This window comes from Denitratimonas organivorans (genome assembly GCF_037478135.1).
Lineage (GTDB): Bacteria > Pseudomonadota > Gammaproteobacteria > Xanthomonadales > Xanthomonadaceae > Denitratimonas.
The window spans coordinates 1-115,343 of the sequence record NZ_JBBHDV010000006.1 but is presented as its reverse complement, the minus strand read 5'-3'; the positions used below and the strand labels follow the sequence as shown (position 1 = coordinate 115,343).

Sequence of the window (115,343 nt, the reverse complement as noted above, 5' to 3'; positions counted from 1 at the left end):
GCGGTCTTCGTGCCGCAACGGCAGGTGCAGCCACAGATCCTGCAACGTGCCCAGCCCGCGCGCGGCAAGTTTGGCGGCCAGTTGCGGGCCAACGCCGCGCAGGATGTCGACGGCCTGGCGGGCAGGGTCCGGCTTCACGCTGTTGTCCGTTCGTGTAACGCTGGCGACGGACTCAGTCCAGCACCATCACCGCATCCACTTCGACCTGCGCGCCGCGCGGCAGCGCCGATACCTCGATCGTGGAACGGGCCGGATACGGCGCGCTGAAGAATTCGGCCATCACCGCGTTCACTTCGGAAAAGCGCGACAGATCGGTCAGGTAGATGCCGACCCGTGCAATCTGCGGCAGGCCGGCACCGGCCGCCTTGCACACCGCCGCCAGATTGGTGAACACCTGCCGCGCCTGCGCCGCGACATCATCGGAGACCAGCTCCATCGTGGCCGGATCCAGCGGCAACTGGCCGGACAGGTAGACGGTGTTGCCGGCCTTCACGGCCTGCGAATACGGCCCGATGGCAGCCGGTGCGGCATCGGTATGGATGATCTGGCGGGACATGGCGGAAACCCTGGGTGAAGGAAGGAAACCGCAAGTTTAGCCCGGATGTTTCTTCCGGCACGCAGTACGGGAGGCTGCCGTGCGCCCTCAGCGCCGCTGCACTCCGATCACCACCGGCAGGCGGCGCACGCGGCGGATGACGTCGGCCAGGTGCTTGCGGTCGCGCACGTCGATGGAGAACACAATCACGGCCGAGCGCAGATCGCGTTCCTGGTATTCGACGTTGTCGATGTTGGCTTCGGTTTCGGCGATGGCGGCGGCGACGCCGGCCAGCACGCCGGGCTTGTTTTCCACTTCCACCCGGATCGCGGAGCGGAAATCACCGCTGACTTCGCGGCTCCAGCCGATCGGCACCCAGCGCTCCGGGGATTTGCGCAGTTCCGGCACATTCGGGCAGTCGGCGCGGTGCACGACGATGCCCTTGCCGGTGGACATGAAGCCGATGATGTCGTCGCCCGGCACCGGCAGGCAGCAGGTCGGGAAACTCAGCACGCCGCGTTCGGCGCCGGTGATCTTGATCTTTTCGCTGCTCAGCACGTGCGGCTCGTGGGTCTGGCCGTCGACGCCGCGGGTCAGCGACTGCGCGACCTGCAGCGCGATGCGGTTGCCCAGCGCGATCTCGGCCAGCAGGTCTTCCAGCCGCCGCAGGCGCGCGTCGGTCAGGTATTGCTCCAGCACCTTGGCCGGGATCCGGTCGAGCGAGCTGTCGACCGATTCCAGCGCGCGGTCCAGCATGCGGTGGCCCAGTTCCACCGCGTCTTCATGCTGCAGGTGCTTGAGGAAGTGCCGGATCGCGGTGCGCGCGCGGCTGGAGACGACCCATTCCAGCCAGCTCGGATTGGGCGCGGCCGATGGCGCGGTGATGATTTCCACGGTCTGGCCGCTGGCCAGGCGGGTGCGCAGCGGTGCCAGTTTCTTGTCGATGCGCGCGGCCACGGCGTGGTCGCCGACATCGGTGTGCACCGCGTAGGCGAAATCCAGCGCGGTGGCATTGCGCGGCAGCGAGAGGATGTCGCCCTTGGGCGAGAACAGGTAGACCTCGTCGGGGAACAGGTCGACCTTGACGTTGTCGAGGAATTCGAGCGAGGAACCGGCTGCCTCCTGCGATTCCAGCAGGCTGGCAAGCCACTGCTGGGCACGGGTCTGGGCGCTGTTCTGCGCGCTGTCCGGGGACTTGTAGAGCCAGTGCGCGGCGATGCCGCGTTCAGCCACCTGGTCCATTTCCTCGGTGCGGATCTGCACTTCGATCGGCGAGCCGTACGGGCTGAACAACAATGTGTGCAGCGACTGGTAGCCGTTGGCCTTGGGGATCGCGATGAAATCGCGGAAGCGCGCATCGACCGGCTTGTAGAGGCCATGCACCGAGCCCAGCGCCATGTAGCACTGCATCGTTTCATCGACGATCACGCGGAAGCCGAACACGTCCATCACCTGGTCCAGCGTCTTCTGTTCCAGCTTCATCTTGCGGTAGATGCTGTACGGCGACTTCACCCGCCACACCAGACGGTGCGGAATGCTGTCCTGGGTGAGCTTGTGGGCCAGCGCGGTTTCGATCTTGTCCATCGCCTCGCGACGCGAGGCCGGCAGGGTCTTGACGTGGCGGGTGATCACCGCGTGGCGCTTGGGGTACAGGCCCTTGAAGCCCAGATCCTGCAACTCGCCCTTGACCCGGTTCATGCCCAGGCGCTGCGCGATCGGGGCGTAGATGTCGAGGGTTTCGCGCGCGATGCGGCGGCGTGAATCCGGTGCCATCGCGCCAATGGTGCGCATATTGTGCAGGCGGTCGGCGAGCTTGATCAGGATCACGCGCAGATCACGCGCCATCGCCAGCAGCATCTTGCGGAAACTCTCAGCGGCGGCTTCCTGGCGGCTGCTGAAGCGGACCTTGTCCAGCTTGGTGACGCCATCGACCAGTTCGGCCACGGTTTCACCGAATTGCGCGGCGATGCGCTCGCGCTCGATCGGGGTGTCTTCCAGCACATCGTGCAGGATCGCGGCGCAGATGGTTTCCACATCCATGCCCAGTTCGGTCAGCAGCATCGCGACCGACACCGGGTGGGTGATGTAGGCCTCGCCGCTCTTGCGGTACTGGCCATCGTGGGCCAGCGCGCCGAGCCGATAGGCCTGGTAGACCAGGTCGACCTGGTCTACCGGCAGGTAGGCGCGCACGCTGCGCAGCAGCTCCTCGACCAGTTCGGGACAGGGGTCGGGGCCGAGTTCGGTGGCAGCGGGAGGTGGAGAAAGGGAAGTGCCCATGCTGCCAGCCTACGCAGCGCAGACGGGCAGGGCAATGCTGGTGCGGGACGGTCGTGCAGGCATGCCTGTCGCCGTCAGCGGATCAAAGGTCGTCGGCGCCTTTGGCGAGGTCATCATCGACCTCGGCGGCGGCCCATTCCAGGGCTTCGCGTTCGCGGCGTTCGCGCTCGACCCGGTCGACTTCGTCGATCATGGTTTCGTCGATGCTGCGTGCGGCGATTTCGCGCAGTGCCAGCACGGTGGGCTTGTCGTCCTGCTCTTCGCCTTCCAGCGTGCTCGGCGCACCCTTGGCGAGCTGGCGCGCACGACGCGAGGCCATGACGACCAGTTCGAAGCGGTTGTCGACCACTTCAAGACAATCTTCTACGGTGACACGTGCCATGGGGGATCCTCGGCGGAAGTCGGAAATTCAGCGGAACCGCTTATTCTACGCAGGCCCTTGCTGTACAGGCAAATCCTGTCGCTGAAGGAGGTGGCGGGCGGTTCAGCGCAGCAGGGCCTGGATCAGTTCCTCGTGGCGCTGCGCCTGGGCCGGGCAGCGCAGGCGCTGGCTGCGCACGATGGCGCAGATGTCCTCGACCGCCTGTTCGAAATCCTGGTTGATGACGATGTAGTCGAACTCGTGCGCGTGTTCGATTTCACCACGCGAATCGGCGAGCCGGCGCAGGATGGTTTCCTCGTTGTCCTGGGCGCGGGTGCGCAGGCGGCGTTCCAGTTCCTGGCGCGAGGGCGGCAGGATGAAGATGGTGACGCAGTCCGGCACTTTCTCGCGCACCTGGCGCGCGCCCTGCCAGTCGATCTCCAGCAGCACATCGCGACCGTCGGCGAGCAACGGTTCCACCGACTGGCGCGCGGTGCCCTTGTAGTCGCCGTGGACCTGGGCATATTCGAAGAAATCCCCGGCCGCGATCATGCTGCGGAAGGTGTCGGCGCTGACGAAGTGGTAGTGCTCGTCGTGGCGCTCGCTCGGGCGTGGTGCGCGCGAGGTGAAGGAAATCGACAGCGAGATGCCAGGCTCGCGTTTCAGCACGGCATTGACCAGCGAGGACTTGCCGGCACCGGACGGGGCCGAGACGATGAAAAGGCAGCCACGATGCGCGATCATCGTGGCGACGGCCCGGTAGGAAAGAGGGCGATGCTCAAGCGGGATGGCTCCGGCGGGCGCGGGATGCGCCGCGTGCGAGCGCGACATGGTACACCGCCGGCCGGCGCGGATCATCGCCCGCGCCGCAGAGTGGATCAGAAGACGAAGGTGATGCCGACCACGCGCGCTTGCCCGTCACTGATCTGCACCCGGCAGGTCAGGGTCTGGGCGTATTCGGATTGCAGGCCGGTATCGAAGGTGACCGGCGCCTGCATCGTGTAGATGCCGTTGTCTTCCAGCTTCACGCTGTGCAGCAGTGCCTTGCTGTCCACCTGCAGCATCTTGCCCTGCGAGCGCTGTTCGGCCTCGGCCTCGCAGGCGCTGGCGGCTTGTGATTCAGCGGACTGCCCGCAGCCCGCCAGCAGCGCGCTTAGGCTGATCATCGTGGCGCTTGCCAGTCGCCGGTGGGTGCCCATGGCCGATCTCCCTGTCGTGACACACGATCATCGGGGCCACATCGGAAGTACGCGCGGGTGTTTCCGATGTGGACCCAGTCAGGAAAATAACGCAATTGGCGCGGCTTTTCCGCGATTTTGCGGATTTCGGCGGGAGTTGACGATTCTTGACATTGTCGCCGCTGCGACCGGTATCAGTAGCGTGGCACCGCTGGATCGATTTCGACCGACCAGGCGTCGATGCCGCCTTCGACGTTGTAGAGATCGTGGAAGCCGAGGCTGCGGAAATGCTCGGCGGCCTGGCGGCAGGACTGGCCGTGGTGGCACAGGAACGCGATGGGCATTTCCTTGGGCAGGGCTTCCAGGCGCGCGCGCGAACCTTCGTCGAGGACTTCGTGCGGCGGTGGGAACGGCGCGACGGCGCGGGCCTGAGCCGGGCGGATGTCGATCACGTCTATGCTGCCGGCGGCGATGCGGTCGTGCAGTTCGCGCACGCTGATGGATTTGACCGGCGGCGGTGCATTCGGGTTGCGGATCACCAGGCCGGCGCCGCGCACGTCTTCGACCCAGTCGATTTCCAGCCCGCGTGCGCGCTGCGCACTGGCCAGATCGAAATGCACCTTGATGCCCTGCGATTCGGAAACCACATCACCGGCACCGGCCGGGGCCAGCTGGAACTGGGCTTCGTAGCGGGCGCCGATGGAAAGGTGCAGCGCCATGCCGTTTGCGTCGGCCATCGCGCCGCGGATCGCGTCGGCGGCGGCGGCGGTGATGCTGATCTGCGGCGGAGTACGGTCCGGCGCCGGCACACCGAGCAGGCCGAACAGCTCGCCGCTGTCCATCAGCCCGGCGATGATGTCGCTGCCGCCGACCAGTTCGCCCTTGATGTACAGCTGCGGGATCGTCGGCCAGTTGCCGTAGGCCTTGATGCCTTCGCGGATCTCCGCATCGGCCAGCACGTTGACGCCGGCGTAGTCGACGCCGAGGCTTTCCAGGATGCCGGAAGCCTTGGCCGAGAAGCCGCATTGCGGCGCACCCGGTACGCCCTTCATGAACAGCACGACGGCATTTTCGTCCAGCAGCGACTGGATGCGCTGGCGCACGGCAGGATCAAGCGACATGGCGGAATTCCTTGCGATAGAGGGGAAACATGCGCGCCATTGTAGGGCCGCGCGTTGCAACCGGAGGTGATGCAGGTCAGCCGGGGTATCCGCCACCGCCTGCACTGGCGGTGGCGGGCAGGACTTGGGATCAGCCGTTCAGCGCGTCATCCAGATCACGGCGCAGGTCCGCGACATCCTCGACGCCGACCGAAAGCCGGATCAGATTGTCGTGGATGCCGAGTTTTTCCCGGCTGGCGGCTGGCACCGAGGCGTGGGTCATGATCGCCGGATGGTTGACCAGACTTTCCACGCCGCCCAGCGACTCGGCGCAGGCGAACAGTTCGGTGCGTTCCATCGTGCGCCGCGCGCCGTCCAGGCCGCCCTTGACGTAGACGCTGATCATGCCGCCGAAGCCGTGCATCTGGCGCTTGGCCAGCGCGTGCTGCGGGTGCGAGTTCAGGCCCGGATGGATGACCTTTTCCACCTTCGGATGGGTTTGCAGCCACTGCGCCAGTTCCAGCGCGTTGTCGCAGTGCGCGCGCATGCGCAGGTGCAGCGTCTTCAGTCCGCGCAGCGCGAGGAAGCTGTCGAACGGCCCCTGCACCCCGCCAACCGCGTTCTGCAGATAGGTCATCTTTTCGGCCAGTTCGGCATCGTCACCGACCACGGCGATGCCGCCGACGATGTCGGAGTGGCCGTTGAGGTATTTGGTGGCCGAATGCATCACCAGATGCGCGCCCAGTTCCAGCGGGCGCTGCAGGATCGGCGAGGCGAAGGTGTTGTCCACGGCCAGCAGGATGTTGCGCTTGCGGGCGAACTCGGCCAGACGCTCCAGATCGACGATCTTCAGCAGCGGGTTGGTCGGGGTTTCGCACCAGATCAGCCGGGTTTCCGGGCGCACGGCGGCGGCCAGCGCGTCCATGTCGTTCAGGTCGACAAAGCTGGTCTGGATGCCGGCCGAGCGGCGCCGCACGCCTTCCAGCAGGCGGAAGGTGCCGCCGTAGACATCGTCCATGCAGATCACATGGCTGCCGGCATCCAGCGCTTCCAGCACCGTGGAGGTTGCGGCCAGGCCGGAGGCGAAGGCGTAGCCGTGCTGGCCGCTTTCCAGCGCCGCCACGCAGCGCTCGTAAGCGAAGCGGGTGGGGTTGTGGCTGCGGCTGTATTCGAAGCCCTGATGCACGCCGGGGCTTTGCTGCACGTACGTCGAAGTAGCGTAGATCGGCGTCATCACCGCGCCGGTGGACGGATCAGGAGATTGGCCGGCGTGGATGGCAAGGGTGCCAAGACCGTGGGACTTGGGGTGGTTCATGCGTGCATTCACATGCTGGGAAAAGGTTTCCATCATAGCTGTTGATGGCCGTGTGCTGGCCGTGGCCAGGTTGCGCAGCGGGCATCAGCTCATGCCCGGATACAACGGCGCGCCTGCCATCCAGACAGGTAGACGGGATGTGGTGGGGTGGTTGGGCGCTTTGCTTCCGGGTTCAGGCCCAGAGCAGGCCCAGTTCCAGTTCGATGGCGTCGAAGGGTGGAATCCGCACCACGTCCTCTTCGGAGTGGCTGGCGGTCAGCAGCCAGTGTGCGTCGCGACGTTCGTAGGCTTCCAGCGTACGCAGCTCCGGGTCGATCAGCCATAGATGGTGAACGCCGGCCTGGGCGTAGATCGGCATTTTCCGGACCCGGTCCAGCCGTGCGGTGGCGGGTGAAAGGATTTCGCAGACCCAGTCCGGTGCTAGCTCGAACCACGCTGTTTCGGGCAGAGTCGGTATGCGCTCACGCTGCCAACCGGAGAAGTCGGGTACCAGCACATGGCCGTCCAGATGACATTCCGGCTCGAACAGGATCCACCAGCCGCCCGGGCCACCGCGTCCCTGATGGAAGGGCGCGCCAAGCTCGAAACCCAGTGCAGAGCCGGCTTGGGCATGTCTGGGTGCCGGGCGCGGATGGCTGTACAACGTGCCATCGACGATCTCGCCTACCCGGTGGGGTGGCAGCGCGAGCAGGTCGTCGTAGGTGGCAAGGCGGGGCGCGGGTGTGGACATGCGGTCACTGTAACCCGCCGCCGCTGCGCGCGCAGCCACGGCGGAAGCGGGATATTGCGGATGTGCCGCGTGTTTACTGCACCCGCCGGCGCAGCCAGTTCAGCAGGTCGATGCGGGTGATCAGGCCGAGGAAGCGTTCGCCATCCACGACGATGGCGACGTGGCCGCGGTTGAACACCGGCAGCAGCGCTTCGACGGGTGAATTCACGCTGATCTTCTCCAGCTTTTCCACCATCGCGGTGGAGACCGGATCGCGGAAGCGGGTTTCGTCGCCGTAGACGTGCAGCAGCACGTCCGATTCATCGAGGATGCCGACGATGCGGTCGCCATCCATCACCGGCAGCTGGCTGACGTCGTACAGCTTCATGCGCTGGTAGGCCACGGTCAGCAGATCGCCAGGCGCCACGACGACGGTGTCGCGCTGGCTGTAGGGGCGCAGGATCAGGTCGCGCAGGTCGCCATGCTGTTCGCGTTCGAGGAAGCCGTTGTCCAGCATCCAGTAGTCGTTGTACATCTTCGACAGGTACTTGTTGCCGGTATCGGGAACCAGCGAGACCACGCGCTTGGGCTCGGTCTGTTCGCGGCAGTAACGCAAGGCGGCGGCCAGCAGGGTGCCGGTGGTCGAGCCGCCGAGGATGCCTTCCTTGGCCAGCAATTCGCGGGCGGTCAGGAAGCTATCCTTGTCGGGGATGGCGTAGGCTTTTTTCACACGGGAGAAGTCGGAAATATCCGGCAAGAAGTCCTCGCCGATGCCTTCGACCATCCAGCTTCCGGACTTGGCGCTGAGCACGCCTTCGTTGATGTACTGGGTCAGGATCGAGCCGACCGGATCGGCCAGTACCAGTTCGGTATCCGGGGAATGCTCGGCGAAATAACGGGACAGCCCGGTCATCGTGCCGGACGAACCGCAGCCGAACACGAAGGCGTCGATGCGCCCGTCCATCTGGTGCAGGATTTCCGGGCCGGTGGTTTCGTAATGCGCGCGCGGGTTGTCCGGGTTGCCGAACTGGTTGATGAAGTACGCGCCGGGTGTTTCCTGCGCGATGCGTTGCGCCATGTCCTGGTAATACTGCGGATGGCCCTTGGCCACGTCCGAGCGGGTCAGCACCACTTCCGCGCCCATCGCCTTCAGGTTGAAGATCTTCTCGCGGCTCATCTTGTCCGGCACCACGAGGATCAGCCGGTAGCCCTTGGCCTGCGCCACCAGCGCCAGGCCGATGCCGGTGTTGCCGGCGGTGCCTTCGACCAGGGTGTCGCCGGGTTTGATCTTGCCGGCTTTCTCCGCCGCTTCGATCATCGACAGTCCGATGCGGTCCTTGATCGAGCCGCCGGGGTTGGCGCTTTCCAGTTTCAGATACAGCTCGCAAGGGCCGGTATCGAGGTGGCGGAGCTTGATCATCGGCGTGTTGCCGATCAGTTCGAGGACGCTGTTGTGGACGCTCATGCAAAAGGCCGTGGGGCGAGTGGGGCAAGGCCCGGAATGATAGCCCGCCTTGCAGGCCGGGCCGCACCGGAGGTGGCGCCGGGATGGGCGGCAAGGCCAGGGAAACTCTGATCAAGTCTCATAACGTCATCCAGGCGAAAGCCGGGATCGAACTTTTCAATGACTTGCCGGAGAGCTGGATGACCAGCCATTCGGCTGTTGGAGGCCCGGCTTTCGCCGGAATGACGGCTTGCTCAGAGGTTCCTTACGGCGTGCGCGGCGGGGAGCGGGGTTTGGGCAGGTAGGCGGCCTGTTCGTCGAACCATTTCTTCGCACCGGCCAGATGGAATTCGCGTTCGCCGTGGGCCAGTTGCACGCCCATGCCGAGCAGGCCCCAGCGCGCGTAGAGCTGGCCGTCCGGCTTTTGTTCGCCCAGGCGCAGGCGCGCCTGCACGTCGAAACGCTCGTTGCTGGCGAAGACGTGGTCCAGCGTCACGCGCTGGCCGCGCATTTCGACCTGCGCTGAAACCTTGGTCTGGCCGGCATCGATCGTGCGCCTGATCCAGCGCGGGAAGCGTTTGCGTTGCGCGAACATCGACAGCAGCGGCGCGATGTTGAGCATGTCGACCTGGGCTGAAGCGGTCAGGTCCAGTGGTTCGCCCAGCGTGACCTGGCCATTGCGGATGTCGGCGCTGGCCCACCAGTTTTCGACGCGTTCGTCGGCGGGCTCGATGATTGCGGCGCGGCGCAGCGAGATGCGGGTGCCGGGCAGCGAGAAGTGGCGGTCTTCCAGGCTGCCGGCTTCCAGTTGTGCGTCGATATCCAGATCGCTGCGCAACACCATCTCGCCCAGTCGCAGCGCTGCGCCGGAGGCGGCCAGGCGCAGGCGGCCGCCGTTGCGGTCCCGTGGCACCTGCATCCGCATGTCGGCGCCGATGCGGCCGCTGCCGGACAGCAGTTGCACGCCATCGCGCGGCAGGTAGCGGTTGAAGCGGGAAAGATCGGGCAGGCGCACATCGCTGAACTGAAGACGCGCATCGAGCCGGTCGCGCATCTGCATCAGATTGCCACTGGTGACCAGCTCCAGCAGCAGGTCGCGGCCTGAACCCAGCACCTGCGCCCCGTCACTGGCGGGTGACAGGTCGAAGCGATCCAGCCGCACTTCGGCGTGGGCCTGCGGCTGGCCGTCCTCGCCCGGGGTGAAGCGTGCACGGGCGCGGGCCGCGCCGTGGAACAGGTGCGAATAGGCCTGCAATTTGAAATCAGCCTCGTGCACGGTGACTTCGGTGCCGGCTGCCAGTTGCCCTTCGGCCAGCAGGATGCGGCCTTCGACATCGCCGCGACCGTCCAGGGTGAAACCGCGCAGTTTCGTCAGCAGCGGCTGCACCAGTGCCAGCGAGGAAAAGCGCGCATGTAGATCGACTTCGCCTTCGATCCGATCCCAGTGCGGCTCCCAGGGCGGCAATGGAAGCTGGTTGGAATCCAGCCGCAGCCGCGCGCGGGCGCGTTGCAGCAGGTCCGCGACGGGTGGCAGATCCAGTTGCATGCGCAAACGGCCATCGCCGGCATCCAACCGCAGCAGCGCGTCGTCATCGGCGTGGTTGCCGGCATGAGTCACGGCGCGGATCGGGGTGCGCAGCAGCAGCTCGCTCTCGTTGCCGATCTGGCCGTGATCCAGCCGCACATGCGCAGCCAGCGTGCCCAGCCCCGGATACAGTTCCGAGCTGACATCGAAGCTGTCGTCCACGGCCAGTTCGATGCCCGGCGTGGCGCCGTCCAGGTGCGCGTCGAGTTGCAGCAGCGCCAGCATCGCAAGGCCGGGATGTTCGCGCCGGCGGTGCGGGGAAATCTGCGCCTGTGCTTCCAGTTGCAGTTCGCGCAGCAGTTCGCGTTCACCGCGCCGCGCGCTGGCGTCGTCCAGTTGCAGGGTGGAGGGTTCCAGTGCGAACTCGCCGCCGCGCAGCTGATGGCGCCAGCTTGCCCGCGCCTTCGCGTGGCCGCTGATCTCAAGCTGGTTGAAGGAAAAATGCAGCGGCGAATCCACTTCCACATTCTGGAATACCAGCCGCAAGGCGTTGTCGCGCGGTGGCATCGGGGCGATGTCGTTGTCCATCCGCTGCACCGCGATCCGGGGTGCCTGGCCGTGGATCGCAGTGAAGCGCAGTTCCTTGCGCAGCAGCGGCCACAGCGCGATGCGACCGCTGACCTTTTCGGCCTGGATCCGCCACGCGTTGCGCCGCGCCTGGCCGCGCATGTCCACATCCCACAGCGTGATGTGGCCGGGCCACAGCATCAGGCCGCGCTGCCATTCCAAGGTGAATTTTTCCGGTTTGCGGTTGAGCAGCGGTTCGAGCAGCGCAGTGTTGAGCAGCACGTTGGCGCTGACCAGAGACAGCGCCACCCCGATCAGCGCGATGCGCAGCAGGCGCCACGCGCGCGGCCGTTGCGGAGGCGGTGTGGTGCTCATTCGAGCGTGAACCATTGCACCTCGACGCGGCGGTTCTGGTCGCTGTCGGGGCCGGCCGGCTCTTCCCAGCCGCGTCCGACCAGTTCCAGCCGCGATTCGGGGATGTTCGGATAGCGTTGCAGCAGCGCCTCACGCACCGCCTGCGCGCGCTGGCGCGACAGTTCCATCGCCTTCAGTGCCATGTTGCGGACCAGTGCCTGGCCGCCCTGTTTCTCGAATTCGGCCCGGCGCGCGTCGTCGACATGGCCGCGCAGCAGCACGATCGAGCCGGGGCTGACCTGAAGGTAATTGCGGATGGTTTCCAGATATTGCAGGTTCTGCGGCGCGTCGCGCTCCAGCACTGCCGAGTTGGGTTCGAAGAAGAAGCGGATGTCGCGGCTCAGCAACGCATCGCCTTCCAGCGAAATGGTGCCGCTGCCGGTACGGATCGGCGCGATCGCGATGGTCTGGTGGGCGAACTGGCCGTCGGCGGCGAGCGCATCCAGGTGCGTGCTGTCGACGAAACGCGTCGGATCGGCCGGGTTGCGGACCAGATTGCCGTAGGCCAGCACCGAGGACTGGTAGATGCCCTGGAACGAGCCGGCCGCGTCGATCTGGCCGTTGAAGAAGGCCAGGTTCTCCGGCAGGTTGGACAGATGCACCTTGCGCAGTTCGGCCTCGGTATCGGCGCGGCTCCAGTCGAAGGCGCGCGCGATGGTGTCCAGTTGCGCGTCGGGCTGGTCGCGTACCAGACGGTTGCCTTCCAGCAGGCCGTGCACCAGTCCCTTGACCCATTCGGGATGGTTTTGCGCGAAGCCGCGGTTGACCAGCAGCAGGTCGGCGATGATCAGCAGGTTGCGGTTGGACACCAGCACCTTGGCGCCGCCGCCGGAGGCGGCCACGACCTCGTCGGTGCGCGGCGACCAGCCGACGCAGCCGTGCAGGCGCGGCTCGCGGCTCGCGCGCTCAGCCTCGTAGGCATCGCAGGCGACGAAGGCGTCCTCGTAGAACACCAGCCCCAGTTCGTTCGCCGCCGGTTTGGCGTCCAGATCGCGCAGCACCTTGACCGGCACGCTGGCTTCGGAGGCGAGGTAACGGATAAAGAATTCGCTTTCGTTGAACTGCGAGGCCGCCAGGGTCTTGCCCTTGAGCTGGTTGACCGAGGTGATGCCGGTATCCACGACAACCTGGTCGGCGCCGCGCGAAAAACCGATCTGCGCCGGCACCACGATGTCGAACTGGCGTCCGAGCACGGCCAGCGCATCGGCCGTCGTCACCGAGGCTGCGATACGGCCGTTGTTGAGCTTGGACCAGCCTTCTTCCTCGGCCAGCACCAGACGCACCTGGAAACCGTAATTCCTTGCAAAGAACGAATCCGGGTTCGGCGCCAGACCGCCATTGGCGACGACCAGGCCGGCGTAGCCGGCGTATTCGCTGATGTCCACATCGATGATGTCGCCCTGCGGCTGGTAGGGCGCGGCGGCGTCCAGCACCGGCAGCGTGGTCAGTGGTTCGATCGGGTCCGGTGCATTGATCGCACGGTCGCGGATCTGCATGGCGGTGCCGGGAGAATCGCCTGGATCGCCGGGGCGGGTGTCACGCAATACCAGCCAGCCGCCGAGCGCCAGCAGGCCCAGCACCAGCAGCAGGGTGATGACGATACCGATCGCGCCACCGCGCTGATGGGCGGTGCCAGGCGAGGTGCAGCAGGCAAAGCGGAGGGCTTTCATCGGGAGACTCCTTCGGGCGCGCGTTTCGAAGACGGGGTGCGGCCGCCGCGCAATACGCGCGAGGGCAGTGAGGCGGTTTCATCCAGATCCAGCGCGCCGAGCAGATCACGCTGGCTGTCGAGCCAGCGGTCGGCCTCGTTGAAGGCCGAGGTCAGCGCGTCGAGCGAGCTGCCGATGCGGCGCTCATCGCCGGACAGCAATGCCTGTTCGCGGATCAGCGCGACCTGCTGGTCGATGCGGGCCAGTTCGGCGTGGATGCGTTCCTTGCGCCGCGCCGCTTCAAGGTGTGCGGACTGGCGCGCATCGATGACCTGCTTTTGCTGTTGCAGGCTGCGGCGCAGCTCGCTGTCCAGATCCGGCTGCGCCAGACGGGAGTCGATCTGGTCTTCCTGTTGTTGCAGGCGTTCGCTTTCCTCGCCGGCGGTCGCCACCACCTGGCTGATCGCCTGGCCGGCGCTGAGCATGCGCAGATGCAGCCAGACCAATTGCTCGATGCTGTCGGTATGGGTGCGCATGATCGGGTCGGCCTGCAACAGCGCGATGATGTCGCTGGCACGCTGTTCCAGCGCCTGCTGGCGGGCACGACGTTCGCCGGAAAGACCGTCGAGCAGGTGGCGGTAGCGGCGTTCGGCCGGGTCATCGGCATCGGAGTGGGCGTCCAGCGTGGCGCGGAAACGGCGGTTGTTGGCCAGCCATGCCAGATAGGCGATTTCCAGCCCGGCGCCGAGTACCCAGAAACCCGGGCTGACAAAGGCACCCAGCAAACCGAATGCCGCCAGTGCGAAGAAATTGGGCGGCACCGGCATCCCGAGCGGGCGCGCGACGAACGCCGCCCAGAGCCGGCGCGGCAGGCTCATGGCACCACCTGTGCATCGGCCTGACCGTAATGGCGCAATGCTTCGGGCACGAACTGCATGTCGGTGGCCTCGCGGATCGCGATGTGCATCTGGAAGGCCATCACATCAGCCGGCACCGGCGCGCGGTAGCCGGACAGCGCGCTGGCCAGCGCTTCCAGCGGGGTCACCGATCCGGTATGCACGGTGCGGTAGACCTTGACCGCCAGTGCCTCGGCCGCGCCGGGTGTCAACAGCAGCGGCAATGGCAGCTGTGAAAGCGCTTCGATCCCGGGCGCGATGTCGAAACGCTTCAGCAAGGCATTCAGCAAGGCCGCGCTTTCGTCCGCCGTGGCGGTGGGCAGCAGCGGCACCTTCACATCGACCCGGCCGGGGCGTTTCAGGTCGACTTCGATCAGGTCCGGACGCGAGGAGGCCAGAATCCACATCAGCCGGCCACGGTTGCCCGAATCGCTCATTTCCTGCGCGATCATCGAGTACAGCCGGCCGGACAGGCCCGAATCGCTGCTGCCAGCGTCGCGCCGTCCGAGCGACTGGTCGGCCTCGTCGATGAACACGATGCAACGCCCAAGCGCGCGGATCAGGCGGAAGATCTTTTCCAGATTGCCTTCGGAAGAACCCACCCAGCGGTCGCGGAAGTTCTTCAGTTTGACCACCGGCACGCCGGCCTCGCCGGCCAGACATTCGACCAGAAAGGTCTTGCCGGTGCCGACCGGGCCACAGAACAGGTAACCCATCGGCAGCGCGCGTAGCTGGCCGGCCCGCCACAGTGCGATGTCCTGGCGCAGCCAGTCCTTGAGGGCGCCGGGCGCGTGGTAGTCGTCCAGGGTGCGGTGCGATTCGACAAAGTCCACCAGCCCGCTGGCCTCGTCCTCGACCAGCGATTTCTTGACCTGCACATGATCGGCCGGCTGCAACGGCCGGCCGGCGTGCGCGCGCTGCCGCACCAGGCTCTGCAGCGCGCTGATACTGACCCCCGCCAATGCCTGCGCATGGCGCTCATCGCCTTCGCCCGGATCGAACGCGGCCGGATGATCCACCCGCAACTGCGCCAGTGCGCGGGTCAGCATCGCCACATCGGGCAGCGGCACATGCACGCGGGCGGCGCGTGGATTGAACGCGACTTGCGGGTGCAGATCGTTGAGGTTGTCGGCCAGCAGGAAACTGGCGAACGGCAGCTCGGAGAACGGCGGCTCGGTGGCGAAATCGCGCATCAGGCTGGCGAGGCTGGCGATCTCGAAATCGCCCTGGCGCCCGCCCGGCAGCCACTGGTCGACGCCGCGTGCGATCAGCGCGACATGTTCGTCCTCGCCACGCCCCAGCGCGCGCAGGTTGGCGCGGTAGCGCAGATAGCGCGCCACCACTTCCATCGCGGCACGCGGTTCGCGCGGCAGCGGCCCGAGTTTCTCGAACGCCGGCCATTCGCGCAGCCGCTCGGCACCGCGCAGCAGCGACAGGCCGTTGCCGGCGTCGTAACCGAACACGATCTGGAAGCCGGCCAGCAGTTGCGCATCCAGATAACGTGTCAGCGATACCAGCCGGCCACCGAGCGGAAAGCGGTCGGCGACATTGCCGTACAGCACGAACTGCCCGTGCGCGCCGCTTTCGTAGGCCAGCGCCAGTTCCGGGAGCCAGTCGGGTGCGTGCGGTTCCAGTGGCATCGGTGTCGGGTCCAAAACTTCGAGGCTACAGCCCCTCTCCCGCCGGAAGAGGGAGTGGGATGAGGGAGCTGTTCGCGATCACTTGGAAGCAAAAGCACTCGCGCCCGTGGCGCTCGCCCCCTCACCCTGGCCCTTTCCCCCGCAGGCAGGGGCGAGGGAACCAATGGTCAGGTCGATTCGCTGTCGCTCTGGCGCGGCATGGAACCCATGCTGCGTTCGGCCGGCTGCGGCAACGGTGCGCCTTCGATGGTCAAGCCTTCGGCGGCGGCGAAATCGGCCAGCGCCTGGTCGGCCAAGGCTTGCTGTTCGACTTCCTTCAGATGGATGTCGCCCATGTCGATCGAATCCTTGGCCACGCGCGCGCGCCCGGCCTGCTTGGTGCGTTCTTCTTCGACCATCTCGTGCAGGCGGTTGAGGGTGTCGCCGGAGCCGCCGATCTGGCCGATCATGCCGGCCGCCATTTCGTTCATGTCGGCCACCGCCTTCTTCATCCGCATGTCGTTGATCGCGCCCTTGAGGCCGTCGATCTTGGCGCGCGCGGCGCTGACCGCCACATCGCGCGCCTTGACCAGGTTCTGGTAGGTCTCCTCGGCCTGGCCGAGCTGGCTGCGGTTTTCTTCCAGTTCGCGCACCACGGTCTGCAAACGAAGCGCCAGTTGCGCGGCGGCGGACTGGTTGCCGGCGCGAAGATGGGCGCGGGTCTTGGCGCGCAGATCGTTTTCCTCGGCCTCCAGTTTGCGCACCTGGCTCATCAGGCGCTCGGCCAGGCCGGCATGCGCGGCCAGGCTCTGGTTGTAACTGCCGATCTGCTTGCGCAGGTTTTCCTGCTCCAGTTCCAGCAGGGCTTCGGGGTTGCGCTTCTCGATGCCCGAAACGAACAACGACAGGAAGCCACGGAAAACATTGGCCAGACGGGTGAACATGACGCCTCCGGGAGTGCAATGGCGGATAACCGGCGCAGGATAACGCCTTGCGCACGGTTGCAGGACGCGAAATGCGTGCAGGCGTGACGCGCCGGGCTGCGATCTCAGCCCAGCCGGTCCAGCGCCTGTCCCAGATCCGGCGCCAGCGGCGCGTTCAGAAGATAGGGCGTGGCACCGGCATCGAGTGTGAATTCGAGCGAGGCCGCGTGCAGGAACAGGCGACGCAGGCCAGTCTGTTCGCGCAGGCGGCGATTGATCGCCTCGTCGCCGTATTTGTCATCGCCAGCCACCGGGTGGCCGATGTGGCGGGCATGGGCGCGGATCTGGTGGGTGCGTCCGGTTTCGATCCGCACTTGGCAATACGAATGGCCGCCGCGCCGCTCCAGCACCTGGAAGTGGCTGATCGAAGGCTTGCCCTGCGGATTGACCTGCACATGGCGTTCGCCGCCCTGACGCAGACCGATATGCAATGGCGCATCGACCGTGATCACGCCGTCGGGCAGGCGTCCGCTCAGAAGGGTCAGGTAGCGCTTGTTCATGCCGCTGCCGCCGTCTTCGCGCAGCAGCGCCTGGAGCTCGACCAGGGCTGCGCGCTTTTTCGCGATCACCAGCAGGCCGGAGGTGTCGCGGTCCAGCCGGTGCACCAGCTCCAGTTTCTGATTCGGGCGCAGTGCACGCAGTGATTCGATCGCACCAAAGTCGATGCCGCTGCCGCCGTGGCTGGCCAGGCCGGAGGGTTTGTTCAAGGCCAGCAGGCGCGCATCCTCGAACACGATGGCCGCTTCCAGTTTCGCCAGCAGGCCGGCCGGCGGGGTGCGGGCATCACCGGGATGATCCAGACGCACCGGCGGAATGCGCACCTGGTCGCCGCCTTCCAGACGCGATTCGGGCTTGGCCCGCTTGCCGTTGATCCGCACCTGGCCGGTGCGCAGCAGGCGGTAGATCAACGAGCGTGGCGCGCCCTTGAGCTGGGTGGTGAGGAAATTGTCGATGCGCTGGCCGGCGCGGTCGGGATCGACCTGCACCAGCCGGACCCCGTTTCCGGGCCCGTTTGCCGCCGTTGTCATGGCATTGCTACACTAAGAGAGCGAGATAACGTCCTGATTTGGCTGTTCGCCCATGTGTCGCGGGCGGGCAGCGATGGTTCCGACACGGCTTTGGCAGCGGCGCGCAACTTGTGTGCCAGTGTACCTGCTGCTGTGGTTGATGGCGGGCAGACCGTTCGCCCGGGAAGTGCCGACATCGGCTTTCCGGCTTCCATACCGGGCTGGCGCGCAAGCGTCTTCCGGTCCCCTTGAAGGTTTTGAATTGCGCTCCCGTGGGAAACGCCCGACGGTTTGAAGCGCTGGAGATTCTGCATGGCAGTGGCCTGCGCGATGCGCGGCGGCTGCCCCCGAAACTGGGCGCGGAGCCCCGGCGTTCCTCGCGGTAAGAGCGCGTTAGGAATGACAATCCAATGAAAAGAATGCTGATCAACGCAACTCAGCAGGAAGAGTTGCGTGTGGCCATCGTCGATGGCCAGACCCTGTACGACATCGATATCGAACAACCCTCGAAAGAGCAGAAGAAATCCAACATCTACAAGGGCCGCATCACCCGGCTCGAACCCTCACTTGAAGCGGCCTTCGTCGAATACGGCGGCGACAAGCACGGCTTCCTTCCGCTGAAGGAAATCTCCCGCGACTACTTCGTCGAGGGTGCCAATCCCAACAAGTCCACGATCAAGGAACTGCTGCGCGAAGGCCAGGAGGTGGTCGTGCAGGTGGACAAGGAAGAGCGCGGCAACAAGGGCGCGGCGCTGACCACCTTCATTTCGCTGGCCGGCCGTTATCTGGTGCTGATGCCCAACAGCCCCAGCGCCGGTGGCGTCTCGCGCCGCATCGAAGGCGATGACCGCGCCGCGCTGAAGGAAGCGCTGGACAAGCTCAACATCCCCGACGACATGGGCGTGATCATCCGCACCGCCGGCGTCGGCCGCGATGCCGACGAGCTGCAATGGGACGTCGACTATCTATTGCAGGTGTGGAAGGCGATCACCGATGCGGCGCTGTCCAAGCCGGCACCGTTCCTGATCTATCAGGAAAGCCGCCTGATCATCCGCGCGCTGCGCGACTATCTGCGCGCCGACATCGGCGAGATCCTGATCGACAGCAAGGAAATGTTCGAGGATGCGCGTGAATTCGTGCAGCAGGTGATGCCGCAGAACCTGCGCAAGCTCAAGCTGTACGAGGACACCACGCCGCTGTTCAACCGCTTCCAGATCGAAAGCCAGATCGAGAACGCCTACGAGCGCTCGGTGCGGCTGCCGTCCGGTGGCTCGATCGTGGTGGACCAGACCGAAGCGCTGACAGCGATCGACGTCAACTCGGCGCGTGCCACCAAAGGTGGCGACATCGAGGAAACCGCGCTCAACACCAATCTGGAAGCCGCCGACGAGGTCGCGCGCCAGCTGCGTCTGCGCGATCTGGGCGGCCTGGTGGTCATCGACTTCATCGATATGGGTTCCAACAAGCACCAGCGCGAAGTCGAGAATCGTCTGGCGCAGGCGCTCAAGTACGACCGTGCGCGGGTCCAGGTCGGCCGCATTTCGCGCTTCGGCCTGCTGGAAATGAGTCGCCAGCGGCTGCGCCCGAGCTTGGGCGAATCCAGCCAGATCGTCTGCCCGCGCTGCGAAGGCCATGGCCGCATGCGCAGTGTCGAGTCGCTGTCGCTGTCGATCCTGCGCCTGCTGGAAGAGCAGGCGATGAAGGACAACACCGGCCAGGTGCTGGTGCAGGCTCCGGACGAGATCGCCAACTATCTGCTCAACGAAAAGCGCCGCGCGCTGCTGGAGATCGAACAGCGCCACGACGTGCCGTTGGTGATCGTGGCCGATGCGCAGATGGAAACTCCGCACTTCAACGTGAGCCGCCTGCGCGAAAACGAGCTGGGCGAGGAAAGCGGCCGCCCCAGTTACCAGCGCACCAGCCCGCGCAAGCAGGAAACGCACGCGCTGACCAAGGCCAACCTCAACGTCCCGCCGACCCCGGCCGTGACCGCAGTGCGTCCGGCGCAGCCGGCTCCGGTGCGGCAGGAAGTGCCGGCACCGGCCGCCGCAGCACCCGCCGTGGCCCGGCAGCCGGTCAAGCAGGCCAAGCCTGGATTCTTCGCACGGCTGATGGCCTTTTTCACCGGTGGCGACGACGCGGCGGCATCCGCCACGGCAACGGATCGTGGTGGCAAGGGTCGCCAGGATGCGCGTTTGGCCCAGAGTGGGCGACGCGACGGCCGCGGTCAGGACAAGGCACGCGATGGTCGTGATCGCAACCGCCAGCAGGCGCAGGAAACGCGCGGCAACAACGGCAACAACCGTGGTCAACGACAGGACGCCGCAGCCCGTGATGGCGGCGGCAAGCGCGACGCCAGCGGCAACAGCGGGCGGCGTGACGGACGAGCGCAGCAGGGCCGCTAGGAAGGTCGCGACAACCAGAAACCCGATGCACCAAAGCAGGACAACCGGCAGGACGTGCCGCGCCAGAAGCCGGCTGCGGCCAGTGAACGCGGCAGCGATGCAGCCAAGTCCGCCGCCGCTGCCGTGGTGGTGACGGTGGATCCGGCCGTCGAGGAGGCACGCAAGATGCCGACCGCCACCGTGGATGCGACGCCGGGCGAAACCCCGGCCACCGAAGCCGGCAGCGAGGCCACGCCGGCACGTCGCCGCCGTGGACGCCGTGGTGGGCGCCGTCGTCGCCGTCAGGATGTGGCGGCCGGCGAGAATCTGCTGGATTCCATCGATCTGGATGATGAAGACGGCAATGACGACAGTGACGGCGGTGATGCCGCGCAGGAATCGTCCGCTACCGAAGCTGTCGCACCTGCCCCGGCACCTGCACCACGTCGCTCGCGCGGCACGCGCAAGCCCGCCGGTGAGCCGGCGTCTGACGAGGCCGCAACATCTGCGCCAGCCGCTGCCGCTGCGGCTGCAACGGCGGTGACTACTGCGGCCGTTGCCGCGCCTGTTCCAGCTCCAGCTCCAGTTGCAGCTACTGAAGTTGCTGAAACTGCCGAAGCGGCTCCACGTGACGGAACATCCGCATCGGACACTCCGGCACCTGCACGCGGTGACCGCGCCACAAGGCCGGACGCAGCGTCCACCAAGCCGGATCAAGCGCCTGCTGAAACCGGCCACGCCGCAGCGCCGAAGCAGGGCGCTGCACCTGCACCTGCACCTGCACCTGCACCTGCACCTGCACCTGCACCTGCACCTGCATCTGCATCTGCACCTGCATCTGCATCTGCACCTGCATCTGCATCTGCACCTGCATCTGCACCTGCATCTGCACCTGCATCTGCATCTGCATCTGCATCTGCATCTGCATCTGTACCGGCTCCGGCTCCGGCTCCGGCTCCGGCTCCGGCTCCGGCCGCAGCAGTCGAACCTGCCAAGCCGACGGAAACGGCTTCCGCTCCGGACCAGAAGCAGAACAAGACAGCAGAGCCAGGGCGAGCCACGCCGGAGCACAAGGAAGCTGCACAGGCCGCAGCGACCGAATCCGGCAGCGCTTCACCGGCTGCCGCTGATCCAGTGGCGTCCGCGACCAAGCCTGCCGACGAAGCCTCCGGCACCGGCTCTGGCACCGGCTCTTCGGCAGCGAAGGCCACGGCTCCCAAGGGCGCCGGCGAACACAAGCCGGAAACCAGCGTAGCGCCGAAGTCCGAGGCCAAGGCCGGTGCCACTGATTCGGTATTCGATGCGCCGCCGGAGCCCTTCTCGCTGCGTGCGCCGGATGAAACCGGGCGGATCTCGGTGGCCAGCGCGGTATCCAGCGCACTGCATTCGCGTCCGCGCCCGCCGCTGTTCGAGGTGCCGGAGGTGCCACCCGTCGCCAGCCAGGCTGACGGCACGGCCGATGCAGCAACCGTCACCGATGCATTGGCGGATGAAGCAGAGCAGGACGCGGATCAGCCGCCTGTCGACAGCACCCAGGACAGCCTGCCGTTGCCGCTGCCTTCGGAACGTCCCGACGCCTGAATTGGCGGAACAACCGCAGCACAAACAACGGCCCGTCGCATCCTGCGGCGGGCCGTTGTGATTTTTGCGTCGGGAAATGTCTTGTAGGCGCGGGGCCGGGACGGGTATCGGCTCCGGATCAGACCAGCTGCGGTTCGCTCAGACCGTGCTGCATCGCCATCTTCGTCAGCGAGGCGATGTCGTTGACATGCAGTTTGGCGAACAGGTTGTACTTGTGTGTGGCCACGGTCTTGGCGCTCAGATTCAGGCGCTCGGCGATCGTGGTCATGCGCAGGCCCTGGATCAGCAGCATCGCCACTTCCAGCTCGCGTACCGAAAGCTGCTCGAACGGCGAGCCGGTGGTGTCCAGGCTGCTGATCGCCATCTGCTGGGCGACCGTGGCCGAGATGTAGCGCTTGCCACGGGAGACATCGCGGATCGCGCGCAGCAGTTCCTCGCTCGGCGCGGCCTTGCCCAGATAACCGCTGGCACCGGCATTGAGCACGCGCCTGGGCAGCGGCCCGTCCTCCTGGGCGGAAACCACGATCACGCGCGCCTCGCTGCCACCACGGATCAGCCGGTCGGTGACTTCCAGACCGCTGATGCCGGGCAGATGCAGATCGCACAGCACTACATCGGCGGGCGTTTCGCGCAGGCCGGCAAGTGCTTCCTCGCCAGTGCTGGCTTCGCCCACGACGGAAAATTCCGGATGCTGGGTCAGCAGTGCCCGGAACCCGGTGCGGACCATTTCGTGATCGTCGACCAGATAGACACGGATCATGCGCGGATTCCCCCGGAGATATGAACAGTGATCGCAGGGTCGTATCCGTGCCGCATATCGGGCGCCGGAAAGTCATTCGACCTGTTGTCCAAGCCTACGGCATCGGAGGCGGTGGAGGCCAGCCGCGTGGCTGCGCCGCAGTAGCGGCAGCGCGGGGGAGGCACTTGCCGCATTCCGGCCACCGGGCTTCATCTGCACGGATGAAGCCCGGTGCGAATGGATCGGTGCCGGCACGCCGGAACGTCGATGTCTGCGACGGACCGGCGTGCCAGGCTTGCCGATGACGGGCGGGAAGGCTCAGCCGTTCCAGCCGCAATCCTGCCCCTGGTTCTGGTTTTCCAGCCAGGTGTTGAGCGGCGCGAAATATTCCAGCACCGCTGAGGCATCCATCTGTTCGCCGCCGGTCAGTTCCTTCAGCGTCTGCTGCCACGGCTGGCTGTTGCCCTTGGACAGCATCGCCCAGTAACGCTGCCCGGCTTCCGGATTGCCAGCGAAATTGCACTGGTACAGCGGGCCTTCGTGGCCGGCGGCATCGCACAGCGCCTTGTAGAACTGGAACTGCAGGATGTGCGAGAGGAAATAGCGCGTATACGGCGTATTGCCCGGCACATGGTATTTGGCGCCCGGGTCGAAGAACTCCTCGCCGCGGGCGTCTGCAGGTGCCACGCCCTGATAGGTCTTTTTCAGTTCCCACCATGCAGCGTTGTAGTTGTCCGGCGTGATCGAGCCGTCGAACACACCCCAGCGCCAGCGGTCGATCATCAGGCCGAATGGCAGGAAGGCCACCTTGGACAGCGCCATGCGCATCTGCGAATTGATCACCGCCTGCTCGCTGACCTGCGGCTCCTGGATCAGGCCGATCGAGGCCAGATATTCCGGCGTCATCGACAGCACGATGGTGTCGCCAATGGCCTCGTGGAAACCGTCATGCGCGCCGTTCTGGAAAATCGCCGGCAGGTCCTTGTAGGCGAGGAAATAATAGATGTGGCCAAGTTCGTGGTAGATCGTGGTCAGTTCTTCCTCGGTCGGCTTGATGCACATCTTGATGCGCACTTCGCCCTTGGTATCCATCGGCCAGGCACTGGCGTGGCAGACCACATCGCGGTCGCGCGGCTGCACCAGTTGCGAATCGCTGTAGAACGAATCCGGTAGCGCCGGCATGCCCAGTCCGGTGTAGAAACCTTCGGCCAGGCGGGTCATGTTCGCGGCGATGTCGATATCGGCCTGGCGGGTCAGCTCCACCTGCTGCTCGGCGGTGAGCTGCGTCAGCCCGCCACTGCCTGAAATCGCCTTGGCCAGCAGGGCATCGCGCTGGCTGCGCAGTGCCGCGCCCACATCGAGGCTGCCAACGCCGGCGTAGGGCTCCAGCAGCGGCCACAGATTGCTCCAGTCCTGCTGCCACAGATTGCCGGTCAGATGCGCCGGAATCAGGCCGTCGACTTCACCCTGCTCGCCGTATTTTTCCACCAGACGGTTGCGCGCATAGCATTGCAACTGGGTGTATAGCGGTTCGACCTGCTGCCAGAGGCGGTCGGTTTCGGCCTGGAAAGCGGCTGCGTCCATGTCGTAACCGGAGCGCCAGACTTCACCGGTGTCGGCGTAGCCCATGTCGCGCGCGCCTTCGTTGGTCAGTTCCACGAAGCGCTCATAGTCGGCCCGCATCGAGCTGGAAATGGTGTGCCAGCCACGCCAGGCGTCGAGTTGCTCGTGATAGCTGCTGTTGGCCGTGTCGGCGAGGATCTCCGAGATCTGGCCGATGTCCAGGCAGTCCTGTCCAGCGGCGTCACGGCACCATTTTCCGGCGCCGTAGGCGGCCTCCATGCGGCTGGCGATTTCCGTCAGCTCCTTGAGTTTGGCCGGATCACGCGGGGCCGGCATGGCGGCGTCGCTGGTCAGTAGGTGCAAGGCGCGCGCGGTGGCAGGCGATTGCGCTTCCGGATCGAACTGCCTGGCCTGCTCGATAAAGGCATTGCGCGCTGCCAGCCAGCGCTCGTTCGCGGCGGCGGCCACGCGCTGGCTGTCGTTGTTGATGTAGGTGCTGGCCAGCCACTGCGCCGAGGTGATTTCCGGCGTCATGTCCTCCAGCGAACGGTTCAGGCGTTCGACGAAGGCGTCCGCGCTTTCGGCCTGGGCCGTGGTCTGCCCGGCGGGAGGGGTGGAAGCGGAATCCTGCGCGCCGCCGCAGGCGGTCAGGAACAGCAAGCTGGCGGCAATGGCGCCGCCGAGCAGGGTGCGTTGCAGAATCATGGGGTCAACCTCGTAGGCTTCAGGAAGGGCGGCACCGTGCTGCCGGGCCGCCGGGAACGTGGTACAGCCGATCTGCATCCATGCAGCCCCGCTGCCGGGCCGGGCCTCAGCTCCAGTTGCAGACCACCTTGCCGCACTGGCCGCTTTCCATCAGATCAAAGCCCTTCTGGAAATCGTCGATGTGGATCTGGTGGGTCAGCACCTTCTGCAGCGGGAAGCCGGTCAGCACCATCTGCGTCATCTTGTACCAGGTCTCGTACATCTTGCGACCGTAGATACCCTGGATGGTCAGACCCTTGAAGATCACCTTGTCCCAGTCGATGCCGGCACCGCGCGGCATGATGCCCAGCATCGCGATCTTGCCGCCGTGGTACATGCAATCGAGCATGTCGCCGAAGGCACGTGCGTTGCCGCTCATTTCCAGGCCCACGTCGAAGCCTTCGATGTGCAGGTCCTTGACCACGTCCTTCAGCGATTGCTGCGCCACGTTGACCACGCGCGTGGCGCCCATGTCGGCGGCCAGTTTCAGGCGGTAATCGTTGACATCGGTGACCACCACGTTGCGCGCGCCGATGTGCTTGCAGATGCCGGCGGCGATGATGCCGATCGGCCCGGCACCGGTGATCAGCACGTCCTCGCCGATCACGTCGAACTCCAGCGCGCAGTGCGCGGCGTTGCCGTAGGGGTCGAAGAACGCTGCCAGTTCGGACGGGATCTGGTCCGGGATCGGCCACAGGTTGGAGGTCGGCATCGCGATGTATTCGGCGAATGCGCCGTTGCGGTTGACGCCGATGCCGATGGTGTTCGGGCACAGGTGCTGGCGTCCGGCGCGGCAGTTGCGGCAGTGACCGCAGACGATATGGCCTTCGGCCGACACCCGGTCGCCGATGTTGTAGCCGGTGACCGCCTCGCCCAGCGCGACGATGCGGCCGACGAATTCGTGGCCGATGGTCAGGCTGGGCTTGATCGTGCGCTGGCTCCACTCGTCCCACAGGTAGATGTGCAGATCGGTGCCGCAGATCGCGGTCTTTTCCAGCTTGATCAGGACTTCGTTCGGGCCGACTTGCGGGATCGGCACTTCTTCCATCCAGATCCCGCGGGTGGCCTCGCGCTTGACCAGCGCCTTCATGGTTTGGGTCATGACCGCTCCGGGCGGTGAGTGTGAAGCGGCAAATTATAGGCGCCTGCGGGCTTCTGCACGGCGGTGACGATTGGCCCATCCGGGCTGCGCAGGGCGCCTCTATACTCGGAGGTTTCCACTCGAACAGGGGTTTCCCGATGCGCCTTTCGCTGCTGTGTGCCGGCCTGCTGGCCGCCTTGCCCGCCATCGCCGTCGAAGGCATGTGGACCCCGGAACAACTGCCGCAGATCGCCGATGCGCTCAAACGCACCGGCCTGCAACTGGACCCGGCCACACTCTCGGACCTGCGCGGCCAGCCGATGGGTGCGATCGTGTCACTCGGCGGCTGCACCGCTTCGTTCGTCTCGCCCAATGGCCTGGTGGTCACCAACCACCATTGCGCCTACGGCTCGCTGCAACTGAACTCCACGCCGGAGAACAACATGCTGCGCGACGGCTTCATCGCCGAAACGCTGGCCGATGAAGTCTCGGCCGGGCCGGGTGCGCGCATCTGGGTGACGCAGGACATCAGCGATGTCACCGCGCAGGTGCTGGGCGGCATTCCGGCCGACGCCAGCGACCGCGCCCGCAACGATGCGATCGAGGCCGCGCAGAAAAAGCTCGTGGCCGAGTGCGAGGCCGACGAGATCTACCGCTGCCGCGTGTTCTCGCATTTCGGCGGGGTGCAGTACCGCCTGTTCCGCCAGGTGGAAATCCGCGACGTGCGCATCGCCTACGCGCCACCGGATGCCATCGGCCGCTTCGGCGGTGACGAGGACAACTGGATCTGGCCGCGCCAGACCGGCGATTTCACCTTCTACCGCGCCTATGTCGGGCCAGACGGCAAGCCGGCGCCGTATTCGGAAGACAACGTGCCGTATCGCCCGAAACACTTCCTGCCGATGGCGAAGGACGCGTTGAACGAGGGCGATTTCGTGATGGTGGCTGGCTATCCGGGCCGTACGCAGCGCTACCAGCTGGCGAGCCAGATCGATGACGCGATCGAATGGACCTATCCAACCCAGATCGCCATCTTCAACGACCTGATCAACATCGCCGAAACCGCCGGCAAGGCCGATGCGGATGTCGCGATCAAGTACGCCTCCTCGCTGGCCGGCTGGAACAACGGCAGCAAGAACATGGCCGGCATGCTTGACGGCTTCCGCCGCGCCGATGCCGCCGGCACCAAGCACCGCGAGGAAGCCGGGCTGGTGGCGTGGCTGGAACAGCGCGGCGGCGAAGGCCGCGCGGCGCTGGCCAACTACCGCGAATACGCCGCGCTGATCGAATCCCAGCGCGCCACGCGCGAACGCAACCGCGTGGTCAATGCGCTGGCCGGCAGCGGCCTGCTGGGTTCGGCCAATCGCATCTACCGCCTCGCGCAGGAACGCGCGCTCGACGATGCCGCACGCGAGCCGGGCTATCAGCAGCGCGACTGGCCGGGCATCGAGGCCGGTCTGCGTCAGCTGGAGCGGCGTATGGACGTTGGCGTGGACCGGCAGATCCTTGAGTACTGGCTCGAAAAATATGCCGCGCTGCCGGCCGATCAGCGCCTGCAGGAACTGGACGCCTGGGCCTGGCTGAAGGGCGATGCGCCTTCACGCGAAGCACTGGCCGCAAAGCTCGACGCGCTGTATGCCGGCACCTCGCTGACCGCCACCGACGCGCGTCTGGCCGCCTTCGAACAGGACCAGGCCACGCTGGACGCCAGCGATGACAGCTTCCTGCAACTGGCCGCCGCGCTGTCGCCGGCACTCAAGCGGCTGGAAGACGAGCGCAAGGCCTTCAACGGCGCGCTCGCCCGACTCCAGCCCGGCTATATGCAGGCGCTGATCGACTACCGCACCAGCCAGGACCGCGCCACCTATCCGGATGCCAACTCCAGCCTGCGCATCACCTTCGGCAATGTGCAGGGCGTGTCGCCGCGCGACGGCATGACCTATCTGCCGTTCAGCACCACCCGCGGCATCGTCGAAAAGCACACCGGCACCGATCCCTTCGACGCCACCCAGGCGCAACTGGACGCCATCGCGCAGCGCCGCTTCGGCCGTTGGGCGGTGGAATCGCTGAACGATGTGCCGGTCAATTACCTGGCCGATCTGGACGTGACCGGCGGCAACTCCGGCTCGCCCACGCTCAATGCCAAGGGTGAATTCGTCGGCCTGATCTTCGACGGCATCTGGGAATCGGTCGCCTCCAACTGGGTCTTCGACCCGGCCATCACCCGCACCATCCACGTCGACTGGCGCTACATGCTGTGGATCATGGACGAGGTCTACCCGGCCCCGGCAATCCTGCGCGAACTGGGCGTGGAACCGCGCCCGCGCTGATCGCGCGGGAACTTGATCGCAGGAGCGTCAATCACGGAGAGGCGCAAAGGATGCGCGGGTGCAGGTTGAGAACCTGCACCCGCGTCTCGGACGCACCCCGACAATCGCACCCCTTCGGGTGCGCTCCTGCCGAATATTCGTGGATTGCCTGCCGCGATGTCGTCCATGCGTGATGCATCGCCTGACGGTAAGCAACGTGGCCGCGATGGGACTTTCCCGCTGGTGACCAGCGCCGTGCCACCCACCCATGAGCCATCACGCCACCGGATTGCGTAAAGTGTTCCACATGCAAACGGAGGCAGCTTTGATGAACCTGGCGCAGTGGCTGGAACACCTGCAACGCATCCATCCGAAGGAAGTCGAACTGGGGCTGGAACGTGTCGGCCAGGTCGCGGCGCGGCTGGCGCTGGGCCGGCCCGGCGCGCGCGTGATCAGTGTGGCTGGCACCAATGGCAAGGGCTCGACGGTGGCTTTCATCGAGGCCATTGCGCGCGCTGCCGGGCTGCGCACCGGGGCCTACACCTCGCCGCATCTGCTGCGTTACAACGAGCGCGTCCGGATCGACGGCCAGCCGGTCGATGATGCGGCGCTGGTGGCCGCGTTCGAGGCGGTCGAAGCCGCGCGTGGCGAGGTGTCGCTGACCTATTTCGAATTCGGCACGCTGGCCGCGCTGTGGCTGTTCGCGCGGCAGCCGCTGGATCTGGTGGTGCTGGAAGTGGGCCTGGGCGGCCGGCTGGATGCGGTCAATCTGGTGGATGCCGATCTGGCCGTGATCACCACCGTGGCGCTGGACCATACCGAATACCTGGGCAACGACCGCGAGAGCATCGCGCGCGAGAAGGCCGGCATCCTGCGCCCCGGCAAGCCGCTGGTGATCGGCGAACTGGACCCGCCCGACACCCTGCTGCGCGAGGCCGAACGCGTCGGCGCGCCGGTGCTGCGCGCCGGGCGCGGCTTCCATTTCCAGCCGCAGGGCGCAGGCTGGGTGTTCCAGGACGAGCGCGACCGCATCGAACTGCCGTTGCCGGCCTTGCGCGCGCCGGCACAACTGGCCAATGCCGCCGCCGCCATCGCGGCGTTCCGTGCGCTGCTGCCACCGTTGCCGGTCTCGCCGGAGCACCTCGCCAGCGGCATCGGTGCCGCGCAGCTTCCCGGCCGCATGCAGGTGATCCCCGGCCCGGTCGAGATCGTGCTGGATATCGCGCACAACCCGCAGGCCGCGCAGCAGTTGGCGCAATGGCTGCAACGCAACCGCGCCAGCGGCGCCACCCAGGCGGTATTTGCCGCGCTGGCGGACAAGGACGTGGCGAACGAGGTGGCCGCGCTGATGGCCCATATCGATATCTGGCATCTGGCCGGCCTCAGTGGCGCCGGCGGCCGCGCCCAGCCGGTCGAGCTTCTGTGGCAGAAGCTCGGCGCGCTGCTGTCGCGCTCGCTGGTGATGCGCCACGCATCGGTCGCGGTGGCGCTGGAGGAAGCGCGCCGGGCCTCGCGTGCGGGTGACCGGATTGTGGTGTTCGGCTCGTTCCACACCGTGGCCGAGGCCTTGCAGGCGCTGGACAAGCCTGCCTGAGGCTGTACCAGCAGCGGCGCCGGCACGGTGACGGCCGGCGCGGGCCGTTATACTTGGCGCCGATCCATTCCGGGTTGGTTGCATGGATGCCTCCTTGAAACAGCGCCTGATCGGCGCCGCCGTGCTGGTGGCGCTCGCCGTGATTTTCCTGCCGATGCTGATCAGTGGTCCGGAACCCGACACTGGCACCAGCAGCGTGCCGGTGGACGTGCCGAACCGCGACAACCGCGATTTCCAGACCCGTGATCTGACCCTGGCCCCGCCGGTGCAGAGCCCTGCGCCCGCCAGCGAAGCGCCGCCTGCCGATACCGCCATCGCTGACGAAGGCGACCGTGTCGCCACGGTCGACACCACCGGCCAGGCGCCGCGTATCGATGCGGTATCCGGCATGCCGGTCGGGCGCACCGAACCGGCTCCCGCGCCATCCACGCCTGCGCCGGTTGCAGCACCTGTTCCCACTCCCGCTCCGACACCGCCGGCCACTGCGCCTGCGCCGGCTCCTGTCGCCAACGTGCCAGCGGCCACGTCGACCGGCCGCTGGGCAGTGAATCTGGGCAGTTATGCCAACGCCAGCAATGTCAGCACACTGGTATCGCAGCTGCGCCAGCAGCGTCTTCCGGCCTACACCGAACAGGTGACGCTGGATGGCAAGGCGGTGCAGCGCGTGCGCCTGGGGCCGTTCGCGCAGCGTTCGGAAGCCGAATCCGCACGCCTGACCGTGCAACGCCTGCGCTCGGATCTGCCCACCGGCGTGGTGTCGCTGGAAGGCGAATCCGCACCGGCCGCCGCGCGTCCGACGGTGGCCGAAGGGTATGCGGTGCAGCTGGGTGCGTTCCGCAGCGAAGCCGATGCCAACGCGCTGCGTGACCGCGCGCGTGGCGCCGGTTTTGCCAGCTATGTTGAACGCACCCGCACCGACAGCGGCACGCTGTGGCGGGTGCGGCTGGGGCCGGAACTGCGCCGCGCCGACGCCGATAAGCTCAAGGCCGACGCCAAGACCAGACTCGGTGCGGACGGCAACATCGTCCCGCATCCCTGATCCGTCGCGCCGATCGCCATGCTGACCTGGGCCGATATCGTGCTGCTGGCGATCCTGGGCATTTCCGCGCTGATCGGCATCTGGCGCGGCTTTGTTTCCGAAGTCATGTCGCTGCTGGTGTGGGTGGCCGCGTTCTGGCTGGCGTTCGCGTTTGGGCCGGACGTGGCGGACATGTTCCAGCCGCATGTGGACGCGCCGACCGCGCGCTGGTTCCTGGGCTATGCCACGGTGTTCGTGCTGGCGCTGGTGGTCGGTGGGTTGCTGAACTGGCTGCTCGGCAAACTGGTGAAAGGCACCGGTCTGTCTGGCACTGATCGCCTGCTCGGCCTGTGTTTCGGCCTGCTGCGCGGTGCCGCCGTGGCCTGCGTGCTGGTGCTGGTGGCCGGTTTCACGCCGCTGCCGCAGGAGCCGGTCTGGCAGCAGTCGCAGCTGCTGCCCGGTTTTTCCCGTGGAGCCGAATGGATGCGTGACTGGCTGCCCGAGGCGCTGGCCGAGCACCTGTCGTTCGATCCGGCACAGGTGGCCGGTGCGATGGCCACGGCGCTGCCGCTGCCGCCGCTGGAGAACGCAGACATTGGCGAAAATGGCGAACAGGCCGCGCCGCCATCTGCTTCGGAACAGATTGAATCACCCGCTCCGGTGGCCGCGCCTGCGCCGGCTTCCGACCCTTCGCGCATTCCCTGACGCGCACCCAGAAACGAGGTTTCAACCCCATGTGCGGAATCATCGGCATCGTCGGCAGCGAAGCGGTTGCCCCTGCGTTGTATGACGGCCTCACCGTGCTCCAGCACCGTGGTCAGGATGCGGCCGGCATCGCCACCATCGACGGCACCCGGATCCGCATCCACAAGGCCAACGGTCTGGTGCGCGACGTGTTCGGTGCCGAACAGATGCGGCTGCTGGCCGGACGCATCGGCATCGCCCATTGCCGCTACCCGACCGCCGGTTCCGAAGGCTCGGACGAGGCCCAGCCGTTCTACGTCAATTCGCCCTACGGCATCGCGCTGGCGCACAACGGCAATCTGATCAACACCGAGGCGCTACGGCACGAGGTGTTCGAACAGGATCGCCGGCACATCAACACCCAGTCCGATTCGGAAGTGCTGCTGAATGTGCTCGCACACGAGCTGATGCGTCAGGAACGGCTCGATCCGGATGCCGCCTTCAAGGCCGTGGCCGAAGTGCACCGGCGTTGTCTTGGCGGCTATGCCGTGGTCGGCACTGTGCTGGGTCTGGGGCTGGTCGGTTTCCGTGATCCGAATGGCATCCGCCCGCTGGTGCTGGGGCGGCGCGAGAGCGCCAGCGGTACCGAGTACGCGCTGGCTTCGGAAAGCGTCGCACTGGACCTGCTCGGCTTCACCCGCATGCGCGATGTCGCGCCGGGCGAGGCCATCGTCATCACCGCGCAGGGCGAACTGCATGCGCAGCAGTGCGCCGCACCGGCCAAGCATGCGCCGTGCATCTTCGAATATGTTTATTTCGCGCGGCCGGACTCGATGATCGAGAACGTTTCGGTACACAAGGCGCGCATGCGCATGGGCGTGAAACTGGGCGAGAAGATCCTGCGCCTGCGCCCGGACCACGATATCGACACCATCATCCCGATCCCCGATTCGGCGCGCGATTCGGCACTGGAAGTGGCCAATGTGCTGGGCGTCAAATACCGCGAAGGGTTCATCAAGAACCGTTATGTCGGGCGGACTTTCATCATGCCGGGCCAGGGTGAGCGGGTGAAATCGGTGCGGCGCAAGCTCAACCCGATTCCGCTGGAATTCCGCAATCGCGTGGTGCTGCTGGTGGACGACTCCATCGTGCGCGGCACCACCAGCCGCCAGATCGTGCAGATGGCGCGTGATGCCGGTGCGCGCAAGGTCTATCTGGCCAGCGCCGCGCCGCCGGTGCGCCATCCCAACATCTACGGCATCGACATGCCGGCTGCCAACGAACTGATCGCGCACGACCGCAGCGAGGAAGAAGTGCAGGCCGCGCTGGGCTGCGACTGGCTGATTTACCAGGATCTGGCTGATCTGGAATGGGCCGTGGCCGAAGGCAACGACAGCCTGCACGGATTCGATTCCTCCTGCTTCACCGGCGAATACGTCACCGGCACCACGAGCGAATACCTGGAACGCCTGAGCGAACAGCGCGGCGACGAGGCGCGGCAGAAGCGCCTGGCCGGATGACTGCGGCAGCGGAGGCGACGGCGCCTGCATGCAGGTGGCCGAGCCTGCAACACGCCGCCGCACACTGTCTGGCCTTGCGCGATCCGGGCGAAAAAGTCGCTACCACCCGCGCCGCCGCCGCGCAATTTTTCTCTGGCGGCTTGTCGCTTGCAGACGAAAGCAACTGGCCGGCGATTCCCGACCCGGCCGTTGTCGGCCGCCCGGATCGCCCGCTGTTGGTGCCACCACGGCAATTGGCCGCACGCGGGCTGGGCAGCGACGAAGGCCGCGCGGCCTTCCTGCACGCGATCGCGCATATCGAATTCAACGCCATCAATCTGGCGTGGGACGCGGTGCTGCGTTTTCCCGGCATGCCTGCGGACTATTACGCCGACTGGGTCTCCTGCGCCGATGACGAGGCCCGCCATCACCTAATGCTGGTCGGCCGGCTGGCCGATTTTGGCCATGCCTACGGCGATTTCGATGCGCATGACGGCCTCTGGGAGATGGCGCGGCGCACAGCGCATTCCTGCCTGGAACGGATGGCGCTGGTGCCGCGCGTGCTCGAAGCACGCGGCCTGGACGTGACCCCGGCGATGATCGAACGCCTGACCGCGCTGGGCGATGCGCCCACGGTCGCGATCCTGGAAGTGATCCTGCGCGAGGAAGTCGCACACGTGGCCGCCGGAACCCGCTGGTTCCGTCACCTGTGCGAACGGGAAGGCCGCGAACCACGCAGCACCTTCCGTGATTTGCTGCGCCAGCACGGACGCGGCTTCATCCGTGGCCCCTTCAACCTCGACGCACGCCGCGCCGCCGGCTTCGATGACGACGAAATGGCGCTGCTGGTAGAAGCCACGTAATGCTGCCTGCTTCGCCGTTCGCTACGGGTTGAATGCCGTAAACCCGGCACATGAAGAGCCGTCAGGTCGGCACTGCGCTCACCCGGCCCATTCTGGATCGGTTGTGAAAACGATGGTGAGCCAGCGGTCCGGGGTGTCGTTGCCGATCGCCTCGCCGATCTCGTCGCGCAGCTGGTCCCATTCTTCCAGCCGGCGCGCCGGCCAGCGCGTGGGCACGATGAAATACAGCTCGATCTGGCGCCCGCGCCCGACCCGCGCGACATAGGCGCGATAGCCGTCGAAGCCGTGCCGTTCGACGATGTCCTGCGCCACATCGTCGACATGCTGCTTCAGGTCGGCCGGGGTCACCAGCAGGATATCGGCCAGTGCGCGCCGTACCGTGCCGACCGGGATCGGAATCACCACCAGACACACCAGCGCCAGCACCGCCGGATCGATGTAGGGCGCCATCCAGGCGTGTTCGGTGTGCTGGATCGCATAACCGAAGCCGAAGGCCACCAGCCAGGCGGCGGTCAATGCCGCCGCCATGAACCAGCCGCGCGCATCCAGTTCGACGAAATCCGAGCGGATGCTGCGGTTGGCGCGACGCGCGAACCAGGTCATCGCCACCGAGCCGACCAGCGATACCGCGGCAAAAAACACCGCATAGCCGAACTGCACCTGGCGCCCGCCGGACATGAAACTGTCGACCGAGTTGATCAGCGCATAGATCGCCGCTGCGATCAGCAGCGTGCCGCTCATCCCCAGCACGATCGGCTCCAGATGCCAGAAGCCCATCGTGAAGCGCTCGGCCAGCCGCCCGCCGGCGGCATCGCCGCTGGTGGAACTGCGGATCAGATTGGCCACCAGCAAGGCCAGGAAGGTCATGCCCGCGTCGGTCATATCGTAGATGCTGTCGAAGATGATCGCCGCCGATCCGGCCAGCAGGCCCAGCACCAGCCCGAAGATCGCCAGCACCAGCGTCGCTACCATCGACAGGCGCAGCAGGCTCTGTTCCGTATGCGGGCGGGAAAGCGGCATGGCTCGGATCGCGAAAAGGGGGCGGGGGAACAGCGCGCGCCACGATTTTCCGTGGTCGCTGCCATGGCGGCCAGCCTAGCGCAAACCACCCATGCCGGAGCGCGCTCTTCACTGTGTCACCGTATCCACCACTCAGCTCGGACAAGACGCATCATGTAGCCCGGTTAAGGCACCGCTGTATCCGGGAGTGGCTTTCCCATGACTCCATCCCCGGCTGTGGCTGTATTTTGCCGGACTGTCCGGATCTACTGCGGAGCCGGGAAAAGCGCGCGCCACCAACCTCTACTCAGGCCGCCGCCAACGCCTGTTCCAGATCCGCGATCAAGTCGTCGGCATGCTCGATGCCGATCGACAGCCGCACGGTGTCCAGCGTCACGCCGGCCTTTTCCAGTTCCGCCTCATCCAGCTGGCGGTGCGTGGTCGAAGCCGGATGCGTGGCCAGCGAGCGGGTATCGCCGATATTGACCAGACGCGTGAACAGTTGCAGCGCATCGAGGAAGCGCGCGCCGGCTTCACGCCCGCCCGGCAGGCCGAAGGTGAACAGGCCCGAAGGCGCCGCATCGCGCAGGTATTTCTGCGCCAGCGCGTGTTCGGGGTGATCCGGCAGGCCAGCGTAATTGACCCAGGCGACCTTCGGATGCGCCTTGAGATATTCGGCGATGGTGCGCGTGTTCTGCACGATCCGGTCCATGCGCAGGGGCAGCGTTTCAATGCCCTGCAGGATCAGGAACGAGTTGAATGGCGACAGCGCCGCGCCGGTATTGCGCAGCGGCACCACGCGGGCGCGACCGATATAGGCCGCCGGCCCCAGCGCCTCGGTGTAGACCACGCCGTGATAGCTGACATCCGGCTCGTTGAGGTGCGGGAAACGCGCTTTGTGTTCCGCCCACGGGAACCTGCCTGAATCGATGATCGCCCCGCCCAGGCTGTTGCCGTGGCCGCCCAGATACTTGGTCAGCGACTGCACCACGATGTCCGCGCCGAAATCGATCGGGCGCAGCAGGTACGGCGTGGCGACGGTGTTGTCCACGATCAGCGGCACGCCATGCGCATGCGCGATCTTCGCGATCCTTTCGATATCGGTGACATTGCCCAGCGGGTTGCCGAGTGATTCGACAAACACCGCCTTGGTGCGTTCGTCGATCAGTTTTTCGAACGCATCCGGTTCGTCGTAATCGGCGAAGCGGGTTTCGATGCCGAACTGCGGCAGGGTGTGCGCGAACAGGTTGTAGGTGCCGCCGTACAGCGCGCTGGACGACACGATGTTGTCGCCGGCCTCGGCGATGGTCTGGATCGCGTAAGTCACCGCCGCCTGCCCGGAAGCCAGCGCCAGCGCCGCGATGCCGCCTTCCAGTGCCGCGATGCGCTGTTCGAGCACATCGGTGGTCGGGTTCATGATGCGGGTATAGATGTTGCCCGGCGTCTTCAGGTCGAACAGGTCGGCGCCGTGCTGGGTGCTGTCGAAGGCGTAGGCCACGGTCTGGTAGATCGGCACCGCGACCGCGCGCGTGGTCGGATCGGGCGAGTAGCCGGCATGGACGGCGATGGTTTCGGGTTTCCAGGTGGCTTGGCTCATGGCGGCATACTCCGGCGGCGGGGCCGTCCATCATGCCGTGCGGTTATGAGCAGGGTCGATACCGGGCCTTATCAGCTTATGCACATCCGGGCATGAGGCAGCGCGGGACTGCGCCGCTCAGCCGTATTGCTCATATGAAACGCGTTCGGTAGGAGTGCAATCGTAGAGGGCGCGAAGGAAGCCGGTGCATCCGAACCAGCCCGTCCATTCGCGCCCACCTTGGGTGTGCGCTCCTACATTGATGGGGTGTGTAGGAGCGCACTCGCAGAGGGCGCGACGGATGCCCGATCAGCTTCGTGGCAGACGCAGCGCCAGGCCGGCACCGATCAGCATCAACGCCATCATCCACAGCAGCGCGGCACGGCCGGTGGCCGGGATCAGTACCGGGGCATTCGGTGCTGCGGTGCCGGCGAACTGGAAGCGCGTCGGTACATCGGTGCCGGGCTGGGCCGGGTCGCTGGACAGGGCGGCGGCGTCGTTGAGGCCGTCGCCGTCGCTGTCGAAGTGGATGCTGGCCTGGTTGCTGATCGTCGCAGCGTGGCTGATCGCCACATCGGCTTCGATCAGGATCGTGACCGAGGCGCCGGACGTCAGTGCACCGTTCCAGAACACGCTGTTGCTGGCCGGATCGGTGCTGATGCTGCCGGCGTTGGCGCTGGCATCGACCAGGGTCAGTTGTGCGGGCAGCACGTCGGTGAGTTCGTGGCTGGCCGGGTCGTCAGCCTGATCGCCGTCGCCGATGTTTTCCAGCACGATCTCGTAGATCACCGGCTGGCTGTCGGTACCGGTCTGCACCACGCTCTTGAATGCGATCAGCTGGGCGGTATGGACGTCGTCGTCACGGTTGGTGACCGACACATCGGCGGGGTCGAGGCCGTTGTAGTTGGCATCGGCACTGACGGCCGGGGCGGTGATGATGGTGTACGCGATGTCGCCGTCGACATCGGTGTCATCCACACCGGTGACGGTGACGGTTTGCCCCGTATTCCAGTTGGCGGGCGTGAAGGTGACGCTCGCAGGTGTGACGGTGCCTTCGCTGGTATCGCTGCTGCTCAACGCAATGCTCACATCCGCGTTGGGCTGGGTGTCGAGCACCACGGTGAAGCTCGCCGTTCCGCCGGCTTCGGTTGTGATCAGGCCGCTGGTCGGGGTAACGGTGATACCGGCCACATCGTTGTCCATGTTGGTAACCGAAACATCGGCCGGGTTGAGACCATCGTAGGCTGGGTCGGCGCTGACCGCCGGGGCAGTGATGATGGTGTACGCGATATCGCCATCGACCACGCTGTCATCCACGCTGAGCACGTTCACGTGCTGGGCCGTGTTCCAGTTTGCCGGGGTGAAGGTCAGGCTGGTTGGTGACACGGTGCCCTCGGTGGTGTCGCTGCTGCTCAGGCCGAGCGTCACGTCGCCAGTGGGCTGGCTGTTCAACACCACGCTGAACTGGTCGACGCCGGGTGTGCCGGTCGGACCCATGCCTTCGGTGGTGACCAGGCCGCTGGTCGGGGAGACGGTGATGCCGGCAATGTCGTCATCGGTGTTCGTCACCGAGACATCGGCGGGATCGAGGCCATCGTAGTTGGCATCGGCGCTGGCCGCGGCGGCGGTGACGATGGTGTACGCCACGTCGCCATCGACCATGTTGTCGTCGACACCGGTGACGGTGACGGTTTGCGCCGTGTTCCAGTTGGCGGGCGTGAAGGTGACGCTCGCAGGTGTGACGGTGCCTTCGCTGGTGTCGCTGCTGCTCAACGCAATGCTCACATCCGCATTGGGCTGGGTGTCGAGCACCACGGTGAAGCTCGCCGTTCCGCCGGCTTCGGTGGTGATCAGGCCACTGGTCGGGTTGACGCTGATGCCGGGCGCGCCGGAATCGGTCTGACGTTCGTAGGCGCCCAAGTCGACGATGGGCGCGGTGCCGAGGCCGGTATCGACCACGCCGGCGTCGTCATGGCGGCGCGGGTTTCCATCCAGATCCTCCAGCTCTTCGTCGACGTCGCCGTCCTCGTCGATATCCATCCAGGTGTCGCGGCGGACATCGGCGTTGTTGCCGGCGTCGATCGCGGGGCTGCCGGAGGCCAGCCGGTAATCGCCGTTGGCGGCATCGATGAAGCGCGGGTTCAGATCGAGGATATTGGTGCCGCCGGGGTGGCCGCCTTCGATCAGGCTGTGGCGGACGGTGGCCGTTCCCAGCGACGCGCCGCCATTGCCCCACACGATGCTGTTGGCGATGACGATGCCGCCGCTGCCTCCCAGCAGGTTGCCGGGACCGGCCGGATGCCCGCTGATCGTCACATTGTGCAGATGCGTCGTCGAATCGGCAGCACCGACCAGCACCGTTGCATCGGGGGCTTCGTTGCCGATGAACAGGCTGTTGGAGACGAACAGGTCCACGAAGGCGAACTCCATGTACACGGCACCCGCGAGCTCGTCGGCGGTGTTGCCTTCGAATCGCGTGCCGGAAATCTGTCCACCGAAGCACTTGATGGCGCCGCCCCGCCGTGCCTGGTTGTCAACGAACGCGTTGTCGAACAGCCGGATCACGATCGACTCGCTGTATAGCGCACCGCCCTCGTTGGCCTGGTTGCCCTGCAGCAGCGATCCGCGCATCCACAGATCGCCGGTGCTGATGGACACCGCGCCGCCGGACGTCGCTGCATTACGTTCGAACCGGCTATCGATGATGCGTAGCGTGTTGCCGCCGTGGTGGATGGCGCCGCCTTGTCCGGTCACCGCGAGGTCGCCGTTGTCGAAGAATCCAACGTCGTGCAACGTCAGGTCGCCGTCGGTGTAGATGGCGGCGCCGACCGACGCCAGCCCGTTGCGGAAGTCCAGCGACTCGCCGACGAGTTCGCCCGAACCCTCGATGGTCAGCAGGCGGAAGTCCGCCGCCGCCGCGTCACGCTGCAGGGTGCCGTTGCGCAGGGTGATGACGCTGGTGACGTTCGGCAGCGCGGACTCATCGAAGGTGCTGGCATCCGGGGCGTCGAACACCAGCGTGGCACCGGCCATGTCGATCACATCGTCGGTGGCGTTGGCATTGGCGCAATGGATCGCCTGGCGCAGGTTCGCCACGCGTGCAGCGTTGTTGGCGCCGCTCAGCGTGTACGGAAAGCTGAAGCCGGCACAGGGATCGGCATCATCGTTGACGATTGTGCCAAGGCCCTGGGCGTCGCCCGCCACCGCGTTGACGATGTTGGTGATGTTGACGAAGAAGGTTTCATCCGGTTCGGCCACCGTGTCGCCATTGACCAGCACGGTGAATGTCGTGCTGTTCTGACCAGCCGGAATGAACGCGGCGGTGAGGCTTTGCGCGACATAGTCGTTGTCGGCCGTGGTGGCGGTGCCGTCGGCGGTGGCGATATCGAAGGCGGTGCCGCCCAGCGGTGCCGGCGCGTCCAGACTGATCGTGAAGATGGCATCGGTGGTGCCGCTGTCACCTTCGTTGACGCTGACATCGTTGATGCTCAGTGTGGGAAGAGTAACCGGAGGCTGGCGCTCGTAGGCGCCGATATCGACGATGTCGCCGGGGCCGACGCCGGTATCGGGCACATCCGGGTCATCCCAGGGGCGCGGGTTCAGGTCCAGATCGGGCAGGAGCTCAGTGTTGTCGCCGTCGTCGTCGATGTCGAAATTGTCGAACATGGAATGGCCGTTGTGGCCGGCGTCGATGGCCGGGCTGCCGGCGGCCAGACGGTAGTTGCCGGGGGTGGCGACGAAGGCGGGATCGACGTCCAGGTTGCCGTCTGCTGCGGGCGCGCCTGGGAAAATGCTGTGGAGCGGCGACAGGTCGCCGAGTCCGGTGCTGGTGTTGCCCCACAGGATGCTGTTGCGCACCTGCGCGTTGTTGCCATTCTCCATTCGCAGCAACGGCCCCTGCGCCGTGTTGTCGGCGATGGTCGTGTGGCGCATTTCCGCCACCGTGGTGTTGCTGGCGAACACCATCAGCGAGCTGCCGGTGGCGCTCAGGTGGTTGTCGGCGAACAGGTTGCCGACCAGCGCGCCATACCCGTCGATCCAGAGCACGGAATCGCTGGCGGCATCGCCATTGGCGAAGAACCTGTTGTTTATGTTCATGGTCGTTTGATACGCGGCCAGGGCGGCACCATCGGGCGCGGCATTGCCGATGAAATCGGACATCACGATGAACGCATGGCCCTGCGCGGACACCGCACCACCGCGCGTGCTGGCGTTGTTGTCCTCGAACACGCTGGCGCGCACCGTCATCGGACTGGCACTCAGCGACAGGATCGCGCCGCCTTCGCCGTCGGCCGAGCCGCCACGCAGCTGCATGTCGCGCACGGTGAGCGTGCTGGCGGCATCGGCAAGAATGAAGCGGAACGGCGGCGCGCCGCCATCGCGTTCGAGCTGACCGTTTTGCAGTTCCAGCACGCTGGTGATGAAGGGCAGGGCGGTGTCGCCGTGGGCGTTCGAGTACGGCGCATCGGTGAGGACAAGGGTGTGGCCGCCCAGGTCGATTACGTCATCGGTGGCATTGGCGTTGGCACACTCGATGGCCTGGCGCAGCTCGGCCACGCGCGCAGTGTTGTCGGTGCCGGACAGGGTGTAGGGGAAGCTGAAGCCGGCGCAGGCCGGGTTGCCGGCTGGTGTGTTGGTCAGCGAGAAGTCGACGCTGGCGGGCGTTGTGCCTGCCGCGCTCGCGGTGACGGAGTACGGGCCGCCTGCGGTGGCGTTGGCGGTGACAAGAGTCTGGGCTTGCCCACCGCTGGTGATGCTGGCGGCGGGTGTCGCCGGCACTGCGGATGCGCCGCTGGTCGGGGCACTGAAATGCACTTGGCCGCCCACGACTGGTTCGATGGCCTGATTGGCGGTGACCTCGACCATCAGCGGGCTGGCGAATTGCGTGCCGACCACCGCGCTTTGCGAGTTGCCGCTGACCTGGGAGAGCGTGAAGCCGCGCGATTCGAAGGCGCCGATATCCGGCGAGCCGACGCGGCCGATACCACGCTGATCGACATTCGGAATGTCGCCGCCGGTAGTGGTGCCGGCATTGATCGCCGGGCTGCCCGGCAGCAGGGGCAGGGTGTGCGTGGTGCCGCCGTAGTTGCCCAATGGGCCGACCAGAGGATTCAGCACGCCGACCTGATTGCCATTGTCACCATCGGTGAAGCTGGTATTGCCTTCGTCGCCGATGAGGTTGTTGCGCGAGCCGGCATAATTGATCACGGGGTTGGCCGCGATGTTCAGATCGGCAGAGTTATTGCCCGCCAGCAGGCAATTGCTGAGCGACAATGTGCCGGCAAAGACTCGCAGGGTACCAATGCTGGTTTGATTGTTCGTTGCAGTGACATTGACCAGCCGGGTTGTGGCTTCCTGGGCATAGAGCACCGATTCCGAACCATGTCCGGTGAAGCTGCTGTTGCGCACATCCAGCGCCGCGTTGTGGACAGAAATGCCGCTGCCATGGGTTTGGGATGACACATTGCCCTGAAACAGGCTGTTGCGAACCGTCACCGCTGCACTGGTGGAACGAACCGCACCTCCTTCCCAGGTGGAGTGGTTGTTCACGAATTCGACGTTCTCGACGGTCAGCGATCCGTTGCTGGCCAACAAGAAGATTGCCCCGCCTTCGCCATTAGCCGCAAAGCCGTTGCGTATCGTCAGCTGGTGCAGCGTGAACTGGAGGCCTGTCTGATGGAGGGCATGGAAGGCTCGGTTCCCACCCGCGCCGTCGATGATGGTGTTGGCAGGGCCATTGCCGGTGATGGTCAGCGCGCCGCCGCTGCTGAGCAGATCGGGAAGCTGCGATTGCAGCGTGATCACGCCGTTGGCCGACGATGCGAACACGATCGTGTCGGCGGCAGGCGTCGCCATGGCCTGGGTTATCGCCTGACGCAGGCTGCCGGCTCCGCTGTCATTGGTATTGGTCACGGTGTACGTGGCCGCCGCTGCCGGTGTGGCAAACCACGTCAGCAGCAGTCCTGCCCACACGCACAGCCACAGCAGTCGTTGCAGAGTCGATTCGAGGGTGTGCGGGCGGCGATACGGCATGGCGGGTTCTCCAGGGGAATGGGCAGGCATCGCGTCCGTCAGCGACGGAGGCGGGCGACGATGCCGCAGGGCAACGCGAAGCGTGGCCCAAGCCCGCCGCGCTGCCCATGTCCTGAGCGGACATGCACCTGCACGCATCGGACATCGTGGCCGCGACAGGGTGCGCATCCATTGAGAATCAATAGGTTGCGAATTCGCCGGTGTGCCAGCCACGACGTGATTTGCGTATCGCCGTTTCATGGCGAGGCAGTGGTGCGGGATGGTGGGAGATGTGCGCTACGCGGCTGCGGGCTGTGGGTGCATCGTCACCGCCGCTGCTTCATTTGCGCCGGCATCCATCAGGTGTGGTGGTCCGGGCCGGGTCAGTCGCCGAAGCGGGCGCGGTAGCTGCGGTAGAGGTAGGCGGGGTTGTCCAGGCCGCAGCGGCTGCCGGCTTCGGCCAGGGTTTTGCATTCGCCGCTGCGCAGCAGGTGGCGCACGCGCAGCAGGCGTTGTTCGCGCAGCCAGGTTTGCGGGGATTGGCCGGTCAGTTCGTGCACGCGGCGGCGCAGCTGGCGTTCGGACAGGTGCACGCATTCGGCCCAGCTGGCGATCGAGAATTCGGCATCGGCCATGCCCTGCAGTGCGGTTGCCAGCAGCGGATCAAGCGCTTCCGCCGAGGCCGGTGCCGGGCGCAGACGCGGACTGGCGGCGGGCCAGGCGCGGGCGATTTCTTCCAGCAGGGCTTCGAAGCTGAAGGGTTTGGCCAGGTAGGCGCTGGCGCCGGCGGCCAGCCCGGCGGCGCGGTCGCCATCGGCGGCCTTGGCGGAAATCAGCAGCACCGGCAGCGGCTGAGCACCATCGTGGACGTGGCGGCACAGCTCCAGTCCGCTGGCGCCGGGCAGCATCACGTCGCTGATCAGCAGGCGGAAATCGTGATCCTGCGAAAGCGCCTGCAACGCGTCCTCGGCGCTGCCCACGCAGGTCACCGGCAGGTGTTCGCCGATGCGTTCGGCCAGATAGGCAGCCAGATCGGGATGGTCTTCGACCAACAGCACGCGACCTTCGCCGGGCGTGTGGGTGGAGGCTGCGGCAGGCTGTACGGAATGGGGGTTGTCGTCGATCTGCAACTCGTCGATTGCCACGTGCGCGCTGCCCAGTGGCAGCTCGACATGGAAGACAGTGCCGCTGCCCGGTGTGCTGCGCGCGCCGATATGGCCGCCATGCAGTTCGACCAGTTCGCGCGCCAACGCCAAACCGATGCCCAGACCTTCACGCCCGTGCCGGGGCGGGCCGTCGACGCGGTAGAAACGCTCGAACAGGTGCGGGGTCAGCGCCGGGTCGAAGCCGGGGCCGCTGTCCTGTACTTCGATCCGCGCCTGCTCATCGTGATGGGCGAGGTGCAGCACCACATCGCTGCCGGCCGGGGCGTATTTGAGAGCGTTGTCGACAAGATTGCCGAAGATGGTCAACAGATGGTCGCGGTCGGCGAACAGTACGAGTGCGTCGTCCTGCGCTTGCAGTACCAGGGTTACGCCGTTGCGTGCGGCGGCGGGCTGGTAACCGGCGACGATTTCTTCCAGCAGCGCACGCAGGTCGATGCGGCGCAGGCGCGGTTGCAGTTGGCCGGATTCAGCTTGCACCAGCCCGACCAGTTGTTCGACCAGGCCGCCAAGGCGGTCCAGCTGGGTCAGCGACAGTTGCAGCCGGCGGCGTCCGGTTTCGTCCAGCGCGCCGGCCTGCGCCTGGAGTTCACGCAGCGGCAGCGAAACCAGCATCACCGGGGTGCGCAGTTCGTGGCTGACATCGGCCAGCACGCGGCTGCGGAAGTGGTCCAAGGCTTCGAGGCGGCGCGCCTGTTCGGCCAGTTGCAGGTTGCGGTCCTCGATCTGGGCATGGGTCCGGGCCAGTTCGGCATGGGCCTGGGAGAGATCGGCCAGCGCGGTTTCGACCCGGCTTTTTTCGGTGCGCAGTTCCCCGGTGCGTTGCGCCACTTCGCGGTCCAGTTCGGCGGCACGCAGGCGCAGGCCGCGCAGCCGCAGCCACACCGCAGCCAGCAGCAAGGCGAGCAGCGACAGTGCCAGCAGCAGGCGGAAGCCGCCGGTTTCATGCCACAGCGGCGGCACCTGGAAATCGAACGCGGTGGGGGTGGTGGCCCAGATGCCGTCGCTGTTGCCGGCCAGCAGTTCGAAACGGTATTCGCCCGGCGCCAGGCTGGCGTAACCCGTGGCGCGGCCATTCAGCGCGTCGGTCCAGCCACGATCCTGCGGCAGCAGGCGGTATCGGAAACGCACCTGCGCACCGGCGTGCAGATCGGCTGCGCCATAGCGGATCAGCAGGCTGCGCACGCCCGGCGGCAGGGTGTTGCCGGAAGTCGGGAACAGCAAGGGCTGGCCATCGCTTTCCAGCGCATCGATGACGGCGCGCGGCGGCTGTTCGCGCAGCGGCATCGCGAGAGGATCAAAACGCACCACGCCGCGCTGCGAGGGAAACCAGAGCCGGCCATGTGCATCGAAATCACCGGCCGGTTGCACGCCGCCATTGCCTTCCAGTTCGGTCAGGCCATCGGCCAGCCCCAGCACCAGCGGCGACAGGCGCTGGCCGGCATCGGCCAGATGCGCGTGCAGATTGTTGCGTGCGATACGGAAGATGCCCTGGTTGCTGTTGACCCAGACATGGCCGTTGGCATCCTCGCGCACCGCGTGCGGGCTGTTGGAAGGCAGCCCCTGGGCGCGGCCCAGGCGGATCGCCTTGTGACCGTGCGGATCATCGCCGGCGATGCGCACCAGCCCACGGCCATCGGTGCTGACCCACAGCGCGCCGTCGGAACTGCGGAACAGATCGCGCACCGAGGTCTGCGCCAGCAACTCCGCCGCCACCGCGTGGCCGTGGTCGCCGTGCCGGCGCCAGACGCCTTCGCTGCCACCGAACCAGACCTCGCCATCGCCGGAAAAGGCCAACGCACTGACCCGCGCGCGGCGCGGTACCTGCGGCCATTGCCGTTGCCATCCGTGTTCCGTACTGAGCCAGGCGCCGGCGCTGCTGCCCAGCCACATGCGCTGCTCATGGTCGAACACCACCGCCAGGATCTGTTCGCCCTGCAATTCATCCGGCAGCGCCACCGGCTCGAAGCGGCTGGCACCGGGCGCGCGGTGCCACAGGCCGGGGGCGTAGGTGCCAGCATAGATCCCGCCATCCGGCGCGGTCGCGACCAGCCACGGATTCTCGCCCGGCAGGCCGTCCGCGCGCCCATATACGTGAAGCTGCCCATCGGCCGCGACGGATTTCAGACCGTCGCCAAGCGTGCCCAGCCACATCCTGCCGTCGCGATCGCGGCTGACGCCGTAGATGTTGCCGTCGCCCAGGCCGGCTCGCGTATCCAGCAGTTCCACCCGCGCACGGTTGAGGCGGTGGATGCCATCGCGCAAGGTCATCACCCAGGTGGTGCCATCGGCCTCGAACAGCAGGTCCAGGATCTGCCCGCGACTGGTGAGCAGCGGTGCCCGGCGATGCGTATCCACCACCTCGTCGGCCTCGAAACGCCACAGCTGCGCGCCGGCCCGCAGCCACAGCGCATCGTCCGGCGCCTGCCAGCTCAGATGCGCATGCATCGCGTCCGAGGCCCGGCCGGGCTGTTCATTGGTTTGGGCCGCGGAAATGGGCAGCTGCTGCGGTTGGCCGTTGACGAGCCGGAACAGGCCCTGGACCGCACCGATCCAGATCTGGCCCTGGCGATCCTCGCGGATCTGCAGTGTCAGTTGCGGATCGTCGGCCCCGTTCCAGATCGTCACTTCGCCCTGTGGCGCAACCCGCAGCAGCCGCCCCTGCGCGGTGGTGGCCCACAGCGCACCATCCTCGGCTACCAGCGCGGGGCTGTTGCGCGCGATGCGGGTCGCATCGCCGAGCGCCTGCCAGGTGCGCCACCACTGGTTGCCGTCGTGCCTCCAGATGTCGCCGTTCATCGCAAGCAGCCAGACCACATCGTTGTGTCCGGGCAAGGCCAGACCCGGAACCGTTTTTGCAGGCAGCGTCAGCCGTGGCGGGAAGGCGCCTTCGCCATCCGGGCAATGCAATGCCTGATGCGTGGTCAGGCAAAGGCTGGCCGGATCGACATGCAGCACCGCAGGCGCGGCGTCGATTCCCATCGGCGCACGCTCGATCCGGCCCGAACGGATCGACAGCCAGTCGCCATGTGAGGTGTGCGCGAACAGGCGCCCCTCATCATCCTTGTGGATCGACAGAACGCGATTGCCCGACATCGCCGGGAATCGCATTGAATCGTGCACATCGAACCGCTGCCCATCGAACCGCGCCAGCCCGTCATGCGTGGCCAGCCACAAGAAACCATCGACATCCACCCGCGCCGAACTGGCGCTGCCCACCGGCAAACCATCGACCGAACCGTAATGGTGCGACACCCAGCGCGGCTCGGATTCGCCAGCCCGCGCTTCCCAAGCCACCGTCAACCCCGCCAGCAAAAACGCCAGGGTCGATACGAAGGAAGGACGAAAACAGCGCATGGGCAGCGCACAACCTCGCTGGCGTGGAAAGGAAGGACACGCACACGGCGTGTGGTGCCGGAGCATGGAGCGATTGCGCCTTCGGGTAAAGACGGAAGTGCCATCCGCACGCGTCGCAGGCGCGATCGGCGCGCATACTGGATCATCCTTGAGCGGAGTGCGCCCCATGTCCCTGACCTTCTACACCCACCCCATGTCGCGCGGTCGCATCGCACGCTGGATGCTGGAAGAAACCGGCCTTCCTTACGAAGACGTGCTGCTGGAGTACGGAAGTACGATCAAGTCGCCCGAGTATCTGGCGATCAACCCGATGGGCAAGGTGCCGGCACTGCGCCACGGCGACGCCGTCATCACCGAAAGCGTTGCCATCGGCCTGTACCTGGCCGATCTGGTGCCGGAAAAGCGCCTCGCGCCTGCACCAGGCAGCCAAGAGCGCGGCCCATACTACCGCTGGCTGCTGTTCCTGGCCGGCCCGCTGGAATCCTGGCTCACCGCCAAACAGGCCGGTACCCTGGCCTCGCCCACCGCTGCCGGCTACGGCGCCGAAGGCGATGTCGTGCGCGTGCTGGAACAGGCCGTCACCGGCAAGACCTTCCTCGCCGGCGACCACTTCACCGCCGCCGACCTCTACATGACCGCGTATCTGGATTTCTACATGCAGTTCGGCATGCTCGACCGCCTACCCGCATTTGAAACCTACTGCGCCCACCACCGCGAACGCCCGGCCGCGCAGGCAGCGCGGGCGCGAGACGATAGGCTGATTGCAGCGCGGAAGCAGTGAGGCCCATGACCTTTCCACCGTTCCGGTGAGGCGGTCACGGGGGCCTGAAGGCCGGCTTGGCGCAAGAGGGGGGGCTTGAACCGGCACAGTCGAAACGTGATGCCATTCCCCCGCGAACACCACGCTCAGATCACATCGGCACCGTGAGGCTCGCAGTCATTCAGCTGCCAGAGACGCATCGGAGCCAGACCATCCGGAACCCAAGGGAGCACGTCGCGTAACTTCACAGCAGCCAGCCGTGCTGCCGACACGGGCGCAAGCCCCAGCGATGATGGGCTTGCGCCGTTTCCGCGTCCCGGGAGGAGCATTCGGCTACGGTCGGGATTACAGGGGCGACTCGAATCCATCGGCAAATACATCATCGGATAGGCAGTGACTGGGGATGGCGCCTTCGAACTCTCCCAGCGGGTTGTTCTGAACCAGTGGCGTAAAGGCGCCGGTGTCGAGATCGAAGGTGCCGAACTGGTTGGTACCCGAGCCGGTATAGATGAAGGCGTAGAGCGTGTCATCGGTGTGGTCGAAGTCCATGCCCTGCGCAAAGTTCGCGGCCAGGCCGTGCACGCCGATCTGCGTGCCGGCTCCGGTCGCGACGTCGATCGAGTAGAGCGCGTCATCAGAGATGTTGTGCCCGTACATCCGACCCTGGCAGCTGATGGCGATGTCGATGAAGAGGGTGCCGGTCGCGTCGGTGGGTGCTGTCATCTGACCGATCAGGGTCAGCGCGCCGGTCGTCAGATCCAGCGTGTACAGGCGAGAGGTGGCAGGCGAGCCGCCGGCGGCGGAGAAGTACGCCACGTCGGTGATGGGGTCGATGCTCAGGCCCGTGGCGCTATCGCCTGCGGCCAGCCCCGATAACCCGGCCACGATCGTCGCGGCCCCTGTGGTGGGGTCGATGGTGAACAGTGTGGAAGGGTTGATGTCGGCGGCGGACCCGCTGATGCCGTAGAGAGTGGTTGCATCGGCACTGAAATCGAGTGCGAACAACGAAGGCTGCTGGGTCTGGCCGATGGGCGTCTGGGTGGAGAAATCCGAAAGGGTGAAGCTGTACAGAGTGTTGGCCGGCCGCGGGGCTTGTCCACGCATATCAAGCGTATAGGCGATGTTCCCGGGTGCACCCAAGGCGCGTGTCGCGGCAGCGTGCGCCGGCGGCTCGGCCGCGTTCAGGCATTGCTCGGCGTAGCCGTCCGGTGCACTGTCGGCGCTGTTGGCCAGCCCGCCACAGTCCAGCATCCCTGCATGGGTAAAAGAAGCCAGATGCAGCAGAACGAAGCTGATCGCGAAACGTGTCATGGGTATCTCCGATGGGTGGATGCCGTGGCTGATGCGAAGGCAAGCGCGCTGTGACGCGATCGTGCCCGATGGGATTCCAGTGGCGAACTGCGTGCAACTGAATATACACGCGAACAGGAAGCGCCTCTGCGCTTCGATGGTCGGGAGCTGTCCAGACTCGTCGACGGAGCTCGGAGCATTCGGCCCACGCAGGCGATCAATTCCCACCGGATGGCTGCATCTGGCGCACGAGCGCCACGAGCTGACGCTGGAGGAAATCGCACTGGTGGAGGGCGATGGATCAGTCTCCCGGATACCGCTGCAGGATCACTGCGGAATCGTGTTGATGGGCGTGATCCAGTTCAAAGAGCCCCATCGATGCCAGGTCAGGTGAGGTGTGAATTGCAATCTGGCCAACAACTTGAAATTTGAGCACATCAAATTTCAGTTTGGCGGTTCCTTCATGCAGGTTCTTCAGGCGCGAAGGGTGGCTTGCTGGCACATCGGTTGTGCACCGCCGGGACGAATGCTTCGTCACAACGCCGTCTGGCGGTGCAGTGCTGGCCCCGGCGTGGCCTCATGCCGTGTCACGGGGGCGAGGCAGACGATTGAGAGACGCTCAGATCATCTTTTTCAGCCGATAGAGCAGGTCGTGCGCATCACGCGGGCTCATTGCATCCGGGTCGATGCCACGCAGCAGTTCTTCCACCGGCGAGGGGGTGGGTGGGGCGAACAGACCCATTTGCGGTGAGGCTGGTTGCGGCGAGGTGCTGGTCGGGGAATCGGGTGCGGCTGGCGGGTTGTCGAGGTTGGCGGCCATACCCGATTCCAGTTGCTGCAGAGTGACGCGGGCCTGGGCGATCACGGATTTCGGCAGGCCGGCGAGCGCCGCCACCTGCAGGCCGAAGCTGCGGTTGGCCGGGCCGTCTTTGACCGCGTGCATGAAGACCAGCGCGTCGCCATGTTCGACCGCATCCAGATGCACATTGGCGATGCCGCTGGGATGGCCTTCGGCGTTGGCATCGGCGAGCGCGGTCAGTTCGAAATAATGCGTGGCGAACAGGGTGAAGGCGCGGTTGTGGTGGGCCAGATGGCGGGCGCAGGCTTCGGCCAGCGCGAGGCCGTCGTAGGTCGATGTGCCGCGCCCGATTTCGTCCATCAGCACCAGTGAGTGCGCGGTGGCGTGGTGCAGGATGTAGCTGGTTTCGCTCATTTCCACCATGAAGGTGGATTGGCCCTTGGCCAGATCGTCACCGGCGCCGATGCGGGTCAGGATGCGGTCGATCGGGCCGATACGTGCGCTGGCGGCCGGCACGAAGCTGCCGATGTGGGCCAGCAGCACGATCAGCGCGTTCTGGCGCATGTAGGTGCTCTTGCCGCCCATGTTGGGGCCGGTGATGACGAGCATGCGGCGCTCGGGTGTGAGGTGCAGGTCGTTCGGTTCGAAGGGTTCCTCGCGCACCGCTTCCACCACCGGATGGCGGCCGCGTTCGATGCTGATGCCGGGTGCTTCGGTGAGTTCCGGGCGGGACCAGTCCAGCGTCAGCGCGCGTTCGGCAAAGCAGCACAGCACGTCCAGTTCGCTGAGTGCGGCGGCGCAGCGTTTGAGCGGTTCCAGCTCGATGTTGAGTGCGTCGAGCAGTTCCTCGTACAGCAGTTTTTCGCGTGACAGGGCGCGTTCGCGGGCGCTGAGTACCTTGTCCTCGAAGCCTTTGAGCTCCTCGGTGATGTAGCGCTCGGCGCCGGTCAGGGTCTGGCGGCGGGTGTAATGCACCGGGGCCTTGTCGGTCTGACCCTTGCTGATCTCGATGAAGTAGCCGTGCACGCGGTTGTAGCCGACTTTCAGATTCGGGATGCCGGTGGCGGCGCGTTCGCGGGCTTCAAGTTCGATCAGGAATTGATCGGCGTTGGTGGCCAGCTGGCGCAGTTCGTCCAGTTCCCCATCGAAGCCGTCGGCGATGACGCCGCCGTCGCGCAGCAGTACCGGCGGCTGCGCCATCACGGCGCGGGCGAGCAGGTCGGCGTTGGCGTCGTGTTCGCCCAGTTGCGCGGCGAGGCTGGAAAGGCGGGGGGAGTCGATCAAAGCTGGGCTTTGCTCCCTCTCCCCCATCGCCGATGGGGGAGAGGGTTGGGGTGAGGGGGGCTTTTGATGTTGTTGGGAAGAAGCACTCGCGCCTGCGGCGCTCGCCTCCTCACCCCAACCCCGCTTCGCGCCCGGCCCGCCGACTTGCATGTCGGCGGGCGCTCGCAGGCTCGCAGCTTCGCTGCTCGAAAGCCCTGCTCCCCCCCCGCCAGCAGGGGAGAGGGAGCCGAGCAGGGTGCGGATCGCGGGCAATGCGGCAAGGCCATCGCGCAGTGTGGAAAGGTCGCGCGGGCGGGCCGAGCGCAGGGCGACGCGGGCCAGGATGCGTTCCAGATCGCCGAGGGCGCGGAAGTGTTCGCGCAGGCTTTCGAAGCGGCCGCTGTCCAGCAGGGTCTGCACCGCGTGGTGGCGTTCGCGCAGTACGCGCTGGTCACGCAGTGGGCGGTGCAGCCAGCGCCGCAGCAGGCGCCCGCCCATCGGCGTGATGCTGGAATCGACCACGCCCAGCAGGGTGTGGCGCAGGTTGCCGTCGGTGCGCGAATCCAGTTCCAGATGGCGGCGCGTGGCGGCGTTCATCGCGATGCCGTCGTCGGCCGATTCGAAGGCGATAGAAGACAGATGCGGCAGGCGTTGCTTCTGGGTTTCTTCGACATAGGCCAGCAGCGCGCCGGCGGCGGCGGTGGCGCGTGGCCGCTCTTCCAGCCCGAAGCCGGAAAGATCGTGTAATTGAAAGAAGCGCAGCAGCTGGCGGCGGCAGGCGTCGGCATCGAACAGCCACGGCGCACGGCGGCGCACGCCATCGCGGCTGGTGAGCCAGTGCGGGGCGCCGTCTTCGTCCGGCAGCAGCAGTTCGGCCGGTTCCAGTCGTGCCAGTTCAGCCGCGAGGGCGTCTTCGTCGGCCACTTCGTTGACCAGAAAACGTCCGGAAGCCAGATCAGCCCAGGCCAGCCCGAAGCCGTCGCGGGCTGGTGCGACCGCCATCAGCAAGGTGTCGCGGCGTTCGTGCAGCAGGGCTTCGTCGGTGACGGTGCCGGGCGTGACGATACGCACCACGCGGCGTTCCACCAGCCCCTTGGACTGGGCCGGATCACCGATCTGTTCGCAGATGGCGACCGATTCGCCCAGCGCCACCAGCCGCGCCAGATAGCCTTCGTAGGAATGCGCCGGCACCCCGGCCATAGGGATCGGCGCGCCGCCGGAACTGCCGCGCTGGGTCAGGGTGATATCCAGCAGCCGCGCGGCCTTGCGCGCATCGTCGTAGAACAGCTCGTAGAAATCGCCCATGCGGAAGAACAGCAGCACGTCTGCATGTTCGGCCTTGGCCGCGAAGAACTGCTTCATCAGCGGCGTGTGTTCGGCGGCCTTCGCCGGGGAGGCGGCGTTCCTGGACATCGGGATTCCTGCAAGGGTGGGTGAAACCGGACCGGCCATGGTAACCGGCCCACCCTGTGCTGGCGGCAGCGGACGGCGTGTCAGCGGCCCGGCATCATTCCTGTTCGTCGCTGGCCGGGGTCATGCGTGCCAGCCCGACGCGGCGGCGCTCAAGCGAGAGCACTTCCAGAGTCCAGTCGCCGGAACGGACGCTGTCGCCGACTTCCGGCAGGCGTTCGAGCAGGTGCAGGAACAGGCCGGAAACGGTGACATAGGCCGGGTTGCGTTCCAGCGCGATGTCGGTGGCGCGTTGCAGGTCTTCCATCGACATCGAGGCATCGACGATCCAGCTGCCGTCTTTCTGCTTCTCGGCGCCGTATTCGGCATCGCGGGTGTCGGCCAGATCGCCGGCGATCGCGGCCAGCAGGTCGTTGGCGGTGACCAGGCCTTCGACACCGCCGTATTCGTTGACCACCACGGCCAGCGGGATCGGGTGCTCGCGGATGCTTTCCAGCGCCTGCAGCGCGGTGGTGGATTCGGGCAGCGTGACCGGCTCGCGCAGGTATTCGGCCAGTGACAGCGACTTGCCGGAGAGTACGCCGGAAAGCAGATCGCGGCTTTGCACCACGCCCTGCAGGTTGTCCAGATCGCCATCGCAGACCAGCAGGCGGGTGTGCGGGGATTTGATCAGGCGTGCGGTGGCGTCTTCCAGCCCGCGCCGGCTGTCGATCCACTGGATGTCCGGGCGCACCGTCATGACGCTGGCGACCGAGCGTTCGGCTAGGGTCAGCACGCTGCGGATCATGTCGTGTTCGGCGGCTTCCAGACCGGGTTCTTCACTGGCATCGGTGCTGTCGCTGGCCGGCTCGCCTTCGCTGCCGGCTTCCGCCGGGCGCGAGCCAAGCAGGCGCAGCACCGCATCGGCGGTGCGCTGGCGCAGGGGCAGCTTGCGTTCGGCCTTGGTGCGGTTGTACTGCGACCACTGATTGAAGATCTCGATCAGGATCGAGAACGCGATCGCCGCGTACAGGTATCCCTTCGGAATCTTGAAGCCCAGGCCTTCGGCCACGAGGCTGAAGCCGATCATCAGCAGGAAGCCCAGGCACAGGATCACCACCGTGGCGTGACGGTTGACGAACTCGGTCAGCGGCTTGCTCGCCAGCATCATCGTGGCCATCGCGATGATGACCGCGGCGTACATCACGCCGAGTTGATCCACCATGCCGACCGCGGTGATCACCGAATCCAGCGAGAACACCGCGTCCAGGATGACGATCTGGGTGACAACCACGCCGAAGCTGGCGTAGACGCGGTTGCCGGTTTCTTCGTGGTCGCGTCCTTCCAGACGTTCGTGCAATTCGGTGGTGGCCTTGAACAGCAGGAACAGGCCGCCGCCCAGCAGGATCAGGTCGCGCCCGGAAAACGGGTGCCCCAGCAGCGAGAACAGCGGTTTGGTCAGCTGCATCATCCACGACAGCGTGGCCAGCAGCACCAGCCGCATCAGCAGCGCCAGGCTCAGGCCGATCAGGCGGGCCTTGTCGCGTTGGTGGGGTGGCAGCTTGTCTGCCAGGATCGCAATGAAAACGAGGTTGTCGATGCCCAGGATGATCTCGAGGATCACCAGGGTCGCAAGACCCATCCATATGGTTGGGTCAGATAGCCATTCCATGTGCGTATTCGGGCTGCCGTGGGGCCCCTATCTTCCCAGCACGGCCGGGCAGGCGCCAGCACCGGGGCAAATTTATGCCAGCAAGCGGTGAGCGCGCGTGTCACGCGGAGCCCATGACCGGGATAAGCTCGCAACCCTGGTGACAAGGAGTCCGGGCATGTCGATGTTGTGGGATGCGTTGAGCGCGGTGCGTGATCTGGGCCGGGTGCAGGAGATTGCTGCGGTGCTGATCCGCTACGGCTTCGGCGATGTGGTGCAGCGCGTCGGCATGGCGCGGGTGCTGGAACGCGCCGGCCGCGTGCTGCACTGGCACGGCCGCACCGAAGACCTGCTGGAACTGTCGCCGCCGCAGCGGGTGCGGCGCGTGCTGGAGGAACTGGGCCCCACCTTCGTCAAGCTCGGGCAGGTCATGGCCACGCGCGTGGATCTGATCACGCCCGAATGGATCGCCGAACTGAGTCGCCTGCAGAACGCGGTGCCGGCGGTGCCGTTCGACAAGATCCGCGAACAACTGACCCAGGATCTGGGCGCCGATCCGCACGAGGTGTTCGACCAGCTGGAGGAAAAGCCGCTGGCCGCCGGCTCGCTCGGGCAGGCCTATCTGGCGAAACTGGAGGACGGCACGCGCGTGGTGCTGAAGGTGCGCCGGCCCGGCATCCGCCCCACGATCGAGGCCGATCTGCGTTTGCTGGCGCGTCTGGCCGAGATCGTCGAAGCCGAAATGCCGGACCTGAAACGCTACCACCCGCGTGATGTGGTGCGGCAATTCGCGATCTCGCTGCGGCGCGAGCTGGATTTCGCCGCCGAATGCCGCAGTGCCGAACGCATCATGCAGAACTTCGACGAGCACCCGGAGATCGAAATCCCGCGTGTGCACTGGCAATACGTCGGCGAGCGGCTGAACGTGCAGGATTTCATTCCCGGCATCCCCGGCAGCCAGATGCACCGACTGGATGGCGCCGGGCTGGATCGCCACGAACTGGCCTGCACCGGGGCCGCGACGATCCTGAAGATGGTGCTGGAAGACGGTTTCTTCCACGCCGATCCGCATCCGGGCAATGTCTTCTTCCTGCCGGAAAACCGTATCGCGCTGATCGATTTCGGCATGGTCGGGCGGCTTTCCACCGAGCGCCGCTACCAGATCGCGCGGCTGCTGCACGGCCTGGCCACGCAGCAGGTGGATGCGGTCGCCGACGTGCTGCTGGACTGGAGCGGCAACGCCGATATCGACGAAGACCAGCTGACCTGCGAGATCGACGCCTTCATCGACAACTACCGTGGCGTGCCGCTCAAGCATCTGGGATTCGGCCGGATGCTGGCCGACATGACTGCTGTGTTGCGCGACAACGGCCTGACCCTGCCGCCGGATCTGGCGCTGATGCTGAAGGCGTTCGTGACGCTGGAAGGCATGGCGCGCGAGCTGGACCCGGATTTCGACATGGCGGCGGTAGCCGAACCTTTCCTCGGCGCGGCGCTGCTGGAACAGTATTCGCCGCTGGTGCTGGCGCGGCGTGGCTGGAACCTGTTTTCCAATGCGCTGGATTTCGTTTCCGGGCTGCCCAAGGATCTCAAGCAGATCCTGCGTGCGGCGCGGCGCGGGCAATTCCAGGTGCAGGTCGAAGTGACCTCGCTCAAGCGTTTCGGCGATCAGCTGGATCGCGCCGTCAGCCGCCTGACCGTGGGTCTGGTGACTTCGGCGCTGATCGTGGGTTCGGCCATTGTGATGAACATCAAGGGGCCGATATCGTTGTCCAGCGTGTCCAGTTTCGGCGTGCTGGGCTTCATCGGTGCCGCAATCGGCGGGGTCTGGGTGCTGGTGTCGATCCTGCGTGGTGGGCGCTGAGCCACGCGCCATCGGCATGTCCGTTTTTCCTCCCCGCAGGGAGGACGGTTTTCCATACGCAAGTCCGGCTGATGTGCGGCAATGATTGTGGCGGCGATGAGGCTTTTCCGACCGGGTCCCCGCATCCGGATCGCGGCCAAGCCCGCTTCAACACGCATCTGATCGGCGCTCGCTGCCCCTCGCGCCTGCCCGCTGCTTGACATTTGTCAAGGCCTTCGCGGCGTACGCGCCGTAGCGTCGAGACACAAGGGAAAACGAACACTGACCGGGCTGCTGGCGGCTACCGCCACGCACCGAGGGTTGCTTCGTGGGGAGGGGGCATGTCTACACGCATCATGGATTTGGGGCTGTCGGTTTTTGCCAGTGTCGCAGCGTTGTTGCTGTCCTGGCCGTACTGGAGGGATTTCGAATACTGGGCCGAGTCGCGCTGGGCCTGGCTGATCTACTTCGTGCTGGGCTTCGTGTTGGCGGTGTACGTGTTCTACGTGTTCCTGATCGCGCTGCGCACGCTGTTCGAACACGATGAATTGGAGCGTGCCGAGCTGATCGAGGCCGCGCGCCGCGCCGATGGAAACGGGGAGGGCCGGCCATGAGCTGCAAGCCCGGACAACCCTGCCACGAAGGCCGGCTGCGGCGGATGGCGCTCGGGGTGCTGAGTGCGATGGCGCTGATCTTCGTATTGCTGTCGGTGGCCTCGTTCCTGGATTCGCGCGGGCAGGTGATCCCGGCCGACGTGAGCTACGGCGAGTTCGGCGCGGTCGAGGGCAGGCGCGTGTTCCAGGCCTACAACTGCATGGGTTGCCACACCCTGTTGGGCAATGGCGCCTACCTCGGCCCGGACCTGACCAATATTTACGAACTGGCCGGGCCGGCCTGGCTGGAAGCCTTCATGCCTTCGGCGCGCGGTTGGCCGACAGCGGCGGCGGTGCAGGTGCAGTTGCAAAAGCCCGAGCAGATTGCGGCCACCGGCATCGATTCGATCGATGAATACCTGGCGCGATATCCCGCTGCTGCCGAACGTGTCGCGCGGCGTGGCGGCGGCAGCACCCATATGCCGAACCTGCGCTTCCGCCCCGGCGAGGTGGGCAAGCTGATCGCGTTCCTGCGTTACACCTCGATGATGAATACCGAAGGCTGGCCCCCGCCGCCCAAGGTGGACGGGCTGGCGTTCGCGCTGGCCAGTCCGATGCCCGGCGCTGCCGTCGCGGCCACCGTGACCCCCGATGCGGTAGCCGCGGCAGCGCCGGAGGATCCGGTGGCGATGGGAGAAAGGCTGGTGGCCGATTTCGCCTGCACCGCCTGCCATGCGACCGATGCCGGCACCTTGATCGGCCCGGGCTGGGGCGGCCTGCACGGTTCGCAGGTGACGCTGGACGACGGCCGCCAGGTGCTGGCCGACGATGCCTATCTGGCCGAGTCGATCCGCTTTTCCGATGCCGCGCTGCGGGCCGGTTTCGCCGCCGGCACGATGCCCAGCTATGACGCGCTGCTTTCCGCCGAGCAGGTCGACGCCATCGTCGCCTATCTGCGCACCCTGTCGGGAGAAGCACAATGATCCAGTACCAGACCCAGCGCCTGAGCATGCGCTTCTTCATGCTGATGCTGGTGCTGTTCGCGCTCCAGGTCGGCTTCGGCCTGCTGATTGCGTTGCAGCACATCGATCCGTCGCTGCTGGAAGGCAGGCTCAACTTCAACATCGCACGGTCCGAGCATCTGAACCTGGGCATCATCTGGATCCTGGCCGGTTTCATCGGCACGATCCTGTTCGTTGGGCCGCTGCTGTCCAAACGCGAGCTGGCGGCACCGTGGATGATCAAGTTCCTGTTCTACGCGTTGCTGGCGGTGACGATCTGGAATGTCGTGGCGCAGGGTTTTGCGCGCGAGGGCATCGCCGGCTGGTGGATGGGGCAGCCGTGGATCCATGAGGGGCTGGAGTATCTGGAGGCCGGGCGGGCGGCCGACATCGTCATCCTGATCGGTTTCTCGATCCTGGCTTACGTGGTGCTGCGCACCTTCCCGCCACGCAAGGACTGGAACGAGATCCACTGGGCGCTGGCGCTGGGCGTGATCGCGCTGACACTGGTGTGGATCTTCGGGCTGTTCTTCATCGAACGCCAGGATATGAGCGAGTACTTCCGCTGGTACGTGGTGCACTACTGGGTGGAAGGGGTGTGGGAGGTGATCCACATCGCGCTGGTCGGCTTCCTGCTGGTGCTGCTGTTCGATGCCAAGGTCAAGAGTGTGGGCTACGCGGTGTTCTGGGGTGTGGCGCTGGTGTGGCTATCGGGGCTGATCGGCAATGCGCACCATTATTTCTGGATCGGCACGCCGGAATTCTGGCAGTTCTGGGGTTCGCTGTTCAGCGCGCTGGAGCCGCTGCCGCTGATCTTCTGCTTCTGGCACGTCTACCTGGATGCGCACCACGACCGGCGACCGCTGAAGAATGCGCCGGCGTTCTATTTCATCCTGGGTTCGGTGGTGCTCGAACAGGTGGGCGCGGGCATCCTGGGTTTCACCATGACCTTCGCGCTTACCAACGTCTGGTCGCACGGCACCTGGGTGACGCCGGCGCATGCGCACCTGGCGCTGTTCGGCACCTTCGGCATGCTGGGGCTGGCGGCGGCCTACTATGCGGTGCCGTTGATGCGCGGCGTCGAACGCTACGACGAGCGCATCGGCAAGCTCGGCTTCTGGCTGGTGTTCGTCGGCATGCTGGGCATGGCGTTCGCGTTCGCGCTCGGCGGCACGGTGCAGGTGTTCGCCTATCGCACGCTGGGGCTGGACTGGTTCGGCGGCGATGTGTTCCCGGCGATGAACTTCTTCAAGATGCTGGTGCCGCTGTTCGGCGCGCTGTTCACCGTCGGGGCCGGGGTGATCGTCTGGGACCTGCTCACCATCGGCCATCGCCGCGTGCGGCCTGCAAGCGATGCGTACGCGCCGCCGCGCGCTGCCGTCGCCACCGGTTGGGGACGGACGTTGACCAGGTATGAGAGCAGCCTGTGGCTGGCGAGCATGTGGTTCTTCGGTGCGGTCATCACGCTGGGATTGCTGAGCTTCAATCTGGCCAGCGTCCAGGCCGGCGATCCGACCCTGCCCTACGTGCTGGCCTGGGTGGGCTATCCGGGATTGCTGCTGGTGACCTTGCTGTTTGTCTGGCGCTTCCTGGCCTCGTTGGAAACGCGTGTCGATCAGCCGGCACGGGAGGCGTTGTTGCCGATGCATCCTGCGGCCTGACAAGGGGGGGGATCCGGCCGGGTGTCGTTTGCGGACGAACCCGCAGCCCGGGTCACGGTGCCGCCGTTCCCGACTCGGACGGGAGCGGCGGCAGCGCTTTGCATGCCGTCTTGCGCGTACCCGTCCACGGTCGTGCACATCTGCCGCTGTTACGATCCCGGTCCTGTTGCCGGCATGACGGCGGATTGATTCGGAGGCGGAAGATGCGGAAGGCGGGCGCGTGGTGGCTGGGAGGCTGGTTGGTGCTGGCGGCTGCATTGCCGCTCAGCGATACGGCAAGGGCGGATACCGGCGCGGTTGACGGCAAGACCGCGATCACGCATGAGGCGCTGTGGCTGATGCCGCGCGTGTCGCCGGCGGTGATCAGCCCGGATGGGAGCCGGGCCGTGGTGCCGGTGCTGGAGCCGGCCTATGACCCGGACAAGCAGTACAGCGATCTGTGGCTGCTGAGCACCGACGGCAGTGCGGTGCCGCGCCGCCTGACCGGCGGACAGGGCAGCGAGAACACGCCGGTGTTCAGCCCCGACAGCTCGCGTCTGGCCTTCGCCGCACGCCGTGCCGGTGATGAGGCGCAGCAGATCTACGTGCTGGATCTGGATGGCGGCGAAGCGCGCCGCATCACGCAGATTTCGACCGGTGCGCGGGCGCCGCAGTTTTCGCCCGATGGCAGCCGGATCCTGTTCGTCAGCGATGTCCATCCGGGCGTGCGCGACGATGCCGAGCAGCGCCGCATCATGGACGAAGAGAAGGCGCGTGATTACAGCGCGCGGGTCTATACCGGCTTCCCGATCCGCAGCTGGGATCGCTGGATCGGTGAGCGCGTGCCGCAGGTATTCGTGCAGCCGCTGGAGGGTGGTGAGGCGAAAAATCTGCTGGCCGGCAGCGAGCTGGTGCAGTCACCCGGTTACGGCGGTCGCGGCGGGCTGGGCACGCAGGAACTGGATCCGGTCTGGGCGCCGGATGGCAAGTCGGTGCTGTTCGTGGCCAGCCGCAACCGCCATCGCAGTGCTTATTCGTTCACCCATCTGGACATCTGGCAGGTGTCGCTGGACGGAGGCGAGCCGCGTCGCCTGACCGGCCGCGATGGCGAAGAGCCGGACGATGGCTACAGCACGCTGCGTTTCTCGCCTGATGGCAAGCGCCTGTTCGCGCTGCTCGGGCCGCGCACCGATTCAACCTACAACGCCACCCGTCTGGTGCGTTTCGACTGGCCCTCGATGCGGCCGCGGCGCGAACTGGAAATGGAACTGGGGCGTTCGATATCCAGCTATGTGATCGCGCCGCCATCGGGCGACGAAGCGCTGGTGTCCAGCGAGATCGACGGCCAGGAAGCGGTGTTCCGTGGTGGTTTCGATGGCGCAGCCGCGCGTCTGGTGGCACGCCCGGAGCAGGGGCTTTACAGCAATCTGGTACTCGGCGGCAGCGGCCGCAACGCGGTGCTGCTGGGCACCCATGAAAGCGCCACACGGCCACCGGAAATCGTCCGCATCGATCCGGTCCGCGGCCGCCACCACGCGCTGACTGCGTTCACCGCAACCCGTGCTGAGGCGCTGGATCTGGCGCCGCTGGAGCATTTCTGGGTCGAACGCGATGGCCGCCGCATCCACAACATGCTGCTGCGCCCGCCCGGTTTCGATCCGGCCAAGAAGTATCCGCTGCTGGTGCTGATGCACGGCGGCCCGCACACCATGTGGCGCGATGCCTGGGTGCTTCGCTGGAACTACCACCTGCTGGCGGCGCCTGGTTACGTGGTGCTGCTGACCAACTACACCGGCTCGACCGGCTTCGGTGAAGAATTCGCGCGCGGCATCATCGGCGATCCGCTGCGCGGTCCGGCGCTGGACATCAACGCCTCGGCCGATGCCGCGATCGCGCGTTTCGACTTCATCGATGGCGAGCGCCAGTGCGCCGGTGGCGCCAGTTACGGCGGCCATCTGGCCAACTGGATGCAGGGCACGACCGAGCGCTACCGCTGCCTGATCAGCCACGCCGGGCTGGTGAATCTGGAAGCGCAATGGGGTACCAGCGACGTGGCCTGGTCGCGCGAGGCCTCCTTCGGTGGTCCGGTTTGGGAGCAGGGCGAGGTCTGGCGCGAACAGAATCCGATCCGCCTGGCCGCCAACTTCAAGACCCCGACGCTGGTGACCTTCGGCGAAAAGGATTTCCGCGTGCCGATCAACAACGGCCTGGAATACTGGACCGCGCTGCAGCGTCAGCAGGTTGAAAGCCGACTGGTGGTTTTCCCGGATGAAAACCACTGGATCCTGAAGGGGGGCAACAGCCGCTACTTCTACACCGAAGTGCATGACTGGCTGGCGCGGTGGTTGGGGGAATGAGGTTTCCTCTCTCCCGCACATGCATGTGCGGGAGAGGGCCTGCTCCGGACACCGCATCAAGTACGGAGCAGGCTTTGGTCAGGGCGTCAGGATGAGGGCTTCTGCTTCGCCAACGATTCGAGCAGCCGAAGTGCGGGTAAATCCTTGTCGCGGGATAGCGCACGCTTCACCCGGATCAGGTCGTCAAGACCGAGGATCGGCACCGAAAGATCGTCGGCTTTCAGCTGCACGATGGCGTTCGCGACATCTTCGTAACGCTCGTGCTCGCCGATGAAGCCGAGCATGTCCAGCGGGCCTGCATCGGTCGCGAGCAGTAAATGACCGCCTGCCAGCAGATCGGCCAGGGTCGGATGCAAGGGCGGGATGTGGCCGCGATAGCGGGCGTGCAGCTCCTGCAATGCGGCCAGAAGGCGTTGCGCGTTGGACACATTCACACGGAACAGCGCATCCAGATCGAAGGTCGTCACCGGGGCACCGTGCAATACGGCGGCGACGCCACCGACCACAGCGAACTCAACCTCGTGCCGGTTCAGTGTTTCGATCAGTCGCCGGAAGCTGTTGGTCGTCATCGGCTCGGAAGACACGCAGGAAATCGACGCGTGATTGCAGTTCGTCCAGTCGTTGCCCTGGTGTGAGCGCGCCGAACCAGTTGAGCAGGCCGGATTCTTCGGGCGTCAAGGTGATGGTGGCATGGTGCGGCATGAGGGGATGGTATCAGGTGGTGGATTCAGCACGCACTGCAACGCCATGCGGGTGGGCGCGTCTATGGTACAGCGCTGTGTGAACCCGAGCGTTTCCACCGTTGTGAAAGTGGCGTATGCGTTGGGGCTGAAGATCCGTTTCCAGCCAGTCTGACGGCCAGTCTGAGTGCGGGCAGCAAGGTAAGCAGCCGACTACGCTCCGCCGATGGTGTGTTCTCGCTCGGCCGGTGGCAATGCGCGTGGGCGGCCGAATACTTCCAAAAAACCAGACTCTGATTGCGCGGAGTCCAAGGCTCAGGTAGCTGTCATGGAATGGACATGTGCCTGAGTCAGTGCATTGCACAACGCAGGGTCGACTCAAACGCGAAGAACAATGCGCCGAGCCTCCTGCCCGATCACCGCTCGCGGGTATTCCCGCAACGGGTGCTGGCTACAGCATGCTGCGTAGGCTGGTCGCTCCGGCGCGTGACCGGGTAGGCTCGCGCACTGGATTTCCCCGTGTGCCGAGCATGTCAGCCGATCCGTTCCAGCATCGCATCGATACCCGCCCGCCAGCGATCGCGCTGATGGGGCCCACGGCCTCGGGCAAGACCGCGCTGGCGGTGGACTGGGTGGCGCGTTTCGGCATGGAGATCGTCAGTGTGGATTCGGCGCTGGTGTATCGCGGGCTGGACATTGGCAGCGCCAAGCCGGATGCCGACACCCTGGCGCGCGCACCGCATCGGCTGATCGATATCCGTGACCCGCACCAGCCGTATTCGGCCGCCGAGTTCGCGGCTGACGCGCTGCAGGCGATGCACGATATCCACGCCGCCGGGCGTATTCCGTTGCTGGTCGGTGGCACCGGGCTGTACTTTCGCGCGCTGCTCGAAGGTCTGTCCGACATGCCGCCGGCCGATCCGGCGTTGCGCCAGGAGATCGAACGGCAGGCTGCCACGCGCGGCTGGCCTGCGATGCATGCGGAATTGGCGCAGGTCGATCCCGCCGCTGCGGCCAGGATCAAGCCCGGCGATGCGCAGCGCATCCAGCGTGCGCTGGAGGTATTCCGTTCAAGCGGCACGCCGATCAGCACCTGGCAGCAGGCTGGCGTGCGGCGGCGTTTCGACTTTCGGGTATTGAAGCTGGTGGTTGCGCCGGCCGCGCGCGAGCTGCTGCACGAACGCATCGCGCTGCGTTTCGACCAGATGATCGAAGCCGGATTCCTCGACGAAGTGCGGGCACTGGCGGCCGATCCGCGCCTGCATCCGGATCTGCCTTCAATGCGCGCGGTCGGTTATCGGCAGGCGTTGGAACATCTGGCCCAGAGCACGCCATTGGCCGAATTCCGTGATCGCGGCATCTTCGCCACGCGTCAGCTGGCCAAGCGCCAGATCACCTGGCTGCGTGCGCAGCTGGATACTCGCTGGTTCGACCCGGCGCGCGATGTGGGCGAGATCGGGAAGGCGGTGGAACAGTTTCTCGGAACGGGAGCCTGATCCATACTGATCAGGCAACAAAAAGGGCGCACCCGAAGGCGCGCCCTTTTCAGCTGCATTGCTGCAATAACTCAGTCGTCTGCGCGGGTGTTCAGGCCACGGCGACGCAGCAGGTGCTCCACATCCGGCTGCTGGCCGCGCCAGTTGATGTACATCTGCATCGGGTCCTGGCTGTTGCCGCGCGAGAGGATTTCGCGGCGGTAGCGGCTGCCGACCTCGCTGTTCAGGCCGCCTTGCTGCTGCACGTAGGCGAACGCGTCGGCGGCCAGCACTTCACTCCACATGTAGGCGTAGTAACCGGCCGAATAGCCGCCGGCGAACACATGCGAGAAGAAGGTGCTGCGGTAGCGCGGCGGCACCGGGGCAAAATCGACGCCGTGCTTGGCCAGAGCGGCCTGTTCGAACGCGGCCACGTCCTCGACGTTGGCATCGGCCGGCAGCAGGTGCCATTCCATGTCCAGCAGCGCGGCGGAGACGTACTCCAGCGTGTCGAAGCCCTGGTTGAAGCTGTAGGCCTTGAACATCTTCTCCAGCAGTTCGGCCGGGATCTGTTCGCCGGTTTCGTGGTGGCGGGCGTAGTTGGCCAGCACGGTCGGGTCCTTGTTCCAGTCCTCCTCGAACTGCGAGGGGAACTCGACGAAGTCGCGGGCAACGGCGGTGCCGGCCAGCGACGGGTAGCGCACCTGCGAGAACAGCCCGTGCACGCCGTGGCCGATCTCGTGGAACATCGTGGTGACCTCGTCGAAGCTCATCAGCGCAGGCTGGCCGTCGACCGGCTTGGGGATGTTCATCACGTTGATGATGACCGGCTTCTGGTCCAGCAGTTGGCTCTGGCCGCGGAAGGAGGACATCCAGGCGCCACCGCGCTTGCTCGGGCGCGCGAAGTAGTCGACGTAGAACAGGCCGATCTGGCTGTCATCGCTGTCAATCACATCGAACACACGCACATCCGGGTGATAGACCGGCAGGTCGGTGCGCTCGCGGAAACTGACGCCGTAGAAACGGTTCAGCGCGAAGAACACGCCGTCGTTGAGCACGCGGTTCAGTTCGAAATACGGCTTCACCGCTTCCGGATCGAAATCGTAGTTGCTGGCGCGCACCTTCTCGGCGTAGTACTCCCAATCCCACGGGGCCAGCTCGAAATCACCGCCGTCGGCCTTGATCGCATCCTGGATCTGGGCGGCTTCGGCCTTGGCGTTGGCCACGGCTGCAGGTGCCAGTTCGTCGAGCATGCCCAGCACCGCTTCCGGGGTGCCGGCCATCTGGTTCTGCAGGCCGAAGGCGGCGTGGTTGGGCTGGCCCAGCAGCGCGGCGCGCTCGGCCCGCAGCTTGGCCAGCTGCAGCACCATCGGACGGGTGTCGCCCTCGCCGTCGCTCATGCCGCGATTGGCCGAGGCCTCCCACACGCGCTGGCGCAGGGCACGGTTGTTGAGTGAGGTCAGCACCGGCTGGCGCGTGGTGTTGGTGATGCGCAGCAGCCACTTGCCTTCGTGCCCGGCATCGGCGGCGGCCTTGGCGGCAGCGGCGATGGCGGCGGCATCCAGACCATCCAGTTCGGCTTCGTTCTCCACGATCACCGAGGCGGCATCGGTCTGCTTCATCAGCGTCTGCTGGAAGGCGGTGGTGAGCTTGGCCTGTTCCTCGTTCAGTTCACGCACGCGCGCCTTGTCGGCATCGGACAGCTCCGCGCCGGCGCGCACAAAGCGCTGGTAGGTCTGTTCGATCAGGCGCAGGGTCTCGCCATCGTGACCGGCATCGGCGCGGCCGTCATAGAGTGCCTTGACGCGCGCGAACAGGCGCGGGTCGAGCATGATCGCATCCTGATGTGCAGCCAGACGCGGCGCGATTTCCGACTGGATGGCGCGGCGCTCGTCATTGCTGTCGGTGCCGACCAGGTTGAAGAACACCTGGCTGGTGCGGGTCAGCAGCGCGCCGGAGCGCTCCATGGCTTCCAGCGTGTTGGCGACGGTCGCCGGTTCCGGATTGGCAGCGATCGCCTCGATTTCGGCCAGATGCTGCTTCATGCCTTCGTTCAGGGCCGGCAGGAAGTGCTCGTCCTGGATCGCGCTGAAGTCCGGTGCCTGGAACGCCAGCGTGCTGGCTTCGAAGAGGGGGTTGTTCTGGGTTTGGCCGGCGTCGGTCTGCGCCGTTTCGGTTTCCGTGGCCGGGGCGGTGCTGTTGGCCGGGGCGGTCTCGCTGGAACAGGCCGAAAGGGTCAGTGCCATGGCGATGGCGCCGGCAAGCAGGGTTCTGGATGAGATCATGGAGTCAGCTCGATATGGAATGGATGGAATGGGCCGCGCAACGGCCCTGGAGGCGGGCGCGGCGGGGGGGGGATCTCGGCGACGGGCCGATGCGGCCTGGCGCAAGCGCCCTATTATCCCACACGTGATCCCACACGCTGGCCCGAGCATGCCTGAAGGCGCCAGCGCTGCCATGTGCCAACAGTTGTCCCTTGTGGTCAGGTGCGCTGGCCGTGTCAGTCCGTGCGACAGACCGCACCCGCGTTGACATCGCGGGCCATGGGCGGATAATCACGGGGATCGCGTGCCGTAGCCGGCAACGTCTTCCGAATCAAAGGAGCCCGGCGGGTAATCGCCGGACCAGTGTGCGACATGTCAACCCGGTTCCCGACCTGACCGACATCCCCGCTGTGGCCGGATTGGCCGCCGCCCGACGGATGTCCGCGCTCCGTCCGCACTTTGTGTATTCCCCCCGTTTCCCATCCATCGGGCCGTGTGGCCCGATGTTCCCGGACTTTCCGCCCTGCCGGAAAGTGGAGAATCCCGCATGATCGCCATCACCCTTCCCGACGGCAGCCGCCGTGAATTCGACCATCCCGTTTCGGTGATGGACGTTGCCGCCTCGATCGGCCCTGGACTGGCCAAGGCCACGGTCGCCGGCAAGGTCGATGGCCGTCTGGTCGATGCTTGCGACCTGATCGAATCCGATGCCAGGCTGCAGATCATCACGCCACGGGATGCCGAAGGCGTGGAGATCATCCGCCACTCCTGCGCGCATCTGGTCGGCCACGCGGTCAAGCAGCTGTATCCGGACGCCAAGATGGTGATCGGCCCGGTGATCGAGGAAGGTTTCTATTACGACATCTGGTCCGAGCGCCCGTTCACGCCGGAAGATCTGGCCGCGATCGAACAGCGCATGGCCGAATTGATCGACACCGAATACGACGTGATCAAGCGCATGACCCCGCGCGATGAGGTGATCCAAGTCTTCAAGTCGCGCGGTGAGGACTACAAGCTGCGCCTGATCGAGGACATGGGCCCGGAAGTCACCGCGATGGGTCTTTACCACCATCAGGAATACGTCGACATGTGCCGCGGCCCGCACGTGCCCAACACGCGTTTCCTGAAGGCGTTCAAGCTGCTGCGCACGTCCGGCGCCTACTGGCGTGGCGACTCGCAGAACGAACAGCTGCAACGCATCTACGGCACGGCCTGGGCCGACAGCAAGCAGCTCAAGGCCTATGTGCAGCGCATCGAGGAAGCCGAGAAGCGCGACCACCGCCGCATCGGCAAGGCGCAGAACCTGTTCCATCTGCAGGAAGAGGCGCCCGGCCTGGTGTTCTGGCATCCCAAGGGCTGGGCACTGTGGCAGGTGGTCGAGCAGTACATGCGTCGCGTCTACCGCGAGACCGGTTATGGCGAGGTGCGCTGTCCGCAGATCCTGGACGTGGAGTTGTGGAAGAAGTCCGGCCACTGGGACAACTACAAGGACAACATGTTCTTCACCGAGTCCGAGAAGCGCACTTATGCGGTGCGGCCGATGAACTGTCCGGGCCACGTGCAGGTCTTCAACCAGGGTCTGCACAGCTACCGCGACCTGCCGATCCGTTACGGCGAATTCGGCTCCTGTCATCGCAATGAACCGTCCGGCGCACTGCACGGCATTCTGCGGGTACGCGGCTTCACCCAGGACGACGGGCATATCTTCTGCACTGAAAATCAGGTTGAAGAGGAGGTGCGGGCCTTCCATCAGCAGGCGCTGCGTGTCTACCGCGACTTCGGTTTCGAGGATATCCAGATCAAGATCGCGCTGCGCCCCGAGTCGCGTCTGGGCGACGACGACATCTGGGACAAGGCCGAAGACGCGTTGCGCAATGCGCTGAAGGCCTCCGGCGTGGACTGGCAGGAGCTGCCCGGCGAGGGCGCGTTCTACGGCCCCAAGGTCGAATACCATCTCAAGGACGCCATCGGCCGCACCTGGCAGCTGGGCACCGTGCAGGTCGACTTCATGATGCCCGGCCGGCTGGGCGCGGAATATGTCGACGAGCACAGCGCGCGGCGCCATCCGGTGATGTTGCACCGTGCGATCGTGGGTTCGATGGAGCGTTTCATCGGCATCCTGATCGAACATCACGCCGGGCTTCTGCCGAGCTGGCTGGCGCCGGTGCAGGCGGTGGTCATGAACATCACCGACGCGCAGGCCGATGCCGTGGAATCGATCGGGAAAGCCCTTGCAAATCAAGGCTTCCGGGTCGCGACCGACTTGAGGAATGAGAAGATCGGCTATAAAATCCGCGAGCATACGCTGCAGCGGGTGCCCTATCTTCTGGTGATCGGTGATCGCGAGAAGGAAAACGGGAGCGTCGCAGTCCGTACGCGCTCGGGGGAAGATCTGGGGTCGATGTCACCGGAAGATTTTGCCGCGCGGCTGCGTGCCGAACAGGAGCCGTTCGTCTGAGATGGCGGGCGGACACACAATCCAACCAATGAGGATGCCTACATAAATACCGACAAGCTGAACCGGAGAAACGGCGATATCCGCGTGCTGCAAATGCGCGTGATCGGCGCCGATGGCGAGATGCTCGGCGTGCTTTCGCGCGACGAGGCCTTGGGCCTGGCTGAAGAGGCCGGACTGGATCTGGTCGAAATCCAGCCCAATGCCGATCCACCGGTCTGCAAGATCATGGACTTCGGCAAGTTCCGCTTCGAGCAGCAGAAGAAGGCCTCCGAGGCCAAGAAGAAGCAGAAGCAGGTCGAGATCAAGGAAGTCAAGTTCCGCCCGGTGACCGACTCGGGCGACTACCAGATCAAGATGCGCAATATGCGCCGCTTCCTGGCCGAGGGCGACCGCATCAAGGTCGTGGTCCGTTTCCGTGGGCGTGAAATGGCGCATACCGAGCTGGGCATGGCGATGACCCAGCGCATCGAGGCCGATCTCAAGGACGACGCCGTCGTCGAGCAGCGCCCGAAGATGGAAGGGCGGCAGATGATCATGATGATCGCGCCGAAGAAGAAGGCCTGAGCCTCCGGCGGCGGGAACTGCTCCTGCCGCAAGCCCTGCCGCCGCACCCGTAATGCAACGAGGCGCCCGATGGGCGCCTCGTTCGTTTCCGTCTGCGGGAAAAGATCCGTCAGGACTGTGGCGGTTGCGGCATCGCCTGCGGCTCGGCCGTGCGACGCGATACGAAGCCCGCGGCCTTGTCCTTCAGTTCACGGAACTTGCCGGAAGTCGATTCCAGCTTGCCGGCCCATTCCGGATTCGGCTGCTGGCCCTCGATGGCCTTGAAGTAGCACTGCAGCAGCGCGGCCATCGCGAGCGGATCCACCAGCGCGGCCTTCAGGCCCCAGGCCGTGATCGCGGCCAGCGCGAAGGTCCAGAAACCGCCCACCGACGGCACCAGCGTGGCCAGCGCGGCCACCGGCAGGAACACGATCAGGAAGATGCCCAAGGTCGCGCCCCAGACGATCAATGTCAGCCACAGCGCGTTCTTCAGCAGGTTCTTGTAGTTCTGCGCATACAGCACCAGACCATCACGCGCGCCGGCCCAGGGGTTCTCGATCTTGTGGCGGATGTTGTAGGCCAGGATCACTTCGTCGACATAGGTCAGCGACATCGTGATGACGTTGCCGGCGAACTTGGCCACGCCTTCGATACCGGGAATCGGCAGGAAATTGGCCACCCGCATCATCACCCGGTTGAAGGCGCGCAGGATGCCGGCCACCAGCCGGTCGACACCGAACAGCACCGAGGATTCGATGAAGCGTTCCTTGACCACCGAGGTGGCGTAGTCGATCTGGCCGCGACCGCCGGGAATGGACTTGCCCTGCAGCAGTTCGACCAGCACTGCGATATGCCCGGCCTTGACCAGATACAGCAGGTATTCGCGTGCCCAGTACATGACGCCGCTGATCACGCCCACGCCGACCAGCGCCCCCCAGAAGGCACCACCGGCCGCAGCGTCAACTCCGCCGGCACGACCGATCACCCAGCCCACCCCGCTGCCGCCACCGATGCCGATGACGTACGCCAGCGTGATGCCGGCATATACCAGCATGCGCAGCAGCAGGAACGGCAGGGTACGCAACAGCAGGCCGAGCACCTGCGCCAGATTGAAATCCCACATGGTCGAATGCCCTCATCAGTGTTTAGTGACAAACAGTGGACGATACGCGGCAACGCAGGCAAACCGGACATCGGGCCGGTCCAATCGCGGTGCGGCGTCGAGTCAGGCGCCGTCGTCGGTGTCGGGAGCTGGTTCGGCGGGCAGCAGTGACTCGATCCGCATCGTGGCAGGCCGGCTGGTGGCCAGATCATGTTCGGCCAGTGCCGCCGCGATCTGCCGGTTCAGCTCGCTGCGCACGCGGCTGCGGTGGCCCAGTTCGGCCACGAAAAGCCGCAGTTCGAAATCGAAACTGCCGGCCGAGATCTGGGTGAACCAGCAGCCCGGCGCCGGCTGCGCCAGCACCAGCGGGTGCTTTCTGGCCAGATCCAGCAGCATCGCCTGCACCTTGTCCGGCTCCGCGTCCTGCGCCAGACCCAGGCGGAACACCAGCCGGGTCACGGTATCGCTGAGGGTCCAGTTGACGAAGCGCGAGGTGATGAAGGTCTTGTTCGGTACCACGACTTCGCGGTTGTCGGCATCCACCACCGTGGTGGCGCGGGTGCGGATGCGGCTGACGGTGCCTTCGACCTCGCCGATGGTGATCGTGTCGCCGACCCGGTAGGGCCGTTCGAACAGCACGATCAGCCCGGACACGAAGTTGGCGAAAATCTCCTGCAAGCCGAAGCCGAGCCCGACCGTGAGCGCGGCCGCGAGCCATTGCAGCTGGCTCCAGCGCACGCCGAGCAGGCCCAGGCCGATGACCAGCCCGACGATGACGATCAGGTAGCGGCTGATGCTGCTGACCGCATAGCGCGTGCCGGCATCGATATGGATGCGCGACAGCAGGCCCAGTTCGACCAGGCCGGGCAGGTTGCGCGCCGCGATGAAGGTCAGAACCAGCGCCAGCGCGCCGCCGAGAAATGCCGCCAGCGTCACCGCCGGCAGCGGCTGTCCGTCGGGGCCGGTGCCTGAAACGGACCACAGCGTGATGCTGTCGAACCGGTCCAGTGCGGGCAGCACTCCGGACCAGACCCAGAACAGACCGATGATCATCACCGTGGCGATGAAGGCGCGCAGCAGCCGGCGAGTCTGCTGGTTGACGTGCTGGATGCTGATCGATTCGCTGTCCGGATCGCTCACGGCGGCTGCGGCGGGGGTCTCGGTGGCGCTGGAGGCGATCTGGACGCGGGCGCCTTCGGCCCGTCCGGCCTCCAGCCGTTTCAACGCCAGACGCCGTTCGCCCAGCAGGAACCAGCGCGCTATCAAGCCGTGCACGATCGCCGCCGAGGTTGCCAGCAGCAGGCTCAGCCACAGGCTGTGCAACAGCGTCGCGGCGGTCAGGACATACCCGTTCACTGCGAGCACCGCGATGCTGGCCAGTGATGACACCAGGCCGATACGCAACAGCTGTCGTGCGCGCGAAGGTTCCGGATCGGCGATGCCGCGGAAGGTCCACAGGGCGCCAGGGGCCAGGGCGCGCCAGGCCAGGGCTGCGCCGATGCCGCAGATCAGTACAAGCATCGGCCGAACCACGCCATCCAGTGCCGGCTCCTGCCCATGGATGAAGGCCAGGCTCAGCAGGAACTGCGCCGGCAGCAGTATGTATAGGAACCAGGGCAGGGCGGCGGCAATGGCGTCGCGTCTTGGCCGGGTCCAGCGGAAGTGCTTTTGCGCCACGCCCTGATCCAGGTTCAAGCGGCGCATCAACTGGTAGAAGAACAGGCCGCCGGCCGTTGTCAGCAATGCGCTTCCCAGTGCATGGCTGAATTGCCCGGCCACGCTGGTCTGGCGCAGCAACCAACCCGGAATCGCCGGCAGCAGGGCCCAGGTCAGTGCGCCCAGGGCGGTGGCGGCTGCGGCCTGCAAGGTATAGCGGTAGCGGTCGCTGCGTACCCGCATCAGCGGCTGCGCCAGCGTGGCCAGACGCTGAGGCAGGCGCAAGAGGTTGCGCAGCAGCAGTACGAACAGCAGACCGGCCGCAGCCAGCAAAGGCCAGTCCTGTGCAGCCGCAGTGGCCAGATCGCGTGCGCTGGCGGTCAGCTGTGGTGGCGAGAACAGCTGCCGCCAGCCCTTCAGCGCCAGGCGCGGCCAGGCGGTATCCAGCCGCTCGTGGCTGGGGAACCAGAGCAACTCCCGGTCGAGCAGGCGGATCAGGCTTTCGGACACGTCCAGTTGCTGGCCCAGTGCCGTCTCCAGTTCGGCCAGTTGCGCCAGCCGTTCGCCTTCGGCGGTTTCCAGCCGTGTGACCAGTTCGGCGCGGGTGTGCAGCAGGGCGCGCAGGTTCGCGTGGGTGTCGGCGTCAGCCTGCAGCGAGATATTCGTGCTTTGCTGCAACAGCGACTGCGCCCGCGCGTCGGGCGAGGCGAGGATGCGTGACTGTTCGTCCAGATCGATCAGCCGTAATTGTACCTGGGCGAGCTCGCGACGGGTGCGTGTCAGGTCCTGGCGGATGCTGTCCGGGGGCTCGATCCTGCGTCGTTCGTTCAGCAGGATCAGGCCGACGGCCTCGTCCTGTGATTGGAGTGCAAGCCGGGCCTGGGTGTTGCGCAGTGCGTCGCTGGCGCTTTCGGCTCCAGCCAGGGTCTGTGCAAGGAGCTCTCCGGTCTGGCGCAGTGCCGTCTGGCTGGCCAGCAGTTCCTGGCCCAACGCGAGGTTGGCGGCGGCTTCACTGGCCAGCAGCCCCGACTGGGTGGCGGTGGTCCGGGCCTCGTCCTGCAGCCGGGTGTCGAGTGCGTCCAGTTCGGCATCGGTACTACGTGCCAGGGCCGATTGCACCAGATCCGCCTTGCGCTGGCTCAGGCTGGTCTGGCGTTGCAGGCTGCGTTGGCGCAGCTCCAATATGCGGCTGTGCAACGGCAACCAGCCGCGTTCGATGCCCAGCGCCTGGGTCTGGGCCAGGTGCAGGCGCTGCTCGGCCTGCGCCGCCAGCGCATCGATCCGCCCGCCGGTCGTGGCCGGGTTGGCGGCACTGCGGCGCTGGCCGGCCAGTTCGGCATTGCGCCGGGCCGCGTCCAGCTCCTGCGCCAGCGTGCCCATCCGCAGATCGGTTTCGGCCAGATCGGCGGCGATGGTGGCGCTTTGGGCTGCGATGGCGGCCTTTTCCGTCTTCAGTGCCGTCAGCTGCGCGGCCAGTGCCTCGGGTTCGGCATCCGGATCGAAGCTGGCCCGCCATTGGTCGAACCGGTCGGAGGGGTCATGGTGCAGTTCCTGCTCCAGTGCGGTGATCTGCGCCGGCGCGTCGGCCATCAGCGCCTGCATCTGCTGCGCGCGTGCCAGTTCGCTGTCGGCCTGGGCGTCGGTGTCGGCGGCCAGTTCCAGGCGGTCGGCGAGCGCGCTGCGCCGGGCTGCGTCGATGCCGGTATCCGTGGCCAGCAGGGTGCGCGCCTGTTCCACTGCGGTCGCAACGCTGGCGGGGAGCGCGGTCGGTGTGACCTGTGCGACCGCCGGGAAACAGAACAACAGGCCAAGCAGCGGGGCGATATGCGGGTTGAACATGCGCGATTCCGATCAGGATGACAGCCGCCACAACTTGCGTGCGGCCCGGGCGAACGGTATCATGCCGCTCTTTTCTCCCGGCCATTCTGGCCATTTCCCTGGCCGCAGGTCCCCATCATGAAAGCCGATATCCACCCCGAATACCGCCCCGTGGTCTTCCAGGACGCCTCGTCCGACTTCGCATTCCTGACCCGCTCGACGATCAACACCAAGGATACGATCAAGTGGGAAGACGGCGAGACCTACCCGCTGGTCAAGGTCGAAGTGTCCTCGCAGTCGCACCCGTTCTACACCGGCAAGCACAAGATCGTCGATACCGGCGGTCGCGTGGACAAGTTCCGCCGCCGCTACGCCAAGTAAGCCTTCTGCCGCGCCGCGCGCGCGTTGACCGAAAGCTGTCCAGAACGCCGCCTGTCCCTGACGGGCGGCGTTTTGCTGTGCGATAATCGCCGGCCCTCATGTGGTTTTTTGCAGGTCGTTTTTGGCGGCCTGCCGCGCTGGCGGGAAATTGTGCACTTGCAGCATCCGTCGCGGCGACCACCTTCCGATGCCCACCCCAAGGAGATTCCCCGTGGCCGATACTTCCCAAGTCACTTTGAGCGATACCGACAACGCCAAATCCACCTCGCTGCCCGTGCTTCGCGGCAGCCTCGGCACTCCGGCGCTGGACATCGGCAAGCTCAACAGGGACACCGGTTACTTCACCTACGATCCGGGCTTCGTGGCCACCGCCAGTTGCCGCAGTGCTATCACGTACATCGATGGTGATCAGGGCGTGCTGCTGTACCGCGGCTACCCGATCGACCAGCTCGCCGAGCATTCCAGCTTCCTGGAAGTGGCCTATCTGCTGATCAATGGCGAGTTGCCCAGCGCCGCGCAGTTCGAAAGTTTCGAGGGGCAGGTCACGCGTCACACGATGATGCACGAGTCGCTGAAGAGCTTCCTGCATGGCTTCCGCCACGATGCGCATCCGATGGCGATGCTGGCGGCTTCGGTGGCGTCGATGTCGGCCTTCTATCACGACACCCTCGACCTGCAGGATCCCGAGCAGCGCCATCTGGCCGCGATCCGCCTGATCGCCAAGGTGCCGACCCTGGCTGCTGCCGCCTATCGCTACACCATCGGCCAGCCGATCCGCTATCCGCGCAACAGCCTGAGCTATGTTGACCGCTTCCTGCACATGATGTTCGAAATGCCGAGCGAGCCGCTGGAGTTGAATCCGGTGGTGGCCAAGGCGCTGGATCTGCTGTTCATCCTGCACGCCGACCACGAGCAGAACGCCTCGACCTCGACCGTGCGTCTGGTCGGTTCCACCGGCGCCAATCCGTATGCCTCGGTGGCGGCCGGTATCACCGCGCTGTGGGGTCCGGCGCACGGCGGCGCCAACGAGGCGGTGCTGAAGATGCTGGAAGAGATCGGCGATGCGAAGAACGTCGCATCGGCGGTTGCCAAGGCCAAGGACAAGGAATCGGGCTTCCGCCTGATGGGCTTTGGCCACCGCGTCTACAAGAACTTCGATCCGCGCGCCAAGATCATCCGTGAGATGACCCACAAGGTGCTGGGCGAGCTGGGCGTCAACGATCCGCTGCTGGAAGTGGCGTTGAAGCTGGAAGAGGCCGCGCTCAACGACGACTACTTCGTGCAGCGCAAGCTCTACCCGAACGTCGATTTCTACAGCGGCATCATCTACAAGGCGTTGAATATCCCGACCGAGATGTTCACCGTGATGTTCGCACTGGCCCGCACCGCAGGCTGGGTTGCGCATTGGCTGGAGCAGCAGGACGATCCGGAAACCAAGATCGGTCGTCCGCGCCAGATCTACACCGGTGCCACGCTGCGCGACTACGCCGGCTTCGACAAGCGCGGCTGATCCGCGGGGATCGCCTGCCGTCTGTTGCAGTAGGCGCGCCGTCTGTCTTGAAGTGGAAGGAAACGCCCGTCAGGGCGTTTCCTGTTTCTGGAGCCGGGTTTCCGGAGACGGACGCGGTGTCGGACAACGATCCGCTTGGTGGGGAGTCCGCGGCGTGTCATGAGCGCCGTGACCAGCCGCCGGTTCGCAGATGCGCGCGACTAGCCCAGCGTCCGCAATGCCGTCAGCGAGGCGCGGTGCATCGGGGTGCGGCCATCGGCTTCCAGTGGCGCCTGGCGCTCGCTGCGCAGCGGCAACAACCACAACTCGAAGTCCAGTTCGTCGGCCTGGAACGTCACATGCGGCACCCGCACCTGCTGGCGTGGATCCAGATGGATGCTGCGCTCACCCACGCGGTGCGCGATGCCCTGTTCCTGCAGAAACAGCAGCAGCGCTTCGCCATCGTCGCCATGCAGGTGCAGTTGCACCGGCGAGTTGGCATCGGCGGTGCCTTCCAGCACGGCGCCCACCAGCCTGGGGCGGAATGCGGAGAAGAAGCGCATCGCCTCGGCCGCTGCCTCGCGTCGTTGTTCCAGCTGCGTCGGCTGCTCCGTGCTACGGAACAGGCGCTGGTACTGGCGCAAGGCGTCGAGGATTTCGGCCGGATCCGGCCACTGGCGGCGGTCCGGTGCCGAGGGCAGCCGGGCCAGCATCCGGCGCAGCGCCACCGCCGGATCATCGAGCGCGTGCTCGCTCATCCAGCGTGCGGCCTGTTCGGCCAGCAGGCGGCGCTGGCTGCGAGGATTGTGGCGGGACATGGCGTGGATCTTCAGAAGATGTCGAACGACTCGCGCTCGTTGACGCGTTCGCGCCAGGCCTCGTCACTGGCGCTTTCAAGACGCGCCACATCTTCGGTCTTCATCAGCTCGCTGATCGCGCCCGGGGTGCCGGCCGGCACCAGCAGGCCGGAGGTCGGATCGATCCAGGTGGTGACCACGCCGGCCGGAATCACCGGGGTTTCCTCCTCCACGCCGTCCAGTGCCGCGCGCATCGTGTCGACCCACATCGGCAGCGCGGTCGTGGCGCCGTATTCGCCTGCTCCCAGCGAGGAGAAATCGTCCATGCCGACCCAGGCACTGGTGACGATGTTGCCGCCGAAACCGACGAACCAGCCATCGCGGTGGTCGTTGGTGGTGCCGGTCTTGCCGCCGATATCGTTGCGTTCCAGTACCAGCGCGCGCCGGCCGGTTCCGCGCCGCACCACATCCTGCAACAGCGAGCGGATCAGGAAAGCAGTGCGTTCATCGACCGCACGCGGCGCCAGCAGCAGTTCGGGCGGGCCGGATTGCTCTCCGCCGCTGCTGCCAGCCGGGGCCGCGCTGCCGAGATTGAAGCCGGCCACGTCGCTGCCGGCATCGACCGCGAAGCGCTCGGGACATTCGCGGCAGGCCCGCGGCGCGCGTTCGGAGAACACCACGGTGCCATGGCGGTCCTCGACCCGTGCCAGCACATGCGGTTCCACCAGGAAGCCGCCGTTGACGAACACCGCGAAGCCGCGCGCGGTGGCCAGCGGCGGCACCGAGCTGGTGCCCAGCGCCAGCGACAGGTTTTCCGGCAGGCTCTCGGGTGGGAAACCGAAGCCCTGGATGTAGCGCTTGGCGTAGTTGGCACCGATCGCATCCAGGATGCGCACCGATACCAGATTGCGCGAGGTCACCATCGCCTCGCGCAGCCGCATCGGGCCGGAGAAGGTGTTGCTCTCGTTCGACGGGCGCCAGGAGGTGCCGGTGGAGCGGTCGTGAAAGACGACCGGCGCATCCAGCACGATCGAGCCGGGATGGAAGCCACGTTCGAATGCGGCCGCGTAGATGAAGGGTTTGAAGCTGGAGCCAGGCTGGCGCTGCGCCTGGATGGCGCGGTTGAACTTGTTCAGGCCAAAGCTGAAGCCGCCGTTGAGCGCCAGGATCGCGCCATCCTCGGCCGACAGTGTGACCACGGCGCCCTGTGCGGCCGGGATTTGCGCCAGCTCGAAGCCGCCTTCGGCATCGCGCACCAGGCGCACAATGTCGCCGCGATTGAGCACATCGGCCGGGCGCTTGGGTGAGGCGCCGCGACGGCTTTCCGAAACATACGGCGCGGCCCAGCGCAGTTTGGTCATCTCCAGCGCCACTTCCTGGCCGTCGGCGAGGATGAGGATGGCTTCCTCGCTGCTGACCGAGGTGACCAGCGCCGGCAGCAGTCCGGCAATGGAGCGGTAGTCGCGCAGTGCCTGTTGCGCGTGCTGCGGCGAGATGGTGTCCGGCAGCTCGACATGACCTTCGGCTCCGCGCCAGCCGTGGCGGCGGTCATAGGCATGCAGGGCGGATTGGAGGCCGCTGTTGGCACCTTCCTGGATGCGCGACTGCAACGTGGTGTGGGCGCGGAAACCGCCGGTGAAGGCGTCCGCGCCGTAACGGTCCACCATCGACTGGCGCACCATTTCCGCCACGTACGAGGCTTCCAGCTCCACCGGCGGCTCGTGCGGCGAGGCGTCGTTGGGTTCGGCCACGGCGGCCTGGTAGCGGGCCTGATCGATAAAGCCCAGTTCGTGCATGCGCTGCAGCGCGTAATCGCGCCGGATCATCGCCCGATCCGGGTTGATGATCGGATTGCCGCTGGACGGGAACTTCGGGATCGAGGCCAGCATCGCGGCCTGGGCCAGGGTCAGTTCATCCAGTGTCTTGCCGTAGTAGAACTCGGCCGCCGCGACAATGCCGTAGGCACGGTTGCCGAAGAAGCTCTTGTTCAAATAGATGCCCAGGATCTCGTCCTTGCTCAGCTCACGCTCCATCTTCAGCGCCAGCAGCATTTCGCGAAACTTGCGGGTGTAGCTGTACTCGGGGCTGAGGAAGAAGGCACGCGCCACCTGCTGGGTGATGGTCGAGCCGCCCGGCACGCGGCGGTCGTCGGTGGTGGCCAGCAGCCAGATCGCCCGGCTGGTGCCGCGCCAGTCGACACCGGGATGCTCGTAGAAGCGCGCATCCTCCAGCGCGATGAAGGCCTGCTTGACCTGCTCGGGCACATCGTCGATGTGCACCGGCGTGCGGCGGGTTTCACCGAACAATGCCATCAGCTTGCCATCGGCGCTGTAGACACTCAGCGGCACCTGGTACTCGACATTGCGCAACACCTGCGGCGAGGGCAGGCCGGGTGCGACCAGCCAGTACAGCACGCAGAAGGTGCCGACGCCGACCAGCAGCAGCACAAGACCAAGGATGAAAAGCCACTTCAAGATGCGACGCAGTCGAGACATTTTTGCGCGAATACCAAGGGTTTGCAGAAGTTGTTAAAGAAGAGTATAGAATGTTGCCGCAAGCGCCGGTAAGGCGGTTCGGCCAGATGTGGCAAGGGCTGGACCAGGGTGCGGAGCGGCCGGTGCAGGGTGAGGGTGGGACGCGCCTGTTGCCAAACCGTTAAGACTCGTTATTTAATGTGCCAACGCAGAAGTTGCTCGTAAGGGCCCGTTGGAAGGGGAGAAATCGTGGGGCTGTTCGCTACCAACACTACACCCCTGATTGGCGTGGACATCAGTTCCACGGCCGTCAAGTTGCTGCAGCTGGGTCAGGCTGGGGGCAAGTACCGCGTTGAACACTATGCGGTCGAGCCTCTTCCTCCCAATGCGGTGGTCGAAAAGAACATCGTCGAAGTCGAAGCGGTCGGGGAGGCGATCAAGCGCGCCCTGTCGCGCTCCGGTTCGAGGGTCAAGCAGGCTGCCGCAGCGGTGGCCGGTTCGGCCGTGATCACCAAGGTGATCCCGATGCAGGCCAATCTGGGCGAAGACGACATGGAAGATCAGGTCCAGGTCGAAGCCGCGCAGTATATCCCTTACCCGATCGAGGAGGTCAGCCTTGACTTCGAAGTGCTCGGTCCGGTCAAGGACAACCCGGAGATGGTCCAGGTACTGCTGGCCGCATCGCGCACCGAGAACGTCGAAGTGCGCCAGTCCGCACTGGAACTGGGCGGATTGACGGCCAAGGTGATCGACGTGGAGGCCTTCGCGATGGAGAACGCCTTCCGCCTGATCGCCGATCAGCTGTCGGTGCCCAAGGATGCGCTGGTCGCGCTGGTCGACGTGGGCGCCACGATGACCACGCTGAACGTGCTGCGCAACCAGCGCAGCATCTACTCGCGCGAACAGGTCTTCGGCGGCAAGCAGCTTACCGACGAGGTGATGCGCCGTTATGGCCTGTCCTACGAGGAGGCCGGGCTGGCCAAGCGCCAGGGCGGGTTGCCGGAAAGCTACGAGATCGAAGTGCTGGAGCCGTTCAAGGAGGCAATGGTCCAGCAGGTCAGCCGCCTGTTGCAGTTCTTCTACGCCGGCAGCGAGTTCAACCGTGTCGACCAGATCGTGCTGGCCGGTGGCTGCGCCTCGATCCCGGGCATTGCCGAAATGGTGGAAGAGCAGATCGGCGTGCTGACGATCGTGGCCAATCCACTGGCCAACATGTCCCTGTCCTCGCGCGTGCAGGCGCAGGCACTGGCGCAGGACGCGCCGGCGCTGATGATCGCCTGCGGGCTGGCACTGAGGAGCTTTGACTGATGGCGAAAATCAACCTCCTCCCGTGGCGCGCCGAGCGCCGCCAGCAGCGCCAGAAGCAGTTCTACACCCTGCTTGGCGTGGTGGCCGTGGCTGCGGTGCTGGCCGTGTTCGGCGTCAAGATGTATTACGACTCGCTGATCGAAGCACAGCAGGCACGCAACACCTATCTGCAGAACGAGATCAAGCTGGTCGATGCCAAGATCAAGGAAATCGACGAGCTGGACCGCAAGCGCGCGGACCTGCTGCAGCGCAAGCAGGTGATCGAGGAACTCCAGGCCAGCCGCTCGTTGATGGTGCATCTGTTCGATGAGCTGGTCCGTACCATTCCCGAGGGCGTGCGTCTGAGCTCGATCAAGCAGGCCGGCACGGTGCTGACCCTGGAAGGCCTGACCCAGTCCAATGCCCGCGTCTCCTCGTACATCCGTGCGCTGGAGAATTCCGGCTGGATGGCGCGCCCGGACCTCTCGGTCATCGAGGCCAAGGGCGGCGACCGGAACATGCCCTACATCTTCAATCTCAAGGTCAATCTGGTGCAGCCCAAGGACGAAAACGCCGAGGCTGAGGCGACCGGGGGTGGACAATGAGCGGCGGTTTTGATCTTCGCAACCTTGATACCAGCAATCCGGGCGGTTGGCCGGGCTCGGTCAAGGCCTTCTTCTGTGTGCTGCTGGCGGCGCTGATCCTGTTCCTGGGCTGGTATCTGGTGGTCAAAGACCAGCAGGAAAGCCTGGCCGGCGAGAAGCGCAAGGAAGGCGATCTGCGCAGCCAGTTCGAACAGAAGCAGGCGCGTGCGGTGAACCTGGAGCCGCTCAAGCAGCAACTGGCGGACATGGAGCTGATGCTGCAGCAGATGCTGCGCCAGCTGCCCAGCCGCACCGAGATGGCCGACCTGATCGTCGACATTTCCCAGACCGCGCTGGCCAGCGGCATCCAGAACGAACTGTTCCAGCCGTTGCCCGAGAACAAGAAGGAGTTCTACGCCGAGAAGCCGATCGCGTTGCGCATGGTGGGTTCCTACCACCAGTTCGGTGCGTTTGTCAGCGGCGTGGCCTCACTGCCGCGCGTGGTCATCATGACGATGCACGACATCTCGCTGAAACCGCGTGATGCGAAGGATGGCAGCGGCTCGCTGGTGCTGGAAGGCACGGTCAAGACCTACCGCTATCTGGACGAGGATGAAGATGACTCCGCTGCCGCAACCACGCAGGGAGGGGCGCGCTGATGAAACCTGATCATTCCCGCGTTTCCCGCATCCTGCCATGGCGGCCGGCCGCACTGGGTCTGGCGATGGCGTTCATGCTGGGTGGCTGTGCCCCGGGCACGTCCGACCTGCAGGCCTGGGTTGCCGATGTCAAGGCGCGCCCGCCCAAGCCGCTGGATCCGCTGCCGGTAATGCGCCAGTTCGAGTCCTTCGAGTACGCCGCCCAGCATCTGCGTGATCCCTTCAGCGCACCGGCACCGGAGCAGGAGGCGGTATCCGACTCCAGCCTGCGTCCGGATCCGACGCGCCGCAAGGAGCCGCTGGAGGCCTATCCGCTGGACAGCCTCGACATGGTCGGAACCCTTGGCGCCGGCGCTGAAATGGTGGCACTGCTGATGGATCCTGATCGGGTGGTGCACAAGGTGGTCGCAGGTGACTACCTGGGGCAGAGCGATGGCAGGATCGACACGATCTTCGAAGATCGGATTGAATTGACGGAACTGGTGCCCGACGGCGCTGGCGGTTGGATGGAACGCAAAGCCCAAGTGGCGCTGGACGACAATTAGGGATGGGGGATAGCAAGATGACCTCGACGAAAGACACAATCCAGGAAGCGGCAGCAGGCGCCAAGCGCAGGCTCGTCGGCCTTTTGGGAACCCTGGCCCTGCTCGTGGGCTTGCCTGCATCCGCCAATGTCCTGGAGGAGATCAGCTACGCGACCGCCTCCGACGGCAGTGTGCGCGTGGTTCTGCACTTGGCCGACCCGGTCTCCGGTGCACAGGCGTTCACCACGGATGATCCTCCGCGAATTGCGATCGACCTTCCGGGCACATCCAACCGGATCGCGGATCGCCGCATTGCGGTGGGCAACGGCGCGACCAATTCGATCAGCGCGGTGGAAGCCGGTGGCCGCACCCGCGTGGTGATCGACCTGTTCAGCCAGGCCGCCTACCAGGCCTATGCCGATGGCAGCAGCTACGTGATCGAAGTTGCCGGCACCGCCCGATCCACGGCCGCTGGTGTCACGCCGGGCCTGGCGACCGATCCGGCCAAGCGCGTCGCCGGCCGCAATGCCGCCGTCACCAATGTTGATTTCCGTCGCACCGCTGAAGGCGCAGCCCGCATTGTGCTGGAAATGGACAGCCACAACGCGATCGCCGACCTGCGCAGCGAAGGCCAGACCGTCACCATCGACCTGCAGGATGTCGACATGCCCGAGTCGCTGCGCCAGCGCCTGGACGTGACCGACTTCGCCACGCCGGTGCGCTCGATCGAATCGACCCAGCGCGGCAACGGCTCGCGCGTGACGGTGCTGACCACCGGCCCGTACGAAACCATGGCCTACCAGACCGGTGGGCAGTACGTGCTCGAAGTGTCGCCACAGCAGGAGGATGTCTCGGCCGATGAGGCTGTTGCCGGGCTGGGGCGTGAAGAGGAAAAGGGCTACACCGGTACCCCGGTGACGTTCAACTTCCAGGAAATCCCCGTCCGTCAGGTGCTCAGCCTGATTGCGCAGGAGTCCGGCTTCAACGTCGTGGCCGCGGATTCTGTCACCGGCAACGTCACGCTGCGCCTGGACCGGGTGCCGTGGGATCAGGCGCTGGATATCGTGCTGCGCGCCAAGAGCCTGGACAAGCGGATCGACGGCAACGTCGTCTGGGTTGCACCGCAGTCCGAGATCGCCAATTACGAAAAGGCACTGGCCGAGGCCCGTCGCGACAACGAGCGCAATGCGCCGCTGGTCACCGAGTACATCCCGATCAACTATGGCAGCGCTTCGGAAATTGCGGCGTTGCTGACGGATGAAAGCAAGTCCGGCGGCCAAGGTGGTCAACAAGGCGCAGAACAGACCCGGGGCTTCCTGTCGCCCCGCGGCAGCGTCAGCTTTGACTCGCGTACCAATACCTTGCTGCTGAATGATACGGTCGACAAAATCGGCGAAATCAAGAGCTTGATCGCATTGCTGGATCGGCCTGTGGACCAGGTGCTGATCGAGGCGCGCATCGTGATTGCTTCCGAAAGCTTCGCTCGCGAATTGGGTGCTCGATTCGGAATCAGCAGCGGTCGCCAGGAAGGCGACAACACCATCATTACCACTTCCGGGTCATTGGGGGGGGCCGCCGGTATGACCAATGCCGCGTTGGCCAACCGTCTGGCTGGTCGTCCGCCATTGGCCGGGATCGGTACCGGAGTTGGAGTGGGTGATCGCCTTAATGTGAACCTGCCGGTTGCGAACCCGGCTGGCGCGATCGGCTTCTCCATCCTCGGGGCCGACTATTTGCTGGATCTTGAATTGTCCGCCTTGCAGAGCGAGGGCCGCGGTGAGGTCGTTTCCAGCCCGCGCGTGATTACGTCCAATCAACAGATGGCGAAAATCAGTCAGGGCCGTGAGGTTGGTTATGTCACCACCTCGGGCGTCGGGGCCAATGCCACGCCAACGGTGAACTTCAAAGAGGCACTGCTGGAACTCAATGTCACACCCACCATCACCCAGGATGGCCGAGTCTTTCTCAACATGGGGGTCAAGAAAGACGAAATCATTGGCTACGTGAATCTTGGTGAATTGGGTTCCACGCCGGAACTGGCACGTCGTGAGGTCACCACCGCGGTTCTGGTGGACAGTGGCCAGACTGTCGTAGTCGGCGGCGTCTACGAGTTCACCAGCCAGGAAGACATCACCAAGGTTCCCTTCCTGGGCGATGTGCCGGTACTTGGCAACCTGTTCCGCAACAAACGGCGTGACCAGACGAAAGCCGAGCTGCTGATCTTCGTCACCCCCAAGGTGCTCAATGTCGCAGGACCTCGCGAGCACTGATTCGCAGCACTGAACCCCAAATTTTTGTAACGCAGGAAGCGACCCGGTTCGCGGAGATTACCAATGAAATTTGCAGCCATCCTGAAAAGCCTTTTGCTGCTGGCGGCCACGTCGGTACTGGTCGCCTGTGGCGGCGGAAGCAGCGGGGGGGATTCAATATTCCAACCGCCTTCGATCAAGATCAGCGCGACGCCGACCTCCAACAGCGCCAGCCCGGGTCAGACGGTCGATGTCCAGGTGCGCGTGACCAATGCCAACGGGACGGCCGTGGCGGATGGCACCAACGTCAATGCAAGCGTGTCGCCCGGCAACTCGGGCAGCATCCGCTGGGTGCCACCCAATGGCGCCGGATCGGATGCGGCTTCCGGCCCCACAGCGGGCGGTACGGTCAATTTCCGTTACACCGCCGGTGGTTCGGGCAATGTCACGCTGACCTTCTCCACCGCAGGGTCCGCAGGAACGGCCACCACGACCACCACGATTGCGGTCAGTGGCACCGATCAGCGCCTGCAGATTGCAGCGACCCGCACCCAGCTGCCGGTCAACGTGTGGGGTGTGTCGCCGTTCATGGGCTCGCCCTACATGTCCGAAGTGACCGTGACGGTACGTGATGGCAATGGTGAACTGGTCAATCGGGAAGACGGCATCCAGGTTTCCATCAATCCGGTCGACAACACGGGTGGTTTCAGCACCCTGGATGACCCGGAAACCGAATGCGACATGGAAACACTGGATGGTTGCGAATTCCTGATCCGCATGGGTCAGGCGCCGGTTGATGTGGTTGCGGGCAAGGCGACAATTTTTGTCCATTCACTCCAGTCCACCGGCACCACGACGCTCACCATCACCACGCAGGACGAGGTCACCAACCAGACGGTTACCGCCAGCCAGGACTTCCAGATCGTCACCACAACCCCGCCGCTGCCGACCCAACTCGCACTGGATCTGGCTTCCGGTCCGATCTATGTCCAGGGCTCGGGCGGCAACAGCAATGGTCTGCTTGATATCCATGTACGTGATGCACTTGGTCAGCCGGTTCCGGAGCCCGAAGCTGGTGGAACGGCATACAACAATTATCGTCTGGAAATCGTTGGTCTTCAGACTGGCGGAGTTCCGGGTATGGCGCGTCTGAGTGGCGTCAATGCGGCCGGAATTGCGGTGAGCTCACATAGTTCTATCGACCTGCGCACCACCGCAGGCGTGGGTGCCGCCAACTTCATCGCCGGCACCGAAACCGGTTCCTACGTGATCCGGCTGACCGCCGATCGTGCCGACAACAACGTCGACAACGGCATCAGCGATCCGGTTACCGTCGAGCGCTCGGTTGTGGTTTCCGACGGCCGCCTGTTCGATCTGGAAATCACCCAGCCGACGGTCAATGCCTTGACCATCAATCCGGCGGGTGGCGACATCGAGGTAGTGGACCTGGGCGCAGGCGAAGTCACGATTCCGGTTTCCCCGGACGGAACCTACAGCGTCACCGTCGCGGTGATCGCAACGGACCGTCAGGGCAACCCGGTGTTGCCGGGTACCCGGATCAATTTCGGCCTGATCGACGAACCCCAGGCCAGCGGTGTGGGCGACTACTACATCGCCGGTGGCGACGGCAATCCGCAGGAAGGCGGTACCGCCTTCACCGCGGTGGATGGTCGCTTTGCGACGGCCGGCGGCGGCGTGGGCGCCGGTGACACCCTGGTGGTGTTCGGTGAGGACATCATCGGCAACCGCGATCTGGAAAGCGCCCGCGCGGTGACCCAAGTGCACAGCAACACCAGCCTGAGCGTGGATTATCGTTTCAACCACAACGACACCACCGGTCAGAGTGTGGATTACGGCGGCATCCTGCCGTACATCATCGGGCGCGCGGCGGACGGCAATATCATCGCCAGCGCCACCACGAACGAGCTGGGCGTGGCGGTGACGAAGATGAACTATCCGATCGAAAAGCTCGGCAAGCTCGCGGTGATCTGGGCACAGGCCGACGGCCCCGTGGTGGCAGGTCAGCCAAAGAAGGTGGCGGATGTCGAATTCGCCTATTTCGCAGGTGTGGCACCGGCGACGCTGGTGGTCAGTCCGAATGTGATTCCGGCCAACACTACGCGTGATGTGACTGTCTGCCTGTACGATGCGCTCGGTGCGCCGATGGGCGGGATTCCCGTTAGCTTCGCGTTCCAGGGCCTCTCGGGTTCCGGTTCGGTGGATGGCGTGGCCAATGCTGGAAGCGTTGACGAGCCGACTGCTTTTGGCAGCGGATGCACCGTGGCCCGGGTATCCACCCAGGGCGTCAGCGACGAAGGTGAGCCGCTGCTGGTCTTTGGTGCCGCTGGCGCTACCGGCACGGTGGAGTTCACGTTTGCGGCCAAGGCCCTGATGGCAAATCCGACGGCGATGACTGGTGGCGGCACCGTGACGCTGACGCTGGTGGATTCGGCAGGTGCGCCACTGCCGGGCTTCCAGATCGTTGGCACCTGTCAGGGTGAAGGTGGTGCGACGATCTCCCTGCAATCCGGCCCGGGAGTCACGAACAACAGTGGCCAGACGACTGCGGTCATTAGTGCTCCAGGCTTGAATATAACCAATCCTGATACCAGTGTTCCGGGGAATGCTGGCTCCTGCGTATTCGAAACAGTGGATGGAGAGGCGAGTGCTGAGGTGACCCTGCAGGGTATTAACCTTTGTACCATCATTGTCAGCCCGAGCAATCCGGGTTGTGAGCCTCCGGCGCCATAAAAGGAAGGCGAGCGTTTCCGCTTAATCATGGTAATAGGCGGAACGTGACATAATAGAAAAAGGGTCGTCCATGACGACCCTTTTTCTATTCAAAAGGTAAGGCGTAGCATTGCGATTGATGGTCTTCAGCGAAGGTTGGTAAGGAGTCCAAGTTGAGGGCAGTATTATTCAAGACAGACCCTGCCAGCATTGAAGTGAGAAGGCTCGGGTGTCGATGGCACTTCCAGAAGGGTCCCCATGAGTCGGCGAGCACTGCATACCGGTGAAACCCTGTTCCGCGAACACGATTCCGGTCGTTCGGCCTATCTGATCGAAAGCGGCAAGGTCCGCATCATCGTGGGGCAGGATGAAGGGGCGACGGCCTTGGCGGATCTGGGGCCGGGCGATCTGGTGGGTGAGATGGCGATGATCGACGACGCGCCACGCACCGCCACTGCGGTCGCACTGGAGGACTCGGTACTGCTGGTCATCGATCGCGAGCATCTGGCGGATCGAGTGGCGCAAACTGATCCGGTGGTGAGGGCGCTGCTCGGAGGACAGCTCAAACGCTATCGCGCGATGCTCGCGACGTTGCGTGGACTGGATGCGCCGGAAACCCTCACCGATGCCGAAGACGTCGCCGCCATCGCCAAGATCCGCCTCGAATCGCAGTTGCGCGAAGCGCTGGAACGTCGCGAACTGGAGATGCATCTGCAACCGCTGTTCGAGATTCCGCAACAGCACGTGGCCGGCTATGAGGCGCTGATACGTTGGCGCCATCCCGAGCGTGGTCCGATTTCTCCGGCCGAGTTCATCGCCCTTGCCGAGGAGACCTCGCTGATCGTGCCGGTCGGCGAGTACATGTTGCACGAGGCCATCGCGGCGCTGGTGGCGATGCGGAAAAGCGGCATGGAGCCGTTGCCGTTCGTGTCGATCAATGTTTCCCCGCGGCAGCTGCGCGAGGCGCGCCTGATCGAACAGCTGCTGGTCTGGTTGAAAGAAGCGGACCTGCCGACCTCGGCGGTCAAGCTCGAGATCACCGAGAGCCAGGTACTGGATTACGGCCTGGTCTCCGAGCTGTTGGGGAAGTGCCGCGCGCATGGCATCCGGGTGGCGCTGGACGACTTCGGCACCGGGTTCTCAAATCTGAGCCATCTGCGCGAACTCGCCTTTGACACGGTCAAGATCGACCAGGCGTTCGTGCGCGATATCGAAACCGCTCCGCGCGCCATTGCGATGCTGGAAGCGATCGTGGCACTGGTGCAGGCCATCGGCGCCGACGCGCTGGTGGAGGGCATCGAAAGCCAGACCCAGCTTGATGTTCTTCAGCGTCTTGGATGCCGCTATGCGCAGGGGTATCTGATCGGCAAGCCGATGCCGCTGGCGCAGGTGCTCGAAGGTCGTTAGCGGTACATCCGGCACGGTGGGACCCCTCAACGGTCGGGTCGTTGGCGTCGGGCGGGATAGAATCGGAACCTTGCGCCGCGTTGCCTGTCCAACCCGGCTTCCCGGTTCCTGAAACCCAACCCGATGCCAGAGGTTCCACGCATGGACGGACATCCCCAGGATGCCCAGACCACCCAGCTGCAAGCCAGCTTTGCCCGCTTGCGTGCTGATCTTTCCGAACGGGTGGTGGGCCAGCCCGCGCTGGTCGAGCGCTTGCTGATCGCAATGCTGGCCGATGGCCATCTGCTGGTCGAAGGTGCGCCCGGGCTGGCCAAGACCACCGCGATCAAGGAGCTGGCGCTGCGCATCGAGGCCGACTTCCACCGCATCCAGTTCACGCCCGATCTGCTGCCCTCGGACCTGACCGGCACCGACATATACCGTCCGCAGGAAGCGCGTTTCGAGTTCCAGGCCGGGCCGATTTTCCACAACCTGCTGCTGGCCGATGAGATCAACCGTGCACCGGCGAAAGTCCAGTCGGCACTGCTGGAGGCGATGGGCGAGCGCCAGATCACCGTCGGTCGCACCACGTATCCGTTGCCGCGCCTGTTCCTGGTGATGGCCACGCAGAACCCGATCGAGCAGGAAGGTACCTATCCCTTGCCCGAGGCCCAGCTGGATCGCTTCCTGATGCATGTGCGCATCGGCTATCCGGATGCCGAGGCGGAAATGCGTATCCTTGATCTGGCCCGCAACCAGGCCCGCGACCAGATCGGAAACGGTGCAGCTCCCGTGCCGGAGAAGCTTTCCGAGGCGTCGATCCTGGCGGCGCGCAGTGCGCTGCTGGATCTGCATCTGTCTTCGGAAATGAGCCGTTACATCGTCGAGATCGTGTTGGCCACGCGCGATGCATCGCATTACGACCAGACACTCAAGCGCCAGATTGCGTTCGGTGCCAGTCCGCGCGGCACCATCGCACTGGAACGCTGTGCACGCGCCCACGCCTGGCTGGAAGGGCGCGACTACGTGGCGCCGCAGGACGTGCATGCGGTCGCGCTGGATGTGCTGCGCCACCGCGTGCTGCTGTCTTTCGAGGCCGAGGCTGATGGCGCCAGCAGCGATGACGTGATCAACGCGCTGCTCGATCGTATTCCCGTACCCTGAACCAGCCGATGCATGCCGAGGCGATCCCCGGGGTCCAGGTGGACCTGCGTGAACTGGTGGGCCTGCGCGCGCAGGTTGGTCGCCTGGCGCGGCTGGCCCAGCGCCGCAGTGCCGACGCCCTTTCCGGTGCGCAGCAGTCTCCTTTCCGGGGGCGCGGCATGGAATACGCCGAATCCCGGCTGTATGCGGCAGGCGATGATGTGCGGCATATCGACTGGCGCGTCACCGCGCGTACCGGCCGCACCCATACCAAGCTGTTCCAGCCCGAGCGCGAGCGCACCACGGCGGTGGTCTATGACCGTTCCGCAACGATGGCGTTCGGCACCCGTGGCTGCTTCAAGTCGGTGCAGGCAGCGCGATTGGCGGCGCTGACACTCTGGCTCGCGGCGCAGGAAGGCAACCGCTTGGCGGCGGCCGGTTGTGCCGCCCAGACCGAACTGGTGCCGCCGGCCGGTGGCCGCCACGGCGCGCTGCGTGCACTGGATGCACTGGTGCGTTGGCAGCCGCCGCGCACCATGCAGGACGATGGCGCTGGCGCCGCCCATGTCGCGCAGGCGCTGGAGCGCCTGCAGCGCGTGCTGCGCCCGGGCAGCCAGATCATGCTGCTGTTGGATCCGCGCAGCGTCGATGCACAGGTGGTCTCCGCGCTGGCTCGGTTGCGTGCGCATCATGATCTGGCCGCGTGCCTGTTGGTGGATCCGATCGAACAGGCAGCGCCACCGCCAGCCGAATACCACATCAGCGACGGCCGCAGCCGCAGCCGCCTGCACTTGTTGTCGCAGGCGGCGCGCCAGCGCTGGGTGCAGCACTTCTCCGAACGCCACGCCGATGCGCGTGCCGCATTGCAGCGCGTGGGCGTGCGGGTGGCACTGGTAGCCACCGATGAGGAACCGGTCGATGCACTGGCTGCGTTGCTGCGCGGTGGCTCAAGGGAGCAGACGGCATGATGCCCGACGGCCCGCAACTGGCGGATATCCATCTGCCGGCGCCGCCGTCATGGTGGCCGCCTGCACCGGGCTGGTGGTTGCTGGCATTGCTGTTGCTGGCCCTGTCCTTTTGGTTGTGGCAAAGGTTGCGGCGACGCCATAAACAGCGCGCCAGACGGGATTTCTTGCAGGCAGAACTTGAATCGCTGAGCCAGCGTTTTCCGGGCGAAAACCAGGGCGCGGCACAGGTCGCCGCGTTGTCGGTCAGCTTGCGTCGCATCGCACGCGAAGTCTCGCCCGGGGCCGAACGCCTGCAAGGCCAGGACTGGCTGGAATTTCTCGATGCCGGCGATGCGCTGCGCCCGTTTTCGCAGGGTGAGGGGCGACTGCTGCTGGATGCGCCCTATCGCGCCCAGGTGCCGGCGGAACAGGCGCGCGCACTGCTGGTGATGGCACAGCGCAGCCTGCCGCGCTGGCTGGAGCGGGCCGATGCTTGAGTTCGACTGGCCCTGGGCGTTTGCCGGATTGCTGTTGCCGCTGCTGGCATGGCGGCTGTTGCCGCGTGCGCCGGATGCAGGCGGCACGGCACTGCGGATGCCTTTCTATGCCGAGGTGGTGGCGGTGGCGGGGCAGGCGTCGGGCAGCGGCCTGCGCGCCCGTGTCTGGTTGCCGGCGCTGGCCTATCTGTTGCTGTGTGTCGCGGCAGCGCGCCCGCAGTGGGTGGGTGAAATCGAAATGCCGCCGCAGAGCGGGCGCGACCTGATGCTGGCAGTGGATGTGTCCGGCAGCATGGCGGCCGAGGATATGGCCGTCGCCGGCCGTCGTGTGGACCGTTTGCAGGCGGTGAAGGTGGTGATCGGCGATTTCCTCGAACGGCGCGTCGGCGACCGCGTCGGCATGATCCTGTTCGGCCAGGCGGCCTACCAGATCACGCCGCTGACCTTCGACCGCAACAGCGTGCGGCATCAGCTGGATACCAGCAGCGTCGGTCTGGCCGGGCGCGAAACCGCCATCGGCGATGCCATCGGTCTGGCGGTCAAGCGTCTGCGCGAACGCCCGGCGCAACAGCGCGTGCTGATCCTGCTGACCGATGGCGTCAACACCACCGGCGCGCTGCAACCCCTGGAAGCGGCCGAACTGGCGCGCGTGCACCAGGTGCGGGTCTACACCGTGGCATTTGGTGCCGATGCGCAGCGCGGGCCGTTCGGCATCAGCCTGCCTTCGGCCGAGATCGACGAGGCCACGCTGCAGAAGATCGCGGCCGATACCGGCGGGCGCTTCTTCCGCGCGCGCAATACCGCCGAGCTGGCCGGTATCTACTCCGAGCTGGACCGGCTTGAGCCGGTGGAGGAAGAAGCCGATCCGATCCGCCCGCGTCAGGAATTGTTCCATTACCCGGCCGCCGCAGCGCTGCTGCTGATGCTGCTGGGCCTGCTGCTGCCGCAGCGCCGGATCGTGGCCGGAGCGGTGACGTGATGCAGGGTTTCTTCGAACATTTCCATTTCCTGCGGCCGTGGTGGCTGCTGGCGCTGGTGCTGTTGCCGGCCATCCCGTGGCTGTGGCGACGCCGTACCCGGGCCGAGGACCCGTGGCGGCGGATCTGCGATCCGCATCTGCTGCCGTGGCTGGGCGATGGTGATTCACGCGGGGTGCGTCAGGCGGTGTTGCCGTGGCTGCTGGGCATCGGCTGGCTGGTCATCGTGCTGGCGCTGGCGGGGCCGGCGTTCCGGCTTTCCGCGCAGCCGGTTGTGCGGATGCAATCGCCGCTGATCCTTGCCGTGGATCTGTCCGAGCGCATGCTCAGCACCGATCTCAAACCCAGTCGCATCGCGCGGGTGCGGTTCAAGCTGGCCGATCTGCTGGGGCAACGTGATGAAGGCCAGGCCGCGCTGGTCGGCTATGCCGGCGATGCCTTCACCGTGGCGCCGCTGACCGATGATGCGGCCTCGCTGCTGGATCTGGCAGCCGCGCTGTCGCCCGAAGTGATGCCGGTGCAGGGACAGCGCGCCGATCGCGCGATGGACCTGGCGGTGCAGTTGCTGCGCGATGCCGGCCACAACCGCGGGCAATTGCTGCTGATCACAGATCAGGCCGATGCGCGGGCGCTGGAAGCCGCGCGCCGTGCACGCACCGCCGGATTGGAAGTTTCGGTGCTGGGCGTGGGCACCACGCAGGGCGCGCCGGTGCCGCAGGCGCGTGGCGGCTTCCTGCTCGACAACTTGGGCGCGATCCTGATCCCGCGTCTGGATGAAACCAGCCTGCGCGAACTGGCCCGCAGCGGTGGTGGCCGCTATGCGACGCTGGCGGTGGATGGCGCCGATCTGGCCAGTCTGGGTGTGCTGGTGGCGCGTGGCAGCGATGGCGAACTGCTCGATGCCGATGCCGGCCGCCAGGCCTGGCGTGATGAAGGTCCGTGGCTACTGCTCCTGTTGCTGCCACTGGCGGCGCTGTCCTTCCGCCGTGGCTGGCTGACCTGTGTGGCGGTGCTGATGTTGTTGCCGGGCCGGCCGGCGCAGGCGCTGGACTGGAGCGCGCTGTGGCAGCGTGATGACCAGCGTGCCTGGCAGGCGCTGGAGGAGGAACAGCACCAGCGCGCGCAGCAACTGGCGAAGGATCCGGATATCCGTGGCTCGGCCGCCTACCGCGCCGGCGATTACGAGAGCGCGATCGAGGCGTTCGCCGCGCAGGATGACGCGGTATCCAACTACAACCGGGGCAACGCGCTGGCGCGTGCCGGGCGCTACGAGGAAGCGCTGGCGGCCTACGAGCGCGCCCTGCAGCAACGCGATCCGTTCCCGGATGCCAGCGCCAACCGCGATGCGGTCAGGGACTGGCTCGAACAGCAGCCGCCGCAGCCTGACGAAGGCGATGGCGAGGCCTCGCAGCAGCCCGGCGAAGGCGATTCCTCATCGCAACAGGATTCCGATTCGCAGGCCGAACCGGATGAATCCGGCGAACAATCCAGCGCTGGCGATCCCTCCGAACAGGAGCAGGACGAAACATCCGACTCCGAAGGCTCCGACGCCGGCGAACAGGAGTCGGAGCAGGATTCGCAATCGCCCACCGATGGCGATCAGCAGGGCGAGGACGAACAGCCGCCGCAGGAACCCGAGACTGAGCAGGACGATGCGCAGGATCAGGCGGAAAGCTACGCGCAGGAAATGCAGCAGGCGTTGGAGCAGGCCGAATCCCCCGACGAGGAAGGCAGCCAGGCAGCACTTTCCACCGAAGAAGCCGAAAAGCAGCAGGCGATGGAACACCTGTTGCAGCGCGTGCCCGATGACCCGGGCGGCCTGTTGCGGCGCAAGTTCCAGCTCGAATACCAACGTCGCCAGCAGGAGGGCGGCCGCCGATGACAATCCGTACACACGCCGTACCTTCCGGCCCGAACAGCACGGCCGCATGGCGGCACTTCTGCCTGCACGCAGGCCTTGCCCTGTTGCTGCTGCTGTTCGCCGGCAGCGCCAGCGCGCAGGCCCGCGCCTGGCTGGACCGCAGCACGGTCGGCATGGGCGAGAGCGTGACGCTGAATGTGGAAGGCGGCAGCAACGAGGAGCCGGATTTCTCGGTGCTGGAAAGCGACTTCCGCATCGTGCGACGTTCTTCCGCCAGCCAGATGAACATCGTCAACGGCGCGATGGCCCGCACCAATCTGTGGGCGGTCGGGCTGGAGCCGCTGCACGAAGGCGTGATCACGATCCCGGCGCTGGCCGTCGGCAAGCAGTTGACCGAACCGCTGACCTTGACGGTGCGTCCGATGCAGCGCGGTTCCGCCGCCGATGGCGATGATGTGTTCCTGGAGGTGGAAGCGGATACCCAATCGCCCTATGTGCAGCAGCAGGTCGGTTATCGGGTACGGTTGTACTACGCGGTGTCGCTGCTGGAAGGCAATCTCGATGAGCCGGCCGGTGATGGTGTGCAGGTACGCCGCATCGGCCAGGACGCGAACTATTCGCGTCAGATCGACGGGCGCCGCTACAACGTGGTCGAACGCCGTTACGCGCTGACGCCCGAGCGCAGCGGCAGCTTGCAGGTGCGCGGCGTCAGCTTCCGTGGACGGGTGGCGCGCGGTGCGCAGTACAACTCGTTCTTCAGCCAGGGCGTGCCGCTGACCATCGGCAGCGAGGACATCGAATTGGAGGTGCGCCCGGCACCGGCGAACGCGCCTTCGCCATGGTTGCCGGCGCAGCAGCTGACCCTGCGCGATGACGCCCAGCGTCTACCGGCCCAGGTCGGCGTCGGCGACGCGCTGGAATTGACCCTCGTGGCCGAGGCGACCGGGCTGAGCGCCGAGCAGATGCCGGAGCTGTTGCTGCCGCCGATCGAAGGTGCCGAGGTCTATCCGGATCAGGAAGTGCGCGAAACCACCGAGTCCGACGGCCGTATCGTCGGCAAGCGCAGCCGGCGTTTCGCAATCGTGCCCTTGCGTGCCGGCCCGCTGGAATTGCCCGAGCGCAGCCTGACCTGGTGGAACATCGGCAGCGACCAGTCCGAGCGCAGCACCTTGCCGGCCCGCACGCTGGAAGTGCTGCCCGCTGCCGGCGCAGCAACGCCATCCGCGCCTTCGTCACCTGTGGATGGAAGCGCGCAGCAATATCCCGCCGAAGTGCAGGCTGATCCTGCCCAGCTACGCCTGTGGCGCGGCCTTGCGATCAGCCTGGCGATGGCCTGGCTGTTGACCCTTCTGGCCTGGTGGCGCTGGCCGCGACGCCGTGACGACACGCCGCCGGAACAGGATGCGGCGGATGAAAAGCGCCTGTCCTGGCGCCCGGAACTGGCGCATGCGCTGGCGCACGACGATCTGGCCGCCGCAGGCTCCGCGCTGTTGCGGATACGGCCACGGCTGCGCGATCTGGGAAGCCTGGCAGCGGCACTGGCCGATGACGAACAGCGTGATGCGGTGCTGGCACTGGAACGCGCGCTGTACCGGGGCGATGTGCGTGAAGGTCTGGCCGAACGTCTGCGTGCCGCCTTCGCCAAACGCCCGACATTCGTTGCGGAAAACACTGCGGCGTCGGCCACTGCGCAAGGCTTGCCGCCGCTGTATCCGTCCGCGCGCGGCTAGGAGTCTGCGCGGCCTTGCCGGTGGCGCTACCATCGGGCAATTCCAAAACGGCATCCGCGCATGACACACAAGACAACCCCGTTGCACCTGAAGATCGGTATCGGTTTCATCGTCGGGCTGGTGCTCGGTCTGATCGTCCACTACGCCATCGGCGGCGATACCGGTTGGGTGCAGGCGCTGACGCGCTATGCCACGCAGCCGTTCTCGCAGTTGTTCCTGAGCCTGATCTTCATGCTGATCGTGCCGCTGCTGTTCTCGGCACTGGTGGTGGGCGTGTCGGAAATGGGCGATGTCGCTTCGCTCGGGCGCATCGGCTGGCGCACGCTGGCCTGGACCATCGTGCTGTCGGGCATCGCGGTGTTGCTGGGGCTGGTACTGGTCAACCTGTTCAAGCCCGGTGTCGGGGTCGATCCGGTGCTGGCGCAGCAGTTGCTGGAAGAAGGCGCCGAGCGCGCCAGCGCCATCGTGCGCGACAGCCAGACCAGTGCCACCGGCATGCAGATGCTGCTGTCGATCGTGCCGCAGAACGTCATCGGTGCCGCGTCCAACAACGCCAACATCATCGCGTTGATGTTCTTCGCGCTGATGTTCGGCGTGGGGCTGGTGCTGACCCGCACGCCGCAGACCGACGTGCTCAAGCGCGGCATCGAGGGCCTGTTCGAGATTTCCATGACCCTGATCGGGCTGGTGATCCGGCTCGCGCCCTACGCGGTGTTCTGCTTCATGTTCAATCTGGCGGTGCTGTTCGGCTGGGATCTGTTGATCCGCCTGGGTGCCTATGTGCTGGTGGTGGTGGCGGCGTTGGCGCTGCACATGCTGGTGGTGTATTCGGCCGCGCTGAAACTGTTTGCCGGCTGGTCGCCGCTGGCGTTCTTCAAGGCGGTGCAGGAGGCCATGCTGATGGCGTTCTCCACCGCGTCCAGCAATGCCACGCTGCCGACTGCGCTGAAGGTCGCCGACCGCGATCTGAAGTTGCCGAAGAAGGTCTCGCGCTTCGTGCTGACCGTCGGCGCCACCGCCAACCAGAATGGCACCGCGCTGTTCGAGGGCGTGACGGTGATCTTCCTGGCGCAGTTCTTCGGCGTGGATCTGACCTGGGGCCAGCAGTTCATGGTGATGCTGGTCTGCATCCTGGGCGGCATCGGCACCGCCGGTGTGCCGTCCGGCTCGCTGCCGGTGGTGGCGCTGATCTGCGCGATGGTCGGAGTGCCGCCGGAAGGCATCGGCCTGGTGCTGGGCGTCAACCATTTTCTCGACATGTGCCGCACCACGATCAACGTCACCGGCGATCTGGGCATCGCGGCGCTGGTGGCGCACGGCGAATCGGACGATGTGCCGGATGAGACGGCTCATACCGATCCGCTGACAGGTCAGGGCAGCAATGAACCGGCATAAGACGGCACGAAAAAGCGTGGCAGCGGGCGTGCCCGCGATGGGGTTTTCCCGTGCAGCAATGAACCGGAATAGCAGGCGATGAGGCGCAGCCACGCCGGATGATGAGTCTTGGCCCATTTTCCCTGCGTGTGTCGCTGGTCGCCGCAGCGGTGTTGCTGGCATGGATCGTGGCCGGTGCGCTGGCCCGCCGGCGCAAGCTGGAAGAACCTTCCGCCGCCAGTGGCCTGCTGCTGGATGCGGTGATCGCGGGTTTCGTCGCGGCACGGCTGGGTTACATCCTGCAATGGTGGCCTGAATACCGCGCCGCACCGCTGTCGATGCTGGCGCTGGGTGATGGCGGCTTCGCGTGGTGGGCCGGCCTGCCGGTGGCCGTGCTGGTGCTGTGGTGGCGCAGCCGCAAGGCGCGGGCCGGATTGCGGCTGCCGGCACTGGGCGGGCTTGCCGCCGGCCTGCTGGCCTGGGCGCTGGTGCTGCATCTGGGTACGGCCTTGCGCCAGTCGGTGCCGCCGCTGCCGGATCTGGAGCTGGAAACACTCGCCGGCGAACCGCAACGCCTTGATGCCCATCTCGGCCGGCCGATCGTGGTGAATCTGTGGGCCACGTGGTGCCCGCCGTGCCGCCGCGAAATGCCGGTGCTGGCGCATGCCCAGCAGCACTGGCCGGAGGTCGCGTTCCTGCTGGTCAATCAGGGCGACGAACGCCATCTGGTCGATGATTTCCTCGCACGCAGCGGGCTGGAGTTGCGCGATGTGCTGCTGGATCCGGCGTCGCGCACGATGCAGGCCAGCGGCGCTCGGGTGCTGCCGACCACGCTGTTCTTCGATGCGCAAGGCCGGCTGCTCGATACCCATGTGGGCGAATTGAGCCGCGCCGCGCTGGCCGACCGCCTGCAACGACGCTACGGGCTGGCGCCACGCCAGCCTCGGGAATAGGCGCCCGCGCCTTTGCGGCAAGACAGACCCGGCTGTGGATGGGACAATGGCGGTTCCGGCTGCGTTTTTCGCGCGGCCGCGCCTTCCCTCCACTTCCTGCGATGCTTGCCCCATGACGACGCCCAGCCGCCGCGATCTCGCCAACGCCATCCGTTTCCTTGCCGCCGATGCGGTACAGGCCGCCAACAGCGGCCACCCCGGCATGCCGATGGGCATGGCCGATATCGCCGAGGTGTTGTGGCGCGATTTCCTCAGCCACAGCCCGGCCAATCCGAAATGGCTCAACCGCGACCGTTTCGTGCTGTCCAACGGCCACGGTTCGATGCTGCTGTACGCGCTGCTGCACCTGACCGGCTACGACCTTCCGCTGGACGAACTCAAGCGCTTCCGCCAGCTCGGCAGCAAGACCGCCGGCCACCCCGAGGCGCATGAAATCGAGGGCGTGGAAACCACCACCGGCCCGCTCGGCCAGGGTCTGGCGAACGCGGTCGGTTTCGCGCTGGCGGAAAAGCTGCTGGCACAGCGCTTCAACCGCGAAGGCCACAGCATTGTCGATCACCACACCTGGGTGTTCCTCGGCGATGGCTGCCTGATGGAAGGCATTTCGCACGAAGCCTGCTCGCTGGCCGGCACCCTGGGCCTGGGCAAGCTGATCGCGCTGTACGACGACAACGACATCTCCATCGACGGCGATGTGCGCGGCTGGTTCACCGACAACACGCCGCAGCGTTTCGAGGCCTACGGCTGGCAGGTGATCCGCAACGTCAACGGCCACGATCCGGATGAAATCTCGCAGGCGATCCGCACCGCGCAGGCCGAAAGCCAGCGCCCGACGCTGATCTGCTGCAAGACCACCATCGGTTTCGGTTCGCCCAACAAGGCTGGCAAGGAATCCTCGCACGGCGCGCCGCTGGGCAAGGACGAACTGGCCGCCACGCGCCAGGCACTGGACTGGCCGCACGGCCCGTTCGAGATTCCATCCGTGATCCGTGAAGGCTGGGACGCGCGCGCCACCGGCCAGGCCCGCGAAGCGGTGTGGAATGCGGCATTCCAGACCTACGCAGCCGAGTATCCGGAACTGGCGGCCGAGTTCTCGCGCCGCATGGCTGGCAGTCTGCCGGAAGAATTCGCCGCGCAGGCCGATGCCTACATCGCGCGCTTGCAGGCCGAAGGCCCGGTCGTGGCCTCGCGCAAGGCATCGCAGATGGCGATCGAAGCCTTCGCACCGCTGCTGCCGGAACTGATCGGCGGCTCGGCCGATCTGGCTGGCTCCAACCTGACGCTGTGGTCAGGCAGCAAGAGCGTGGCCGGCGATGATCCGGATGCCAATTACGTCTATTACGGCGTGCGCGAATTCGGCATGAGCGCGATCGCCAACGGCCTGGCGCTGCATGGCGGCTTCGTGCCGTATGACGCCACTTTCCTGGTGTTCTCCGACTACTCGCGCAACGCGCTGCGCATGAGCGCGCTGATCCCGGCGCGTGCGATCCATGTCTTCACCCACGACTCCATCGGTCTGGGCGAGGACGGCCCGACGCACCAGCCGGTAGAGCATCTGGCCAGCCTGCGCTACATCCCGAACAACTCGGTCTGGCGCCCGGCCGATGCGGTCGAAAGTGCGGTTGCATGGAAGGCCGCGATCCAGCGCAATGACGGCCCCAGCGTGCTGGTCTTCAGCCGCCAGAATCTCGCCCACCAGCAGCGCACGCCGGAGCAGGTGGCCGACATCGCGCGCGGCGGCTACGTGCTGCTGGATCCGCCTGAAGCGCGCTTCGACCTGATCCTGATCGCCACCGGTTCGGAAGTGGAACTGGGGATGGAGGCCGCGCGCCGGCTCGATGCACAGGGCATCAAGGCGCGCGTGGTGTCGATGCCCAATACCAACGTGTTCGATGCCCAGCCGCTGGAATGGCGCGAAGGCGTGCTGCCGTCCTGGTGCCGCAAGCGCGTGGCGGTGGAGGCCGGCGTCACCGACTACTGGCGCAAGTACGTCGGGCTGGAAGGCGCGGTCATCGGCATCGACAGCTTCGGCGCCTCGGCCCCGGCCGATGCGCTGTACCAGCACTTCGGCATCACCGTGGAGCGTGTGGTGGAGGCCGCCAAGGCGCTGTAAATGTTGTTCCCCTCCGTCGCATTCGGGGGCAAGGCGCTGTAAATGCTGTCCTCCCTACGTCGCATGTGGGGGTAAGAAGTTGTAAATGTTGTTCCCTCTCCCCCGCTGGCGGGGGGAGAGGGTCAGGGAGAGGGGGCGAGCGCCGCAGGCGCGAGTGCTTTTGCTCGACGCTATCGTGAAAATCCCCTTCACCCCGGCACGTAGCCCGGGCAAGCGCAGCGCACCCGGGATCCCGTCTGAAGCCTCGGCTGCAACACGTTTTTTCGGATTCATCCATCATGTGCTGTCCGGACCCTTGTTCCTTTCAAGAAGGAACAAGGGATTCCAGTAGCCGGGTGGGCGGAGCAGTCGTGGGGCGGGAGGCTGGCATATTGCCGGGAACCAACGTGCCGACTTCGCGCTCACAGATCGGCACTCACCCATGGGGATGTCTCAATGCTGCAACGAGTTTTCGTGCCACGGCGCGGCCGGTTGTCGATGTGCTATCCGCTGGGCCTGTGCCTGTTGCTAGCGGCCTGCGGCGGCGCTGAAAGTCAGGGCGATGGCGCCGCATCTAGCGCCACGCCCGTCGCCGTTTCGTCCGCGCCCGGCAGCGGTGTGCCGCTGGCCGAGGTGCAGGTGGATTACGACGCGCTGGGTGCGCGCAGCATCGGGGCTGACGCCGTCGATCCGGTGCTTGAAGCCATGGGCGCGGAGCTGGAACGCTCGCGCGGCGCCTATTTTTCCGCGGCCGAGCCGGCCTATTTCCTGGCCTATCGCCTGTTCGACAATCGCCACCTGCGGCTGGTCGCCGAATCCGGCAGCCTGCGCGATGTCGGCGATGGCCTGTCGCGCACGCTGAACGTGGAATTGCGCACCGGCGACCATCGACGCGACAGCACCCATCCAATCCGCACCGACGGTTTCAATTTCGGCTTCCTGACCGGTGCCAACAGCACGCATCTGGCGTTGAGCCAGGACCAAGCGCTGCTGCGCGACCAGATCTGGAAGGCCACCGACGCGGCCTATTGGCAGGCGGTGGAGGAGATCGCCAAGGTGCGCGCCAATGTCGCGGTGAAGGTGGATGAGGAGGACGACTCGGACAGCTTCAGCCGCGATACGCCGACCCGTGTGCTGGAAGCCGTGCAGCCGTTGACGCTGGACCGCATGTTGTGGAGCTCGCGCCTGAAAACCGCCAGCGCCCGCCTGGGTGCGGACCCGCGCGTGCTCGGTTCCAGGGTTTCACTCAGTGCCGAAGACACGATGATGCGGCTGGTCACCAGCGATGGCGGCCAGGTGCGTACCGCCGCGCCGGTCTACCGGCTCGATGTGTCTGCCATCGTCAAGGCCGAGGACGGCATGGAACTGGTGCGCTCGCGCCGTTTCCTGGTGCGCGATCCGGGCGAATTGCCGGATGCAGCGGCGCTGGATGCGGCCGTTGACGGGCTGCTGGACGAGCTGTTCGCGCTGCGCGAGGCGCCATTGGCGACCGCCTACGAAGGCCCGGCGATCATCGAAGGCGAGGCCGCCGGCGTGTTCTTCCACGAAGTGCTCGGGCACCGGGTGGAAGGCGACCGGCTGCGGCGCGAGGAAGACCAGCAGACCTTCAAGAACAAGCTCGGCGAGCGCGTGTTGCCGTCCGGCTTCCGGGTGAGTTTTGACCCCACCCGGGCGCAGTTCGAAGGGCAGGCGTTGCATGGCGGTTACGCGGTCGATGCCGAGGGCATCGCGGCGCAGGCGGTGGATGTGATCGATGACGGCATCCTGCGCGGGTTCCTGCTGTCGCGCCGGCCGATCGAGGGTTTCCCGCAGTCCAACGGCCACGGCCGTGCCGCAGCCGGTTACCCGCCGGTGGCGCGCCAGTCGAATCTGCTGGTCAGCCAGGACGGCGCGCTCAGCCGTGAAGAACTCAAACAGCGTCTGCTGGAACAGGTGCAGGCGCAGGGCAAGCCCTGGGGCTTGTTGATCCGCAGCATTGATGCCGGCGGCTACACCGTGGTCGGGCGCGCCGACATCAGCAGCTTCAAGGTCAACCCGGAAATGGTCTACCGCGTCTATCCGGACGGGCGCGAGGAACTGGTGCGCGGCGTGGACCTGATCGGCACGCCGCTGACGCTGTTCGCCGAAGTGGAAGCGGCCGCCGACGACGCGCAGATCTTCCACGGCTGGTGCGGCGCCGAATCCGGCATGGTGCCGACATCCACGGTGGCGCCTTCGATCCTGCTGCGGCGGGTCGAAGTGCAGCGCAAACCCAGATCGCAGGACCGCCCGCCGCTGCTGCCGGCACCGGAGACAGGCGCATGAACATGATGTCGATTCTTGCCCGCGTGGCGCTGGCCGCATCCCTGGCGCTGATCGCACCGTTGGCCGTCGCTCAATCGGCAAACACCCCGCAGGACGATGTGCTGATGCGCGCCCTGAACGACGAAATGGCACGCGCCATGGCGCAACTGCGCCTCGGCGATCAGGCCGCGCCGTATTTCATCGCCTACGAGGTCGCGCAGACCCGATCGCTGGGAATGGAGGCGCGCGGCGATGCGCTGGGCAATATCCGCCAGAACCATCAGCGCAAACTCAATGTGGAAGTGCGGGTGGGCTCGCCGCAGGCCGATTCCTCGCGCGTGGTGCGGATGGGCGTTTCCTCGCGCGGCAACGGGCTGGCGCAGGACGGCAGCGCCGCACTGCCGCTGGAGGACAACTACGACGCCCTGCGCCGCCGTATCTGGATAGCCACTGATGCTGCCTACAAGCGCGCGCTGGAGGATCTGGCCGCGCGCCAGGCCGCCGCCAGTGCCCGCGAAGCCGGCGAGGTTCTGCCCGACCTGCTGCCGGTGCCGGCACTGGTGCAGCACGAGGATCAAGGCGAAGCCCTGCTGGATCCGGACGAGGCCGCGCAGCGCCTGCGCGCCGCCGCCACGGTACTGGCGGCGCAGCCGGAACTGGAGCAGTCGATGGTCTGGCTGGATGCCGGAGAAACCCAGATCTGGTACCTCAACAGTGAGGGTACGAGCACCTGGCGGCGGCAGCCGAAGGCGACCCTGGGCATGGCGGCGGCGACGCGCGCCGTGGATGGAGAGCCGCTGCTGGATTACCGTCATTTCCACGCCCATCAGCTCAGCGGCCTGCCGGATGCCGCCGGTCTGCAAGCGCAGGCGCACGAGTTGGGCGAGCGCCTGACCGCGCTGCGGCATGCCGACGCGCTGGTCGAATTCACCGGTCCGGTGCTGTTCCGTGGCGAGGCTGCAGGTCAGTTGCTGGCTGATCGTTTCGCCAATCGTCTGGCGCCGTTGCCGCGCCACTACGCGGCCGATCCACCGATGCAGAGCTTCGTCGACCAACTGGTGGAACAGACCGCCGGTTTCGCCCGGCGCCTGGGTGCGCGGGTGCTGCCGGCCGGCGTGGATCTGGTCGATGATCCGGGCCTGCGCGACTGGCAGGGCCAGCCGATAATTTCAGCGGCCCGGTTCGACAGCCAGGGCGTGGCCACCCAGCGCAAGACTCTGGTCGAAAACGGGCGTTTGAAGACGCTGTTGTCCAGCCGCAGTCCGGCCGTGGCGCGCGATGTATCGCCCGGCAACCTGCGCGGCAGCTTCGCCGCTGTCTCCACGCTGATCCTGCAAGCCCGCGATGGCGTGGACGAGGCCGGCATGCAGGCCGAGATCGCGGTCCTGTTGGCCGATGCCGACCAGCCCTTCGCGCTGGAAGTGGAGCGCTTCGCCGATGACATGATCGAGCGCCGCCTCAACCAGACCAGCTTCACGGTCTATCTGACCGGGGCCGAACAGGCGTTGCCGCGTCCGGTGCGGATCAACCGGGTCTGGCCTGATGGACGGCGCGAGCCGGCGCGCGGCCTGTTGCTGGCCGATGTCGGCAGCCGCGAGTTCCGCGGTCTGGTGGCGCTCGGTGATACGCCGGCATTGGTGGTGCGCCAGGCCGGGCTGGAGGTTGCGCGCATCGGCCTGTTCTCGCAGCGCGGGGTGGCTGATCAGCCGTCCAGCTATCTGGTGCCGGATCTGCTGTTCGAGGAACTGTCCGCGTCCGAAGACACCCGCCAGGTGCGGCGCCGGCCGCTGCTGCCCAAACCCTCGGCAGCGCACTGACATCGCTGGATGGAGCGTGTAGCCCGGGTAAGCGAAGCGCACCCGGGTGTGGCTTTCCTGATGAACCCGACCCCGGGTGCGGCTGCGCCTTACCCGGGCTACTTGTTACTTGAAAGCGTTGCTTCAGCCGGAAAATCCGCCGCCATCAAGGAAGGCCTGTTCCTCAGCCGTGGTGTCGCGGCCGAGCGCGGCATTGCGGTGCGGGAAGCGGCCGAAGCGCTCGATCACCTCCAGATGGATGCGCGCGTATTCGTCGAACGGCGCGCCCAGCGGTTCGCATAGTTCCACCGCGCGGCGCTGGTCGGCCAGCACTTCGCTGTGCTCGAACGGCAGGTAGAGGAACAGGCGCAGCGCTTCCGGCGTTTCCCGGTCGAAGCCCGCGTCCAGCGCCTGCTGCGCAAAGGCCAGCGCCAGCGCATCGGTGGCGAACATGTGCGCGGTGCCGCGGAAGGCGTTGCGCGGGAACTGGTCGAGCAGCACCATCAGCGCCAATGCGCCCTCGGCGCTGTCCATCCAGTGGTCAAGTTCGCGCCGCGCGGCGGCCATATGGGCGGCGAGGAACCGCTCGCGGAACAGCTCGTCGAAACCGGCATCGCGGGCGAACCATTTTTCCGCACCGGCCTCGCGCCAGAAACCAACGACATCCTCGGGGGTGATTGAAACGCTCATGCTGATCTCCGCTGCAGGGCTGGGGGCCGCACAGGGTAACCGGGCCGCTGCGGCCATGGTCTTGTTGCACTGCGGCAAGCGGCGGCCTATCGTGCGCACGGATAGCCTTGCGCCAGCTGCCGAAAGCGCTGCGCGAGGCGCTGCCATTGCCCGCAAATTGCCCGAACCACGGCCGGATTTTCCGATAATCTGGCTCCAGACTCCGATCCAGCCTTTCCTCATCCCGGTCCCCGCCATGTCCGTTTCCCGCACCATCGCCACCCGCCAGCGTCTGTCCCAGGTCCGTTATGAGATCCGTGGCGAGCTGGCGCGGCGAGCGCGCGACATGGAGGCGCAGGGGCGCAAGCTGGTCAAGCTGCATATCGGCAATCCGGGCGCCTTCGGCTTCCGCGCGCCCCAACACCTGCAGCAGGCCATCGCCGAACACATCGGCGAAAGCGATCCGTACTGCCACCAGCAGGGCCTGCTGCCGCTGCGCGAGGTGATCGCGGCCCGGCATGTGGCGCGTGGTGCGCGTGGCGTCACGCCGGCGCATGTGTTCATGGGCAACGGTGTGTCCGAGCTGATCGACATGGCCTTGCGCGCACTGCTGAATCCGGGCGACGAAGTGCTGCTTCCCAGCCCGGACTATCCGCTCTGGAGCGCCGCCACGATCCTCAACGACGGCGTGCCGGTGTATTACGACTGCAAGCCGGAAAACGACTTCCAGCCGGACCCGGAGCAGATCGAAGCGCTGATCACGCCGCGCACCCGTGCGCTGGTGCTGATCAACCCGAACAACCCGACCGGCGCGATGTATTCGCAGCAGACCCTGCAACAGCTGGTCGAAATCGCCGAACGCCATCGCCTGCTGCTGCTGGTCGATGAGATCTACGACGAAATCACCTACGACGGCGCCCAGTACGTGCCGCTGGCGCCACTGGCCGGTGATGTCCCGTGCCTGACCTTCTGCGGGCTGTCCAAGGTGCACCGCGCCTGCGGCTACCGCGTTGGCTGGGCGGTGCTTTCCGGCGATCCTATCCGGGGCGGCGATTTTCACCACGCGCTGGACCTGCTGGGTGCGCTGCGCCTGTGTGCGAACGTGCCCGGCCAGTGGGCTGCACTGGCGGCATTGACCGGGCCGGACACGATCAGCGAACTGACCTCGCCCGGCGGCCGGCTGTACGAAGCGCGTCGCGCCGTGATCGAGGCCTGCGATGCCAGCCAGCGCCTGTCTTTGGTGGCGCCGCAGGGCGCGCTGTACGCCTTCCCCGGCATCGACACCGGCGATCTGCCGGATTTCGACGACCACCATTTCGCGCTTGATCTGCTGACCCACGAGGGCGTGCTGATCGTGCCCGGCTCCAGCTTCAACGTGCGTTACCGCAACCACTTCCGCGTCACGCTGCTGCCGCAGCCTGAGCAGATCCGCGAGGTCTTCGGGCATATCGAAACCGCGCTGGAACGCTGGTCGCGGCAGCCGGCCATTGCCCGCCATGCGGCCCATGCCTGAGCCGCAGCGGCGCTATCTGGCGCTGGGTGACAGCTACAGCATCGGTGAGGGTGTGCCCGAAACCGGGCGCTGGCCGTTGCAACTGGCGGCCGCATTGCGCGCCGAAGGCATCGCGCTGGCGCCGCCGCGCATCATCGCCACCACCGGCTGGACCACCGACGAACTGGCCGCCGCGATGGATGCGGCCGAACCGCTGGGGCAGTGGGATCTGGTGTCGCTGCTGATCGGCGTCAACAACCAGTACCGTGGCCGTCCGCTGGACGAATACCGCGAACAGTTCGGGCAATTGCTGCGCCGGGCGATCGGGTTGGCCGGTGGCGATGCCGGGCGCGTGTTCGTCCTGTCGATTCCGGACTGGGGCGTCACCCCGTTCGCGCAGGGGCGTGAGCGCGGCACGATCGCGGCGCAGATCGACGCGTTCAACGATGCCGCCCGGACCATCTGCGATGGACACGACGTGCTGTTCATCGACATCACCCCGACCAGCCGCGAGCGCAGCGGCGAGCCCGACATGCTGGCCGAAGACGGCCTGCACCCATCGGCCGCGATGTATGCGCGCTGGGTGGAGGCCGCGTTGCCGCAGCTGAGGGCATTGCTGGGCTAGGGCCTGCGCAGCGGCGGGTTCAGTGCCCGCGCAACAGCAGTACCGATCCGTTTTCTTCGCCGCTGCGCTGCACCCGTTGCTGTGCCATCTGTGGCAGCGCGCGTTCAAGCTGCGCCAGCGCCGGTTCGCTGTCCGGCTGCACCCGCCACAGGCGGAACAGCGACAGCTCCTGCCCGAACTGCAACAGCGTCGCGGTGCCCTGCCAGACCGGTGTGTCATCCGGTGCCAGCGCCAGTGGCGCGAACCACAGATGCAGCACCAGCCGGGTGTCCGGGCTCGGGCCGGGATACGACAGCAAGAGCGCATCGCCGTGGCCGTTGTGCGACGCCGGCAGCACCGGCAGGGTTTCCGGCGTGGCGTGTTTGTCCAGAATCGCCAGCAGGATGTCGGGCCCAGCGGGAGGGCCGGGTTCCCAGCCGGCGTCGATCAGCTGATCACGCAGCGTTGCGATGTCGCCGGCGTATTGCAGATTGAGCGGCCAGGCGCGTTCGGACAGGAACTCGTTGCGGCGCGCCGGCAATTCCTGCCAGCCGCGCTGCCACCAGTCGTCGGCGGCCACCGTGGTGCGGATCTGCGGCGGCTCGAAGCGCGCCAGTGTTTCATCAGCGCTGCGGCTGCCGTGCCACAGCCCGAAGCCCAGCACGCTCAGGTAGAACAGCAGCGACATCGGCCGCATCCAGAACGAGCGCGTCACCCGGCGGCGATAGGCCAGCCCCAGCACCGCGATCCAGACGATGCCCAGGAACACGCCGCCGAGCACATCGGTCAGCCAGTGAGCACCCAGATACAGGCGCGCGAAGGCCAGCGTGCCGACCAGCACTGCTGCCACGCCGTACGGCCAGGCGCGGCGCCGGCCCGGCAATTCGCGCGCGATCAGCACCGCGAAGAAGCCATAGATGATCGTCGCCATCGTGACCTGCACCGACGGGAAATCGAAACCCGCCGCCGCCATCGCCGCCGGCGGACGCGGCACCTGGATCAGCGCATCCAGCGCCCAGACCAGCACCACGCCGAAACCGGCCGCGCCGATCCAGTGCCCGGCCGCCACCCAGCGCCGGCGCCAGCACAGCCAGCCCAGCACCACCAGCGCCGAGGGCAGCAACACCTGCCAATCGCCCAATGCCGCCAGCGTCGCCATCCAGTGATCGGCCAACGGCGTGCGCAGACCGAACATCAGATGGTGCACATGCAGGTCCAGACCGGGCGAGTCGCTGTTGCCGGCGGTCATCAGCAGCACCGTGAACAGCGCCCAGCCGCCGAAGATCAGCAGGATCGCCATCACCAGCAGCGATGGCGATTCGCGCCGCCGTGGATCAATCAGCGCCCCGGCAAAACGCCCCAGCACCGGATGCCGCACCGACCAGCGCAGCAGCCGCGACAGGAACAACGCGGTGCGCGGCGCCAGCGCGCGGTAGGTGGTGTGCACGGTGAAATAGATCAACGCCAGCAGCGCCAGCAGCACGCCCACCACGATCGCCAGACGTCCGGCGACGGCGGCGAACAGATCGAGCGAAGCGCCGAAGATCCAGCCCGGAATCAGGAACACCGCACCCCAGCTCATGCCCGCCAGCAGGCTCGGCGGCACGTACAGCCGCGCTGGCATCTGCACCATGCCGGCGATCGCCGGCACCAGCGGTCGGATCGCGCCGACATAACGCGCGATCAGGATGCTCTTCAGCCCATGGCGGCGGAACGCCGCTTCGCCCTGCGACAGCCATTCCGGATGGCGCGAGAACGGCCAGATGCGGCGCAGGCTGTCGCCGTAATAGCGGCCCAGCAGATAGCTCAGCCCATCCCCGCAGAACGCGCCCAGACCGGCGCAGACAATGGCGTACGGGCCATCGATCGAACCCAGGCCGATCAGCGCGCCGATCGCGAACAACAGCGGAATCGCCGGCACCAGGAAGCCCAGGATCACCACCGCATCGCAGAACGCAATCAGGAAGATCACGATGCCGGCCAGGATCGGGTGTTGGCCGATCCAGGCGACCAGGTTTTCCAGGGTCTGGGAATTCATCGGCGAATTATAGGAGGCACGGATTGCCGTGGGATTTACTGCGGCTGTCGAAGTGGCCGCCGCAGGCACCCGCTGGTCATCACCCGTGCGCTGCTGTTGCGGCAGGGCCTATAGTGTTCGCCCTCCTGTTTTCCTGCGACAACGACCATGAGCTCCCTGCACGGCAAGACCCTGTTCATCACCGGCGCCTCGCGCGGCATCGGCTTGGCGATCGCGCTGCGCGCTGCACGCGACGGCGCCAACATCGTGATCGCGGCCAAGTCCGCAGTGCCCAATCCCAAGCTGCCCGGCACCATCCACACTGCTGCCGCCGAAGTGGAAGCGGCCGGCGGCAAGGCCTTGGCGCTGCAATGCGACATCCGCGACGAAGCCAATGTCGAAGCCGCCGTCGCCGCCACGGTGGAGCGCTTCGGCGGCATCGACATCCTGGTCAACAACGCCAGCGCGATCTGGCTGGCCGGCATCGAAGACACCCCGATGAAACGCTTCGACCTGATGCAGCAGGTCAACGCGCGCGGCACCTTCCTGACCACGCAGAAATGCCTGCCGCAACTGCGCCGCGCGGCCAATCCGCACGTGCTGACGCTGGCGCCGCCGCCCTCGCTCGATCCCAAATGGTGGGCGCCGCACACCGGCTACACCCTGGCCAAGATGGGCATGAGCTTCGTCACCCTGGGACTGGCTGCGGAACTGGCCGACAGCGGCATCGCGGTCAACGCGCTTTGGCCGCGCACCATCATCGCCACCGATGCGCTGAACATGATCCCCGGTGTCGATGTGCCGCGCTGCCGCACCCCCGACATCGTCGCCGACGCCGCCCACGCGGTGCTGACCCGTCCGGCACGCGGCTTCACCGGCCAGTTCCTGATCGACGAGGACGTGCTGCGCGGAACCGGCATCAGCGACTTCTCCGCTTACGCCGTCGACCCCACGCTGGAACCGCTGCCGGACCTGTTTCTGGACTGACCCGGCGCCATCAGGCAGGAGCGCACCCGAAGGGGGGCGCGATTGCGCGGGGATTGCGACAGCGTGCTCTGCTCGCGACTGCCTGCGGCGTGCGCTCCGACAAACATTGCATTGCTCGCCCGGGTTGATGCCGCTTCATACGCTGGGCGCGAGAGTGGGCTGGTCTACGCTTATTACTGAGTACGAGCTCTGTAGCAGGCCGTGCTTTGACCATTCACGGAGAGGTAGCGCAGTTCGAACAGACGAGACTCGTGCAGTATCTGACGTAGTGAGACGCACCCATATCTGTCAGGCGTTTGCTCGGAGTGATGCTGACTGATCCACTCTTGTGCGACTTTGACCGGAGTCCAGCCTTTCACTGCAAGTTGCCCGGAGGCTTCGCGCAAGACCCGGACGATTCCCGCAGCAGGCCAATCCACGGTGCCATCCGAATTGATGCCGTCGATACCGTTTCTGAGTGCCTCATGAAACGCATCGGACTTCATGAATTCAGCAAACTGCTGGCGTGCTTCGATCTTCCACTCCTCCCAAGTCTGCAATTGTTGGTAACACTGGTCGATTCGGGCGTAGGCGGTAACGAGAGCAGCGTGTGCGCTATTACAACCCTCCATGGACCGGAGGTCGTGCTGCTCGATGAAGTGATGCACCAGGTTGTTGCGGAGGGTTACCAGCTCCCTGAGATCGTCCTGTGCTCGGGCGTAGTCGTCAGTAGAGAGCATTACGTGCATGTGAAAACCAAATGCAAGCACGTCGTCAGGGATGTTTTTGAGCATGTCAGGAGATGCGTCGGCACCATCCGTGATGAGTTGCGTTCCAATGAATTGGCCCACCAAGGTGCCAAGTGTCATGCCATTGGTTTCACGGATCCGTGCGTCCCTGATGGCCTCCAGGTCGCGGGACGGTCCAGAAATGTTGTTGTCCGCTACGATGGCCTTGAGCAGACGCTCGTACTGTTGCAGGCGAATCATGCAGCGCCCGAGCCAACGCTGGACTTGGAGTTGACGCTCCTCGAAACCGTCGTTGGTTGACCGTGTCACAGGCCGAAATCCTCCCGAAATCGTTCGATCCGGTGCATCCGCTCATGCAAAATCGTGACGATGCCGATGTCACCATTCGTCAGCCAGCGCCAATAGACGAAGTGCCGTTCGTAGCGGAAGTAATAGCCTTCAACACCAAACTCGGCAGAAATGGGTCGGGATGTCGTCTGGTGCGTTGCAATGCCGTCGAATGCCTCGAACAGGCCAGTGATGTAACGGTCAGCCTGCTGTTCGTCCCATTGCTGCCGGGTGTAGCGATGAATTTCATCCAGCCGCCGGGACGCCACCGGCTGAACGCGCACGCGCGGCGTGGACATGCTTCAGATCACTTCCGGTTGCGGGCGATCACGTCAGCTGCCGTCAGTGGCTGATACGACGCTTCGGGAGCAGCAAAGGCGCTGGTCAATTCGGCTTTGAGCCGCTCGAACGTTGTAGCCTGTTGCTCGCGTCGAGCAATGAACTCCTTCAAGGCGCTCGTGACGGCGGCCTTCTTGGTCTTTTCGCCGCTCAGGGCGAAGGCGCGATCAAGCAATTCAGGGTCAAGGGCAAGATGGGTGGGCATGACTAATCTCCTCGCGCAACAGGCCTCCATTCTACGCTTGGCCTCCGATCAAATCGCCTTGGAAAACCGTGCCGGGGCCATGGCGGCGGCGCGGTCGTGGAGGTAGGCGTCGAAGCACATCGCCAGGTGTCGCAGCATCATGTTGCCGCGCGGGGTGGCGCGGATGTGGTCCGGAGCGATGTCGACCAGGCCGTCGGCCTGCAGTGGTTGCAGGCGTTCCAGTGCGTCTGCGAAGTAGTCGGCGAAGACGATGCGGTGGTCGCGTTCGATATCGCCGATGTCGATATGGCCCACGCACATCAGCCGTCCGATCACGTCGGCGCGCAGCTGATCGTCGGCGTCCAGTTTCATGCCGCGCCAGACCGGCAGTGCCTCCGGTTCGTGCAGCAGGCGTGCTTCCCAGGTCGGCAGGTCGCGCGGGTTCTGGCTGAAGCTGTCGCCGATGCGGCTGATCGCGCTGACGCCCAGGCCGATCAGGTCGGTGTCGGCGTGCGTGGTGTAACCCATGAAGTTGCGATGCAGGCTGCCGTTGCGGCGCGCGCGGGCGAGTTCGTCGTCGGGCAGCGCGAAGTGGTCCATGCCGATGTGTTCGTAGCCGGCGGCGGTGAGTTTTTCGATCGCCAGGCGCAGCAGTGAAAGCCGGGTTGCGGCGGTCGGCAGGTCTTCGGCCTTGAGCTGGGTCTGGGCGCGGAACAGTTCGGGCAGGTGCGCGTAGCCGTAGATCGCCAGCCGCCCGGGGCGCACCTTGAGCACGGTGTCCAGGGTGCGGCCGAAGCCTTCGACGGTCTGCTTGGGCAGGCCGTAGATCAGGTCGACATTGACCGAGCGCATGCCGTGGTCGCGGCAGGCTTCGATCAGCTCCAGCGTCATTTCCACGCCCTGGATGCGGTTCACCGCCTCCTGCACCAGCGGGTCGAAATCCTGCACCCCGAGGCTGGCACGGTTGAAACCCAGCGCCGCGAGTTGGCCGATTTCGTCCGGGGTGACGTGGCGCGGGTCCAGTTCGATCGAGAAATCGCGGTCGGCGGATTGGCTGTAGCGGAAATGGCGCGCCATCGAATCCAGCAGCTGGCCGATCTGTGCCGGGCTGAGGAAGTTCGGCGTGCCGCCGCCCAGGTGCAGCTGGATGGTTTCGCGGTCGGCGTCGAACAGCGGGCCGATACGTTCGATTTCCAGATCCAGCACTTCCAGATAGTGCTCGCCACGGCGGTGGTCGCGGGTGATGATCCGGTTGCAGCCGCAGTAGAAACACGGGCTTTCGCAGAAGGGTACGTGCACGTACAGCGAGAGCCGGTTCGGCACCGGGTTCTCGTTGCTGCGTGCGATCTGCTCGCGCAGGTCGCGGTCGCCGAAGCCTTCGTGGAAGCGCGGCGCAGCCGGGTAGGAGGTGTAGCGCGGGCCGGGGCGGTCGTAGCGCTGCAACAGGTCGTCGTCGAAAGTCGGAAGCGTGCTCATGGTTGGCATGGTGCCCGCTGCGTGCGGGGCTGTCATTGATGCGGATCAAAGGCGCGGCGCGATGACGGCCTTCTGGCAATCGGCGACAATAGCGGTTTTTCCGCCACGGAGTTGCAGCGATGACGATCCCACGCATGACCGATCTGGACCTTGCCGGCAAGCGGGTGCTGATCCGCGAGGATCTGAATGTGCCGATCGCCGATGGCAAGGTCGCTTCCGAACAGCGCCTGCTGGCCGCGCTGCCGACGCTGCGCCTGGCGCTGGAGCAGGGCGCGGCGGTGATGGTGATGTCGCATCTGGGCCGCCCGACCGAAGGCAGCTTCAGCGAAGCCGATTCGCTGGCGCCGGTGGCGCAACGCCTGTCCGAACTGCTGGGCCGCCCGGTGCCGCTGCGGCGCGATTATCTGGACGGTGTCGAAGTTGCGCCCGGCGAACTGGTGCTGCTGGAAAACTGCCGGATGAATCCGGGCGAAGCCAAGGATGATCCGGCGCTGGCGCAGAAGTACGCGGCGCTGTGCGATGTCTTCGTGATGGATGCTTTCGGTACCGCGCATCGCGCGCAGGCCTCGACCCACGGCGTGATCCGCGCCGCAAAGGTGGCCTGCGGCGGGCCGCTGCTGATGGCCGAACTGGATGCGCTGGCGCGCGCGCTGCATGCGCCGGCGCGGCCGCTGCTGGCCATCGTGGCCGGTTCCAAGGTCTCGACCAAGCTGGAACTGCTGTCCAGCCTGCTGACCAGGGTCGACCAGCTGATCGTCGGCGGCGGCATCGCCAACACTTTTCTGGCCGCCAAGGGTCACGGCATCGGCAAGTCACTGGCTGAAGCCGATCTGCTCGGCACCGCGCGCGAACTGCTGGCCCAGCATGGCGACCGGATCGTGCTGCCGGTGGATGCCGTCGTGGCGACGGAGTTTTCGGCCCAGGCCGCGGCCACGGTGCGCGGTCTGGACGAGGTGGCGGACAACGAAATGATCCTGGACGTGGGGCCGGAAACCGCAGCGCAGTACGCGCGTCATGTGGCGCAGGCCGGCACCGTGCTGTGGAACGGGCCGGTGGGCGTGTTTGAATTCGACGCCTTCGGCGGCGGCACGCGCGCTCTGGCGAAAGCGATCGCGGCCTCGCCGGCGTTTTCGATCGCGGGCGGTGGCGACACCCTGGCGGCGGTCGACAAGTACGATGTGGCCGAGGGCATGTCCTACATCTCCACCGGCGGCGGTGCCTTTCTGGAGTTCTGCGAAGGCAAGACCCTGCCGGCGGTGGCGGCGCTGGAAGCGCGCGGCGGATGAAACCCTGGGTTTTCCTCGATCTGGACGGCACCCTGATCGATTCGGCCATCGGCATCACGCGCTGCATTGCCCATGCGCTGGAAAGGGTCGGGCATGAGCCGCTGCCCGAAGCGGTACTGCGCAGCTGGATCGGCCCGGCGCTGCGCACCAGCTTCACGCCGCTGCTCGGCGATGCGGCGCGGGTGGAACAGGCGGTGGCGTTTTATCTGGAGCGCTTCGAGGACATCGGCTGGCGCGAGCACAGCGTTTATCCGGGCATCGCCGAGGCGGTCGGCGCGCTGCATGCCGGCGGCGCGCGGCTGTGCCTGGTCACGGCGAAGAACGAGCCGCATGCGCGCCGTATTCTCGAACACCTGCCGTTCGGCGGGTTGTTCGACGGGATTGTCGGCGCCACCGCCGATGGCAGTCGCAGCCACAAGCCGCAACTGGTGGCTGAGGCCTTGCGCCGCACCGGTGCCACGCCCGCCGAGGCGGTGATGGTGGGCGACCGTCACCTCGATATCGAAGGTGCCCGCCATCACGGCATGGCGTCGGTCGGTGTGTTGTGGGGATTTGGCAGCGAAGACGAACTGCGCGCTGCCGGCGCCGACCGGCTGGTGACCGAGCCGGCGCAACTCCATGCCTGAGTGCTGCGGACCTCAGCGCAGCGAATAGCCGAACTGCTGGCTGAACTGCTCGGCGAATTCCTCGTAATCGAAGCGCTGGTTCTGCGGGCCCAGGTGTTCGATCTTGAGCGCGCCCATCAGCGAGGCGATGCGGCCGGCGGTGGCCATGTCCATATCGTGCATCAGGCCGTAGATCAGGCCGGCGCGATAGGCGTCGCCGCAGCCGGTCGGATCGACCACGCGGATCGCGTTGGCGGCCGGGATCAGCATCTTCCCGTTGCCGTTGTCGGTGTGCACTTCCGAGCCCTTGCCGCCGCGCGTGATGATGTAGGCCTTCACCCGCTGCGCGATCTGCGCGCTGGACAGGCCGGTGCGTTCTTCCAGCAGGCTGGATTCGTAATCGTTGACGGTGACGTAGGTAGCCTGTTCGATCATCCGGGTCAGTTCCTTGCCGTTGAACAGCGGCATGGCCTGGCCGGGATCGAAGATGAACGGGATGCCGGTTTCGGCGAACTCCTCGGAGTTCTGCAGCATCGCCTCGTAACCATCCGGACCGACGATGCCGAACTTCACGCCGGGCACGTCGCGTACGTGGTTCTCGTAGCTGCGCATCATCGCGCCGGGGTGGAAGGCGGTGATCTGGTTGTCGTCCAGGTCGGTGGTGATGAAGGCCTGGGCAGTGAACAGGTCGGCGATTTCCTTGACGTGGGCAAGACTGATCTCGCATTCGTTGAAGTGCTCGCGGTACGGGCCGAAATCCTGGCCGACGGTGGCCATCGGAATCGGATCGCCGCCCAGCAACTTGAGGTTGTAGGCGATGTTGCCGGCGCAACCGCCGAATTCGCGCCGCATCCGGGGCACCAGGAATGACACGTTCAGGATGTGCACCTTGTCGGGCAGGATGTGGTTCTTGAACTGGTCCGGAAAGACCATGATGGTGTCGTAGGCGAGCGAGCCGCAGATCAGTGCCGACATGGGGTTCCTTCAGATGCGGGCGTTGGCGGGCCGGCAATTCTAGCCCGGATATTTCATGAGGTCGCAGAAAAGTGCCCCGCAAACCTCACCAGATTGGCATTTGATCCATGGTCT

General features: G+C 65.8%; 83 protein-coding genes and 1 pseudogene (1 of these 84 running past the window's edge). 43 read left to right on the top strand and 41 right to left on the bottom strand.

Features of this window, described 5'->3' with window-relative positions; all coding sequences use genetic code 11:
- The 16 genes from recG to WDB66_RS08120 all read right to left on the bottom strand — a co-directional run.
- On the bottom strand, positions 1 to 138 hold the beginning of the coding sequence (gene recG, locus WDB66_RS08195; protein WP_339398059.1) for an ATP-dependent DNA helicase RecG. It extends 1,995 nt beyond the left edge of the window; only the first 138 of its 2,133 coding nucleotides appear in the window; the start codon lies at positions 136 to 138; the stop codon falls past the left edge of the window.
- A 34-nt stretch (positions 139 to 172) separates the two neighbouring features.
- Positions 173 to 556, bottom strand: coding sequence for a RidA family protein (locus tag WDB66_RS08190; RefSeq protein ID WP_339398058.1), 384 nt, complete (start codon positions 554 to 556; stop codon positions 173 to 175).
- Between the two features lie 87 nt (positions 557 to 643).
- On the bottom strand, positions 644 to 2,812 hold the full coding sequence (locus WDB66_RS08185) for a RelA/SpoT family protein (RefSeq protein ID WP_339398057.1): 2,169 nt from the start codon (positions 2,810 to 2,812) through the stop codon (positions 644 to 646).
- Between the two features lie 82 nt (positions 2,813 to 2,894).
- Complete coding sequence (gene rpoZ / locus WDB66_RS08180) at positions 2,895 to 3,194, bottom strand: DNA-directed RNA polymerase subunit omega (protein WP_339398056.1); 300 nt, start codon at positions 3,192 to 3,194, stop codon at positions 2,895 to 2,897.
- A gap of 102 nt (positions 3,195 to 3,296) precedes the next feature.
- Positions 3,297 to 3,917, bottom strand: coding sequence for a guanylate kinase (gene gmk, locus WDB66_RS08175; protein ID WP_339398167.1), 621 nt, complete (start codon positions 3,915 to 3,917; stop codon positions 3,297 to 3,299).
- 134 nt (positions 3,918 to 4,051) lie between these two features.
- Positions 4,052 to 4,372 carry a hypothetical protein gene (locus tag WDB66_RS08170; RefSeq protein WP_339398055.1) on the bottom strand — a complete coding sequence of 107 codons (321 nt, stop codon included), beginning with the start codon at positions 4,370 to 4,372 and terminating at the stop codon, positions 4,052 to 4,054.
- A gap of 173 nt (positions 4,373 to 4,545) precedes the next feature.
- Entirely contained in the window at positions 4,546 to 5,472 is a 927-nt protein-coding gene (gene grxD / locus WDB66_RS08165; RefSeq protein ID WP_339398054.1) for a Grx4 family monothiol glutaredoxin, read from the bottom strand.
- Between the two features lie 130 nt (positions 5,473 to 5,602).
- A complete protein-coding gene (locus WDB66_RS08160; protein WP_339398053.1) occupies positions 5,603 to 6,766 on the bottom strand; it encodes a cystathionine gamma-synthase in 1,164 nt (387 codons plus the stop codon).
- A 172-nt stretch (positions 6,767 to 6,938) separates the two neighbouring features.
- Positions 6,939 to 7,496 carry a Uma2 family endonuclease gene (locus tag WDB66_RS08155; protein ID WP_339398052.1) on the bottom strand — a complete coding sequence of 186 codons (558 nt, stop codon included), beginning with the start codon at positions 7,494 to 7,496 and terminating at the stop codon, positions 6,939 to 6,941.
- A 73-nt stretch (positions 7,497 to 7,569) separates the two neighbouring features.
- On the bottom strand, positions 7,570 to 8,940 hold the full coding sequence (locus WDB66_RS08150) for a pyridoxal-phosphate dependent enzyme (RefSeq protein ID WP_339398051.1): 1,371 nt from the start codon (positions 8,938 to 8,940) through the stop codon (positions 7,570 to 7,572).
- A gap of 244 nt (positions 8,941 to 9,184) precedes the next feature.
- Entirely contained in the window at positions 9,185 to 11,386 is a 2,202-nt protein-coding gene (locus tag WDB66_RS08145; RefSeq protein WP_339398050.1) for an AsmA family protein, read from the bottom strand.
- Positions 11,383 to 13,095: a phosphate ABC transporter substrate-binding/OmpA family protein gene (locus WDB66_RS08140; protein ID WP_339398049.1), complete on the bottom strand. Its 1,713-nt coding sequence runs from the start codon at positions 13,093 to 13,095 to the stop codon at positions 11,383 to 11,385. The genes WDB66_RS08145 and WDB66_RS08140 overlap by 4 nt, the downstream gene beginning before the upstream one ends.
- A complete protein-coding gene (locus WDB66_RS08135; RefSeq protein ID WP_339398048.1) occupies positions 13,092 to 13,952 on the bottom strand; it encodes a hypothetical protein in 861 nt (286 codons plus the stop codon). Before WDB66_RS08135 ends, WDB66_RS08140 begins: the two co-directional genes overlap by 4 nt.
- On the bottom strand, positions 13,949 to 15,610 hold the full coding sequence (locus tag WDB66_RS08130; protein WP_339398047.1) for an AAA family ATPase: 1,662 nt from the start codon (positions 15,608 to 15,610) through the stop codon (positions 13,949 to 13,951). The genes WDB66_RS08135 and WDB66_RS08130 overlap by 4 nt, the downstream gene beginning before the upstream one ends.
- 167 nt (positions 15,611 to 15,777) lie before the next feature.
- Positions 15,778 to 16,533, bottom strand: a complete 756-nt coding sequence (locus tag WDB66_RS08125) for a PspA/IM30 family protein (RefSeq protein WP_339398046.1) — start codon at positions 16,531 to 16,533, stop codon at positions 15,778 to 15,780.
- Between the two features lie 104 nt (positions 16,534 to 16,637).
- Positions 16,638 to 17,600: an RluA family pseudouridine synthase gene (locus WDB66_RS08120; protein ID WP_339398045.1), complete on the bottom strand. Its 963-nt coding sequence runs from the start codon at positions 17,598 to 17,600 to the stop codon at positions 16,638 to 16,640.
- A gap of 398 nt (positions 17,601 to 17,998) precedes the next feature.
- On the opposite strand from WDB66_RS08120, the pseudogene WDB66_RS15230 reads away from it, so the two are divergent.
- Both WDB66_RS15230 and WDB66_RS15225 read left to right on the top strand, forming a co-directional pair.
- Positions 17,999 to 19,981, top strand: a pseudogene (locus WDB66_RS15230) (Rne/Rng family ribonuclease); the annotation flags it as partial.
- Positions 19,982 to 20,234: 253 nt separating this feature from the next.
- A complete protein-coding gene (locus tag WDB66_RS15225) occupies positions 20,235 to 20,507 on the top strand; it encodes a hypothetical protein (RefSeq protein ID WP_489670842.1) in 273 nt (90 codons plus the stop codon).
- Positions 20,508 to 20,555: 48 nt separating this feature from the next.
- Here the strand turns inward: WDB66_RS15225 and WDB66_RS15220 are convergent, their stop codons facing one another.
- Complete coding sequence (locus tag WDB66_RS15220; RefSeq protein WP_489670841.1) at positions 20,556 to 20,891, bottom strand: hypothetical protein; 336 nt, start codon at positions 20,889 to 20,891, stop codon at positions 20,556 to 20,558.
- 206 nt (positions 20,892 to 21,097) lie between these two features.
- On the opposite strand from WDB66_RS15220, the gene WDB66_RS15215 reads away from it, so the two are divergent.
- The gene (locus WDB66_RS15215; RefSeq protein WP_489670840.1) at positions 21,098 to 21,544 is read left to right on the top strand and encodes a hypothetical protein; all 447 of its coding nucleotides are present in this window, start codon (positions 21,098 to 21,100) and stop codon (positions 21,542 to 21,544) included.
- A gap of 118 nt (positions 21,545 to 21,662) precedes the next feature.
- Here WDB66_RS15215 and WDB66_RS08110 read toward each other — a convergent pair whose 3' ends face one another.
- The 3 genes from WDB66_RS08110 to tdh all read right to left on the bottom strand — a co-directional run bounded on the left by WDB66_RS08110 (position 21,663) and on the right by tdh (position 25,692).
- Positions 21,663 to 22,304 (bottom strand): response regulator, encoded by a 642-nt coding sequence (locus WDB66_RS08110; RefSeq protein ID WP_339398044.1) that lies wholly within the window; start codon positions 22,302 to 22,304, stop codon positions 21,663 to 21,665.
- A gap of 297 nt (positions 22,305 to 22,601) precedes the next feature.
- Positions 22,602 to 24,551: a M2 family metallopeptidase gene (locus tag WDB66_RS08105; protein WP_339398043.1), complete on the bottom strand. Its 1,950-nt coding sequence runs from the start codon at positions 24,549 to 24,551 to the stop codon at positions 22,602 to 22,604.
- A gap of 106 nt (positions 24,552 to 24,657) precedes the next feature.
- Entirely contained in the window at positions 24,658 to 25,692 is a 1,035-nt protein-coding gene (tdh, locus tag WDB66_RS08100) for an L-threonine 3-dehydrogenase (RefSeq protein ID WP_339398042.1), read from the bottom strand.
- A gap of 137 nt (positions 25,693 to 25,829) precedes the next feature.
- Between tdh and WDB66_RS08095 the strand changes: the two genes are divergently transcribed.
- The 6 genes from WDB66_RS08095 to WDB66_RS08070 all read left to right on the top strand — a co-directional run bounded on the left by WDB66_RS08095 (position 25,830) and on the right by WDB66_RS08070 (position 33,638).
- On the top strand, positions 25,830 to 28,001 hold the full coding sequence (locus WDB66_RS08095; RefSeq protein WP_339398041.1) for a S46 family peptidase: 2,172 nt from the start codon (positions 25,830 to 25,832) through the stop codon (positions 27,999 to 28,001).
- Positions 28,002 to 28,287: 286 nt separating this feature from the next.
- Entirely contained in the window at positions 28,288 to 29,574 is a 1,287-nt protein-coding gene (gene folC / locus WDB66_RS08090) for a bifunctional tetrahydrofolate synthase/dihydrofolate synthase (RefSeq protein WP_339398040.1), read from the top strand.
- 94 nt (positions 29,575 to 29,668) lie between these two features.
- The gene (locus WDB66_RS08085) at positions 29,669 to 30,613 is read left to right on the top strand and encodes an SPOR domain-containing protein (RefSeq protein WP_339398039.1); all 945 of its coding nucleotides are present in this window, start codon (positions 29,669 to 29,671) and stop codon (positions 30,611 to 30,613) included.
- A gap of 18 nt (positions 30,614 to 30,631) precedes the next feature.
- The gene (locus WDB66_RS08080; protein ID WP_339398038.1) at positions 30,632 to 31,297 is read left to right on the top strand and encodes a CvpA family protein; all 666 of its coding nucleotides are present in this window, start codon (positions 30,632 to 30,634) and stop codon (positions 31,295 to 31,297) included.
- 29 nt (positions 31,298 to 31,326) lie between these two features.
- Complete coding sequence (gene purF, locus WDB66_RS08075; RefSeq protein ID WP_339398037.1) at positions 31,327 to 32,796, top strand: amidophosphoribosyltransferase; 1,470 nt, start codon at positions 31,327 to 31,329, stop codon at positions 32,794 to 32,796.
- The gene (locus WDB66_RS08070; protein WP_339398036.1) at positions 32,793 to 33,638 is read left to right on the top strand and encodes a ferritin-like domain-containing protein; all 846 of its coding nucleotides are present in this window, start codon (positions 32,793 to 32,795) and stop codon (positions 33,636 to 33,638) included. The genes purF and WDB66_RS08070 overlap by 4 nt, the downstream gene beginning before the upstream one ends.
- Before the next feature lie 78 nt (positions 33,639 to 33,716).
- Here the strand turns inward: WDB66_RS08070 and WDB66_RS08065 are convergent, their stop codons facing one another.
- The 4 genes from WDB66_RS08065 to WDB66_RS08050 form a co-directional block, all read right to left on the bottom strand.
- Entirely contained in the window at positions 33,717 to 34,658 is a 942-nt protein-coding gene (locus tag WDB66_RS08065; RefSeq protein WP_339398035.1) for a cation diffusion facilitator family transporter, read from the bottom strand.
- A 286-nt stretch (positions 34,659 to 34,944) separates the two neighbouring features.
- Positions 34,945 to 36,234, bottom strand: a complete 1,290-nt coding sequence (locus WDB66_RS08060; RefSeq protein WP_339398034.1) for an O-acetylhomoserine aminocarboxypropyltransferase/cysteine synthase family protein — start codon at positions 36,232 to 36,234, stop codon at positions 34,945 to 34,947.
- Between the two features lie 288 nt (positions 36,235 to 36,522).
- Positions 36,523 to 42,246: a choice-of-anchor Q domain-containing protein gene (locus WDB66_RS08055; protein WP_339398033.1), complete on the bottom strand. Its 5,724-nt coding sequence runs from the start codon at positions 42,244 to 42,246 to the stop codon at positions 36,523 to 36,525.
- Positions 42,247 to 42,608: 362 nt separating this feature from the next.
- Positions 42,609 to 46,745, bottom strand: coding sequence for an ATP-binding protein (locus WDB66_RS08050; protein WP_339398032.1), 4,137 nt, complete (start codon positions 46,743 to 46,745; stop codon positions 42,609 to 42,611).
- A 166-nt stretch (positions 46,746 to 46,911) separates the two neighbouring features.
- Here WDB66_RS08050 and WDB66_RS08045 point away from each other — a divergent pair, with 166 nt between their 5' ends.
- Positions 46,912 to 47,526, top strand: a complete 615-nt coding sequence (locus tag WDB66_RS08045; protein ID WP_339398031.1) for a glutathione S-transferase family protein — start codon at positions 46,912 to 46,914, stop codon at positions 47,524 to 47,526.
- Positions 47,527 to 47,850: 324 nt separating this feature from the next.
- Here the strand turns inward: WDB66_RS08045 and WDB66_RS08040 are convergent, their stop codons facing one another.
- The 4 genes from WDB66_RS08040 to WDB66_RS08025 form a co-directional block, all read right to left on the bottom strand.
- A complete protein-coding gene (locus tag WDB66_RS08040; protein WP_339398030.1) occupies positions 47,851 to 48,816 on the bottom strand; it encodes a DUF6923 family protein in 966 nt (321 codons plus the stop codon).
- Between the two features lie 280 nt (positions 48,817 to 49,096).
- The gene (locus WDB66_RS08035; RefSeq protein ID WP_339398029.1) at positions 49,097 to 49,333 is read right to left on the bottom strand and encodes a hypothetical protein; all 237 of its coding nucleotides are present in this window, start codon (positions 49,331 to 49,333) and stop codon (positions 49,097 to 49,099) included.
- Positions 49,334 to 49,414: 81 nt separating this feature from the next.
- Positions 49,415 to 52,270 (bottom strand): DNA mismatch repair protein MutS, encoded by a 2,856-nt coding sequence (gene mutS / locus WDB66_RS08030; protein WP_339398028.1) that lies wholly within the window; start codon positions 52,268 to 52,270, stop codon positions 49,415 to 49,417.
- Positions 52,271 to 52,364: 94 nt separating this feature from the next.
- Positions 52,365 to 53,918, bottom strand: a complete 1,554-nt coding sequence (locus WDB66_RS08025; protein WP_339398027.1) for a TerC family protein — start codon at positions 53,916 to 53,918, stop codon at positions 52,365 to 52,367.
- A gap of 166 nt (positions 53,919 to 54,084) precedes the next feature.
- Here WDB66_RS08025 and WDB66_RS08020 point away from each other — a divergent pair, with 166 nt between their 5' ends.
- From WDB66_RS08020 to WDB66_RS08000, 5 genes are all read left to right on the top strand, one after another.
- Complete coding sequence (locus WDB66_RS08020; protein WP_339398166.1) at positions 54,085 to 55,761, top strand: ABC1 kinase family protein; 1,677 nt, start codon at positions 54,085 to 54,087, stop codon at positions 55,759 to 55,761.
- Positions 55,762 to 56,081: 320 nt separating this feature from the next.
- Complete coding sequence (locus WDB66_RS08015; RefSeq protein ID WP_339398026.1) at positions 56,082 to 56,354, top strand: Asp23/Gls24 family envelope stress response protein; 273 nt, start codon at positions 56,082 to 56,084, stop codon at positions 56,352 to 56,354.
- Positions 56,351 to 57,316: a cytochrome c gene (locus WDB66_RS08010; protein WP_339398025.1), complete on the top strand. Its 966-nt coding sequence runs from the start codon at positions 56,351 to 56,353 to the stop codon at positions 57,314 to 57,316. Before WDB66_RS08015 ends, WDB66_RS08010 begins: the two co-directional genes overlap by 4 nt.
- Complete coding sequence (locus WDB66_RS08005) at positions 57,313 to 58,995, top strand: cbb3-type cytochrome c oxidase subunit I (protein ID WP_339398024.1); 1,683 nt, start codon at positions 57,313 to 57,315, stop codon at positions 58,993 to 58,995. The genes WDB66_RS08010 and WDB66_RS08005 overlap by 4 nt, the downstream gene beginning before the upstream one ends.
- A 203-nt stretch (positions 58,996 to 59,198) precedes the next feature.
- Entirely contained in the window at positions 59,199 to 61,331 is a 2,133-nt protein-coding gene (locus WDB66_RS08000; protein WP_339398023.1) for a S9 family peptidase, read from the top strand.
- A gap of 86 nt (positions 61,332 to 61,417) precedes the next feature.
- Here the strand turns inward: WDB66_RS08000 and WDB66_RS07995 are convergent, their stop codons facing one another.
- Positions 61,418 to 61,915, bottom strand: a complete 498-nt coding sequence (locus WDB66_RS07995) for a hypothetical protein (RefSeq protein WP_339398022.1) — start codon at positions 61,913 to 61,915, stop codon at positions 61,418 to 61,420.
- 626 nt (positions 61,916 to 62,541) lie between these two features.
- Here WDB66_RS07995 and miaA point away from each other — a divergent pair.
- Positions 62,542 to 63,507, top strand: coding sequence for a tRNA (adenosine(37)-N6)-dimethylallyltransferase MiaA (gene miaA, locus WDB66_RS07990; RefSeq protein ID WP_339398021.1), 966 nt, complete (start codon positions 62,542 to 62,544; stop codon positions 63,505 to 63,507).
- Between the two features lie 71 nt (positions 63,508 to 63,578).
- Here the strand turns inward: miaA and WDB66_RS07985 are convergent, their stop codons facing one another.
- Positions 63,579 to 65,771, bottom strand: coding sequence for a M3 family metallopeptidase (locus tag WDB66_RS07985; protein ID WP_339398020.1), 2,193 nt, complete (start codon positions 65,769 to 65,771; stop codon positions 63,579 to 63,581).
- A 526-nt stretch (positions 65,772 to 66,297) separates the two neighbouring features.
- Here WDB66_RS07985 and thrS point away from each other — a divergent pair.
- Both thrS and infC read left to right on the top strand, forming a co-directional pair.
- Positions 66,298 to 68,208, top strand: a complete 1,911-nt coding sequence (thrS, locus tag WDB66_RS07980) for a threonine--tRNA ligase (protein WP_339398019.1) — start codon at positions 66,298 to 66,300, stop codon at positions 68,206 to 68,208.
- Positions 68,209 to 68,250: 42 nt separating this feature from the next.
- Positions 68,251 to 68,772 (top strand): translation initiation factor IF-3, encoded by a 522-nt coding sequence (gene infC, locus WDB66_RS07975; protein ID WP_339398165.1) that lies wholly within the window; start codon positions 68,251 to 68,253, stop codon positions 68,770 to 68,772.
- Between the two features lie 109 nt (positions 68,773 to 68,881).
- Here infC and WDB66_RS07970 read toward each other — a convergent pair whose 3' ends face one another.
- Positions 68,882 to 69,874, bottom strand: coding sequence for a hypothetical protein (locus tag WDB66_RS07970; RefSeq protein ID WP_339398018.1), 993 nt, complete (start codon positions 69,872 to 69,874; stop codon positions 68,882 to 68,884).
- A gap of 102 nt (positions 69,875 to 69,976) precedes the next feature.
- A complete protein-coding gene (locus WDB66_RS07965; RefSeq protein ID WP_339398017.1) occupies positions 69,977 to 73,348 on the bottom strand; it encodes a mechanosensitive ion channel domain-containing protein in 3,372 nt (1,123 codons plus the stop codon).
- A gap of 117 nt (positions 73,349 to 73,465) precedes the next feature.
- On the opposite strand from WDB66_RS07965, the gene WDB66_RS07960 reads away from it, so the two are divergent.
- Both WDB66_RS07960 and WDB66_RS07955 read left to right on the top strand, forming a co-directional pair.
- Positions 73,466 to 73,708 (top strand): type B 50S ribosomal protein L31, encoded by a 243-nt coding sequence (locus tag WDB66_RS07960; RefSeq protein ID WP_339398016.1) that lies wholly within the window; start codon positions 73,466 to 73,468, stop codon positions 73,706 to 73,708.
- 211 nt (positions 73,709 to 73,919) lie between these two features.
- On the top strand, positions 73,920 to 75,218 hold the full coding sequence (locus tag WDB66_RS07955; RefSeq protein WP_339398015.1) for a citrate synthase: 1,299 nt from the start codon (positions 73,920 to 73,922) through the stop codon (positions 75,216 to 75,218).
- A gap of 200 nt (positions 75,219 to 75,418) precedes the next feature.
- Here WDB66_RS07955 and WDB66_RS07950 read toward each other — a convergent pair whose 3' ends face one another.
- Both WDB66_RS07950 and WDB66_RS07945 read right to left on the bottom strand, forming a co-directional pair.
- Positions 75,419 to 76,015, bottom strand: a complete 597-nt coding sequence (locus WDB66_RS07950) for a hypothetical protein (RefSeq protein ID WP_339398013.1) — start codon at positions 76,013 to 76,015, stop codon at positions 75,419 to 75,421.
- Positions 76,016 to 76,026: 11 nt separating this feature from the next.
- Positions 76,027 to 78,489 carry a penicillin-binding protein 1A gene (locus WDB66_RS07945; RefSeq protein WP_489670839.1) on the bottom strand — a complete coding sequence of 821 codons (2,463 nt, stop codon included), beginning with the start codon at positions 78,487 to 78,489 and terminating at the stop codon, positions 76,027 to 76,029.
- A 228-nt stretch (positions 78,490 to 78,717) separates the two neighbouring features.
- On the opposite strand from WDB66_RS07945, the gene WDB66_RS07940 reads away from it, so the two are divergent.
- The 18 genes from WDB66_RS07940 to WDB66_RS07855 all read left to right on the top strand — a co-directional run bounded on the left by WDB66_RS07940 (position 78,718) and on the right by WDB66_RS07855 (position 103,561).
- Entirely contained in the window at positions 78,718 to 79,776 is a 1,059-nt protein-coding gene (locus tag WDB66_RS07940) for a pilus assembly protein PilM (protein ID WP_339398011.1), read from the top strand.
- Positions 79,776 to 80,360 carry a PilN domain-containing protein gene (locus WDB66_RS07935; RefSeq protein ID WP_339398010.1) on the top strand — a complete coding sequence of 195 codons (585 nt, stop codon included), beginning with the start codon at positions 79,776 to 79,778 and terminating at the stop codon, positions 80,358 to 80,360. Before WDB66_RS07940 ends, WDB66_RS07935 begins: the two co-directional genes overlap by 1 nt.
- Positions 80,357 to 80,998 (top strand): type IV pilus inner membrane component PilO, encoded by a 642-nt coding sequence (locus tag WDB66_RS07930; protein ID WP_339398009.1) that lies wholly within the window; start codon positions 80,357 to 80,359, stop codon positions 80,996 to 80,998. The genes WDB66_RS07935 and WDB66_RS07930 overlap by 4 nt, the downstream gene beginning before the upstream one ends.
- A 65-nt stretch (positions 80,999 to 81,063) precedes the next feature.
- Positions 81,064 to 81,543: a pilus assembly protein PilP gene (locus WDB66_RS07925; protein ID WP_339398164.1), complete on the top strand. Its 480-nt coding sequence runs from the start codon at positions 81,064 to 81,066 to the stop codon at positions 81,541 to 81,543.
- Entirely contained in the window at positions 81,501 to 83,792 is a 2,292-nt protein-coding gene (locus WDB66_RS07920; protein ID WP_339398008.1) for a type IV pilus secretin PilQ, read from the top strand. The genes WDB66_RS07925 and WDB66_RS07920 overlap by 43 nt, the downstream gene beginning before the upstream one ends.
- A 63-nt stretch (positions 83,793 to 83,855) precedes the next feature.
- Positions 83,856 to 86,522, top strand: a complete 2,667-nt coding sequence (locus WDB66_RS07915) for a hypothetical protein (RefSeq protein ID WP_339398007.1) — start codon at positions 83,856 to 83,858, stop codon at positions 86,520 to 86,522.
- Between the two features lie 237 nt (positions 86,523 to 86,759).
- The gene (locus WDB66_RS07910; RefSeq protein WP_339398006.1) at positions 86,760 to 87,908 is read left to right on the top strand and encodes an EAL domain-containing protein; all 1,149 of its coding nucleotides are present in this window, start codon (positions 86,760 to 86,762) and stop codon (positions 87,906 to 87,908) included.
- Positions 87,909 to 88,049: 141 nt separating this feature from the next.
- On the top strand, positions 88,050 to 89,051 hold the full coding sequence (locus WDB66_RS07905) for an AAA family ATPase (RefSeq protein ID WP_339398005.1): 1,002 nt from the start codon (positions 88,050 to 88,052) through the stop codon (positions 89,049 to 89,051).
- Between the two features lie 8 nt (positions 89,052 to 89,059).
- Complete coding sequence (locus tag WDB66_RS07900) at positions 89,060 to 89,998, top strand: DUF58 domain-containing protein (protein ID WP_339398004.1); 939 nt, start codon at positions 89,060 to 89,062, stop codon at positions 89,996 to 89,998.
- Entirely contained in the window at positions 89,995 to 90,474 is a 480-nt protein-coding gene (locus WDB66_RS07895; protein ID WP_339398003.1) for a DUF4381 family protein, read from the top strand. The genes WDB66_RS07900 and WDB66_RS07895 overlap by 4 nt, the downstream gene beginning before the upstream one ends.
- On the top strand, positions 90,467 to 91,453 hold the full coding sequence (locus WDB66_RS07890) for a vWA domain-containing protein (protein ID WP_339398002.1): 987 nt from the start codon (positions 90,467 to 90,469) through the stop codon (positions 91,451 to 91,453). The genes WDB66_RS07895 and WDB66_RS07890 overlap by 8 nt, the downstream gene beginning before the upstream one ends.
- Positions 91,453 to 93,333 (top strand): VWA domain-containing protein, encoded by a 1,881-nt coding sequence (locus WDB66_RS07885; protein ID WP_339398163.1) that lies wholly within the window; start codon positions 91,453 to 91,455, stop codon positions 93,331 to 93,333. The genes WDB66_RS07890 and WDB66_RS07885 overlap by 1 nt, the downstream gene beginning before the upstream one ends.
- Positions 93,330 to 95,042: a BatD family protein gene (locus WDB66_RS07880; RefSeq protein WP_339398001.1), complete on the top strand. Its 1,713-nt coding sequence runs from the start codon at positions 93,330 to 93,332 to the stop codon at positions 95,040 to 95,042. The genes WDB66_RS07885 and WDB66_RS07880 overlap by 4 nt, the downstream gene beginning before the upstream one ends.
- Before the next feature lie 60 nt (positions 95,043 to 95,102).
- Positions 95,103 to 96,437, top strand: coding sequence for a dicarboxylate/amino acid:cation symporter (locus WDB66_RS07875; protein ID WP_339398000.1), 1,335 nt, complete (start codon positions 95,103 to 95,105; stop codon positions 96,435 to 96,437).
- A 101-nt stretch (positions 96,438 to 96,538) separates the two neighbouring features.
- A complete protein-coding gene (locus tag WDB66_RS07870) occupies positions 96,539 to 97,369 on the top strand; it encodes a prolipoprotein diacylglyceryl transferase family protein (RefSeq protein WP_339397999.1) in 831 nt (276 codons plus the stop codon).
- A gap of 112 nt (positions 97,370 to 97,481) precedes the next feature.
- The gene (tkt, locus tag WDB66_RS07865; RefSeq protein ID WP_339397998.1) at positions 97,482 to 99,482 is read left to right on the top strand and encodes a transketolase; all 2,001 of its coding nucleotides are present in this window, start codon (positions 97,482 to 97,484) and stop codon (positions 99,480 to 99,482) included.
- 435 nt (positions 99,483 to 99,917) lie between these two features.
- A complete protein-coding gene (locus WDB66_RS07860) occupies positions 99,918 to 101,765 on the top strand; it encodes a metallopeptidase TldD-related protein (RefSeq protein WP_339397997.1) in 1,848 nt (615 codons plus the stop codon).
- Positions 101,762 to 103,561, top strand: coding sequence for a metallopeptidase TldD-related protein (locus WDB66_RS07855; RefSeq protein WP_339397996.1), 1,800 nt, complete (start codon positions 101,762 to 101,764; stop codon positions 103,559 to 103,561). The genes WDB66_RS07860 and WDB66_RS07855 overlap by 4 nt, the downstream gene beginning before the upstream one ends.
- A 123-nt stretch (positions 103,562 to 103,684) precedes the next feature.
- Here the strand turns inward: WDB66_RS07855 and WDB66_RS07850 are convergent, their stop codons facing one another.
- Positions 103,685 to 104,230 (bottom strand): DUF924 family protein, encoded by a 546-nt coding sequence (locus WDB66_RS07850; protein WP_339397995.1) that lies wholly within the window; start codon positions 104,228 to 104,230, stop codon positions 103,685 to 103,687.
- A 235-nt stretch (positions 104,231 to 104,465) separates the two neighbouring features.
- On the opposite strand from WDB66_RS07850, the gene WDB66_RS07845 reads away from it, so the two are divergent.
- Both WDB66_RS07845 and WDB66_RS07840 read left to right on the top strand, forming a co-directional pair.
- On the top strand, positions 104,466 to 105,722 hold the full coding sequence (locus WDB66_RS07845) for an aminotransferase class I/II-fold pyridoxal phosphate-dependent enzyme (protein WP_339397994.1): 1,257 nt from the start codon (positions 104,466 to 104,468) through the stop codon (positions 105,720 to 105,722).
- Complete coding sequence (locus WDB66_RS07840) at positions 105,706 to 106,326, top strand: SGNH/GDSL hydrolase family protein (RefSeq protein WP_489670838.1); 621 nt, start codon at positions 105,706 to 105,708, stop codon at positions 106,324 to 106,326. Before WDB66_RS07845 ends, WDB66_RS07840 begins: the two co-directional genes overlap by 17 nt.
- Before the next feature lie 19 nt (positions 106,327 to 106,345).
- Here WDB66_RS07840 and WDB66_RS07835 read toward each other — a convergent pair whose 3' ends face one another.
- Complete coding sequence (locus WDB66_RS07835) at positions 106,346 to 108,343, bottom strand: bifunctional DedA family/phosphatase PAP2 family protein (protein ID WP_339397992.1); 1,998 nt, start codon at positions 108,341 to 108,343, stop codon at positions 106,346 to 106,348.
- 147 nt (positions 108,344 to 108,490) lie between these two features.
- Between WDB66_RS07835 and WDB66_RS07830 the strand changes: the two genes are divergently transcribed.
- Complete coding sequence (locus tag WDB66_RS07830; RefSeq protein ID WP_339397991.1) at positions 108,491 to 109,309, top strand: SDR family oxidoreductase; 819 nt, start codon at positions 108,491 to 108,493, stop codon at positions 109,307 to 109,309.
- 173 nt (positions 109,310 to 109,482) lie between these two features.
- On the opposite strand, the gene WDB66_RS07825 is transcribed toward WDB66_RS07830, so the two are convergent.
- The 4 genes from WDB66_RS07825 to hemN are packed head-to-tail and all read right to left on the bottom strand — an operon-like array spanning position 109,483 to position 112,372.
- Positions 109,483 to 110,346: an OST-HTH/LOTUS domain-containing protein gene (locus WDB66_RS07825; protein ID WP_339397990.1), complete on the bottom strand. Its 864-nt coding sequence runs from the start codon at positions 110,344 to 110,346 to the stop codon at positions 109,483 to 109,485.
- Positions 110,343 to 110,663 (bottom strand): type II toxin-antitoxin system RelE/ParE family toxin, encoded by a 321-nt coding sequence (locus WDB66_RS07820; RefSeq protein ID WP_339397989.1) that lies wholly within the window; start codon positions 110,661 to 110,663, stop codon positions 110,343 to 110,345. The genes WDB66_RS07825 and WDB66_RS07820 overlap by 4 nt, the downstream gene beginning before the upstream one ends.
- An 8-nt stretch (positions 110,664 to 110,671) precedes the next feature.
- Complete coding sequence (locus WDB66_RS07815) at positions 110,672 to 110,908, bottom strand: type II toxin-antitoxin system VapB family antitoxin (RefSeq protein ID WP_339397988.1); 237 nt, start codon at positions 110,906 to 110,908, stop codon at positions 110,672 to 110,674.
- 48 nt (positions 110,909 to 110,956) lie between these two features.
- The gene (gene hemN / locus WDB66_RS07810) at positions 110,957 to 112,372 is read right to left on the bottom strand and encodes an oxygen-independent coproporphyrinogen III oxidase (protein WP_339397987.1); all 1,416 of its coding nucleotides are present in this window, start codon (positions 112,370 to 112,372) and stop codon (positions 110,957 to 110,959) included.
- Between the two features lie 110 nt (positions 112,373 to 112,482).
- On the opposite strand from hemN, the gene WDB66_RS07805 reads away from it, so the two are divergent.
- Positions 112,483 to 113,649 (top strand): phosphoglycerate kinase, encoded by a 1,167-nt coding sequence (locus tag WDB66_RS07805; protein WP_339397986.1) that lies wholly within the window; start codon positions 112,483 to 112,485, stop codon positions 113,647 to 113,649.
- On the top strand, positions 113,646 to 114,275 hold the full coding sequence (locus WDB66_RS07800; protein WP_339397985.1) for an HAD hydrolase-like protein: 630 nt from the start codon (positions 113,646 to 113,648) through the stop codon (positions 114,273 to 114,275). Before WDB66_RS07805 ends, WDB66_RS07800 begins: the two co-directional genes overlap by 4 nt.
- A gap of 12 nt (positions 114,276 to 114,287) precedes the next feature.
- On the opposite strand, the gene WDB66_RS07795 is transcribed toward WDB66_RS07800, so the two are convergent.
- Positions 114,288 to 115,229 (bottom strand): carbohydrate kinase family protein, encoded by a 942-nt coding sequence (locus tag WDB66_RS07795; RefSeq protein WP_339397984.1) that lies wholly within the window; start codon positions 115,227 to 115,229, stop codon positions 114,288 to 114,290.
- Positions 115,230 to 115,343 lie beyond the last annotated feature (114 nt).

What these genes read in the sequence shown, in the direction of transcription:
- WDB66_RS08045 (WP_339398031.1), top strand. Translation starts at nt 46,912, where the DNA reads ATGTCCCTGACCTTCTACACCCACCCCATGTCGCGCGGTCGCATCGCA.
- WDB66_RS08070 (WP_339398036.1), top strand. Translation starts at nt 32,793, where the DNA reads ATGACTGCGGCAGCGGAGGCGACGGCGCCTGCATGCAGGTGGCCGAGC.
- WDB66_RS07840 (WP_489670838.1), top strand. Translation starts at nt 105,706, where the DNA reads ATGCGGCCCATGCCTGAGCCGCAGCGGCGCTATCTGGCGCTGGGTGAC.
- WDB66_RS08185 (WP_339398057.1), bottom strand. Translation starts at nt 2,812, where the DNA reads ATGGGCACTTCCCTTTCTCCACCTCCCGCTGCCACCGAACTCGGCCCC.
- WDB66_RS08060 (WP_339398034.1), bottom strand. Translation starts at nt 36,234, where the DNA reads ATGAGCCAAGCCACCTGGAAACCCGAAACCATCGCCGTCCATGCCGGC.
- tkt (WP_339397998.1), top strand. Translation starts at nt 97,482, where the DNA reads ATGACGACGCCCAGCCGCCGCGATCTCGCCAACGCCATCCGTTTCCTT.
- miaA (WP_339398021.1), top strand. Translation starts at nt 62,542, where the DNA reads ATGTCAGCCGATCCGTTCCAGCATCGCATCGATACCCGCCCGCCAGCG.
- WDB66_RS08010 (WP_339398025.1), top strand. Translation starts at nt 56,351, where the DNA reads ATGAGCTGCAAGCCCGGACAACCCTGCCACGAAGGCCGGCTGCGGCGG.
- WDB66_RS07835 (WP_339397992.1), bottom strand. Translation starts at nt 108,343, where the DNA reads ATGAATTCCCAGACCCTGGAAAACCTGGTCGCCTGGATCGGCCAACAC.
- WDB66_RS08055 (WP_339398033.1), bottom strand. Translation starts at nt 42,246, where the DNA reads ATGCCGTATCGCCGCCCGCACACCCTCGAATCGACTCTGCAACGACTG.
- WDB66_RS08135 (WP_339398048.1), bottom strand. Translation starts at nt 13,952, where the DNA reads ATGAGCCTGCCGCGCCGGCTCTGGGCGGCGTTCGTCGCGCGCCCGCTC.
- WDB66_RS07870 (WP_339397999.1), top strand. Translation starts at nt 96,539, where the DNA reads ATGAGTCTTGGCCCATTTTCCCTGCGTGTGTCGCTGGTCGCCGCAGCG.
- WDB66_RS08190 (WP_339398058.1), bottom strand. Translation starts at nt 556, where the DNA reads ATGTCCCGCCAGATCATCCATACCGATGCCGCACCGGCTGCCATCGGG.
- WDB66_RS07830 (WP_339397991.1), top strand. Translation starts at nt 108,491, where the DNA reads ATGAGCTCCCTGCACGGCAAGACCCTGTTCATCACCGGCGCCTCGCGC.
- WDB66_RS07845 (WP_339397994.1), top strand. Translation starts at nt 104,466, where the DNA reads ATGTCCGTTTCCCGCACCATCGCCACCCGCCAGCGTCTGTCCCAGGTC.
- WDB66_RS07855 (WP_339397996.1), top strand. Translation starts at nt 101,762, where the DNA reads ATGAACATGATGTCGATTCTTGCCCGCGTGGCGCTGGCCGCATCCCTG.
- WDB66_RS07985 (WP_339398020.1), bottom strand. Translation starts at nt 65,771, where the DNA reads ATGATCTCATCCAGAACCCTGCTTGCCGGCGCCATCGCCATGGCACTG.
- WDB66_RS07930 (WP_339398009.1), top strand. Translation starts at nt 80,357, where the DNA reads ATGAGCGGCGGTTTTGATCTTCGCAACCTTGATACCAGCAATCCGGGC.
- WDB66_RS07880 (WP_339398001.1), top strand. Translation starts at nt 93,330, where the DNA reads ATGACAATCCGTACACACGCCGTACCTTCCGGCCCGAACAGCACGGCC.
- WDB66_RS08025 (WP_339398027.1), bottom strand. Translation starts at nt 53,918, where the DNA reads ATGGAATGGCTATCTGACCCAACCATATGGATGGGTCTTGCGACCCTG.
- WDB66_RS07900 (WP_339398004.1), top strand. Translation starts at nt 89,060, where the DNA reads ATGCATGCCGAGGCGATCCCCGGGGTCCAGGTGGACCTGCGTGAACTG.
- WDB66_RS07885 (WP_339398163.1), top strand. Translation starts at nt 91,453, where the DNA reads ATGCAGGGTTTCTTCGAACATTTCCATTTCCTGCGGCCGTGGTGGCTG.
- gmk (WP_339398167.1), bottom strand. Translation starts at nt 3,917, where the DNA reads ATGATCGCGCATCGTGGCTGCCTTTTCATCGTCTCGGCCCCGTCCGGT.
- WDB66_RS08140 (WP_339398049.1), bottom strand. Translation starts at nt 13,095, where the DNA reads ATGAAAGCCCTCCGCTTTGCCTGCTGCACCTCGCCTGGCACCGCCCAT.
- WDB66_RS15220 (WP_489670841.1), bottom strand. Translation starts at nt 20,891, where the DNA reads ATGCAGATGCAGATGCAGATGCAGATGCAGATGCAGGTGCAGATGCAG.
- WDB66_RS08170 (WP_339398055.1), bottom strand. Translation starts at nt 4,372, where the DNA reads ATGGGCACCCACCGGCGACTGGCAAGCGCCACGATGATCAGCCTAAGC.
- WDB66_RS07910 (WP_339398006.1), top strand. Translation starts at nt 86,760, where the DNA reads ATGAGTCGGCGAGCACTGCATACCGGTGAAACCCTGTTCCGCGAACAC.
- WDB66_RS07960 (WP_339398016.1), top strand. Translation starts at nt 73,466, where the DNA reads ATGAAAGCCGATATCCACCCCGAATACCGCCCCGTGGTCTTCCAGGAC.
- WDB66_RS07795 (WP_339397984.1), bottom strand. Translation starts at nt 115,229, where the DNA reads ATGTCGGCACTGATCTGCGGCTCGCTCGCCTACGACACCATCATGGTC.
- WDB66_RS07925 (WP_339398164.1), top strand. Translation starts at nt 81,064, where the DNA reads ATGGCGTTCATGCTGGGTGGCTGTGCCCCGGGCACGTCCGACCTGCAG.
- WDB66_RS07860 (WP_339397997.1), top strand. Translation starts at nt 99,918, where the DNA reads ATGCTGCAACGAGTTTTCGTGCCACGGCGCGGCCGGTTGTCGATGTGC.
- WDB66_RS08125 (WP_339398046.1), bottom strand. Translation starts at nt 16,533, where the DNA reads ATGTTCACCCGTCTGGCCAATGTTTTCCGTGGCTTCCTGTCGTTGTTC.
- WDB66_RS08105 (WP_339398043.1), bottom strand. Translation starts at nt 24,551, where the DNA reads ATGATTCTGCAACGCACCCTGCTCGGCGGCGCCATTGCCGCCAGCTTG.
- WDB66_RS08005 (WP_339398024.1), top strand. Translation starts at nt 57,313, where the DNA reads ATGATCCAGTACCAGACCCAGCGCCTGAGCATGCGCTTCTTCATGCTG.
- thrS (WP_339398019.1), top strand. Translation starts at nt 66,298, where the DNA reads ATGATCGCCATCACCCTTCCCGACGGCAGCCGCCGTGAATTCGACCAT.
- rpoZ (WP_339398056.1), bottom strand. Translation starts at nt 3,194, where the DNA reads ATGGCACGTGTCACCGTAGAAGATTGTCTTGAAGTGGTCGACAACCGC.
- WDB66_RS08095 (WP_339398041.1), top strand. Translation starts at nt 25,830, where the DNA reads ATGCGCCTTTCGCTGCTGTGTGCCGGCCTGCTGGCCGCCTTGCCCGCC.
- WDB66_RS07970 (WP_339398018.1), bottom strand. Translation starts at nt 69,874, where the DNA reads ATGTGGGATTTCAATCTGGCGCAGGTGCTCGGCCTGCTGTTGCGTACC.
- WDB66_RS08040 (WP_339398030.1), bottom strand. Translation starts at nt 48,816, where the DNA reads ATGACACGTTTCGCGATCAGCTTCGTTCTGCTGCATCTGGCTTCTTTT.
- WDB66_RS07805 (WP_339397986.1), top strand. Translation starts at nt 112,483, where the DNA reads ATGACGATCCCACGCATGACCGATCTGGACCTTGCCGGCAAGCGGGTG.
- folC (WP_339398040.1), top strand. Translation starts at nt 28,288, where the DNA reads ATGCAAACGGAGGCAGCTTTGATGAACCTGGCGCAGTGGCTGGAACAC.
- grxD (WP_339398054.1), bottom strand. Translation starts at nt 5,472, where the DNA reads ATGTCGCTTGATCCTGCCGTGCGCCAGCGCATCCAGTCGCTGCTGGAC.
- WDB66_RS08050 (WP_339398032.1), bottom strand. Translation starts at nt 46,745, where the DNA reads ATGCGCTGTTTTCGTCCTTCCTTCGTATCGACCCTGGCGTTTTTGCTG.
- WDB66_RS07915 (WP_339398007.1), top strand. Translation starts at nt 83,856, where the DNA reads ATGAAATTTGCAGCCATCCTGAAAAGCCTTTTGCTGCTGGCGGCCACG.
- WDB66_RS07875 (WP_339398000.1), top strand. Translation starts at nt 95,103, where the DNA reads ATGACACACAAGACAACCCCGTTGCACCTGAAGATCGGTATCGGTTTC.
- tdh (WP_339398042.1), bottom strand. Translation starts at nt 25,692, where the DNA reads ATGACCCAAACCATGAAGGCGCTGGTCAAGCGCGAGGCCACCCGCGGG.
- WDB66_RS08120 (WP_339398045.1), bottom strand. Translation starts at nt 17,600, where the DNA reads ATGACAACGGCGGCAAACGGGCCCGGAAACGGGGTCCGGCTGGTGCAG.
- WDB66_RS07890 (WP_339398002.1), top strand. Translation starts at nt 90,467, where the DNA reads ATGCTTGAGTTCGACTGGCCCTGGGCGTTTGCCGGATTGCTGTTGCCG.
- WDB66_RS07820 (WP_339397989.1), bottom strand. Translation starts at nt 110,663, where the DNA reads ATGTCCACGCCGCGCGTGCGCGTTCAGCCGGTGGCGTCCCGGCGGCTG.
- hemN (WP_339397987.1), bottom strand. Translation starts at nt 112,372, where the DNA reads ATGCCAACCATGAGCACGCTTCCGACTTTCGACGACGACCTGTTGCAG.
- WDB66_RS08130 (WP_339398047.1), bottom strand. Translation starts at nt 15,610, where the DNA reads ATGCCACTGGAACCGCACGCACCCGACTGGCTCCCGGAACTGGCGCTG.
- WDB66_RS08110 (WP_339398044.1), bottom strand. Translation starts at nt 22,304, where the DNA reads ATGATCCGTGTCTATCTGGTCGACGATCACGAAATGGTCCGCACCGGG.
- WDB66_RS07945 (WP_489670839.1), bottom strand. Translation starts at nt 78,489, where the DNA reads ATGTCTCGACTGCGTCGCATCTTGAAGTGGCTTTTCATCCTTGGTCTT.
- WDB66_RS07950 (WP_339398013.1), bottom strand. Translation starts at nt 76,015, where the DNA reads ATGTCCCGCCACAATCCTCGCAGCCAGCGCCGCCTGCTGGCCGAACAG.
- WDB66_RS07815 (WP_339397988.1), bottom strand. Translation starts at nt 110,908, where the DNA reads ATGCCCACCCATCTTGCCCTTGACCCTGAATTGCTTGATCGCGCCTTC.
- WDB66_RS07905 (WP_339398005.1), top strand. Translation starts at nt 88,050, where the DNA reads ATGGACGGACATCCCCAGGATGCCCAGACCACCCAGCTGCAAGCCAGC.
- mutS (WP_339398028.1), bottom strand. Translation starts at nt 52,270, where the DNA reads ATGTCCAGGAACGCCGCCTCCCCGGCGAAGGCCGCCGAACACACGCCG.
- WDB66_RS07965 (WP_339398017.1), bottom strand. Translation starts at nt 73,348, where the DNA reads ATGTTCAACCCGCATATCGCCCCGCTGCTTGGCCTGTTGTTCTGTTTC.
- WDB66_RS08160 (WP_339398053.1), bottom strand. Translation starts at nt 6,766, where the DNA reads ATGAACCACCCCAAGTCCCACGGTCTTGGCACCCTTGCCATCCACGCC.
- WDB66_RS08145 (WP_339398050.1), bottom strand. Translation starts at nt 11,386, where the DNA reads ATGAGCACCACACCGCCTCCGCAACGGCCGCGCGCGTGGCGCCTGCTG.
- WDB66_RS07800 (WP_339397985.1), top strand. Translation starts at nt 113,646, where the DNA reads ATGAAACCCTGGGTTTTCCTCGATCTGGACGGCACCCTGATCGATTCG.
- WDB66_RS08155 (WP_339398052.1), bottom strand. Translation starts at nt 7,496, where the DNA reads ATGTCCACACCCGCGCCCCGCCTTGCCACCTACGACGACCTGCTCGCG.
- WDB66_RS08015 (WP_339398026.1), top strand. Translation starts at nt 56,082, where the DNA reads ATGTCTACACGCATCATGGATTTGGGGCTGTCGGTTTTTGCCAGTGTC.
- WDB66_RS08150 (WP_339398051.1), bottom strand. Translation starts at nt 8,940, where the DNA reads ATGAGCGTCCACAACAGCGTCCTCGAACTGATCGGCAACACGCCGATG.
- purF (WP_339398037.1), top strand. Translation starts at nt 31,327, where the DNA reads ATGTGCGGAATCATCGGCATCGTCGGCAGCGAAGCGGTTGCCCCTGCG.
- WDB66_RS08065 (WP_339398035.1), bottom strand. Translation starts at nt 34,658, where the DNA reads ATGCCGCTTTCCCGCCCGCATACGGAACAGAGCCTGCTGCGCCTGTCG.
- WDB66_RS08080 (WP_339398038.1), top strand. Translation starts at nt 30,632, where the DNA reads ATGCTGACCTGGGCCGATATCGTGCTGCTGGCGATCCTGGGCATTTCC.
- WDB66_RS08000 (WP_339398023.1), top strand. Translation starts at nt 59,199, where the DNA reads ATGCGGAAGGCGGGCGCGTGGTGGCTGGGAGGCTGGTTGGTGCTGGCG.
- WDB66_RS07935 (WP_339398010.1), top strand. Translation starts at nt 79,776, where the DNA reads ATGGCGAAAATCAACCTCCTCCCGTGGCGCGCCGAGCGCCGCCAGCAG.
- WDB66_RS07850 (WP_339397995.1), bottom strand. Translation starts at nt 104,230, where the DNA reads ATGAGCGTTTCAATCACCCCCGAGGATGTCGTTGGTTTCTGGCGCGAG.
- WDB66_RS07895 (WP_339398003.1), top strand. Translation starts at nt 89,995, where the DNA reads ATGATGCCCGACGGCCCGCAACTGGCGGATATCCATCTGCCGGCGCCG.